The sequence below is a fragment of the Microbacterium sp. GQ128 genome (genome assembly GCF_059758615.1).
In genome coordinates this window covers 222,540-334,835 of the sequence record NZ_JCAXDY010000002.1, presented here as the reverse complement: position 1 = coordinate 334,835, position 112,296 = coordinate 222,540, and the positions used below count along the sequence as shown (strand labels likewise).

109 protein-coding genes, 3 tRNA genes and 1 pseudogene (1 of these 113 cut by a window edge) are annotated in these 112,296 nt (G+C 68.1%); 59 read left to right on the top strand and 54 right to left on the bottom strand.

What is annotated here, in order from left to right; translation table 11 throughout:
- Positions 1-227: 227 nt before the first annotated feature.
- From dnaA to AC6CHX_RS07595, 7 genes are all read left to right on the top strand, one after another.
- Positions 228-1,619, top strand: a complete 1,392-nt coding sequence (gene dnaA / locus AC6CHX_RS07625; RefSeq protein WP_136042559.1) for a chromosomal replication initiator protein DnaA — start codon at positions 228-230, stop codon at positions 1,617-1,619.
- Between the two features lie 491 nt (positions 1,620-2,110).
- Positions 2,111-3,253: a DNA polymerase III subunit beta gene (gene dnaN / locus AC6CHX_RS07620; RefSeq protein WP_376101720.1), complete on the top strand. Its 1,143-nt coding sequence runs from the start codon at positions 2,111-2,113 to the stop codon at positions 3,251-3,253.
- A gap of 251 nt (positions 3,254-3,504) precedes the next feature.
- Positions 3,505-4,695, top strand: a complete 1,191-nt coding sequence (gene recF / locus AC6CHX_RS07615; RefSeq protein WP_136042561.1) for a DNA replication/repair protein RecF — start codon at positions 3,505-3,507, stop codon at positions 4,693-4,695.
- Entirely contained in the window at positions 4,688-5,191 is a 504-nt protein-coding gene (locus tag AC6CHX_RS07610) for a DciA family protein (RefSeq protein WP_136042562.1), read from the top strand. Before recF ends, AC6CHX_RS07610 begins: the two co-directional genes overlap by 8 nt.
- A gap of 118 nt (positions 5,192-5,309) precedes the next feature.
- On the top strand, positions 5,310-7,400 hold the full coding sequence (gene gyrB / locus AC6CHX_RS07605) for a DNA topoisomerase (ATP-hydrolyzing) subunit B (RefSeq protein WP_452326470.1): 2,091 nt from the start codon (positions 5,310-5,312) through the stop codon (positions 7,398-7,400).
- A 44-nt stretch (positions 7,401-7,444) separates the two neighbouring features.
- Positions 7,445-10,000 carry a DNA gyrase subunit A gene (gyrA, locus tag AC6CHX_RS07600; protein WP_376101728.1) on the top strand — a complete coding sequence of 852 codons (2,556 nt, stop codon included), beginning with the start codon at positions 7,445-7,447 and terminating at the stop codon, positions 9,998-10,000.
- Positions 9,997-10,401 (top strand): DUF3566 domain-containing protein, encoded by a 405-nt coding sequence (locus tag AC6CHX_RS07595; protein ID WP_029264201.1) that lies wholly within the window; start codon positions 9,997-9,999, stop codon positions 10,399-10,401. Before gyrA ends, AC6CHX_RS07595 begins: the two co-directional genes overlap by 4 nt.
- 78 nt (positions 10,402-10,479) lie before the next feature.
- On the opposite strand, the gene AC6CHX_RS07590 is transcribed toward AC6CHX_RS07595, so the two are convergent.
- Positions 10,480-11,190, bottom strand: coding sequence for a VIT1/CCC1 transporter family protein (locus AC6CHX_RS07590; protein WP_498272302.1), 711 nt, complete (start codon positions 11,188-11,190; stop codon positions 10,480-10,482).
- A gap of 128 nt (positions 11,191-11,318) precedes the next feature.
- On the opposite strand from AC6CHX_RS07590, the gene AC6CHX_RS07585 reads away from it, so the two are divergent.
- From AC6CHX_RS07585 to AC6CHX_RS07565, 5 genes are all read left to right on the top strand, one after another.
- Entirely contained in the window at positions 11,319-12,587 is a 1,269-nt protein-coding gene (locus AC6CHX_RS07585) for a sensor histidine kinase (protein ID WP_498272301.1), read from the top strand.
- Positions 12,575-13,264, top strand: a complete 690-nt coding sequence (locus AC6CHX_RS07580; protein ID WP_498272300.1) for a LuxR C-terminal-related transcriptional regulator — start codon at positions 12,575-12,577, stop codon at positions 13,262-13,264. The genes AC6CHX_RS07585 and AC6CHX_RS07580 overlap by 13 nt, the downstream gene beginning before the upstream one ends.
- Positions 13,261-14,220 (top strand): hypothetical protein, encoded by a 960-nt coding sequence (locus AC6CHX_RS07575; protein WP_498272299.1) that lies wholly within the window; start codon positions 13,261-13,263, stop codon positions 14,218-14,220. The genes AC6CHX_RS07580 and AC6CHX_RS07575 overlap by 4 nt, the downstream gene beginning before the upstream one ends.
- 85 nt (positions 14,221-14,305) lie before the next feature.
- Positions 14,306-14,379 (top strand) — tRNA-Ile (locus tag AC6CHX_RS07570).
- A 26-nt stretch (positions 14,380-14,405) separates the two neighbouring features.
- Positions 14,406-14,478: transfer RNA gene (locus AC6CHX_RS07565), tRNA-Ala, on the top strand.
- A 63-nt stretch (positions 14,479-14,541) separates the two neighbouring features.
- Here AC6CHX_RS07565 and AC6CHX_RS07560 read toward each other — a convergent pair.
- The 5 genes from AC6CHX_RS07560 to AC6CHX_RS07540 form a co-directional block, all read right to left on the bottom strand.
- Positions 14,542-15,456, bottom strand: a complete 915-nt coding sequence (locus tag AC6CHX_RS07560) for a DUF4365 domain-containing protein (protein ID WP_498272298.1) — start codon at positions 15,454-15,456, stop codon at positions 14,542-14,544.
- A gap of 100 nt (positions 15,457-15,556) precedes the next feature.
- Positions 15,557-15,931 (bottom strand): HNH endonuclease, encoded by a 375-nt coding sequence (locus AC6CHX_RS07555; protein ID WP_498272297.1) that lies wholly within the window; start codon positions 15,929-15,931, stop codon positions 15,557-15,559.
- A 29-nt stretch (positions 15,932-15,960) separates the two neighbouring features.
- Positions 15,961-16,377, bottom strand: a complete 417-nt coding sequence (locus tag AC6CHX_RS07550) for a hypothetical protein (protein ID WP_498272296.1) — start codon at positions 16,375-16,377, stop codon at positions 15,961-15,963.
- Positions 16,378-16,391: 14 nt separating this feature from the next.
- On the bottom strand, positions 16,392-17,528 hold the full coding sequence (locus AC6CHX_RS07545; protein WP_498272295.1) for a M24 family metallopeptidase: 1,137 nt from the start codon (positions 17,526-17,528) through the stop codon (positions 16,392-16,394).
- A gap of 86 nt (positions 17,529-17,614) precedes the next feature.
- Positions 17,615-18,061: a hypothetical protein gene (locus tag AC6CHX_RS07540; RefSeq protein WP_498272294.1), complete on the bottom strand. Its 447-nt coding sequence runs from the start codon at positions 18,059-18,061 to the stop codon at positions 17,615-17,617.
- Between the two features lie 116 nt (positions 18,062-18,177).
- On the opposite strand from AC6CHX_RS07540, the gene AC6CHX_RS07535 reads away from it, so the two are divergent.
- Positions 18,178-19,773 carry an amidohydrolase gene (locus AC6CHX_RS07535; protein ID WP_498272293.1) on the top strand — a complete coding sequence of 532 codons (1,596 nt, stop codon included), beginning with the start codon at positions 18,178-18,180 and terminating at the stop codon, positions 19,771-19,773.
- Positions 19,774-19,817: 44 nt separating this feature from the next.
- Complete coding sequence (locus tag AC6CHX_RS07530; RefSeq protein ID WP_136042575.1) at positions 19,818-20,240, top strand: NUDIX hydrolase; 423 nt, start codon at positions 19,818-19,820, stop codon at positions 20,238-20,240.
- A gap of 2 nt (positions 20,241-20,242) precedes the next feature.
- Here the strand turns inward: AC6CHX_RS07530 and AC6CHX_RS07525 are convergent, their stop codons facing one another.
- Both AC6CHX_RS07525 and AC6CHX_RS07520 read right to left on the bottom strand, forming a co-directional pair.
- Complete coding sequence (locus AC6CHX_RS07525) at positions 20,243-20,698, bottom strand: aminoacyl-tRNA deacylase (RefSeq protein WP_498272292.1); 456 nt, start codon at positions 20,696-20,698, stop codon at positions 20,243-20,245.
- A gap of 56 nt (positions 20,699-20,754) precedes the next feature.
- The gene (locus AC6CHX_RS07520; RefSeq protein ID WP_498272291.1) at positions 20,755-21,261 is read right to left on the bottom strand and encodes a DNA helicase; all 507 of its coding nucleotides are present in this window, start codon (positions 21,259-21,261) and stop codon (positions 20,755-20,757) included.
- Positions 21,262-21,405: 144 nt separating this feature from the next.
- On the opposite strand from AC6CHX_RS07520, the gene AC6CHX_RS07515 reads away from it, so the two are divergent.
- A complete protein-coding gene (locus tag AC6CHX_RS07515) occupies positions 21,406-21,963 on the top strand; it encodes a peptidylprolyl isomerase (protein ID WP_376101760.1) in 558 nt (185 codons plus the stop codon).
- A gap of 21 nt (positions 21,964-21,984) precedes the next feature.
- Positions 21,985-22,878 carry a rhomboid family intramembrane serine protease gene (locus tag AC6CHX_RS07510; protein WP_498272290.1) on the top strand — a complete coding sequence of 298 codons (894 nt, stop codon included), beginning with the start codon at positions 21,985-21,987 and terminating at the stop codon, positions 22,876-22,878.
- A gap of 295 nt (positions 22,879-23,173) precedes the next feature.
- Here AC6CHX_RS07510 and AC6CHX_RS07505 read toward each other — a convergent pair whose 3' ends face one another.
- Positions 23,174-23,413: a cell division protein CrgA gene (locus AC6CHX_RS07505; protein ID WP_136042579.1), complete on the bottom strand. Its 240-nt coding sequence runs from the start codon at positions 23,411-23,413 to the stop codon at positions 23,174-23,176.
- Between the two features lie 104 nt (positions 23,414-23,517).
- Here AC6CHX_RS07505 and AC6CHX_RS07500 point away from each other — a divergent pair, with 104 nt between their 5' ends.
- Genes AC6CHX_RS07500 through AC6CHX_RS07490 form a run of 3 tightly spaced genes read left to right on the top strand, consistent with a single transcriptional unit; the run spans position 23,518 to position 25,125 of the window.
- A complete protein-coding gene (locus AC6CHX_RS07500) occupies positions 23,518-24,312 on the top strand; it encodes a class E sortase (protein WP_498272289.1) in 795 nt (264 codons plus the stop codon).
- A gap of 28 nt (positions 24,313-24,340) precedes the next feature.
- Positions 24,341-24,496 carry a DUF4175 domain-containing protein gene (locus AC6CHX_RS07495; RefSeq protein WP_136042581.1) on the top strand — a complete coding sequence of 52 codons (156 nt, stop codon included), beginning with the start codon at positions 24,341-24,343 and terminating at the stop codon, positions 24,494-24,496.
- Positions 24,493-25,125, top strand: coding sequence for an anthranilate synthase component II (locus tag AC6CHX_RS07490; protein ID WP_498272288.1), 633 nt, complete (start codon positions 24,493-24,495; stop codon positions 25,123-25,125). The genes AC6CHX_RS07495 and AC6CHX_RS07490 overlap by 4 nt, the downstream gene beginning before the upstream one ends.
- A gap of 32 nt (positions 25,126-25,157) precedes the next feature.
- Here the strand turns inward: AC6CHX_RS07490 and pknB are convergent, their stop codons facing one another.
- From pknB to AC6CHX_RS07455, 7 genes are read right to left on the bottom strand one after another with little or no spacing between them, the layout of a single operon-like run.
- Positions 25,158-26,849, bottom strand: a complete 1,692-nt coding sequence (gene pknB / locus AC6CHX_RS07485; protein WP_498272287.1) for a Stk1 family PASTA domain-containing Ser/Thr kinase — start codon at positions 26,847-26,849, stop codon at positions 25,158-25,160.
- 44 nt (positions 26,850-26,893) lie between these two features.
- Positions 26,894-28,642 carry a protein kinase domain-containing protein gene (locus AC6CHX_RS07480; RefSeq protein WP_498272286.1) on the bottom strand — a complete coding sequence of 583 codons (1,749 nt, stop codon included), beginning with the start codon at positions 28,640-28,642 and terminating at the stop codon, positions 26,894-26,896.
- Positions 28,639-30,093: a penicillin-binding transpeptidase domain-containing protein gene (locus AC6CHX_RS07475; RefSeq protein WP_136042584.1), complete on the bottom strand. Its 1,455-nt coding sequence runs from the start codon at positions 30,091-30,093 to the stop codon at positions 28,639-28,641. The genes AC6CHX_RS07480 and AC6CHX_RS07475 overlap by 4 nt, the downstream gene beginning before the upstream one ends.
- Positions 30,090-31,475 carry an FtsW/RodA/SpoVE family cell cycle protein gene (locus AC6CHX_RS07470; protein ID WP_136042585.1) on the bottom strand — a complete coding sequence of 462 codons (1,386 nt, stop codon included), beginning with the start codon at positions 31,473-31,475 and terminating at the stop codon, positions 30,090-30,092. Before AC6CHX_RS07470 ends, AC6CHX_RS07475 begins: the two co-directional genes overlap by 4 nt.
- Positions 31,472-32,782, bottom strand: coding sequence for a PP2C family protein-serine/threonine phosphatase (locus AC6CHX_RS07465; RefSeq protein WP_498272285.1), 1,311 nt, complete (start codon positions 32,780-32,782; stop codon positions 31,472-31,474). Before AC6CHX_RS07465 ends, AC6CHX_RS07470 begins: the two co-directional genes overlap by 4 nt.
- A 7-nt stretch (positions 32,783-32,789) precedes the next feature.
- Positions 32,790-33,311, bottom strand: a complete 522-nt coding sequence (locus AC6CHX_RS07460; RefSeq protein ID WP_136042587.1) for an FHA domain-containing protein FhaB/FipA — start codon at positions 33,309-33,311, stop codon at positions 32,790-32,792.
- Positions 33,308-34,033 carry an FHA domain-containing protein gene (locus AC6CHX_RS07455; protein WP_136057570.1) on the bottom strand — a complete coding sequence of 242 codons (726 nt, stop codon included), beginning with the start codon at positions 34,031-34,033 and terminating at the stop codon, positions 33,308-33,310. Before AC6CHX_RS07455 ends, AC6CHX_RS07460 begins: the two co-directional genes overlap by 4 nt.
- 144 nt (positions 34,034-34,177) lie before the next feature.
- On the opposite strand from AC6CHX_RS07455, the gene AC6CHX_RS07450 reads away from it, so the two are divergent.
- The 8 genes from AC6CHX_RS07450 to AC6CHX_RS07415 all read left to right on the top strand — a co-directional run bounded on the left by AC6CHX_RS07450 (position 34,178) and on the right by AC6CHX_RS07415 (position 42,875).
- Positions 34,178-34,260 (top strand) — tRNA-Leu (locus AC6CHX_RS07450).
- 1,022 nt (positions 34,261-35,282) lie between these two features.
- The gene (locus AC6CHX_RS07445; RefSeq protein WP_498272284.1) at positions 35,283-36,818 is read left to right on the top strand and encodes a hypothetical protein; all 1,536 of its coding nucleotides are present in this window, start codon (positions 35,283-35,285) and stop codon (positions 36,816-36,818) included.
- Positions 36,819-36,864: 46 nt separating this feature from the next.
- Positions 36,865-37,494: an alternate-type signal peptide domain-containing protein gene (locus tag AC6CHX_RS07440; protein ID WP_498272283.1), complete on the top strand. Its 630-nt coding sequence runs from the start codon at positions 36,865-36,867 to the stop codon at positions 37,492-37,494.
- 194 nt (positions 37,495-37,688) lie between these two features.
- Complete coding sequence (locus AC6CHX_RS07435) at positions 37,689-38,207, top strand: signal peptidase I (protein WP_498272282.1); 519 nt, start codon at positions 37,689-37,691, stop codon at positions 38,205-38,207.
- The gene (locus AC6CHX_RS07430) at positions 38,204-38,797 is read left to right on the top strand and encodes a hypothetical protein (protein WP_498272281.1); all 594 of its coding nucleotides are present in this window, start codon (positions 38,204-38,206) and stop codon (positions 38,795-38,797) included. Before AC6CHX_RS07435 ends, AC6CHX_RS07430 begins: the two co-directional genes overlap by 4 nt.
- Entirely contained in the window at positions 38,794-39,510 is a 717-nt protein-coding gene (locus tag AC6CHX_RS07425) for a hypothetical protein (RefSeq protein ID WP_498272280.1), read from the top strand. Before AC6CHX_RS07430 ends, AC6CHX_RS07425 begins: the two co-directional genes overlap by 4 nt.
- Complete coding sequence (locus AC6CHX_RS07420; RefSeq protein WP_498272279.1) at positions 39,507-40,193, top strand: hypothetical protein; 687 nt, start codon at positions 39,507-39,509, stop codon at positions 40,191-40,193. Before AC6CHX_RS07425 ends, AC6CHX_RS07420 begins: the two co-directional genes overlap by 4 nt.
- A 90-nt stretch (positions 40,194-40,283) precedes the next feature.
- Entirely contained in the window at positions 40,284-42,875 is a 2,592-nt protein-coding gene (locus tag AC6CHX_RS07415; RefSeq protein WP_498272278.1) for a helix-turn-helix transcriptional regulator, read from the top strand.
- 180 nt (positions 42,876-43,055) lie between these two features.
- Here AC6CHX_RS07415 and AC6CHX_RS07410 read toward each other — a convergent pair whose 3' ends face one another.
- Positions 43,056-43,904, bottom strand: coding sequence for a ribokinase (locus AC6CHX_RS07410; protein ID WP_498272277.1), 849 nt, complete (start codon positions 43,902-43,904; stop codon positions 43,056-43,058).
- Between the two features lie 112 nt (positions 43,905-44,016).
- Here AC6CHX_RS07410 and AC6CHX_RS07405 point away from each other — a divergent pair, with 112 nt between their 5' ends.
- Positions 44,017-44,949, top strand: coding sequence for a nucleoside hydrolase (locus AC6CHX_RS07405; protein ID WP_498272276.1), 933 nt, complete (start codon positions 44,017-44,019; stop codon positions 44,947-44,949).
- A gap of 3 nt (positions 44,950-44,952) precedes the next feature.
- Here the strand turns inward: AC6CHX_RS07405 and AC6CHX_RS07400 are convergent, their stop codons facing one another.
- On the bottom strand, positions 44,953-46,014 hold the full coding sequence (locus AC6CHX_RS07400; RefSeq protein ID WP_498272275.1) for a LacI family DNA-binding transcriptional regulator: 1,062 nt from the start codon (positions 46,012-46,014) through the stop codon (positions 44,953-44,955).
- A 65-nt stretch (positions 46,015-46,079) separates the two neighbouring features.
- On the opposite strand from AC6CHX_RS07400, the gene uriT reads away from it, so the two are divergent.
- The 3 genes from uriT (at position 46,080) to AC6CHX_RS07385 (ending at position 50,212) form a co-directional block, all read left to right on the top strand.
- Complete coding sequence (gene uriT / locus AC6CHX_RS07395; protein WP_498272274.1) at positions 46,080-47,495, top strand: uridine transporter UriT; 1,416 nt, start codon at positions 46,080-46,082, stop codon at positions 47,493-47,495.
- A gap of 141 nt (positions 47,496-47,636) precedes the next feature.
- A complete protein-coding gene (locus AC6CHX_RS07390; RefSeq protein ID WP_498272273.1) occupies positions 47,637-49,205 on the top strand; it encodes an FGGY family carbohydrate kinase in 1,569 nt (522 codons plus the stop codon).
- Positions 49,202-50,212, top strand: a complete 1,011-nt coding sequence (locus tag AC6CHX_RS07385; RefSeq protein WP_498272272.1) for an NAD(P)-dependent oxidoreductase — start codon at positions 49,202-49,204, stop codon at positions 50,210-50,212. The genes AC6CHX_RS07390 and AC6CHX_RS07385 overlap by 4 nt, the downstream gene beginning before the upstream one ends.
- 53 nt (positions 50,213-50,265) lie before the next feature.
- Here the strand turns inward: AC6CHX_RS07385 and AC6CHX_RS07380 are convergent, their stop codons facing one another.
- Positions 50,266-51,177 carry a sugar-binding transcriptional regulator gene (locus tag AC6CHX_RS07380; protein WP_498272271.1) on the bottom strand — a complete coding sequence of 304 codons (912 nt, stop codon included), beginning with the start codon at positions 51,175-51,177 and terminating at the stop codon, positions 50,266-50,268.
- A gap of 98 nt (positions 51,178-51,275) precedes the next feature.
- On the opposite strand from AC6CHX_RS07380, the gene AC6CHX_RS07375 reads away from it, so the two are divergent.
- The 6 genes and pseudogenes from AC6CHX_RS07375 to AC6CHX_RS07350 all read left to right on the top strand — a co-directional run bounded on the left by AC6CHX_RS07375 (position 51,276) and on the right by AC6CHX_RS07350 (position 56,340).
- On the top strand, positions 51,276-52,619 hold the full coding sequence (locus tag AC6CHX_RS07375) for an MFS transporter (protein WP_498272270.1): 1,344 nt from the start codon (positions 51,276-51,278) through the stop codon (positions 52,617-52,619).
- A gap of 26 nt (positions 52,620-52,645) precedes the next feature.
- Positions 52,646-53,272 carry a class II aldolase/adducin family protein gene (locus AC6CHX_RS07370; RefSeq protein WP_372467790.1) on the top strand — a complete coding sequence of 209 codons (627 nt, stop codon included), beginning with the start codon at positions 52,646-52,648 and terminating at the stop codon, positions 53,270-53,272.
- Positions 53,273-53,284: 12 nt separating this feature from the next.
- Positions 53,285-54,808, top strand: coding sequence for an aldehyde dehydrogenase family protein (locus AC6CHX_RS07365; protein WP_498272269.1), 1,524 nt, complete (start codon positions 53,285-53,287; stop codon positions 54,806-54,808).
- A 104-nt stretch (positions 54,809-54,912) separates the two neighbouring features.
- Positions 54,913-55,617 carry a GntR family transcriptional regulator gene (locus AC6CHX_RS07360; protein ID WP_498272268.1) on the top strand — a complete coding sequence of 235 codons (705 nt, stop codon included), beginning with the start codon at positions 54,913-54,915 and terminating at the stop codon, positions 55,615-55,617.
- Positions 55,532-55,897, top strand: a pseudogene (locus AC6CHX_RS07355) (GntR family transcriptional regulator); the annotation flags it as partial. The gene AC6CHX_RS07360 and the pseudogene AC6CHX_RS07355, both read left to right, overlap by 86 nt.
- A gap of 68 nt (positions 55,898-55,965) precedes the next feature.
- Positions 55,966-56,340 carry a hypothetical protein gene (locus tag AC6CHX_RS07350; protein WP_498272739.1) on the top strand — a complete coding sequence of 125 codons (375 nt, stop codon included), beginning with the start codon at positions 55,966-55,968 and terminating at the stop codon, positions 56,338-56,340.
- 253 nt (positions 56,341-56,593) lie between these two features.
- On the opposite strand, the gene AC6CHX_RS07345 is transcribed toward AC6CHX_RS07350, so the two are convergent.
- Positions 56,594-57,775: an MFS transporter gene (locus AC6CHX_RS07345; RefSeq protein WP_498272267.1), complete on the bottom strand. Its 1,182-nt coding sequence runs from the start codon at positions 57,773-57,775 to the stop codon at positions 56,594-56,596.
- Between the two features lie 90 nt (positions 57,776-57,865).
- Here AC6CHX_RS07345 and AC6CHX_RS07340 point away from each other — a divergent pair, with 90 nt between their 5' ends.
- The gene (locus AC6CHX_RS07340; RefSeq protein WP_498272266.1) at positions 57,866-58,312 is read left to right on the top strand and encodes a winged helix-turn-helix transcriptional regulator; all 447 of its coding nucleotides are present in this window, start codon (positions 57,866-57,868) and stop codon (positions 58,310-58,312) included.
- A gap of 112 nt (positions 58,313-58,424) precedes the next feature.
- Positions 58,425-58,787 (top strand): cupin domain-containing protein, encoded by a 363-nt coding sequence (locus AC6CHX_RS07335; RefSeq protein ID WP_498272265.1) that lies wholly within the window; start codon positions 58,425-58,427, stop codon positions 58,785-58,787.
- A gap of 33 nt (positions 58,788-58,820) precedes the next feature.
- Here the strand turns inward: AC6CHX_RS07335 and AC6CHX_RS07330 are convergent, their stop codons facing one another.
- The 5 genes from AC6CHX_RS07330 to AC6CHX_RS07310 form a co-directional block, all read right to left on the bottom strand.
- A complete protein-coding gene (locus AC6CHX_RS07330; protein ID WP_498272264.1) occupies positions 58,821-59,123 on the bottom strand; it encodes a hypothetical protein in 303 nt (100 codons plus the stop codon).
- Positions 59,120-59,386, bottom strand: a complete 267-nt coding sequence (locus AC6CHX_RS07325) for a hypothetical protein (protein WP_498272263.1) — start codon at positions 59,384-59,386, stop codon at positions 59,120-59,122. Before AC6CHX_RS07325 ends, AC6CHX_RS07330 begins: the two co-directional genes overlap by 4 nt.
- A gap of 283 nt (positions 59,387-59,669) precedes the next feature.
- Positions 59,670-60,473 (bottom strand): SDR family oxidoreductase, encoded by an 804-nt coding sequence (locus tag AC6CHX_RS07320; RefSeq protein WP_498272262.1) that lies wholly within the window; start codon positions 60,471-60,473, stop codon positions 59,670-59,672.
- Positions 60,470-60,970 (bottom strand): MarR family winged helix-turn-helix transcriptional regulator, encoded by a 501-nt coding sequence (locus AC6CHX_RS07315; protein ID WP_498272261.1) that lies wholly within the window; start codon positions 60,968-60,970, stop codon positions 60,470-60,472. The genes AC6CHX_RS07320 and AC6CHX_RS07315 overlap by 4 nt, the downstream gene beginning before the upstream one ends.
- A 176-nt stretch (positions 60,971-61,146) precedes the next feature.
- On the bottom strand, positions 61,147-61,674 hold the full coding sequence (locus AC6CHX_RS07310) for a helix-turn-helix domain-containing protein (RefSeq protein WP_498272260.1): 528 nt from the start codon (positions 61,672-61,674) through the stop codon (positions 61,147-61,149).
- Positions 61,675-61,743: 69 nt separating this feature from the next.
- On the opposite strand from AC6CHX_RS07310, the gene AC6CHX_RS07305 reads away from it, so the two are divergent.
- Together AC6CHX_RS07305 and AC6CHX_RS07300 are read left to right on the top strand one after the other, a co-directional pair.
- The gene (locus AC6CHX_RS07305; RefSeq protein ID WP_498272259.1) at positions 61,744-62,454 is read left to right on the top strand and encodes an ABC transporter ATP-binding protein; all 711 of its coding nucleotides are present in this window, start codon (positions 61,744-61,746) and stop codon (positions 62,452-62,454) included.
- On the top strand, positions 62,451-63,245 hold the full coding sequence (locus AC6CHX_RS07300; RefSeq protein WP_498272258.1) for an ABC transporter permease: 795 nt from the start codon (positions 62,451-62,453) through the stop codon (positions 63,243-63,245). The genes AC6CHX_RS07305 and AC6CHX_RS07300 overlap by 4 nt, the downstream gene beginning before the upstream one ends.
- Before the next feature lie 19 nt (positions 63,246-63,264).
- Here AC6CHX_RS07300 and AC6CHX_RS07295 read toward each other — a convergent pair whose 3' ends face one another.
- On the bottom strand, positions 63,265-64,416 hold the full coding sequence (locus AC6CHX_RS07295) for a calcium:cation antiporter (protein ID WP_498272257.1): 1,152 nt from the start codon (positions 64,414-64,416) through the stop codon (positions 63,265-63,267).
- A 196-nt stretch (positions 64,417-64,612) separates the two neighbouring features.
- Here AC6CHX_RS07295 and AC6CHX_RS07290 point away from each other — a divergent pair, with 196 nt between their 5' ends.
- Entirely contained in the window at positions 64,613-64,747 is a 135-nt protein-coding gene (locus AC6CHX_RS07290) for a hypothetical protein (protein WP_376101801.1), read from the top strand.
- Between the two features lie 78 nt (positions 64,748-64,825).
- Here AC6CHX_RS07290 and AC6CHX_RS07285 read toward each other — a convergent pair whose 3' ends face one another.
- Both AC6CHX_RS07285 and AC6CHX_RS07280 read right to left on the bottom strand, forming a co-directional pair.
- Entirely contained in the window at positions 64,826-65,806 is a 981-nt protein-coding gene (locus AC6CHX_RS07285) for an SRPBCC family protein (protein ID WP_498272256.1), read from the bottom strand.
- Entirely contained in the window at positions 65,803-66,048 is a 246-nt protein-coding gene (locus tag AC6CHX_RS07280) for a hypothetical protein (protein WP_498272255.1), read from the bottom strand. The genes AC6CHX_RS07285 and AC6CHX_RS07280 overlap by 4 nt, the downstream gene beginning before the upstream one ends.
- A 191-nt stretch (positions 66,049-66,239) precedes the next feature.
- On the opposite strand from AC6CHX_RS07280, the gene AC6CHX_RS07275 reads away from it, so the two are divergent.
- Positions 66,240-66,548 (top strand): hypothetical protein, encoded by a 309-nt coding sequence (locus AC6CHX_RS07275; RefSeq protein WP_498272254.1) that lies wholly within the window; start codon positions 66,240-66,242, stop codon positions 66,546-66,548.
- A gap of 13 nt (positions 66,549-66,561) precedes the next feature.
- On the opposite strand, the gene AC6CHX_RS07270 is transcribed toward AC6CHX_RS07275, so the two are convergent.
- Positions 66,562-67,746, bottom strand: a complete 1,185-nt coding sequence (locus tag AC6CHX_RS07270) for an alcohol dehydrogenase catalytic domain-containing protein (protein WP_498272253.1) — start codon at positions 67,744-67,746, stop codon at positions 66,562-66,564.
- Positions 67,747-67,885: 139 nt separating this feature from the next.
- Positions 67,886-69,217 carry a cytochrome P450 gene (locus tag AC6CHX_RS07265; RefSeq protein ID WP_498272252.1) on the bottom strand — a complete coding sequence of 444 codons (1,332 nt, stop codon included), beginning with the start codon at positions 69,215-69,217 and terminating at the stop codon, positions 67,886-67,888.
- A gap of 144 nt (positions 69,218-69,361) precedes the next feature.
- Between AC6CHX_RS07265 and AC6CHX_RS07260 the strand changes: the two genes are divergently transcribed.
- Complete coding sequence (locus AC6CHX_RS07260) at positions 69,362-69,799, top strand: SRPBCC family protein (RefSeq protein WP_136042628.1); 438 nt, start codon at positions 69,362-69,364, stop codon at positions 69,797-69,799.
- A gap of 24 nt (positions 69,800-69,823) precedes the next feature.
- Here AC6CHX_RS07260 and AC6CHX_RS07255 read toward each other — a convergent pair whose 3' ends face one another.
- From AC6CHX_RS07255 to AC6CHX_RS07245, 3 genes are read right to left on the bottom strand one after another with little or no spacing between them, the layout of a single operon-like run.
- Positions 69,824-70,828 carry a hypothetical protein gene (locus AC6CHX_RS07255; protein WP_498272251.1) on the bottom strand — a complete coding sequence of 335 codons (1,005 nt, stop codon included), beginning with the start codon at positions 70,826-70,828 and terminating at the stop codon, positions 69,824-69,826.
- Positions 70,829-70,835: 7 nt separating this feature from the next.
- Entirely contained in the window at positions 70,836-72,674 is a 1,839-nt protein-coding gene (locus tag AC6CHX_RS07250; protein WP_498272250.1) for a substrate-binding and vWA domain-containing protein, read from the bottom strand.
- Between the two features lie 32 nt (positions 72,675-72,706).
- Positions 72,707-73,531, bottom strand: a complete 825-nt coding sequence (locus tag AC6CHX_RS07245) for a shikimate 5-dehydrogenase (protein ID WP_275087530.1) — start codon at positions 73,529-73,531, stop codon at positions 72,707-72,709.
- 567 nt (positions 73,532-74,098) lie between these two features.
- Between AC6CHX_RS07245 and AC6CHX_RS07240 the strand changes: the two genes are divergently transcribed.
- Positions 74,099-74,305 (top strand): cold-shock protein, encoded by a 207-nt coding sequence (locus AC6CHX_RS07240; protein ID WP_017203899.1) that lies wholly within the window; start codon positions 74,099-74,101, stop codon positions 74,303-74,305.
- Positions 74,306-74,441: 136 nt separating this feature from the next.
- On the opposite strand, the gene AC6CHX_RS07235 is transcribed toward AC6CHX_RS07240, so the two are convergent.
- Entirely contained in the window at positions 74,442-75,107 is a 666-nt protein-coding gene (locus AC6CHX_RS07235; protein WP_498272249.1) for an HAD hydrolase-like protein, read from the bottom strand.
- Positions 75,108-75,249: 142 nt separating this feature from the next.
- Here AC6CHX_RS07235 and AC6CHX_RS07230 point away from each other — a divergent pair, with 142 nt between their 5' ends.
- The gene (locus AC6CHX_RS07230) at positions 75,250-75,585 is read left to right on the top strand and encodes a response regulator (protein ID WP_498272248.1); all 336 of its coding nucleotides are present in this window, start codon (positions 75,250-75,252) and stop codon (positions 75,583-75,585) included.
- 10 nt (positions 75,586-75,595) lie between these two features.
- On the opposite strand, the gene nucS is transcribed toward AC6CHX_RS07230, so the two are convergent.
- Positions 75,596-76,291, bottom strand: coding sequence for an endonuclease NucS (gene nucS, locus AC6CHX_RS07225; protein WP_376101827.1), 696 nt, complete (start codon positions 76,289-76,291; stop codon positions 75,596-75,598).
- 56 nt (positions 76,292-76,347) lie between these two features.
- Complete coding sequence (locus tag AC6CHX_RS07220; RefSeq protein WP_498272247.1) at positions 76,348-77,247, bottom strand: GAP family protein; 900 nt, start codon at positions 77,245-77,247, stop codon at positions 76,348-76,350.
- Positions 77,248-77,362: 115 nt separating this feature from the next.
- Between AC6CHX_RS07220 and AC6CHX_RS07215 the strand changes: the two genes are divergently transcribed.
- Both AC6CHX_RS07215 and AC6CHX_RS07210 read left to right on the top strand, forming a co-directional pair.
- A complete protein-coding gene (locus AC6CHX_RS07215; protein WP_498272246.1) occupies positions 77,363-78,559 on the top strand; it encodes a sensor histidine kinase in 1,197 nt (398 codons plus the stop codon).
- Entirely contained in the window at positions 78,556-79,206 is a 651-nt protein-coding gene (locus AC6CHX_RS07210; RefSeq protein WP_498272245.1) for a response regulator, read from the top strand. Before AC6CHX_RS07215 ends, AC6CHX_RS07210 begins: the two co-directional genes overlap by 4 nt.
- A gap of 6 nt (positions 79,207-79,212) precedes the next feature.
- On the opposite strand, the gene AC6CHX_RS07205 is transcribed toward AC6CHX_RS07210, so the two are convergent.
- Positions 79,213-80,451: an MFS transporter gene (locus tag AC6CHX_RS07205; RefSeq protein WP_498272244.1), complete on the bottom strand. Its 1,239-nt coding sequence runs from the start codon at positions 80,449-80,451 to the stop codon at positions 79,213-79,215.
- Positions 80,452-80,511: 60 nt separating this feature from the next.
- Here AC6CHX_RS07205 and AC6CHX_RS07200 point away from each other — a divergent pair, with 60 nt between their 5' ends.
- Positions 80,512-81,570 carry a LacI family DNA-binding transcriptional regulator gene (locus AC6CHX_RS07200; protein ID WP_498272243.1) on the top strand — a complete coding sequence of 353 codons (1,059 nt, stop codon included), beginning with the start codon at positions 80,512-80,514 and terminating at the stop codon, positions 81,568-81,570.
- Between the two features lie 31 nt (positions 81,571-81,601).
- Here AC6CHX_RS07200 and AC6CHX_RS07195 read toward each other — a convergent pair whose 3' ends face one another.
- Positions 81,602-83,101 (bottom strand): hypothetical protein, encoded by a 1,500-nt coding sequence (locus AC6CHX_RS07195; protein WP_498272242.1) that lies wholly within the window; start codon positions 83,099-83,101, stop codon positions 81,602-81,604.
- A 119-nt stretch (positions 83,102-83,220) separates the two neighbouring features.
- On the opposite strand from AC6CHX_RS07195, the gene AC6CHX_RS07190 reads away from it, so the two are divergent.
- Genes AC6CHX_RS07190 through mnhG form a run of 6 tightly spaced genes read left to right on the top strand, consistent with a single transcriptional unit; the run spans position 83,221 to position 89,575 of the window.
- On the top strand, positions 83,221-86,187 hold the full coding sequence (locus AC6CHX_RS07190; RefSeq protein WP_498272241.1) for a Na+/H+ antiporter subunit A: 2,967 nt from the start codon (positions 83,221-83,223) through the stop codon (positions 86,185-86,187).
- Positions 86,187-86,786: a Na(+)/H(+) antiporter subunit C gene (locus AC6CHX_RS07185; protein ID WP_498272240.1), complete on the top strand. Its 600-nt coding sequence runs from the start codon at positions 86,187-86,189 to the stop codon at positions 86,784-86,786. Before AC6CHX_RS07190 ends, AC6CHX_RS07185 begins: the two co-directional genes overlap by 1 nt.
- Positions 86,783-88,336, top strand: a complete 1,554-nt coding sequence (locus AC6CHX_RS07180) for a Na+/H+ antiporter subunit D (RefSeq protein WP_136042615.1) — start codon at positions 86,783-86,785, stop codon at positions 88,334-88,336. The genes AC6CHX_RS07185 and AC6CHX_RS07180 overlap by 4 nt, the downstream gene beginning before the upstream one ends.
- Complete coding sequence (locus tag AC6CHX_RS07175) at positions 88,333-88,923, top strand: Na+/H+ antiporter subunit E (RefSeq protein ID WP_136042616.1); 591 nt, start codon at positions 88,333-88,335, stop codon at positions 88,921-88,923. Before AC6CHX_RS07180 ends, AC6CHX_RS07175 begins: the two co-directional genes overlap by 4 nt.
- Complete coding sequence (locus AC6CHX_RS07170) at positions 88,920-89,189, top strand: MrpF/PhaF family protein (protein WP_498272239.1); 270 nt, start codon at positions 88,920-88,922, stop codon at positions 89,187-89,189. Before AC6CHX_RS07175 ends, AC6CHX_RS07170 begins: the two co-directional genes overlap by 4 nt.
- On the top strand, positions 89,186-89,575 hold the full coding sequence (mnhG, locus tag AC6CHX_RS07165; protein ID WP_136042618.1) for a monovalent cation/H(+) antiporter subunit G: 390 nt from the start codon (positions 89,186-89,188) through the stop codon (positions 89,573-89,575). The genes AC6CHX_RS07170 and mnhG overlap by 4 nt, the downstream gene beginning before the upstream one ends.
- A gap of 153 nt (positions 89,576-89,728) precedes the next feature.
- Here the strand turns inward: mnhG and AC6CHX_RS07160 are convergent, their stop codons facing one another.
- Positions 89,729-90,490: an alpha/beta fold hydrolase gene (locus AC6CHX_RS07160; RefSeq protein ID WP_498272238.1), complete on the bottom strand. Its 762-nt coding sequence runs from the start codon at positions 90,488-90,490 to the stop codon at positions 89,729-89,731.
- Between the two features lie 57 nt (positions 90,491-90,547).
- Positions 90,548-93,208 carry a penicillin acylase family protein gene (locus AC6CHX_RS07155; protein ID WP_498272730.1) on the bottom strand — a complete coding sequence of 887 codons (2,661 nt, stop codon included), beginning with the start codon at positions 93,206-93,208 and terminating at the stop codon, positions 90,548-90,550.
- A 343-nt stretch (positions 93,209-93,551) separates the two neighbouring features.
- On the opposite strand from AC6CHX_RS07155, the gene AC6CHX_RS07150 reads away from it, so the two are divergent.
- Entirely contained in the window at positions 93,552-94,262 is a 711-nt protein-coding gene (locus tag AC6CHX_RS07150; protein ID WP_498272237.1) for a GntR family transcriptional regulator, read from the top strand.
- A gap of 99 nt (positions 94,263-94,361) precedes the next feature.
- Here the strand turns inward: AC6CHX_RS07150 and argG are convergent, their stop codons facing one another.
- The 3 genes from argG to AC6CHX_RS07135 all read right to left on the bottom strand — a co-directional run bounded on the left by argG (position 94,362) and on the right by AC6CHX_RS07135 (position 97,549).
- Entirely contained in the window at positions 94,362-95,807 is a 1,446-nt protein-coding gene (gene argG, locus AC6CHX_RS07145) for an argininosuccinate synthase (protein WP_136040488.1), read from the bottom strand.
- Between the two features lie 128 nt (positions 95,808-95,935).
- A complete protein-coding gene (locus AC6CHX_RS07140; protein ID WP_498272236.1) occupies positions 95,936-96,154 on the bottom strand; it encodes an AbrB/MazE/SpoVT family DNA-binding domain-containing protein in 219 nt (72 codons plus the stop codon).
- 129 nt (positions 96,155-96,283) lie between these two features.
- Positions 96,284-97,549, bottom strand: coding sequence for an MFS transporter (locus AC6CHX_RS07135; RefSeq protein WP_498272235.1), 1,266 nt, complete (start codon positions 97,547-97,549; stop codon positions 96,284-96,286).
- Between the two features lie 117 nt (positions 97,550-97,666).
- Between AC6CHX_RS07135 and AC6CHX_RS07130 the strand changes: the two genes are divergently transcribed.
- Positions 97,667-98,371: a ZIP family metal transporter gene (locus AC6CHX_RS07130; protein WP_498272234.1), complete on the top strand. Its 705-nt coding sequence runs from the start codon at positions 97,667-97,669 to the stop codon at positions 98,369-98,371.
- Positions 98,372-98,405: 34 nt separating this feature from the next.
- On the opposite strand, the gene AC6CHX_RS07125 is transcribed toward AC6CHX_RS07130, so the two are convergent.
- Positions 98,406-98,813: a pyridoxamine 5'-phosphate oxidase family protein gene (locus tag AC6CHX_RS07125; protein ID WP_498272233.1), complete on the bottom strand. Its 408-nt coding sequence runs from the start codon at positions 98,811-98,813 to the stop codon at positions 98,406-98,408.
- Between the two features lie 197 nt (positions 98,814-99,010).
- Between AC6CHX_RS07125 and AC6CHX_RS07120 the strand changes: the two genes are divergently transcribed.
- Both AC6CHX_RS07120 and AC6CHX_RS07115 read left to right on the top strand, forming a co-directional pair.
- A complete protein-coding gene (locus tag AC6CHX_RS07120; protein WP_498272232.1) occupies positions 99,011-99,982 on the top strand; it encodes an alpha/beta hydrolase in 972 nt (323 codons plus the stop codon).
- Positions 99,983-100,116: 134 nt separating this feature from the next.
- Positions 100,117-101,112: a hypothetical protein gene (locus tag AC6CHX_RS07115; RefSeq protein WP_498272231.1), complete on the top strand. Its 996-nt coding sequence runs from the start codon at positions 100,117-100,119 to the stop codon at positions 101,110-101,112.
- 10 nt (positions 101,113-101,122) lie between these two features.
- Here the strand turns inward: AC6CHX_RS07115 and cls are convergent, their stop codons facing one another.
- The 10 genes from cls to AC6CHX_RS07065 all read right to left on the bottom strand — a co-directional run.
- Positions 101,123-102,583 (bottom strand): cardiolipin synthase, encoded by a 1,461-nt coding sequence (cls, locus tag AC6CHX_RS07110; RefSeq protein WP_498272230.1) that lies wholly within the window; start codon positions 102,581-102,583, stop codon positions 101,123-101,125.
- 111 nt (positions 102,584-102,694) lie between these two features.
- Entirely contained in the window at positions 102,695-103,663 is a 969-nt protein-coding gene (locus AC6CHX_RS07105) for a hypothetical protein (protein WP_498272229.1), read from the bottom strand.
- Positions 103,664-103,794: 131 nt separating this feature from the next.
- Positions 103,795-104,583: a hypothetical protein gene (locus AC6CHX_RS07100; protein ID WP_498272228.1), complete on the bottom strand. Its 789-nt coding sequence runs from the start codon at positions 104,581-104,583 to the stop codon at positions 103,795-103,797.
- Positions 104,584-104,807: 224 nt separating this feature from the next.
- Positions 104,808-107,351 carry an RICIN domain-containing protein gene (locus AC6CHX_RS07095; RefSeq protein ID WP_498272227.1) on the bottom strand — a complete coding sequence of 848 codons (2,544 nt, stop codon included), beginning with the start codon at positions 107,349-107,351 and terminating at the stop codon, positions 104,808-104,810.
- Between the two features lie 205 nt (positions 107,352-107,556).
- Entirely contained in the window at positions 107,557-107,721 is a 165-nt protein-coding gene (locus tag AC6CHX_RS07090; protein ID WP_498272226.1) for a hypothetical protein, read from the bottom strand.
- 41 nt (positions 107,722-107,762) lie between these two features.
- Positions 107,763-109,256: a hypothetical protein gene (locus AC6CHX_RS07085; protein ID WP_498272225.1), complete on the bottom strand. Its 1,494-nt coding sequence runs from the start codon at positions 109,254-109,256 to the stop codon at positions 107,763-107,765.
- A 238-nt stretch (positions 109,257-109,494) separates the two neighbouring features.
- The gene (locus AC6CHX_RS07080; RefSeq protein ID WP_498272224.1) at positions 109,495-110,544 is read right to left on the bottom strand and encodes a VWA domain-containing protein; all 1,050 of its coding nucleotides are present in this window, start codon (positions 110,542-110,544) and stop codon (positions 109,495-109,497) included.
- Entirely contained in the window at positions 110,541-111,527 is a 987-nt protein-coding gene (locus tag AC6CHX_RS07075) for a vWA domain-containing protein (RefSeq protein WP_240745014.1), read from the bottom strand. Before AC6CHX_RS07075 ends, AC6CHX_RS07080 begins: the two co-directional genes overlap by 4 nt.
- The gene (locus AC6CHX_RS07070; protein WP_136041289.1) at positions 111,518-112,006 is read right to left on the bottom strand and encodes a hypothetical protein; all 489 of its coding nucleotides are present in this window, start codon (positions 112,004-112,006) and stop codon (positions 111,518-111,520) included. The genes AC6CHX_RS07075 and AC6CHX_RS07070 overlap by 10 nt, the downstream gene beginning before the upstream one ends.
- Positions 111,993-112,296, bottom strand: the 3' portion of a protein-coding gene (locus tag AC6CHX_RS07065; RefSeq protein ID WP_498272223.1) for a DUF58 domain-containing protein. 584 nt of this gene lie beyond the right edge of the window; the window shows 304 of its 888 coding nt (coding positions 585-888); the start codon falls outside the window, past its right edge; its stop codon occupies positions 111,993-111,995. The genes AC6CHX_RS07070 and AC6CHX_RS07065 overlap by 14 nt, the downstream gene beginning before the upstream one ends.

Genomic DNA, 112,296 nt, shown 5'->3' with positions numbered 1-112,296 from the left:
GTACGTCTTACCGGCGCACAGAGCAAATCTGCGCGCTTCCGTGGTGGGACACCGGCACGAACCGCACAGCCATTATCCACAACCGGGGCGCGCCCGGCGAGTACAACACGCGCGCGTATTTTCAAGGGCAGGTTGCCGTTCACAGCCGCGATGACTACCGTGGCATCCTAAGTTATCCACAGGGGCACGGTACGTCGACCCCGCCTCGATTCCTCGTCCGGAGCGTCATGTCATCACCTGCCCAGCCCGACGTCCCGATCTGGACCACGGTGCAGGAGCTTCTGGTCGATGATGATCGCGTCACTCCCCAGCTGCAGGGATTCCTGAGTCTGGCCGTCCCGGCCGGCGTCATGTCCGCGACGCTGTACCTCGAGGTGCCGAACGATCTGACGGCCGCTCAGATCAACAAGCGTCTCCGGCTGCCGATCATGGAAGCCCTCTCCCACATCGGCGATGAGGTCACCTCCTATCGGGTCGTGGTCAACCACGAGCTCGCCGAGCAGCAGGCGGCTCCGATCGCGGTCGGCGACTTCGGACGGCACGAGCAGGTCCGCGTGGAGTCCCCGATGGAGCAGCCGACACAGCTGCGCCACGAATCGCGACTCAACCCGAAGTACACGTTCGACAACTTCGTGATCGGCCAGTCCAACCGCTTCGCACACGCCGCGGCCGTCGCTGTGGCCGAAGCCCCGGCGAAGGCCTACAACCCGCTCTTCATCTACGGCGACTCCGGACTCGGGAAGACGCACCTCCTCCACGCAATCGGAGACTATGCGCAGTCCCTCTACGCCGGGGTCAAGGTTCGTTACGTATCGAGTGAGGAGTTCACCAACGACTTCATCAACTCGATCGCGAACAACCGTGGCGCCGCGTTCCAGGCCAGGTACCGCGACGTCGACATCCTCCTGATCGACGACATCCAGTTCCTCCAGGGCCGTGCGGAGACGCAAGAAGCCTTCTTCCACACGTTCAACACGCTGCACGATCACAACAAGCAGGTCGTGATCACCAGCGACGTAGCCCCGAAGCACCTGACCGGATTCGAGGATCGGATGCGGAGCCGCTTCGAGTGGGGTCTGATCACCGACGTCCAGGCGCCGGACCTCGAGACACGCATCGCAATCCTCCGGAAGAAGGCGCAGAGCGAGGCACTGCACATCCCGGACGAGGTCCTGGAGTACATCGCGACCGTCGTCTCGTCGAACATCCGCGAGCTCGAGGGCGCCCTCATCCGGGTGTCGGCCTTCGCCAGCCTGAACCGGTCGGCGCTTGACATCTCGCTTGCTCAGACCGTGCTCCGCGACATCATCGACACGGCCGAGGACAACATCATCTCGCCGACCGACATCATCACGGCCACCGCACAGTACTTCAAGCTCACGGTGGACGACCTCTACGGTTCCAGTCGGTCGCAGCAGATCGCCACCGCTCGTCAGATCGCCATGTACCTCTGTCGAGAGCGGACCAGCCTGTCCCTGCCGAAGATCGGTCAGTTGTTCGGCAACCGTGACCACACCACCGTCATGTACGCCTACAAGAAGATCAGCGAGCTCATGAAGGAACGCCGCTCGATCTACAACCAGGTCACCGAGATCACCACGCAGCTCGGTCGTCGCTGAAGCCGCGAGCACGCACGAGGGGGACTCGGCATCCGAAGGGGTGCGGAGTCCCCCTTTCCGCGTCTTGACAGGGCGGCGAGCCGTCCGATAAATGCTTCTATGCACATGTGGATAACTTGTGGATGACTGCCATCCAGATCGGGACGGATGTGGGTCAATCGGGCAAACCTGTGGATAACTGTGGAGGAGCCACCGCACCCCCAGTGGGCCCTAGCACCCGGATTCCTCAGGGATTCCACAACTGACAAGCTTGTAGTTCCTTACTCGCTCTTGCTATCCACCGAGTTATCCACAGTATCCACAGCTGTTAACACCGTTAAGGAGTTAAGTCTTTCAAGGCGCGATCCCATCACCAGACGGTGGGGAGAACCGTCGAACGAATGACAAGAACTCCGGCGTAGGGAACAAGCCGGACTGGGGGCTAGCATGGGAAGCCCTGCACCGGCAGGGCCGACGACAACGCGTCACAGTTCGACGACAAGGGAGCACCAGTGAGGTTTCAGGTCAACCGCGATGTCTTCAGCGAGGCTGTCTCGTTCGTCGTCAAGCTTCTGCCGCAGCGCAATCCGCAGCCGATCTTGGCGGGAGTGCTGATCGAGGCAGACGGATCCGGACTCACGCTCTCGGCATTCGACTACGAGGCTTCTGCCCGCACCACGATCGAAGCCACCGTCGACACACCGGGCACGATCCTCGTGCACGGTCGGCTTCTCTCCGACATCGCCAGCCGCCTCCCGAACGCTCCGATCGAGATCGCGGTCGAGGAAGACGGCGGCATCGCCGTCACCTGCGGCTCCGCTCGCTTCACCCTGGCTGCCATGCCGGTCGAGGAATACCCGTCGATCCCCGAGGTGAGCGGATCGTCCGGCGTCGTTCCCGCCGATGACTTCGGAACGGCGATCTCGCAGGTCGGTTTCGCCGCATCTCGCGACGACGTCACCCCCGTGCTCACGGGTGTGCAGCTCGAGGTCTCCGGTCACAGCCTCAGCCTGGTCGCCACCGACCGCTACCGCGTATCGCTCCGCGACGTGCCGTGGGACGGCGAATCCGTCGAGGCGACCGCACTGGTTCCGGCGCGAACGCTGCTCGAGGTCGGCAAGACCTTCGGCCACGCCGGCACCATCCAGATCGCCTTCTCCGGGGCGGGGGACCGCGAGATCATCGCCTTCACCGCCGGCAACAAGACCGTCACGTCGTTGCTGATCAAGGGCAACTTCCCGCCGGTCCGCCGACTCTTCCCCGAGCAGACCGATCACTACGCGGTCGTCAACACCGCTGATCTGGTCGAGGCCGTGCGGCGTGTGTCGCTCGTGCTCGACCGCGCGGCACCGCTGCGTTTCACGTTCTCGAACGACAGCGTGACGATGGATGCGTCAGGCAGCGAGCACGCCAGGGCCTCCGAGTCGGTCGATGCGATCCTCTCGGGCGGCGAAGAGGTCACGCTCGGCCTGAACCCGCAGTACTTGATCGAGGCGCTCGGTGCGGTGAAGAGCGAGTTCGTCCGCGTGACCTTCACATCGAGTGACAACGCGAACAAGCTCAGCCCGGTGCTCATCACGAGCCAGACTTCGGTCGATCAGGCCGGTCTCGATTCGTTCAAGTACCTTCTTCAGCCGAACCTCCTCCTCCGCTGATCGGCAAGGCACGCAGTCGTCGAGCGCAGCGAGACGCCGTCCCCCCTCTTCCGTAACGGTCCCGGAGCTCGAGCCGTAAGACGATCCACGGAACCGTCGCAGGGGGCGATGCTCCCGGAGCGAGCATCGGGAGGGGCCCACGAAGTGGGAGGGAACCCTCTCTGCGAGCGAAGGGTGCGTCGTCGCCTGCGACCCACAAGCACCAAAACCAGAGAAGAACAAGTGTCAGACCCCGAAGGTAGGCTGACTCCGTGATTGTGGAGCACCTGAGTCTGGTCGATTTCCGCAATTACGCGACCGCCGAACTGGCGCTTCACCGCGGTCCCAATGTGCTGGTCGGTCGGAACGGGCAGGGCAAGACGAATCTGGCCGAGGCCGTGGTCTTCCTCGCCACTCTCGGCTCGCACCGGGTGTCGTCGGATGCGCCGATGGTGCGCGACGGTCAGGAGTTCGCGGTCATCCGAGCACGGCTTTCTCATGGCGAGCGTCGCGTGCTCGCCGAGGTCCAGGTGAACCGGCAGGGGTCGAACAAGGCCCGCATCAACGGATCGCCGTCGAAGCCGAACGAGCTTCCGCGCTACGCGCATGTCGTGCTCTTCGCCCCGGAGGATCTGCAGATCGTGCGGGGCGATCCGTCGGCTCGTCGTCGATTCGTGGATCAGCTCCTCATCCAGCGCATTCCTCGAATCTCGGCGGTGCTCGCGGACTACGACCGTGTGCTCAAGCAGCGCAACGCTCTGCTGAAGTCGGCGCGAGCGCGCGGCATCCGTGGGGAGGGGTTGAGCACGCTCGATGTCTGGGACGACAAGCTCGTCGCCCTCGGTTCCGAGATCATCACGGCGCGGCAGCGGCTGGCAGCGGATCTTCAGCAACCCGTGGCCGACGCGTACGAGGCCATCGCCGGCGCCGACCATCGTCCGCAGTTGGAGTGGGCGCTTTCGGTCAGCGGCGGGGATCCGGAGGAGGACGACGACATGACGGGTGCCGACGAGGCGTCCTCTCTCGGCAAACTCGGCGACACACAGCGCATCGCCGAGATGTTCCGCGCATCGCTGGCGGCGAAGCGGTCGAAGGAGATCGATCGCGGTCTCACACTCACGGGCCCGCACCGCGACGACCTGGTGCTGCGCGTGCGCGATCTCCCCGTGAAGGGGTACGCCTCGCACGGTGAATCGTGGTCGGTGGCACTCGCGCTCCGGCTGGCGTCGGCCGAGCTGCTGCGCAGCGAATCTCCCGCCGGCGATCCGGTCCTGATCCTCGACGACGTGTTCGCCGAACTCGATGCCGACCGGCGGCAGCGGCTCGCCGCCCTCACTGCCGGATATGAGCAGGTCGTGGTCACGGCCGCCGTGGAGGAGGATATCCCCGAGGTGCTGCATGCTCACGTCGTGCGGATCAGCGCCGGGACGATCAGCGACGAACGGGAGGCAGCGGATGACTGACGCCGCATCGACTCCGCCGGCCGACGTGCCGGAGACCGTGGGCACATACCTGCGCCTGCGCGGGCTGCAGCCGAGCTCGAAGAGCTGGAAGCGCAAGCGCCGCATCGTCTCCGACGACGACAACGCTCCGTTCACCCCCGGACGCGACCCGGGTGCTCTCGGCGCGGTGCTCGACAAGCTGAGTCGGGATTCCGGCTGGCAGATCACGCTGGCCCGCGAGGACCTGGTCCGGCAGTGGGCCGATCTGGCCGGCGCCGACACTGCGAAGCACTCCGAGCCGGTGTCTCTGGAGCGTGGATTGCTCACGGTGAAGTGCGACTCGACGGCGTGGGCGAAGAACCTCCAGTTCATGCGCGCGACCATTCTCACGGAGATCGGTCGTCGCTATCCGGATGCGGGTGTCGAGAACCTCCGCTTCATCGGACCGGACGTCCCCTCCTGGAAATGGGGTCCCAGAGTCGTTCCAGGGCGGGGCCCGCGCGACACCTACGGGTAGGACACCACGAATGGGGTCCACAACGCTCAGAGGGCCACACACGGCCGTTGAGCGGCATTTCCCGACGAAACCCCGCTAGAATGGGAGTTCGTGATATCGATGTGGAGAATGCCCTCTGATGACGCCTGAATCCCCTGCTGACGAGACGGAATCCAACACCGGGGGCACCCCCGACCCCGTCGACGGGTCCGAGACCACGAGCAACACGATCTCCCCCAAGATCAAGCAGCCCGGCGAGTACGGCGCCGACTCGATCCAGATCCTCGAGGGCCTCGAGGCCGTGCGCAAGCGCCCCGGTATGTACATCGGTTCCACCGGTCCGCGCGGTCTGCACCACCTGGTCTACGAGATCGTCGACAACTCGGTCGATGAAGCACTCGCCGGTTATGCCGACACGATCCTCGTGACGATGCTCGCCGACGGCGGCGTTCGCGTGGTCGACAACGGTCGCGGCATCCCGGTCGATCCGCACTCCTCCGACCCGAACAAGTCGACGGTCGAGGTCGTGCTGACGATCCTGCACGCCGGTGGAAAGTTCGGCGGCGGCGCCTACGCCGTCTCCGGTGGTCTGCACGGCGTCGGCTCCTCTGTGGTGAACGCGCTGTCGACCCGGTTCGACGTGGAGGTCAAGCAGAAGGGATTCGTCTGGCGGCACTCCTTCGCCGAGGGCGGCATCCCGCAGCAGAAGCTCGAGAAGGGCGAGGCGACCGACGAGACCGGAACCAGCATCACGTTCTGGCCCGATGCGTCGATCTTCACCGAATCGATCGACTTCGACTACGACACGCTGCGCACGCGCTTCCAGCAGATGGCGTTCCTCAACAAGGGACTGCGTATCGAGCTGCGGGACGAGCGCGAGTCCTCCGCCTACGAGGTGGAGGAAGACGGCTCGACCGTCACGAAGCAGCCCGGCGATGTGTTCTTCTACGAGCGCGGCCTCGTCGACTACGTCGAGTACCTCAACAAGGTGCGTCACGCCGAGGTCGTGAACGACGAGATCATCGCGTTCGAGTCCGAGGACACGCAGCGCAAGATCTCTCTCGAGATCGCGATGCAGTGGACCACCTCGTACACCGAGAACGTCTTCACCTACGCGAACACGATCAACACCCACGAGGGTGGAACGCACGAAGAGGGATTCCGTGCCGCCCTGACAACTTTGGTGAACAGATACGCCAGGGCGAACAACATCCTCAAGGAGAAGGACGACAACCTCTCCGGCGACGACGTGCGCGAGGGGCTGACGGCAGTCATCTCGATCAAGCTGGGCGAGCCGCAGTTCGAGGGTCAGACCAAGACCAAGCTCGGCAACACCGAGGCCAAGGCTTTCGTGCAGAAGGTCGTGGGCGACCAGCTCGGAGACTGGTTCGAGCGCAACCCGGTCCAGGCGAAGAACATCATCCGCAAGGCTCTCGACGCGGCGACCGCTCGCCTCGCCGCCCGCAAGGCTCGTGAGACCGCGCGTCGCAAGAGCGTGTTCGAGTCGGCAGCCATGCCCGACAAACTCAAGGACTGCACGAGCAAGGATCCTTCGATCAGCGAGATCTTCCTCGTCGAGGGTGACTCGGCCGGTGGTTCCGCGGTGCAGGGTCGCGACCCGCACACGCAGGCGATCCTGGCTCTCCGAGGCAAGATCCTCAACGTCGAGCGCGCACGCCTCGACAAGGCTCTGGGCAACAAGGAAGTCCAGGCGATGATCCAGGCCTTCGGCACGGGTATCGGCGAAGAGTTCGACATCGAGAAGGCGCGCTACCACAAGATCGTGCTGATGGCGGATGCCGACGTCGACGGCCAGCACATCACCACGCTGCTGCTCACGCTGCTGTTCCGCTACATGCGTGGACTCATCGAGGCCGGTTTCGTGTACCTCGCGATGCCGCCGCTGTATCGCCTGAAGTGGTCGAACTCCGCGCACGAGTACGTGTTCAGCGACGCCGAGCGCGACGCTCTGCTCAAGCACGGTCTCGACAACGGCAAGCGCATCCCGAAGGATGCCGGCATCCAGCGCTACAAGGGTCTCGGTGAGATGAACCCGAAGGAGCTGTGGGAGACGACGATGGATCACACCACGCGCACCCTGCAGCAGATCACCATCGAGGACGCCGCCGCCGCCGACGAGATCTTCAGCGTGCTGATGGGTGAAGACGTCGAGTCCCGACGCAGCTTCATCCAGCGCAACGCCAAGGACGTCCGCTTCCTCGACATCTGACGCCCCACGGGCTCAGACCAGATGTGTGACAGAGAGATTGATTGATGACTGACGAAGAACGCACCGAGCCGGAACACGACCACGGCAAGATCGACCAGGTCGACCTCCAGTTCGAGATGCAGCGCAGCTACCTCGACTACGCCATGGCGGTCATCGTCGGGCGTGCCCTCCCCGACGTGCGCGACGGCCTCAAGCCCGTGCACCGTCGTGTGATCTACGGCATGTACGACGGAGGGTTCCGCCCCGACAAGTCGTTCTCGAAGTGCGCCCGTGTGGTGGGCGAGGTCATGGGTCAGTACCACCCGCACGGCGACTCGGCGATCTACGACGCCCTCGTGCGACTGGTGCAGCCGTGGTCGCTGCGGTACCCGCTGGCTCTCGGCCAGGGCAACTTCGGCTCCCCCGGCAACATGGGGGCGGCGGCTCCGCGATACACCGAGACCAAGATGGCCCCGCTCGCGCTCGAGATGGTGCGCGACATCGAAGAGGACACGGTCGACTTCACCGACAACTACGACGGTCAGACCCAGGAGCCGACGGTCCTCCCGGCCCGCTTCCCGAACCTGCTCGTCAACGGATCGGTCGGCATCGCGGTCGGTATGGCCACGAATATCCCGCCGCACAACCTGCGCGAGGTCTCGGCCGCCGCGCTCTGGGCGCTCGACAACCCCGGGATCTCCCGTGAGGAGCTGCTCGACGGTCTGATCCAGCGCGTGCCCGGTCCGGACTTCCCGACCGGTGCGCAGATCCTCGGCACCAAGGGCATCCACGAGGCGTACCGCACCGGCCGCGGCTCGATCACGATGCGCGCGGTCGTCAACGTCGAAGAGATCCAGGGCCGCACCTGCCTCGTCATCACCGAGTTGCCCTACCAGGTCAACCCCGACAACGTCGCGGTGAAGATCGGCGACCTCGCCCGCGACGGCAAGATCACCGGCATCGCCGACATCCGCGACGAGTCGTCCGACCGCACCGGTCAGCGTCTGGTCGTCGTGCTCAAGCGCGACGCGGTCGCGAAGGTCGTGCTCAACAACCTCTACAAGCACACGCAGCTGCAGGAGAACTTCGGCGCGAACATGCTCGCGATCGTCGACGGCGTGCCGCGTACGCTCGCGATCGACGGTTTCATCACGCACTGGATCACCCACCAGATCGAGGTGATCGTCCGGCGCACGGAGTTCCGACTGCGCGAGGCCGAGAAGCGCATGCACATCCTGCGCGGATACCTGAAGGCGCTCGACGCGCTCGACGAGGTCATCGCGCTCATCCGCCGGTCGCAGACCACGGCGGATGCGAACGAGGGACTCCAGAAGCTCCTCGACATCGACGAGATCCAGGCCGAGGCGATCCTGCAGATGCAGCTGCGCCGACTGGCGGCGCTCGAGCGTCAGAAGATCATCGACCAGGCGAACGAGCTCGAGGCTCAGATCACCGACTACAAGTCGATCCTCGCCGACGAGGGTCGCCAGCGCACCATCATCCGTGAAGAGCTGACGGGGATCGTCGACCGCTTCGGCGACGAGCGCCGCACGCACATCCTGCACGGCTTCGACGGCGACGTCTCGATGGAGGACCTCATCGCCGAAGAGGAGATGGTCGTCACCGTCACGCGCGAGGGCTACATCAAGCGCACGCGCAGCGACAACTACCGCTCCCAGCACCGCGGCGGCAAGGGCGTCAAGGGCGCGCAGCTTCGTGCGAACGACATCGTCGAGCACTTCTTCGTGACGACGACGCACCACTGGCTGCTCTTCTTCACCGACAAGGGTCGCGTCTATCGCGCCAAGACCTATGAGGTGCCGGAGGCCGGGCGCGACGCCAAGGGTATGCACGTCGCGAACCTGCTGGCCCTGCAGCCGGACGAGAGCATCGCCCAGGTGCTCGACATCCGCGACTACGAGGTCGCCGACTACCTGGTGCTGGCCACGCGAGAGGGCCTGGTCAAGAAGACCCGCCTCGAGGCGTACGACACCAACCGCCAGGGCGGCGTCATCGCGATCCGTCTGAACGACGAGGACGAGCTGGTCAGTGCGCTCCTCGTGAACGCCGAGGACGACATCCTCCTCATCAGCCGTCGCGGCATGTCGGTGCGCTTCGAGGCGACCGACGAGGCGCTGCGTCCGATGGGGCGAGCCACAGCCGGTGTGCGGGGCATGAAGTTCAAGATCGACGAGGACTGCCTGCTGTCGGCGTCGGTCGCCGCCCCCGGGAAGTTCGTGTTCATCGTCACCGACGGCGGTTACGCGAAGCGCACCGCGGTCGAGGAATACCGGGTCCAGGGACGCGGTGGAACAGGCATCAAGGTCGCCAAGTTGAACGATGATCGGGGCACTCTCGCGGGTGGTCTGATCGTCGCCGAGGACGACGAGGTCTTGGTGGTTCTCTCCAGCGGCAAGGTGGTACGCTCTGCCGTGGCCGAGGTCCCTGCGAAGGGTCGAGACACCATGGGAGTGGTGTTCGCCCGGACGACGGAGGCCGACCGCATCCTCGCCATCGCCCGTAATGGCGAGCGTGGCCTCGCTGAAGACGAGGCGGATGCGGAGGATGCCGAGACCCAGGCACCTGAGACGACAGAGACCCCCGAGGATACAGACGCATGAGTACAGTGGCCGACAAGCTGGCGAAGAAGTCGACACGCAAGACCAGTGGCAAGCAGGTCCGCCTGCGTCTGGTCTACGTCGACTTCTGGTCGGCCGTGAAGCTCTCGTTCCTCGGAGCGGTCGCTCTCGCCGTCGTCACGATGGTGGCGTTCTTCCTGATCTTCCTGGTGCTCCAGGCGACCGGGATCATGAAGACCGCCGAGGGCTTCCTGCTCGGCATCACCGGCAACGAGTTCGTGCTGTCGGAGGTCGTGGGCCTGCCGCAGGTCATGGCGTTCGCCGCGGTCGTGGCGATCCTGAACCTGATCGTCTTCACGGTGCTCGGCGCCGTCGTCGCCGGAATCTACAACCTCGCGGTGAAGGTGACCGGCGGACTGCTCGTCGGTTTCATGTCGAACTGATCCTCGGTCTTCGAACCGGATTCACGAAGGGCGGATGCTACGGCATCCGCCCTTCGTCGTCCTTCGGGACCCTCGGGATCAGACGACGCCGGTCGTTCCGAGGAGCGTGCCGATCAGCCAGGTCGCGGCGAGAGCGAGCGCCCCGCCGATGACCAGCCGGATCGATGCCCGCAGCGGGGGTGATCCGCCGATCCTGGCAGACACCGCGCCGGTGATCGCGAGGGCGATCAAGACGGCGACGAAGGTGACGGGAACACGCCATTCCGGCGCTGGCAGCAGGATGGCGAGCAGCGGGAGCAGCGCGCCGAGGGTGAAGGCGACCGCCGAGGAGATCGCCGCGTGCCACGGATTGACCAAGTCGTTCTGGTCGATGCCCAGCTCGACCTCCAGGTGGGCGGAGAGCGCGTCGTGTGCGGTGAGCTCCTCGGCGACCCGACGCGCCGTCTCCTCGGAGAGGCCGCGGTCGCGATAGAGACCCGTGAGTTCGGCGAGTTCCGCGGTCGGCATCGTGCGCAGCTCTTCCCTCTCCTTCGCGATCAGAGCGCGTTCGCTGTCGCGCTGGCTGCTGACCGACACGTACTCCCCGAGCGCCATCGAGATCGCCCCGCCGACGAGTCCGGCGATCCCCGCGGTGAGGAGTGCGGCGTTGTCGGTCGTCGCGCCGGCCACGCCCACGACGAGCGAGGCGACCGAGACGATTCCGTCATTCGCGCCGAGCACTCCTGCGCGCAACCAGTTCAGTCGCTGGCCGAGACCTGCGCCGTGAGGTTCTCCTTCGTGGGCTGTCATGCAGCCAGTGAACCAGACCGTGCGTTCGATAGGGGCGGAAAGCACCCGCGTTCGTTTACGGAAAACCCGAAGCGCAGTGTCCGGTTGACTCGGTGTCGTGCGTGTCGGCCCCGCCGTACCTTGGAACCATGACCACTCAGACTGCGACCCCGGCTCCCGCAACGGCGGTGAAGCCGCCGTTGCGCATCTTCCTCACGATCCTGCATCTCGCAGGCGTCGGCGCGCTCGGCGGCGCCATCTTCGGCATGCTCGGCGGGCTTCTCGGCACCGGACTCGGACTCCTCTTCGTCGCCGGCATCGGCCTCGTGCTCCTCGTCGGCCTCGTGTACGCCCTGTACGGACTCGGCTGGTTCGAGGTCGCCCGTGTCGGCGCTCTCTACCGCGCGCCCATCAGTCCTTTGCGACCGCAGCGGCGTGATCGCCCCGGATTCGGCGGCTGGCTGCGCTCCCTCGGACGCCAGGCGATCGACCCCCGCATGTGGCGCGCGGTCGCGAACTTCGCGATCTCGGCCGTGCTCGGCTTCATCGTGCTGCGGCTCGCCTGGAGCCTCGTCTGGTCGATCATCATCTCCTTCGCCCCGCTCACGGCAGCGGACACGGTGATGGGACCCTTCGGCGGCGGAGGCATCCCTGTCGCCTGGGCGCCGCTGGTCGGCATCCTCGGCATCGCGGCCTCGGTGGTCGGGATGATCGGGCTGGCCCTGCTGCACCGCACGCTCTCTCTGGCGATCGTGGTCCGCAGCAAGGAGACGGAGCTCACCGAACGCGTCCGCACCTCGACCGCACAGCGAGAGGGCGCGGTGCGTGCCGCCGACGTGGAGCGCACGCGCATCGAGCGCGACCTGCATGACGGCGTGCAGCCGCGGCTCGTCTCGGTCGGTATGACGCTCGGGCTCGCGCAGCAGAAGATCGACAGCGACCCGGAGACCGCGAAGGAACTCATCAACGAGGCGCACACCTCCACCAAGGCGGCCATCACCGAGCTGCGGCAGCTCGCCCGCGGCATCCACGCCTCCGTGCTCGACGACCGCGGCCTCGACGCGGCGCTGTCGGCACTCGCCGGCCGGTCGCACATCCCCGTGCACCTCGATGTGCGCATGGACGGACGATGCAGCCGCGAGGCCGAGGCGGCCGTGTACTTCTCGATCGCCGAGTCCCTGACCAACGCCGCAAAGCACTCGAGGGCCAGCGAGGCCCGCGTCATCGTGCGGCTCCGCGAGGGGAACACCCTCTGGGCGCGGGTGGAGGACAACGGCATCGGCGGCGCGCAGGTGCAGCCCGGTGGTGGCCTCGACGGCATCGCCAACCGGATCCTCGCCGCGGGTGGAACGTTCCGCCTCGACAGTCCGCAGGGCGGACCGACCAGCCTGGAGGTGAACGTCCCGTGCGCATCCTGATCTGCGAGGACTCGGTCCTGCTGCGAGAAGGTCTCGTCCGTCTGCTCGAGGACGCCGGCCACGAGGTGGTCGCCGCTCTCCCCGACATCGAGGGTCTCGACCAGGCGGTCGCCACCACGGCGCCCGACCTGTGCATCCTGGATGTCCGGCTCCCTCCCACATTCACGGACGAGGGGATCCGCGCCGCGCTCGGACTGCGGTCCACGCATCCGTCGCTCGCCATTCTCGTGCTCTCGCAGTATGTGGAGGAGCGCTACGCCTCCGATCTGATCGCGGCGCAGGGCGGTCCGCTCGGATACCTGCTCAAGGATCGGGTCGCCGACGTCTCGGAGTTCCTCGTCTCGGTGCAGCGCATCTCGGAGGGTGCGACGGTGCTCGACCCCGAAGTGGTGGCGCAGCTGCTCACGCGGCGCAACCGTGACGACAGGATGATGCGTCTCACGGAACGGGAGCGCACCGTGCTCGCCCTGATCGCGGAGGGCAAGTCGAACCAGGCGATCGCCGGTTTGCTGTTCCTCTCGGAGGCCAGTGTCGAGAAGCACATCACGTCCATATTCCAGAAGCTGGGCTTCGAGCAGGACGAGTCGGGCAACCGCCGCGTGCTCGCCGCCCTCGCCCACATCGAGAACACCGGTGGCCCGACGCCGCCGACCGGCCAGACAGGAGTGGCACGATGACCACCGACAACAACGGCGCCGCGGGCGAGCACACCCCGCTCACCCCGCCGCCCGCTTCGCCCCCGCCCGCTTCCGCACCGCAGACGCCGGCACCCCCGACACCCGCCCCGCATGCGGCTCCGACGGCACCCCCGCCCGGGGCTTCGGGCGGTCGCTCCTCGGGTACCACCGCGGTCATGGTCATCACGGCCGTGGTCGGCGGCATCGCCCTGCTCGGCTCCGGGGGAACCGCCGCCGCGGCCGCCGCCGGGAACATCATGTCGTCGAGCCGGCCCGACTCGGTGCAGACCGTGGGCGTGGATGGCATCGAGGGGATCGACGTCGACGCCGACGCCAGCAGCATGCGCGTCGAGTTCGGCGATGTCGAGGAGGCACAGCTCTCCATCACCAACGGCCGCGGCACCGCGTGGACGTTCGACCGCGACGGTGATGAACTGATCGTCCGGAGCCCTGACGGCGTGTTCGGCTGGTGGTTCGGCAACTGGTTCGGCGATGAGGAGATCGCCGTGCTCACCCTGCCGGAGAGCCTGCGCGGTGACGCGCTCGACGCCGACCTCGATCTGGACGCCGGCAGCTTGGATGTCGTGGGCGACTACGGAGTGCTCGACGTCCGGGTCAACGCCGGTGCCCTCGATGTCGAAGGATCGGCCGTCGAGCTCGACGCGGAGATGAACGCCGGTCGCGCCGACATCCTCCTCGACGGGGTCACCCGCGCCGACCTCGGCGTCTCCGCCGGCGACCTCACGGTCGAGCTGACCGGTACGGCGCCGACGCAGACCACGGTCGACGTGAGCGCCGGCACGCTCGATCTGACGGTGCCCGACGTCGAATACGCGATCGCTCAGAACGTCAGCGCCGGCACCTTGAACGCCAAGGTCGACGAGGCCCCGAGTGCGCGGAGGACGATCGACGTGTCGCTCTCCGCGGGCACGGCGACCATCCGCCCGGGCCGCTGAACGTCGTCGAGGGGGAGGACTCTCCCGGGTCCTCCCCCTCGATTCGGTTTTTCCGTGTTTCTCCGGTAAAGTCTTGGAGGTTGACGGGGCTATAGCTCAGGCGGTTAGAGCGCTTCACTGATAATGAAGAGGTCCCAGGTTCAAGTCCTGGTAGCCCCACCCTTTAACTCAAGAAATTCCCTCACGGGGCCTTAGCTCAGTTGGTAGAGCGCCTGCTTTGCAAGCAGGATGTCAGGAGTTCGAATCTCCTAGGCTCCACAGGATCGAGAAGCCCCTGGCACCTGCCGGGGGCTTCTTTCATTGGTCCACGTTTTCTGGCCATCAGGGCGCATCGCCGTCGGGGTTCGAGACCCGACCATAGGCACGGCAGATCTCCGCGAGGTAGGTCAGGGAACCTCTCTCGTCGGGCAGCGGCGACACCGCGGCCAGGGGCTCCACGTCTTCGTTCCATCCGTGCTTCTCGGATCCGGCACCGTTGACCACATCGAACGTACGCTGTTCGATCTCGTGGAGAAGCGAATGGGATCGGTCACCGCTTATCTCGTCGAGCGTCTCCGGAGAGTACCCGGCACCCTCGAGGTAGGCGGACATGAGGGTTCGTGCCGTGTCGGCCCAAGGTTGAAGCTCCGCCGAAGTCGACGGAGAGCGGAACGCTCGTTCATGGATGAGCGTCAATTGCGAGACCATCATCAGAGCGGATTCCCACACGTCCGCCTTCACGTCGGACCAGAAGAAACCGATCGCAGCCGACAGGTAGTACCGGGCCTTGATCACCCAATCCGAAACGTGATCGTAGAGGTCTTCGGGGTGAACGACGACCCCGCGGCTGATGGGCAGCTTGAAGCTGTCGCCCTTGCTCTTGTCGACGTACTGCTTCACGACGAGAGGATCGAAGAAGCGGTAGCGAACGGCTGTGGGCTCGTGGGAGACGACGGCTATCACGAACGTCGGTGTTCCCGCTTGTGCACCGAGCTGCCACGCAGCCGCCGTCTCTCGCGTGATTGCAGGCAAGCTCGTCGTCCTCGTCGTCTTGACCTGCACATGCGCGGTCGAGCCCGACATCGACCAGGACTCATCATCCGCTTCGGGGACCCTGACGGGAAGTTGGACATGGAGGTCGAGACCGAAATCCATGAACGGCAGGAAGTTGACCGCGCATCCGGCCTTGACGAAGACCTCTGCCACGCGAAGCTCGCCGAGCTTTCCCTGCTGGTTGTTCCGGTCGTTTCTTGCCATCAGGGGTGCTCACTTTCGGGTTGGACCCGGACAGATGCCGGGCACGTCTCGTCGTAGGTCTCCTCGATCGAGGTGTAAGGCGACGTCGGGCGTCGCAGCCTCACTCGACCGGACGCAGGTCGCGCAGGATCGTCGCGTGCCGGACGAGGAAGGTTCGCTCGTCGAGCTTCTTGCGGCGCAGCCAACCGGTCACCTCGTCGTTGTGCTTGCTGGCGTTGCAGGAGGCGCAGGCCGGGACGACGTTCTCGAGCGTGTAGCGGCCGCCGTGCGAGATCGGCTGGATGCAGTCGCGCTGCAGCGCGACACCCTCACCGCTGCAATACGCGCAGCCGCCCCACGCATCCATGAGGTCGTGCCACTGTGCGTCGGTGAGGTCGTTGTCGACGCGCGCGAGCCGATTCTTCCGCCGCTTGGCGTATCGCGCACGTGTCGCCGGCGACGCGGTGGCGGAGGAGACCTTGCGGGGGCGGCGCATGGGCTGATGCTACCGCGGTGGAAGAGGGCTCAGCGCCCGCCGCCGCGGAACTTCGCAAAGAAGCGGTCAGCCTCCGTGCGCTGTTCTGCGACGGATGTCACGGTCGCCGGATCCACGGGGGTGAATGTGAAGACGCGGTCCAGTGGACCTGCGGGTCCGAGCCGGTATGCGCTCAGACCACCACCCTGATCGCGCGCCATGCCGCTGGGCGAGACGTCGGCCTGTGCACCGGCGACCCCCAACCGCCACCCGCGCGGGTCGAGCTCTTCGCGCACCAGGCACAGCGCCTCGAAGGCGTCGTTCGCCTGCCGCTCTACAGCGCCGAGCTCTGGGGAGTTGACGACCACCACCCACTGCCAGTCGTCGGTCTGCCACCAGCTGACCCGCACCTCGTGGATGAGACCTCCGTGACTCGCGGCGATCTTCTGGGGACTCTGCGGCTGCATCGGCACGTCGTCCATCAGGAGTCGGCCGCCCGCGCACCTACCGACACGAGCTCGTGCGGCGCGACGTTCAGCCGCTCGCCGCCGTCGGCCGTGACGATCACGATGTCTTCGATGCGCGCGCCCCACTCGCCGGCGAAGTAGATGCCCGGCTCGATGCTGAACGCCATCCCCTCGCGCAGCACGAGGTCGTTGCTAGGCGCGATGTAGGGCTCCTCGTGCACCGAGACGCCGATGCCGTGACCGGTGCGGTGCAGGAATGCCTCGCCGAGTCCCGCCTCGGCGAGCACACTGCGAGCTGCGGCATCCACCTCGGCGGCCGTGGCGCCAGGGCGCACCGCGTCGACAGCCGCCTGCTGCGCCCGCACGAGAACCTCGATGCGTTCGGCCGCTTCCGGGTCGGGGTTGCCGACGACATAGGTCCTCGTGCTGTCGGAGTTGTAGCCGCTCGGCACCGCGCCGCCGATGTCGACCACGACGACGTCGCCCTCCTCGATCACCCGGTCCGAGACCTCGTGGTGCGGGTCGGCGCCGTTCGGGCCCGACCCGACGATCACGAACTCGACGGTACGGTGGCCCTCCGCCACGATGGCCTCGGCGACGTCGGTCGCAACGGCGCGCTCGGTGCGCCCGGCCCGAAGCCACTCGTGCACGCGGCGGTGCACCGCGTCGATCGCGTCTCCGGCTCGGCGCAGCTCGGCGATCTCCTCGGCGTCCTTGATCATGCGTCCCTCGCGAAGCACGGGTGTCGCCAGCTCGAGACGCACGCCGAGACGCTCGCCGATGGGGACGACGTGCAGTGCGGGCAGCGCATCCGAGACACCGGCGCGGGAGACCTCACCCGCGGCCGCGGTCACGAGCCCGTACGGATCTTCGCCGTCGACCCAATCGGCGACCGTCAGCCCCAGCTCGCCGACGGCCGTGGTGCGCACCTTCGCGAGCTCCATCCGTGGCACGACGACCGTCGGAGCGATGTCGGGGCCGATCACCAGGGCGGTCAGCCGCTCGATCGTGTCGCCTTCCACGCCCAGCAGATACTGCAGGTCGGGGCCCGGCCCGACGATGATCGCATCCAGCCCCGATTCGGCGGCGAGGGATGCGGCACGGTCGAGGCGTGCGGCGTACACGGAGGCGGGGAAGGGCAGGGTGCTCACGGTTTCTACGCTACTGCGCGGGTGCCCGCAGCACACCAGGATCCCTGACCCGGGTGCACGACGCGCACCGTTGCTCGCGAGGAGAGTCAGCTGATCGCGAGGCGGATGCGCTCGGCGAGGAACTCGAGGTCGGCCTTGGTGAGATCCGTGACCGCATAGGCGGTCGGCCAGACGTTGCCGTCGTCGAGGTTCGAGATGGGCTCGAAACCGAACGTGCCGTACCGCACCTTGAACTTGCTCGCCGGCTGGAAGAAGCAGAGCACCTTGCCATCGCGACCCCACGCCGGCATCCCGTAGTACGTGCGGGGTACGAGTTCCGGGGCGACCTCGGAGACGAGACCGTGCAGCTTGTTCGACAGAGCCTGGTCTTCGGTGGTCAGCTTCTCGATCGCCTCCTTGATGTCGGCCTCCCCCGCGGCGCGCAGCTCCTCGGGTGACTTCTTCGCGCGCGAGCGTCGGGTGCGGGCCTCCTTCGCGGCGGCCTGCATGGCCTCGCGTTCCTCGGCGCTGAAATTCTTCTCTTTCTCGGCCATGATCGGTCCTCTCGAAGTGCTGCCGTTGTGCGAATCACCCTACGGAGTCCGATCCTCCGTGTGCTTCTCGATTCGTGATCGATCCCTGAAGCCGTCCCGGCTGCCAGACTGGCGCCATGACGACAGTCTTCACCGGCCGCATCCGTCCGCTCTCGCCGAGCGCAGATGCCGAAGCGGAGGCGATGGCCGTCGACGACGGCACGATCGTCGCCGTCGGGGCGGCGGTTGAGCTTCGCCACCGTTTCCCGGACGCCGAGACCATAGCCCTCGACGGATGGGTCATGCCCGGTCTGATCGAGCCGCACGGGCATCCGGGCTTCTCCGCGATCCTGCTCTCCGACCTCGTGGTCGACCTGCGTCCCGTCGTGATCCCCCAGGCGGAAGGCGTCATCGCGGCGCTCCGAGCGGCGGTCGCGGATGCCGGTGGCGAAGCGGTCTTCGCGAACGGGTGGGATGCGCTGCTGCAGCGCGGACTCCCCGACCCCGACATCCGCTTCCTCGACGAGCTCGCCGGCAGCGTGCCCCTCGTCGTCATCCACAACTCCGGTCACTCGGTGTACTTCAACACTGCGGCCGCGCTCGCCGCGGGCCTCGATCGGAACACCCCCGATCCTGTCGGCGCATCGTTCGGTCGTGACGCCGCGGGGGAGCTCACGGGGGTCGCCCTCGAGGCCGCCGCGGTCGAGCAGGTCGTGGCGCCGATGCTCGCGAAGGCGCAGCAGCACCTCCCCCGGATCCTCCCCGCGCATCTCCACGACCTCGCATCCCGTGGCATCACCACCGTGTCGGACCTGTCGTGGAACCCCGAGCTCAACCCGCTCATCGACGCTCTCCGTGCACAGGGTGCGATGCCGGTACGGCTGCGGTGGTACGAGATGTCCCGCCCCGGCGGAGTCGCGGCCCCGCGCAGTGACGACGATCCCGTGTTCCGCCAGGCAGGGGTGAAGACCTGGTCCGACGGTTCTCCGTGGGTGGGCAACATCGCCACCTCCTTCCCCTACCTCGACACTCCGGCGACCCGCGCCCTAGGCATCGAACCGCATCACATCGGGCAGGCGAACTACACTGCCGAGCAGCTGCGGACGATCGCCGAGCCCTATGCCGCTGCGGGGTGGCAACTTGCCTGTCACGTGCACGGGGACCGCGCGATCGACGCGACGCTCGACGTGTACGAGCAGATCATCCGGCAGCACGACCTCGTCGACCACCGTTTCCGGTTGGAGCACTGCGGCGCCATGTCGCCGGTGCAGTTCGAGCGAGCGGCCGCCCTCGGCGTGACCGTCAGTCTCTTCGTCGACCACATCACGTACTGGGGAGAGGTGCTGGTCGACGACCTCTTCGGTCCGGAGCACGGCGGTGCCTGGGCCGACGCCGGTGCAGCCTTCGCCGCCGGTCATCGGGCGACCTTCCACAACGACGGATGGGTCACCCCCAACGAGCCCTTCCGGAACATGGCCGTGGCCGAGACCCGCACCACGCGCAACGGATACCGGATGCCCGGCGGAACGGCGGTCACGCGCGAGCAGGCCCTCCTCGCGCACACGGTGAACGCGGCGTGGCAACTGTTCAGCGATCATGAGGTCGGCGCCCTCGCCCCCGGCCTCCTGGCCGACTTCATCGTGGTCGACCGCGATCCCCTCACGGTCTCGGCCGAAGGCCTCGCCGAGACGCAGGTGATGGCGACCTATGTGAGCGGCAGCAGGGTCGCCTGACACACGGTCATCGGCGGTCTGCGCCGCCGGATAGTGTGTGAGCCATGGACCTGCGTGTCGCGGCGTACGCGGTCGTCACCGATGACGACGGGCGTCTGCTGCTTGCGCGCTGGACCGAGGGCCGCCGCGTGGCGTGGACGATGCCCGGCGGGGGACTCGAGCCCGGCGAATCGCCCGAGGATGCGGTGCGCCGCGAGCTCCGTGAGGAGACCGGCTACACCGTGAAGGTGGGCGAGCTCCTCGGCATCCACTCCCGGGTCATCCCTGCGGGACGCCGCGTGCAGAAGGCCGCGGATCCGCTGCACACGCTGCGCATCGTCTATCGGGCAGAGGTGACGGGCGGCAAGCTGCGCTTCGAGACCGGGGGTTCGACCGACATGGCCGAGTGGTTCCCTCTGAAGGCCGTGGCCGAGCTGCAGCGCGTCAAGCTCGTCGACATCGCGATGCGGATGGCCGGCCTTCTCTGAGCTCAGCGCTCCTCGGGAACCGAGATGTCGGCGACCGTCGCTCCATAGGCGGCGATGAGGTCGTCCGCGTCGACGAAGAGGCTGTAACCGTGGGCACCCGCGCCCATCGCGATGCGCTGACCGACGATCGACTCGTCGGCGTAGATCGGCCAGTCCGTCGTGCTGCCGATGGGGACGATGGTGCCCCGCTCGTAGCCGGTCGCCTGGAGTGCGAGTTCGGGCTCGGGCAGGCGCAGCTTGTTCACGCCGACCAGGGCGCGCAGCTTCGGCCAGGAGATCGAGCGTCCGCCGGGAACAAGGGCGAACAGGAAGGTGTCGTCCGAACGCTTCACGACGAGCGTCTTCACGATGCCGGACGGCGGGATGCCGAGCAGTTCGGCCGCCTCGAACAGGCTGCCGGCCGCGGGGCGTTCACGGATCTCGATGTCGAGCCCGCGCGCGGCGGCCGCGTCTCGCACCCGCGCATGCCGATCGCCTCCGTCACCAGAGGCGACGGAGGCGGGATCAGACGGGGTCACGCGTCGGGCGCGGCGAGCGGGTCGTCCGCGACCCAGAGCTCATCGTCGGCACGCAGCGCCTGCCATGCGGCGTAGAGCACGCCCACGGCAGCAGCAGCACCGAGGATGATCGCGATGATCGAACCGAGGCCGGGGCCGGACTTCTGCTTCTTGCCGAAGTCGCCGCGACGAGCGGGTGCTGCCACGCCGTGACGCTTGGCGTTCGCGACATCCCAGGCGGTGAGAGCCGAACCGACGACTCCACCCACGATCGGGACGACCTTGTCGTCGACGACGTGCTTGCCGATCTTCACGCCACGGTCGACGACCGGGGCGACACGGCGGTTGTACGTGTCCTGGATGACGGGGACGACCTGCTCGCGATTGATGTTTCCGAGCTGACGTCCGGCCTCGCGGGCGACATCGGCGGCGTGACCGACGAGCACCTGCTGGTTCTCCCAGAGCTGGTTCGCGTCGTTCTGAAGACGACGCAGTTCCTTCTTCCGCTTGCGGCTGAGGCTCACGATGCTCTCCTGTCCATTGGAGTACGGGTTCCCCATCTTGCCACGAGAGGCTGGATACCGGGCGGGAATCGCCCGCCCCTTGCGCCGCTGCCCGATCCGGGGTACGCCGGGCGAACTCACCGAAAGCTCTGCGAGAATGAGGGCATGGCTCACGCTTCCCACGTCGCAACCCTGCACACCAACCACGGTGACATCGTCATCAACCTCTTCGGCGATCACGCACCGAAGACGGTCAAGAACTTCGTCGGCCTCGCCGACGGCACCCAGGAGTGGACCGATCCCGCCACCGGCAAGCCGGGCGAGGGTCCCCTCTACAAGGACGTCATCTTCCACCGCATCATCCCGAACTTCATGATCCAGGGCGGCGACCCGCTCGGACAGGGCGTCGGCGGCCCCGGCTACAACTTCGACGACGAGATCAACATGGAGCTCGACTTCAACAAGCCGTACATCCTCGCGATGGCGAACGCCGGCCTGCGCCGCAACGCCATCACCGGCAAGCCCGAGGGCACCAACGGCTCGCAGTTCTTCATCACCACCGACCCGACCCCGTGGCTCCAGGGCAAGCACACCATCTTCGGCGAGGTCGCCGATGACGCCTCCCGCGCTGTCGTCGACAAGATCGGTGCGGTTCCGACCGGCGGCGGCGACCGTCCGGTCGAGCCCGTCGTGCTGCAGTCGATCGACATCGTCGCGGCCTGACGACAGCTGCGGCCGATCCGGATGACCACGCCTGAGTTCACGAGCAATCGCGACAACTTCTGCTACCGGCATCCGGATCGGCAGAGCTTCGTGCTCTGCCAGCGGTGCATGCGCACCATCTGCCCCGAGTGCCAGACCCAGGCGCCCGTCGGCGTCATCTGCCCGGAGTGCATGAACGCCGAGCGCAAGAACCGCACCCCCGCGCAGAAGAAGGCCCAGCGCCGGTGGGGTGCTCGCAGCGGCGGGACCATGGCGATCGCCCGCAGCGGCAAGCCGATCGTCACGTACGTGCTGCTCGCCGTCACGTCGTTCATCGGCCTGGTGCAGTTGATCCCGGGGATGAACGGGCCGATCACGCAGGCACTCGCCTTCTACGCGCCCTATCTCTATCCGAACCTCTTCGGCGCGGGCTTCGAGCCCTGGCGCCTCCTCTCCGTGCTGTTCGTGCACGGCGGCTTCATCCATCTCGCGCTGAACATGCTCGCCCTGTGGATGCTGGGGCAGAGCCTCGAGCCCATGCTCGGTCGCGCCCGCTTTCTGGCCCTCTATCTGATCAGCGGCCTCGGCGGATCGGTGGCGGTCGCTCTCCTCGCCCCCCTGGACCCGACGGTCGGCGCATCCGGTGCGATCTTCGGAATGCTGGCCTCACTGCTGATCATCGGCCGCCACATCGGCGCGAACGTGACCGGGATCCTCGTGATCCTCGGCATCAACTTCGCCTTCGGCTTCCTCGCCGGCGGCATCTCCTGGCAGGCGCATCTGGGTGGAGCCATCGTCGGCGCCCTGGTCGCCCTCATCTACACCAGGACGAGGCGACGAGACCAGCGCACCTGGCAGATCGTCCTGCTCTCCGCACTCGTCGTCCTGTTGATCGTCATCGTCGCCTTCATCCCGCCGCTGATCCTTTTGTCCTGATCCCGAGTTGTTAACAGGGTTGTTAACCCCTGTGAATAACACCGGTGTAATTCTCCCCAGGCTGTGGAGAGCCTTGTGGATAACTTTCTGCGTGGGACGGCCGCAGGCGGATTCCCTTCGCTCGCAGAGCGGGTCCCTCCCGCTTCGCGGGGCCCTCCCGATGCTCGCTCCGGGAATCTGCCTGCGACCTTCGGTCGGACGGCATCGCGGGCGCACAGCCTGGCGGAGAAACTCGGCTGGCAGGAACGAGAAAGGCCCCTCGCTGGGCGAGGGGCCTTTCGAAGAAGGAGTGGCGTCAGCGCCAGCGCGTGGTCATCAAGAAGCCGATCAGAGCGATGCCGAGGCCGATCGCGAGGTTCCAGTTGTCGAGACCCGGGATCGGGAACTGCATGCCCGAGATGTAGAAGACCAGGATCCACGCGAGGCCGAGGAGCATGAAGCCGATCATCACCGGCTTGAACCACACGGCGTTGGGAGCGGCATCGCCTTCGGCGCGCTCGACAGCGGGTTCTTCGGTGTTACGGTCTCGTGCCATGCCGTCATTGTACCCATGAGACCTGCCATCCGACGAGGCGGCGATCGCAGCGGACGAGCGGGGATGGCGGGCATCCGTTCAGCGTCCCGGGATATGATCGCGCCATGACTGCATCCGTCGTGCCTGGGGGGCGACGCCCGCGGCGGGAGCGACCACGCTCACGCGCGACCTTCGCGAGCGTGCTCGGCGAACTGCTCCTGACCGCGGGAGTGCTCGTTCTGCTCTTCGTCGCGTGGCAGATGTGGATCGGCGACATCATCATCAGTGCCCAGAAGAACGACGAAGGTGCGGCGATCTCGCAGCAGCTCGCGCAGGGTGAGGCCCCCGAGCTTCCCCCCGTCGTCGAGACGGAAGACGGCACCACCGTTTACGTCCCCCCGGTCCCCGCAGCCCCGGCCGACGCCGAGTGGTTCGGACAGATGCACATCCCCCGCTTCGGCGCGGACTACAACTTCGGGATCTACGGCGGAACGAGCCGCGCACGGACCCTCGACCAGAAGGGGATCGGCGTCTACACCGACTCCAAGATGCCCGGCGAGGTCGGCAACTTCTCGATGGCCGGACACCGCACCACCTGGGGCAAGCCCTTCAACCAGCTCGACAAGCTGCAGCTGAACGATGCGATCGTCGTCGAGACGCCCGACGGCTGGTACACATACCGCTTCCGCACGCTCGAATACGTCAAGCCGACGCAGACCGACGTCCTCACCGACGTGCCGCAGATGCCCGAGCAGCAGACCGGCGAGCAGTACATCACGCTCACCGCCTGCTCTCCGCTCTACTCCCTCGCGGAGCGCATCGTCGCCTACGGGGTGTTCGAGAGCTTCCAGCCCCGCGCCGAGGGACTCCCGACCGCGCTGACCGACCCGCCGCCTCCTCCGGCCGCCCCATCGGTGTGACCATGGACACCCACGAGGGAGAACACTGATGTACGCCGCACTCTGGCGCCTGCTGCCCGGCCCGTGGTGGCTGCGCGTCCTCATCCTGATCGTCCTCGTCGCCGCCGTGCTGTACGGACTGTTCTGGTACGTGTTCCCGTGGCTGAGCCCGATCATCGCCCCCGGCGAGGTCGACGTCGAATGACCCGAGTGCTCGTGGTGGACAACCACGACAGCTTCGTGCACACCCTCGTCGGCTACCTCCACGAGCTCGGCGCCGAGACCACGATGGTCGAATCCGACGCGCTCAGCGCCGCCGAGTTCGAGCGGATGCTGTCCGGGTTCGAGGCTCTGCTGCTCTCCCCCGGACCCGGTCGCCCCGCAGACGCCGGAATCTCCGTCGAAGCGGTGCGTATCGCTGCTCGACTGCGGACGCCGACGCTCGGTGTCTGCCTCGGGCATCAGACCATCGGTGAAGCGCTCGGCACCGCGGTCAGTGAGGCACCCGAGCTGATGCACGGGATGGTCTCCGCGGTCACGCACGACGGATCTGCGCTGTTCGCGGGGATCCCGTCGCCGTTCGACGCCGGCCGGTATCACTCCCTGGCGCTCGCGGCGTCCGACCTCCCGCCCGAGATCGTCGTCACGGCCTGGACGGAGAGCGGAACGGTCATGGCGCTCTCGCACCGAGAGCTGCCGCTGCACGGTGTGCAGTTCCACCCGGAGAGCGTGCTCACGGAAGGCGGGTACCGGCTTCTGGCGAATTGGTTGCAGCTCTGCGGCGACACCTATGCCGTGGCTCGATCAGAAAGCCTGCATCCGCTCACTCGCTGACGCCGCAGCGCACGAGGCAGCCTGCGAGAGGCTCACGGCGCTGCGCAGTATCGGAGCTCGACCGGAGACCCGATCGGCACATCGCCCGGCGCGACGGACATCGAGTGCACGGTCGGGGGCTCTGTGGGAGCGCAGTCCGCCTCTTCCACGGGCACCGGCGTCAGACCGAGGTCGGTGAGGTTCGTCGTCGCCGCCTCGACGGTCCAGCCGACGAGGTCGGTCAGCGTGACCTTTCCGCTGGCGACGACGAGGTTGACGACCGTATCCGGAGCCACTTCGGTGTCCGCCGCCTCGCTGGCGGAGATCACGGTTCCCGCGGCGAGACCCTTGTCGTTCTTCTGGATCACCGTGCCGAGTTCGAGGCCGGCGGTCTTCAACGCCTTGGTGGCATCCTCGAGCGCCATGCCTTCGATCTTCGGCACCACCACGGTCTCCAAGCCGGAGGAGACGTGCACGGTGACCGTCGAGCCCTCCTCCACCGAGACTCCCGCCTCGGGGTCGGTGCGGATGACGTTGCCCTCGGTGATCTCGGAACTCGACTCGATCACGATCTTCGCCGTCAGATCGAGCTTGGCGAGGTCGTCCTGCGCGCGCTCGGACGACACGTTCACGAGGTTCGGGATGATGCGCGAGGTGCTCGGCACCTCGGGCGGACGCATGCTGATGGTCACGACCCAGAACAGGACGGACGCGAGCAGCACCGCGAGCAGAGCGACACCGGCCCATATCCAGGCGACCGGAGGGCCGGACTGGGTGCGGGTCATGGTGGTGTCGGAGCTGAGCTGGCGCAGCGACCGCGCCGTCTCCTGCGCCTGCCGCGGACTCGGACCGTAGAGCTCGCTCGTCAGCGCACCCAACTGCTTGCGGGTCGGCGCCGCCCCGGTCACGGCGGCATCCAGTGCGGCGCGGAAGTGCGCGGCATCCGGGTAGCGCTGATACGGATCCTTCGCGAGAGCCCGCAGGACGATCGGGTCGAGTGCGCCCGGTGCGTCCTCGTTCACCTCGGTCGGCGGGATCGGGGTCTCACTGACGTGCTGGTAGGCGACGGCCACCGGCGACTCGCCACGGAACGGCTGGCGGCCGGTGAGCAGTTCGTAGAGCACGACGCCGGTCGAGTACAGGTCGGCGCGGGCATCGACGGGCTCGCCCTTGGCCTGCTCCGGCGAGAAGTAGGCAGCGGTGCCGATGATCTGCGTGGTCTCCGCCACGGTCGACGAGGAGTCGGAGACGGCGCGGGCGATGCCGAAGTCCATCACCTTGACCTGGCCCTTGTCGGTCACCATGACGTTGCCGGGCTTGATGTCGCGGTGCACGACACCCGCGCGGTGCGAGTAGTCGAGCGCCTCGAGGATGCCGTCGACGTAGCGCACCGCGTCTTCGACCGGCACCGGTCCGTCGGCGATGATCTTCTTCAGCAGCGTGCCCTTGACCAGCTCCATCACGATGTACGGGGGCTCGTCGGACGACGGGTCGTTCGACGAGGGGTCACCGGCATCGAAGACGCGGACGATCGACGGATGCGACATGCGGGACGCCGCCTGCGCCTCCAACCGGAAGCGGTTGCGGAAGGCGGTGTCACGAGCCAGCTCGGGGTCGAGGATCTTGATCGCGACCTCACGGCCGAGGGTCAGGTCGTAGCCACGATAGACCTTGGCCATTCCGCCATGCCCGATGAGCTCGTCGACGCGGTATCGACCCGCGATGACTCGTGGCTCTGTGGACACGTACTACCCCCTGGAAAACGACTGCGGCTGAGCTGAATTAAAGGCTACCCTTCGGTGCCGCCGCCGCCGTCACCCTCGCCGGGGTCGGTCGCCGCGACGATCGGAACCGAGAGCGGGGGCGATGCCGACGAGGTGCGCTGGTCGCCACCCGAGCACATGCCCTGGTAGGTGACGATGAGCTGCTGGCCCGCGGCATCCGCCACCTGCACCTGCGTGTTCCGCTGTGTCGGCTGGAAGTTCGGCCCGCCCGACACGAACGTGCCGTTCTGCAGGGAGACGACGTATCCGGAGAGCGTCGTGCCGCTCGGGCATGTGAATCCGGTGCCCCAGGAGATTGTCACCGTGCTGCCGGCGACCGGGTCACCCGTGATGGTCGGGGTGTCGGTCGGGGTCGGCAGGGCTGCGCGCGCGGCGTAGATCGTGAGGGTCATCGGCTGGGTCGTCTCGACGTTGCCGGAGGGGACGACGCGGTACACCGTGCCGACCTTGTCGTCGCTGGGTGCCGGGTCGCCCTCGGGGCAGGTGATCTCGCCCGTGAATTTGGCGTCCTTGAGCGTGGCCGTGGCCGTGCCGCAGTCCATGCCGACCAGGTTCAACGCGGTGACGTCGACGCGGACCACCTCGGGGGGCGGAGGCGTCGACGGCGGTGCGGGCGTCTCCGACTGCGACTGCGACGGAGACGGCGAACCCGACGGCTTGGCGTCAGGGTCACCCTGGTTCATCAGCATCGCCCACACAGCACCGCCGAGCACGATCACCAGCAGCGCGATCAGTGCGATCAGCGGCCAGGTCCACGGGCTCTTCTTCTTCTTCTTCGGCTCCTCCGTGGTCTCCTCGGTGGAGAGCTGAGCGGTGGTGGGAAGGATGCGGGTCGTGCCGTCGTCGCCCGATGCCGTGAGCATGCGGGTCGCGTCGTCGTCGCCGGCGATGCCACCGGTCGCGATCGCGGGAACGGCGATGGCTGCGGAGTTCAGGTCTCCGCGACGCAGGGCCTGTGCTGCACGCGCCACGGTTGCCGATGAAGACGGGCGGTCGCTGGGCTTCTTGGCGATCATCGCCATGACGAGGTTCTGCACCGGGATCGGCACAGTCGGCGGCAGCGGCGGCGGCTGCTCGTTGATCTGCGCCATCGCGATCGCCACCTGCGACTCACCGGTGAACGGACGCTTGCCCGCCAGGCACTCGTACGCGACGATGCCGAGCGAGTAGGTGTCGGTCGCGGGAGAGGCCGGGTGACCCGATGCCTGCTCGGGCGACAGGTATTGCACGGTGCCCATGACCTGTCCGGTCGCCGTCAGCGGCACCTGGTCGGCGATGCGGGCGATGCCGAAGTCGGTGATCTTGACGCGGCCGTCGGGCGTGATCAGCAGGTTGCCCGGCTTGATATCGCGGTGCACGAGACCGGCCGCATGCGCGGCCTGCAGGGCGGATGCCGTCTGGGCCACGATGTCGAGCGTCTTGTCGGCGCTGAGCGCACCGTCGCGCTCGAGCACGGTCGACAGAGCTTCGCCGGGCACGAGCTCCATGACGAGGTAGGCGCTGCCGTTCTCCTCGCCGTAGTCGAACACGCTGGCGATGCCCTCATGGTTCACGAGAGCGGCGTGACGTGCCTCAGCACGGAAACGCTCGAGGAACCCGGGGTCCCCCATGTACTCGTCCTTGAGGATCTTGATCGCGACGGTACGCCCGATGACGTGATCCGTCGCTTCCCACACCTCGCCCATGCCACCGATCGCGATACGCGACTGCAGCTCGTAACGACCACCGAACGACACACCCTGCGTCGGCCTCATCTGCCCAGCACCGCCTCTATGACCTTCTTCGCAATCGGAGCGGCGATGGTGTCGCCGCTGCCTGATTGTCCCTGTCCGCCGCCGTCTTCGACGACGACCGCTACTGCGACCGCGGGGTCGTCCGCCGGCGCGAAGCCGGTGAACCACAACGTGTGCGGCCTGTTTCCGTTCTCTGCGGTGCCCGTCTTACCGGCCACGTCGATCCCGTCTATTCTTGCACCCTGGGCTGCGCCCGTAGCGACGCTGGCCACCATCGACGCGGTCACGTCGTCGGCGACATCGGCCTCCATCGCACGGCCGAACTCGCTGTCCTGGAAGGCCTCGATGACCGACAGATCGTTCCCGATCACGGCATCCACCATCCGGGGGTTCATCACGACGCCGTCGTTCGCGAGACCGGCCGACACCATGGCCATCTGCAGGGGGGTCGCGGTGACCTTGCCCTGACCGAATCCGGTGAGTGCGGTCTGCGCGTCGTCGAGGGCGCGGGGGTAGCTCGAGGGGGTCGATTCCAGAGGCGTCTCGAAGGATCGGTTGAAACCGAGCTTGTCGGCCATCTCGCGGATCGTGTCGTCGCCGAGCTCGACGGCGAGCTCCGCCATCGGGATGTTGCAGCTGAGCCGGATGGCCTCGGCGATCGTGACCGTGGCTCCGGGACCGCACTTGCCGCCCCAGGCGTTCGACACGCGATTGGAGGACCCGGGGAGGGTGTACGACACCGGGTTCGGCAGGGTGGACTGCGGAGTCCAGTTCCCGCTGGCGTAGGCGGCCGCCGCGACGACCACCTTGAAGGTCGAGCCCGGCGGGTTGAGGTCGCCGGCGATCGCCCGATTGGAAAGCGGCTTTCCGGGGTCTGCGGCGAGCTGATCGTAGGTGGCATTCGCCGCATCCGCGTCGTGCGTCGCCATCTGATTCGTGTCGAAACCGGGGGTGGAGACCATCGCGAGGATGCGTCCAGTCTTCGGCTCCATCGCGACCACGGCGCCTTGGAGTCCGCCGAGGGCCTCGTAGGCGGCGCGCTGGGCCGCCGTGTTCAGCGACAGCTCGACGCTGTAACCGCGCTGCGGCTGGCCCGAGATGATGCGCTCGACCTCGGCGAGCAGCGCGTTCGCGCCGGTACCGGAGAGTTCCGCGTTCATGGCGCGTTCGATGCCGGTTCGCGAGTCGAGAGCGGCGTTGAAGTAGCCGGTCACCGGCTCCCACATCGCGGCATCCGTGTAGACGCGCTGGAACTGGTACCTGTCGTCGCTGGGCACCGAGTTGGCGATGGTGGCGCCGTCGACGATGATCGCGCCGCGCTGGATCTCGTAGCTGTCCAGGCGGGTGCGCTGGTTGTTGCTGTTCTGGGCGAGAGTGTCGGCCTCGACGACCTGGATCCAGCTGGTCGCTGCGAACAGCGCGATGAACATGAACAGCATGATGATGCTGAGACGGCGGAGCTCTCGGGTCATCCGATCACGACCCTCGGTTGGCGGCGGACGCCGTCGGAGATGCGCAGCAGCAGCGCCACGATGAGCCAGTTGGCCACGAGCGAGGATCCGCCGGCGGCGAGGAACGGTGTGGTCAGGCCCGTCAGCGGGATCAGACGGGTGACGCCGCCGACCATGATGAACACCTGCAGCGCGATGGTGAACGAGAGGCCGGTGGCGAGCAGCCGTCCGAAGTCGTCCTGACCGGCGAGGCCGATGCGCATGCCGCGACTGACGAACACCATGTAGAGGCAGAGGATCGCGAACAGCCCGATCAGGCCCAGCTCTTCACCGAGGCTGGTGATGATGTAGTCGCTGTGGGCGAGCGGGGTGACCTCCGGTCGACCCTGGCCCCAGCCGGTACCGATGAGTCCGCCGCGGGCGAGCCCGAACAGGCCCTGCATGGGCTGATAGCCTGCGCCGTCGGGGTCGACTTGGTTCGGATCGAACAGGAACAGCCAGTTGATGAAGCGGCCCTGCACGTAGCTGAGGATCTGCGTCGCGAGCGCGACGCCGGCGACCACGAGGGCCAGGCCGATGAGGACCCAGCTGGTCTTTCCCGTCGCGACGTAGAGCATCGCGACGAACATGCCGAAGATCAGGGTTCCGGTGCCGAGGTCGCGCTGGAAGACGATGATCCCGAGCGAGATGAGCCAGACCACGAGCACCGGCCCCAGCTCCCGCATGCGGGGCCAGGTGATGCCGAGGACTCGTTTTCCGACCGAGGTGAGGCTCTCGCGGGTGCGCACGAGGTATCCGGCGAAGAAGATCGCCAGGCAGATCTTGGCGAGCTCGCCCGGCTGGAAGGCGAAGGCGCCGCCGAGCGACACCCAGACGGCTGCGTTCGCGTCGGGGATGCGCAGCCCGGGAACGAACGGCAGCAGCAGGAGCAGGATTCCGGCGAGGCCGAAGATGTAGGTGTACCGGAACAGGATGCGGTAGTTGCGCAGCAGGATCACGACCGCGATGGCGCCCGCGAGGGAGATCGCGGTCCAGGCCAGCTGCTTGGTCGAGTACGCGTCCCAGCCGGTGTTCTTGAAGGCGATGTCGATGCGGTAGATCATCGCGATGCCGAGGCCGCTGAGCAGCGTCGCGATCGGGACGACGAACGGATCCGCATCGGCGGCGACGAAACGCAGCACGATGTGCAGGGCGAAGGCGAGCGCCGCGAGGCCTCCACCGATCGCGAGGATCATCGGGTCGATCACGCCGAGCGCACCCAGCTGCACGAGGGTGAGCGCGGCGCCGCTGATCACACACGCGAACAGCAGCAGCCAGAACTCGCGGTTGCGCTGCGTCTGCGGCATCCGGAGACGCTTGAGAGCCTTGATGACCGTGGTGTCGGCCTGCACGTCGGTGCTCATCCCTCACCCCCCGCGGGGGTCTGGGAGGGCGCCGGGGTGGGCAGCGGTGTCGGCAGCGGGGTCTGCTCGATCACGTTCGCGTCGGCGCCCGCCCGCAGGCGATCGACGATCGCCATCGCGTCGGAGAGCGAGCGCGCGTTGATCGTGCGCTCGACGGACGCCCGCTGATACTCCGGGAGGTTCGCGAGGAGGATGTCGGTGTCCTCGATCGGGGTCGACAGCGTGATCGGGCCGATGTTCTGCTGCACGCCCTGGAAGATCACGACGCTGTCGTCGTCGGCGCCGATGAAGTAGCGCGTCTGGGTCCAGCTGTAGGCGGCGAAGGCGGCGACCACGAGCATCGCGACGACGAGGAGCGCGGCGGCGATCCAACCCACGCGGCGGCGCTTCGCGCGACGACGATCCTCTTCGATGAGCTCTTCGAGGTACTCGGGGGCGGGCTCGAAGTGGCTGGGCTCGTTCGCGGCCTGCCGCACCGGGTGCAGCCAGTTCCCGCGCGGCGGGCGCACCGGCGGCACGTAGACGCCGTCGGGGTTCGACGCCGAGCCCACGATCGTGGGGGTGCCGGAGTGGATCGGATGCTGCCCGCCGACGTCGACGAGCACGATCGTGACGTTGTCGGGAGCGCCTCCGTCGAGCGCCTGCTTGAGGAGGTAGTCCGCTGTGCGACCGGGGGCGACACCGAGCTGCATCGCCTTGAGGATGCGAGTCTCGTCGACCACCCCGGAGAGGCCGTCCGAGCACAGCAGCCAGCGGTCGCCGGGCTGCGTGTGCATGACGAACATGTCGAGCTCGGGGTCGGCGTCCATGTCGCTGAGGACGCGCATGAGGACGGATCGGCGCGGGTGGTAGCGCGCCTCCTCCGGGGTGATGCGACCGGAGTCGACCAGGCGCTGCACGAAGGTGTGGTCGGCGGTGATCTGAGTCAGTGCGTCGTCGCGGTACAGGTAGATGCGCGAGTCGCCGATGTGGCCGATGACCGCGTACTCGTCGACCATGATGATCGCGCTGACCGTGGTGCCGAGGCCGGCGAGTTCGGGGCGCTCCTTGGCGGCGCGGATGAGATCGCCCGCGGCGGTCGTCGCGGCGGCCTGCAGCGAGGCCTGCGCGTCTTCGACCGAGGAGTAGCCCTGGTCGAGGGGCTGCAGCCGCTGGATCGCGATGCTCGAGGCGACGTCTCCACCGGCGTGGCCGCCCATGCCGTCGGCGACGGCGAACAGGTTCGCTCCGGAATACCCGGAGTCCTGGTTGTTGGAGCGGATCTTCCCGGTGTGGGAGATCGCGACGCTCGAGCCTTCGAAGACCATGCCGGGGTCAGGCTCGCAGCTCGAAGGTCGTGGCGCCCACCTTGATGGGGGTTCCGAGCGAGAGGGCGACCGGTGAGCCCGACACGCGCTGGCCCGCGACGAAGGTGCCGTTGGTGGAGTCGAGGTCCTGGATCGCCCAGCTGTCTCCGCGCAGCATCAGGCGGGCGTGGTGGCTGGACGTGTAGTCGTCACGAATCACGAGCGCCGATTCGCTGGAGCGGCCGATCGTGAGCGAGTCGGCGCTGAGCGGCAGCTCGAGGCCGGCCTTCGGGCCGGAGGTGATGACCAGGCGCTTGGCCGTGGCGACGGTGGCCGGTCCGGTCGAGGGGCGTGCGGAGGCCGGCCTCGCCGCCGGCGCCGCTGCCGGTGCTGCCGCGGGAGCGGATGCGCCGGCGGTCGCCTCGGCGGGGAGCTTGCGCACGCGGACGCCGAAGAGGTCGGCGCGGAGCGAGTACACGACGCCGAACACGAAGAACCACATCAGGACGAGGAACCCGATGCGGAGCAGGAGGAGGATCAGTTCACTCAACCGAGGGCTCCGAACGCTCGGGTGGCGTCGTCGCCGCGCGGGGCAGGACGCGACGGGCTGGCCACGGGGACGATCCGGAACACCAGGTCGGTGCGGCCGATGGTGATGGTGGTGTCGGTGGGGAGGGCGGCTTCGCGGAGCTTCTGGCCGTTCACCTTCGTGCCGTTCGTGGAACCGAGGTCGCGCATCATGGCGCGCTCGCCGTCCCACAGGATCTCGGCGTGCTTGCGGCTGGAACCGGCGTCCGCGATCGTGATGTCGGCGTCCGTCCCTCGGCCGATGACCGTGCGGGCGCGATTGATCGCGTGGCGACGGCCGTCGACGTCGACCACGGCCTGCCAGCTCACGCGGCCCTCGACCGTGCCGGAGTTCACGCGCACGGTTCCCGTCGCGACCTTCTCATCGGCTTCGAGGTTGATCGACAGCGCGCCGGAGAAGCTGTACCCCTGAGCCTTGGCGTGCTTGGTCAGCAGCGCGAGCAGCTCATCGGTGAGGGCACCGCCGAGCCCGCGCATCCGCTCCGCGTCGTCCGGGCTGAGACGCACGACGAAACTGTTGGGTGCGATGATGCGATCGCGGCTCACGACCGCCGCCTTCGTATCGGCCTCGCGGCGGAGCGCCGAAGCGATCTCCACCGGCTGAATGCCGCTGCGGAAGGTCTTCGCGAACGCGCTGTTAACTGCGCGCTCGAGACCCTTCTCAAAGCTGTCAAGTAGTCCCACTGGGCTCCTCTGGCATGCCGACCGGTAGACACATCGTAGCCAGGTGACCTGGGGGAACGCCGCCGATCGGGGTCTGAGGTGTGCATCAGGGGGTGAAATCGCGTGATATCTTTGGGAAGTTGAGTTCTTCGGAACGAGACACTCGCGCGAGTGGCGGAATGGTAGACGCGCTGGCTTCAGGTGCCAGTGTCCGTAAGGACGTGGGGGTTCAAGTCCCCCCTCGCGCACAGTAGGCCCTGTTCGTTCTTACAGGCCAATCTGTTCGTAAATATGGGGAGCCGGTCAGAAATATCCTCTGACCGGCTTTTTCTTTGCCAGGATGCAGTCGCCCAGCCTGATCGCTCGATCTAGACTCTGGCGCTCGTCGTCCCTCATCACCGCCTAGTCGCACCGTTCTTCATGCAGAACGGCACCGCGGCTGTCCTCGACTCGGCCGTACGTCGACCCGGACAGCCGTCGTGCGGCGAGATGTGACGGGTCCGGCAGGGCATGTCGCGCTCGAGCGCTCCCACAAGCCGTGCAGTGCGTGCATGGCCGACTTCACTGCCTGGCTTCATCTGATGATCTGCTCGCCTTGCCCGACGGGAGGTGGCTTGTTGTCGAATCGGCTCTCGTCGGCTGCTGAGTCCTGATTCGGCTGCTGAGTCCTGATTCACAAACATACTTAGCGCGGTCTCACGACCACTGCACGAAGGGCCTCGTGTACGCCCACGGTCTCGAGACGTTACTGAAGTCCGCACGAAGCTGCGACCAGGCCTAGAGGATCCTGCTCTTGTGGAGTTCAGAGGGTCGGTGGGAGCCGACCCTCCCGTGTGGCGGCGGCCTCCCCGTCTGCCACTCAGGCTGGCTATCCCAGCCAATCGAGTAGGTGGCCGCGTCTTCCCCAGAGCGTTGGTCACCTACTCCTTCTCCTCGGCGAACGTGCTGCACGCCTTCGTCGTTCCGCCTCGCGGGCTGGACGACTCGGTGCGGAGAGAGATCCGGTATAGGCGTAGCGGGGTTCCAGCGGGCTACCGACTAGATCGTAGGCCAACACTCAATTCGAAGCTCAGCATGCTGGATATTCCTCCAGCGGGCTTTTAAGTGTCCGCACTCGAGCGACTATTTCTATGCACCAAGTGCAGTGGATGAACCTCAGATGGTCCCGCAGCACCGCTCTCGATGTAGCGAGTGTGCATTCCGGGGACTGGCGCCGATCATGCGGCCCATAGATCCCCACCCGTAAAGCCAAGTCGTGGGGAGAACAACCATGTCCGCAGTCCGCCGTATCACACCCGTCGTAGCCTTCGCTGCGGCGGCGGCCGCGCTGGTTGCGACGCCGGCGGCCGGAGCTGATCGCCCCACCCCTGAGCGCTTCGACGTGCAGACCCGCACGGTTCAGCTCTCCAACGTCACCAGCGGGACACAGTACATCTCATTTACGGTTCCCGATTGCGTCACGGAGATCGCATATGTCATGGACGGTGCCGCCGGTGGTGCGAGCCGCAAGACTGGCACTCCTCAGCGTGCTGAGGGCGGTGTCGGGGCCGTGCGCTCCGGAACACTTCGCGTAAATGCCGGCGAGCAACTACGTCTCTATCCGGCACAGCAGGGCTACTCGACGTTGACCGTTTCCGACACCGGAGATGCGGGCGGCGGCGGTGAAATCGGATTTCGCGCCGGTGGGGGCGGCACCGGCAAGGACGATGGCTGGCTCACTCGTCAGAACGCTGGGGCTGGCGGTGGTGCGAGCTCCGCCATCACCCTCGGAGCCACTCCGCTCGTCGTCGCCGCCGGCGGCGGTGGCGCGGGAGGATCATCCTGGAACGCTGCCACTAATACCGGCAAGGGCGGTGCCGGAGACGCTCCCGGGTTTGCGGGCGTCAGTCACCCCGGAAGCGGTGGTCTGCTCAACATAGTGGCGTCTGGCCTCGGCGGAAAGGCGACTGAACCGTCCGGTAACGGAGGTGGCGGCGGTGGCGGTGGTGCCGGCTACGTCGGTGGCGGCGGCGGGCGGGGAACGTCCAGTGGCAGCCAAGGTGGTGGTGGTGGTGCCGGTGGCACCAGTTATGTCGACGCTTCCCGCGTCGGTGCGAGCAGCATCACTGACTTCGGCCTCAGCGCTGCGGATCTGAACCCCGTCGGCGATGGGGCCGTGAAGATCGCCTGGTACGGATGCGCGAGCGTCCTCACGATCAACGGAACCACCACGACCAGCATGGGAACGACTACGCCCGCAGCTGGATGGGCGCACTCGCTCGCCACGACGGCGGCGCTTCGCCCAGGGAGCAACCTGGCCCTCGATGTCGACGGGCGAGCCGATGTCACCCTCGGCGGCTACGCCAGTGCCAGCGTCTCCATTCCCGTCACCGTGACCCAGACAGCACGGGCGGGCTGGGTGATGCGGGACTGGACCACCACCACGATGAACGGGCCATTGGCGACCTGCATCGTGAATGGGGACTCTGCCTCAACGCTCCCGGTGACGAATGTAGACGCGCACTCCTTCCGCATTAGTGTTCCCGCGAACTCGTGGGTCAGCTGCACGTTCGACACGGTCGAAGCATCACCGGGCATGGATGTCATCTCCGACAGCCGCCACCTGCTCACCGGAGCGCTGGACCCGACGTCGGTGACCTCGGGCGACGAGGTCGAGTTCGGTTACACGGTGCGCAATACCGGCAACCTGCCCCTGAACCTCACCGCGACCGACCCCAAGACCCCGGACCTGGCGTGTGCGAAGACCGCACTACTGCCCGGCACCGAGACCCGCTGCGCCGGAACCGCCTCGATCACCCGTGATTGAGAAGCCGGGCAGCACCCGCAATCCCACCCCGATGAAAGGAACGAAGATGACTTCGACCAACCCCACCACCAACCGCAACCGTCGCACCAAGGGCATCATCGCCATCGGCGCTGGAGCTGCGCTCCTTGTCGGCGGCTCCACGTTCGCGCTGTGGACCGCTCAGTCCGACATCGCCGCAGGCTCCGTCACCGCCGGTAACCTCGAGGTCGCCGTCGCTGACGGCGTCTGGAACGACGTTTCCGCCGAGCATGCGACCCCGCTTGCTATCCCGGCCCTGGCCGACTTCCGCATCATCCCCGGAGACGTCATCGAAGGCTCGTTCCCGGTCGATGTCGCCGCCCTCGGCGACAACCTCCTCGCGGACCTCACCGTCGGCTTCACCTCCCCGAGCGGCGAACTCCTCGCCGACCTGGAAGGCGTCACCGTCACGTACTCGATCCTCGATGCAGACGACAACGTGGTTGGAACCGGCGACACGGTTAGCGTCCTGTCTGCTGACAGCGTCGTTGTCTCGCCGGGCGCCATCGTCGTCGACAACCTCCTGGACGGTTCCGCACCGGAGCTCACCGCCGTCGTCACCGCGACGTTCGACGTCAACACGCCCGACCAGGTCCGCACCGCCACCGAGGCGCTCCTCGGTGACCTGAACGTCACGGTCGCGCAGAAGCGCGCCTGACCCCCGCAAGGTGCCCGACGCTCCCCAGCGCTCGGGCATCGCACGGAGCCTCACCCCCTCAGGGCCCGTGCATCGTGTAGGTGCCCTCTCCCCAGGGCCCCGCACACCCGTGCAGCGTTCTCCTTCCCGAGACGCGCACACGGCGCCCGCCCCCTCCCCGGGGCGGGCGCTCTCCCCCACCGAATCGGAGCATCATGAAAGCGAAGATCCTCGCGTTCGCCAGCTGGACGCTGATCGCGCTGCTCGTGGTCGCGGCCCTCGTAGTCGCCGTGCCCCGACTTCTCGGAGGCACCACCCTCACCGTGCTGACAGGCTCCATGCAGCCAGCGATCAACCCAGGTGACGTCGTCGCCGTCATCCCGACCGCGCCCGCCGACCTCTCCCCAGGCGACGTGGTGACATTCCAGCCGAACTCCGGCGATCCGATGCTCATCACGCATCGCATCATCGCCGTGCAGGGCACCAGCACGGATCCCACATTCATCACTCGCGGAGACGCGAACAGCGCAGACGACGAAGAGATCTTCGCCGAACAGGTCCAGGGGTGCGTGCTCTACGTCATCCCCTACATCGGCTGGGTGAACAACATCGTCGGTCCCGCTGCACCGATGCTCGTCATCGCCGCGGCGGTAGCGCTCATCATTGCGGGCGGCTACGCGGCCTTCGCTCCCACCCGTCTACGCCCGCGTCCCCTCGAGGAGGTCTCGCAATGAGAACACGTACACTCGCGCTCACCGCTGCAGGCGTCGCCCTTGCCATCGGGCTGTCAGCGGGCACGGCCGCCGCTTGGATCGGCAGTGATGCCGCCGAAGCCGCCCCGTTCACCTCCGGCGCCCTGACATTGAGCCCTGACACCGTCATGGGGGTCAGTGGACCCCTGTGGTTGGACACCTCCGTGCCGGGGGCGCCGGTCATCATCGACCCGGACACCTTCCTCGCCTCCGCTGGCGATCAGATCCGCATGGGCCAGTACTTCAGCCTCGTCGCAACGGGCGACAACCTCACCTACCGACTCAATGTCCGATGGGACGCGGCGCCGGCGATCACCGAAGGCGTCACGGCCACGTACACATTGACAGAGAATCCCGGTACCGCCTCGCCCATCGTGCACGTTCTGCGAGCAGAGTTGGGTACCTCTGTCACGCTGCCCACCGCCGCCGAGGGCGACCGCAAGTTCCTCCTCGACATCGACCTCCACTACGACGACACCCGCCCCGACCGCACAGAGGCACAGGTGGCGCTCACTGACATCGGACAGGTCAACATCTCGGCCGACCAGATCCGCGAAGGAGGCCAAAGATGACACGCACACGCACCACTCACGTCACGCTAAAGAATCGCCGCCGCACCGCTATCGCCACGACGGCCGGCGCCCTCGGTGCAGCGCTCGTCGCTGTCGCTGTCACGGGTGCAACGTCTGCGCTATGGCGCACGGAACTCACTGCCCAAGCGGCACTCCCCGATGCCGCTGTGCTGTTCACTGTGAACGGAGAGGACGCAACAGCTGCCGCCCCCACCGTCGCCGTCAACTTCGGCGCCGCGGAGACACAGGCTCTACTCGAAGAGGGGCGCGTCGCCCTTCCCATCGAGGTCGAATCTCTCTCGCAAGGAAACCGGGGTCTCCGATACTCGATCACGCTCCCGACAACGCAGGAGACCGACATCCTGCACTGGGCAGATGTGACGGTGTTTCCGGTCACTGCTGAGGCCCAGTGCACCGTCGACACCGAAGCTCCCATCCTGCCGCCCAGCACGTCAACCCCGGTGCCGGCGACATACTCCGACGGCACTACCCCTGTCACCGAACACTGGTGCCTCCAGGCCGAACTCGCACAGCTCCCCGACGTCGGCGTCTACACGTCAACCGCCACCATCACCGGCACACACGCCCTCGGCGACATCGTCGCGACCCAGCCCTGGAACATCGACGTGACCACCGCATTCACTGCCGCGACCGAACCCACGCACCGCGTCGAATTCACCTACGAGACCTTCCGAGACGGAGCCGAACGATGACCGCCAGCATCCTGCTCGCCTCCGCACTCGTCTCCACCCTCACCCTCACGGCTCCTGCGACAGCGTCCACTGAAGCGACCCATGCCCCGGACATCATCGTCATCGACGACCTCGGCATGCACGACCTGCCCACCCATTGGTTCTCCGACGCCACGCTCGTCCCCGGTGACAGCGCGGACCGCACAGTCCTTATTCAGAACGCCCGCCCACACCCGACAACGGTCTCCGTGGCTCTGACGAACATTCAAGCGCCGATGGACGAATCGCTCCTCGCCGACATGAACCTGCGGTGGGGAACCAGCACGGCCAGCGTCGCGGACGTCGCCACTACGCCACCGATCCTTGTCGATGCCGTTGTACTCGCTCCAGGCGAACGCCTGCCCATCAGCATCGGTTACGACTACAGCGTCGACGTCACACGCATCCCCCTGGGCGCCCAAACACTGACCTTCACGATCAGCATCGAGGCAAGCGACGCTGATGCCGGTGCGCGGAGCGACCAAGACGTGAGTCAAGAAACGATCCCCGACCGTATCGGCCACTTAGCCACCACGGGCGCGGAAGCAGGGCCATGGTGGGTATGGGCGCTCCTCGCGAGCGCGGCCGGCTGGTGGGTGATTGCCACGCGTCGGAAGAAGCGTGAGCCGCACGAGGAACCAGCGTCTCTCGAAGCGCCTTTCTAGTCACGCGTCAGTAGTCTCCTCGGTCCGGCTAGCGCTTGTCACGAGGTCATTGCCCGGCCGGGACCCCCGGAGTACGTTCGTTGGAGAATCATGCCCGTATGGAAGAAGGGGCAGATGTTCATCGGCCGAGAAAACGACATCGACCTTGCCGTCTCGTTGCTGCTCGACGGAATGAGCGTTGACGTCATTGGCTCGCGCGGTAGCGGAAGGACCAGCTTCCTGCGCGTTCTGCACATCCGCCTCGAAGAACTCGGACGAGTCGTGATTCACCTCCGGGGAACCGCCGCACTCCGCTCCCACCCGTTCGCGGCCCTATCCATCGCGGGGTTTGCTGCCACGATGAGTGCTCGAGGCCCCTCAGCCATAGGCGACATGGCTGAAAGCATCATTGCTACTGCCGGCGACAGGCCCGCCGTCGTATTGGTCGACGATTGGGATGACCTCGACGACACTTCCTGGGGCGTCATCGATTCGATACGCAGCAGCAGTGGATTCCCGGTCGTCATCAGTCGGCTCCGGGGCGCGACAGTCCGGCAATCGCCCGCCGGCGCGGGAAGCTCCTCCCTTGAGCCGACCTACTTGATCGAGCTGGCAGCACTGGCTTTCGAGCCGATGCAGCGAATCCTTCACGAGCGACTCGGGGGCCTCAGTGATATCAAGACGGCTGCCCGCATTTACTCGAAATCCGGTGGAATCGTCGGTCTCGCCCTCCACATCACCGATATCGCTGTGAAGGAGGAGCGCATCGTCCGGGGTGAGGATGGGCGATGGGTCGCCGTCAAGGAACTGTGGAGTCCGGCACTACGCAGCGTCCTCGAGGGCCATCTGGAATCGCTCAGTCCCCAGGAGCGTGATGCCGTGCACCTTCTCGCTCTCATCGGTGTAGCCGATGTTGAAACGGCTCGTGGGCTCATGGACTGGGGCATCGTGGAAATGCTCGAAGAGATTGGGCTCGTGCAGTTCACCAACGATGAAGACCGTCAGTTCCTCGCGCTCACTCCGCCGCTCATCGTCGACTACATTCGTCACGAGCCGCGTACCGCCCGGCATCTGCGCCTCACCGAACTGATCGTCGAGCGCATCGGCGCAGACAGTCCCCTCGCCGTGGCTGCAGCGAGCTCCGGCAGCCGCGCATTGGGCGCGGCGCCCAACAACGCTGTGTTCAGTCGGATGCTGCACGAACGCATTCGCTCGCACCGCTTGCTCACCGAAGCGCGATGGCGCGCCCGTCCGGAACCCGCCGAAGCAGTGGAGCACATTCGCTTTCTGCTGCAGTCCACCGCCGCCCACGACGTCGTCCAATACGTCTTCGACAACACCGATATGACCACAGGTGATGAGCAGTCGCACACCGACCTCCAGGTCATGCGCGCGAAATGGGTAGCGTTCGCGCAGAGGGACACGGACCGGGCGCTACAGCTCTTGACGGTGACCGCAGACACGCCACCCGACAAGGCAGGGGAGTTCACTGCCGCGGCGGTCTGGATCCAGGCAAGCGTGTCCAGCATCACGGATCCCGTGACCAACGCCCTCGTCGCCACGCGCCCAACCGCGACCAGCGCTCGCGCAGCCGTCATCGAAGCACGCCTCTACGTTGCAGTAATCCAGGGCCGTTTCGCGGATGCGAGAGCACTGGCTGGCGAAATCTCGGCGCTCGATCCGGATCGCCGACGCCACATCTCCTGGGCGCTTCATGCGTACGCGCTCACCGGTCAGGGTCGTGTGAGCGAGGCCATCGAAGTCGCTACGAACGGCATGAACGTCGCTCATGCGCGCCTGGATCTCGACGCCCTTCGCGTTTACGGGTCGGCGGCTGTTCTCGCACACATATTCGTCGGCGATTTCGACGCCGTCGACCGAATCCTGGACACGCTGCTCGCGACCGGCGACTCCTACACCCTTCCGCGCGGCTACCAGATCTCCGTCCTCAACGTCGCCTCCGTCGCCGCACTCCGTCGTGGCGACGTGCCCCAGGCCGAAAGATACGTCGAAGAGATCAGTGGGCTTGCCACCCCTGATGGCCCGTTGCCGGGTCAGGACACCTGCTGGTCCCGAGCCCACCTACTCGTAGCTGCCGGCCAGCCGCGGGCCGCTGCGAGCGAGATCTGGGCATCATCGGAAGCGCTGTGGGACCGTGGTGCTCGATTCTCAGCCGCTCTCGGGTACATTTCCAGCCTCGAACTCGACCTCGACAAGCAGCGTTACGCGCACGCGCGGTCGCGGATCGCGCGCGTCGAAGGGAGCTTCGTCCACGCTGCCATGGCCTACATCGACGCGCTCTCAGAAGAGGACCCCGATCAGATGCTCACCGCGGCTCGAACCCTGCAAGCTAGCGGACGCATCGCGCTGGCGATCGCTGCGTATCGCGCCGCCACCGACCTATACGGCGGCGCGGAACGGCCTGAAGAAGCGCGACTGGCACGCGAGGAATCGGACGCTCTACTGGGGAGCGACGCCGGGAAGTACTACCGTTCGCTCCACACATCTGCAGCCGCTAGCAAGACGCTTTCCGAAAGGGAGAAGCAAGTCGCTCGGTACGCGGCGGACGGCCTCAGCAACCCGGAGATCGCAGAGATTCTCGTGTTGAGCGTCCGCACGGTGGAAAGCCACATGTACAGAGTGCTTCGCAAGCTCGATCTTTCGCACCGCGGCGAGCTCGCGAGCATTCGCTCGCGGCTCTGATGCGTCTCTGTCGCACGGGCGCAACGTGACAGGGGCGACGCGGTTGCCGTGAGGCTCAAGGCTGCCGGGAATAGGGGAAGACTCGCGCAGAATGCGCATATCGGCAGCGCATCCGATGTGAGCGTGAAAAGGACCCAGTCGGGTTGAGGAAATCTGGCCTCTCCGTCTTCCGGCCGCCGCTCAGGCCCCCGGAAGGTACTGGCTCAGGTGCTCGAACGGCGGCTGGGACGACAGGTGCGACACGGCCGCGGATCCCACCGCGCACGCGGCGGCCAGAGCATCGGCCGGTGCGTGCCCGGCGCGCAGCGCGAGTACGAGCGCCGCGCAGAAGGCGTCGCCCGCCCCGACGGTGTTGACGGCCTCGGCGGGGACGCCGTCGGCCCGGGCGATCTCCTCGCCGCGGCGGTACAGCGCAGCGCCGGCCGCGCCGTAAGTGACCGCGACGAGTTCGGCCTCGGCCAGCTCGGGCATGAGATCCCGCTCGGTCTCGTTCACGATGAACAGGTCGACCCGGCGCAGCAGGGCCTCGGGCAACGGCTGGGCGGGCGCGGCGTTGAGCGCGGTGAAGCCCTCCGCCGAGGCGACGACATCCTCGACCACCGCGAGCGAGATCTCCAGTTGCATGAGCACCGCCTCGTCTGCGCCGAAGGTCACACCGTCCAGCGAGACGTGATCGTTGGCACCGGGGCAGACGGCGATCTGGTTCTCGGCATCCGCGTCGACGACGATGAGCGCGGTTCCGGTGGCGTCATCCACGGTGCGCAGGTCGGTGACGTCGACGCCGGCCCGCTTCATCTCCTCGCGGGTCCAAGACCCGTCGGCGTCATCGCCGACGGCACCGATCATCCGCACTCGTCCGCCGAGCTTCGCCGCGGCGACCGCCTGGTTCGCGCCCTTCCCGCCCAGATCCCGGGAGAGCCGCCCGCCGGCCACCGTCTCGCCGGCCGTGGGAAGGCGATCGACGAACGCGGTCACATCGACGTTCGCGCTGCCGACGACGACGAGGGAGGGAAGCACGGGAGAGGTCATGGCAGCAGCTTTCGGATCGAGCGGAGGCATCGGAACGCGGACATCGCGGCCGACTTGACGTTCATGCTAGAAAGTGTAAACGTTTACGCACGCGCATCTGCAAAGGAGCACCATGACCATTCCCGTCCTTCTCGACTGCGATCCCGGCCACGACGACGTCTTCGCCATCTGGCTCGCGGCCGGAAACGACGCCATCGACCTGCGGGGTGTGACGACCGTAGGCGGCAACGGCTACCTCGAGCACACCACCCGGAACGCGCGGATCGCGCTCACCGTCGCCGGCGTGACGGACGTGCCGGTCGCCGCCGGTGCCGACAAGCCCCTCGTGCGAGAGCTGACCCCGGGCGCGTGGATCCACGGCGAGAACGCGCTGGGTGGACCGGTCCTCCCCGAGCCGACGGTGCCGCTCGACCCGCGCCACGCCGTGCAGTTCCTCGCCGACACCCTCGCCGCCTCGCCGGAGCCGATCACCGTGATCCCGACCGGCCCGCTCACCAACATCGCGCTGCTTCTGCAGCAGCATCCGGATGTCGTCCCCCAGATCAAGGAGATCATCTGGATGGGTGGCTCGACCGGCCGGGGCAACGTCGGCGCGTACCCGGAGTTCAACGCCTGGGCCGATCCCGAGGCGGCGGCGGTGGTCTTCGCATCCGGCGTGCCGCTCACGATGGTCGGGCTCAACATCTCCCACCAGGCACTGATCACCGAAGACGTGATCCAGCGCATCGGTGCGCTCGGCAACGAGACCTCGGCATTCGGCGTCGAGCTGCTGCGCTTCTTCTGCGGCACGTACGAGAAGGCCGAGGGGATGCCGGAGGGCCCGCTGCACGATCCCATCACCGTCGCCATCGCGATCGATCGGGCCGTCGCCACGATCCAGCGCTGCCACGTCGACATCGAGACGACCGGCGAGTTCACGGCGGGCGCGACCTGCGTCGACCTGCACGACATGCTGGGCAAGGAGCCGAACACCGACGTCGCGATCACGCTCGACGTGCCGAAGTTCTGGGACCTGGTGACGGATGCCGTCGGCGCGCTGGCCTGACGCTCAGCGAGGCGGGGCGGGAGTCGTCGATTCGGCGACCCGCAGACTCGGCGCGAGCCGACGGAGGACGAACGGGGCGTCGGGGTCTTCCATCCGTCGCACGAGTGCCTCCGTCGCCTCGCGCGCGAGTTCGTCGAAAGGCTGGACCACAGTGGTCAGCCGTGGCTCGCAGACGTCGGCGAGCATCGTGCCGTCGAACCCGGTGACCTGCACGTCGGCGGGCACGCTCCTGCCCGCACGCTTCAGTGCGGCGATCGTGCCGGCCGCGACGAGGTCGTCTCCCGCGATGATCGCGTCGGGAAGCGGGCCCCGTGCCAGCAGTGCTTCCGCAGCGCTCTCGCCGAACGACAGCAGGTACTCGCCGAAGATGTTCTCCTCCGCGGGCAGGGCACGCGTGCGCACCGTCTCCTCGAAGGCGGCTCGCCGCTCTCGACCCACCGAGGTGACGTCGTTGCCCGAGACGAGCACGACCCGTCGCGCGCCGCGGGACGTGACGTGCTCCACGGCGAGGTCGATGCCGGCATCGTTGTCGACCCCGACGAAGTCGATCGAAAGATCGAGCACATGCCGGTCCAGCTGCACGAGCGGGACCCTCCGTGCGGTGTCGGCGACGGCCTCGAACGAGAGTTCGGCATCGGCGGGCACGACGAAGATGCCTTCGACGCGCCGCTCGACCAGCATGCGCAGACGGTCGCGCTCGCGGTCGGCATCGCCGTGCGAGTCCGCGATGACGAGGTCGAGACCGCGGCGCTGCAGGTGGTCCTCGAGGCGGTGTATGAGCTCACCGTAGAAGGGATTGCTGATGACCGGGACGACCACGCCGATGGTGGCGCCGGTGCCGGCGCGCAGCCCACGACCGATGAGGTTGACCCGGTAGCCCAGCTGCTCGGCCACCTGTGCGACATGCTCGGCCGTGCGTCCGGACACGCGGTCCTTGCCGTTGAGGGCCCGCGAGACCGTCGCGATGGAGACACCGGCGGCGGCGGCGACCTCGTGCAGCGTGACGGACGCCTTCTTCATCACGACCTCGATCTCCCCCGGCGCCGCTGTGGCACCACGACTCAAAGATAGAGCGTGCGTAAAGGATTACGCACGCGAACAGCCAACGATTCGACACGAAGAAGTGAGTAATGACCAATCACACAGAAGCGGTTCGCACCCGGACGAGCGTGGTGTCGCTGATGATCGCGCTCCTCGCGGCCTGCCTCGCCTTCCAGCTCAACGCCAGCATGCTGAGCCCCGCGCTGGTGACGATGGAGCGCGAACTCGATGCGACGGCATCCGAGATCGCGGCGACGCAGACGGTGTTCTTCACCGCCGCCGCCCTCTTCACCCTGTTCCTTCCCCGACTCGGCGACCTGATCGGACGCCGTCGCGTCCTCGTCGGCATGCTCGTGGTCATGGCCGTGGGCTGCGTCGTCGCGGCGCTGGCCACCAACGTCCCGATGCTGTTCATCGGCCGCCTGATCCAGGGCGTCTCGGGACCCGTCGTCCCGCTCTGCCTGATCATGCTGCGTGCAGCCGTCAAGGACCCGAAGGTGTACGGCACCCTGCTCGGTGTCGTCACCGCGGTCAACGGGGGCATCGCGGGCGGCGACGCGCTGCTCGGCGGATATCTGGCGACGAACCACGGCTTCGCCTCGATCTTCTGGACCATGGCGGGCGTGGCCGTCGCCGCGGCACTCGTCGTGCGCTTCCTCGCCCCCGAGACGATGGCCGAGGACCGCCCGCGGATGGACTGGTGGGGATCGCTGCTGCTGGTCGTCTCGGTCGGTTCGATGCTCGTCGCGCTGAACGAGCTCGGGAAGCTCGCCGCTGCGGACCTGATCCTCGTGATCGTCCTCGCCGTGGTCGCCGTCGTGTCGTTCCTCTCCTTCTGGAAGCTCGAGGGCAGGCTCGATCATCCGCTCGTCTCGATCCCCCAGCTGAAGCAGCGCGCCACATGGGCTTTGAGCGCCACGTCGCTCCTCACTCTCTCCGGGATCTTCGCGATCATGAACGGCGTCGTGCCGGCCCTCGCGCAGGACTCCTCGATGAACCTCATGATGAGCGCCGAAGAGGTGTCGCTGTGGATCCTCATGCCGTACGCCCTCGCCGGCCTGCTGATGGGGCCGCTCAGCGGAAGGCTCGCCGCCACGGTCGGGTACCGGACGATGCTGCGCATCGGCCTCGGGGGCACGATCGTGGTGCTCGGGCTCATGGTCGCCAACGTCGAGACCGCCTCGCGTCTCGTCCTGCTGCTGCTCTCCGTCGCCGTCGGCATCACCTACGCCGGGATCGGGAACATCATGCTCAACGGCCTGGGCGTCGTCCTCTCGCCGAAGGAGCGCCCCGGGTCGCTTCCCGGGTTGAACACCGGTGCCATCAACCTCGGAGCGGGACTGAGCTTCGTCGTGATCTACGCCGCCCAGACCTCGTTCGCCTCGGACTCGGCGGGAGCGGGTGCCGGATACGTCGCCGCATTGGTCACCGGTGCCGTCGTGCTCGTCGGAGCGCTGGTCTTCTCGATGTTCATCCCGAAGCCGGTGCACGCCGAGCTGATCTGACGGGAGCGGCTTCTCCACACACGGGATGCCCGGCCGGCGCGGTGACGCGGCGGCCGGGCATCTCTGTACCGTTGCGCTCTCCGGACACCGAGCTATACTGAACAATAGATCACCAGCCCGCACTATTGTTCGGAGTTCAGTGTGCAGAGCCGCACTCGCATCATCCTCGGCGTCGACGCCGGCACCACCTCGGTGAAGACCGTCGCCTTCGATCTCGACGGTCGCATCGCGAGCGTGTCCCGCTCGAGCGTCCGCGTGCAGCGTGCCGAGGACGGGCGCGCCGAAGCAGACATGAACCACATCTGGGACGCCGCGGCCTCCACCATCGCGGCGGTGGTCGACGACATCGGCGACGCCGAGATCGTGGCGATCGGCGTGACCGGTCAGGGCGACGGCGCCTGGCTGGTCGATGCCGACGGTCGACCCGCCGGCCCCGCAGCCCTCTGGCTGGACGGACGCGCGCACGCGAGGCTCGACGACTGGCTCGACGACGGTCGGGCCGCCGCCGTGCACGACGCCACGGGCTCTCCGCTCTTCTCCGGCGCGCTCCCGATCCTCATCGACGAGCTGATGGCGGCGGATCCGACCCTGCGTGAGCGGGCCGCGACCCAGCTGAACTGCAAGGACTGGCTGCGCTTCAAACTCACCGGCAATCGAGCGACTGACCCCAGTGAAGCATCCCGCACATACCTCGACACCGCGGCCGGGGCGTACGCCGAAGAGCTGTTCGCCGCACTCGGGCAGGAGCGCGTGCGCGAGTATCTGCCGGAGGTGCTCGATCCGCAGCACATCGCCGGTACGGTCGAGCCGAGAGTGGCTGCGGCGCTGGGGCTCCCGGAGGGACTGCCCGTCGTGGTCGGGGTCGTCGACACGGCGGCTGCCGGTGTCGGACTCGGCGTGCTCGACGACGGCCGCGGCTACGCCATCCTCGGCACGACGAGCCTCGTCGGCATCAACCACGCCTCACGTGCCGACGTCCGCAGCGAATCGAGCATCGTCCTCGCCACCGGACGCGGCACCCAGGTGCTCGAGTCGATGGCCCCGATGACCGGCACCCCGAACCTCGACTGGGTGCGCGCCACGCTCGGGCTGGGCGACGAGGACTGGGTCGTCGTCGAGAAGCAGGCCGTCGCGGTCGCGCCGGGCAGCGGGGGCGTGATCTACCTCCCCTACGGCGCCCCGAGCGGCGAACGCGCGCCGTTCTTCGCCCCCGACGCCTCGGCCTCCTGGCTCGGGATGAGCGTCACCACGACGCCGGGCCAACTGCTGCGGAGCGTCTACGAGGGCCTGGCGTTCAGCCTGCGCGAGTCCACGGAGGCCCTGGGGCTGGAAGGCCCCCTGCTCATCTGCGGAGGGGGCTCCGATTCGGAGCTGCTGTGCACGATCCTGGCCGACGTCCTGGCGCGCGACATCGTGCGTCAAGATGAACCGGAGGTGGGCGCCCGCGGTGTCGCCACGCTCGCGATGGCAGCGATCGGACTCGCCGACGACCTGCACGACGCGTCGAGCCGGCTGGCGCCGTCGACCACGATGTTCTCTGCGGACCCCGCCCGAACCGCCCTGTACGACGAGGCGTACGCGCTCTTCCTCGCGACCCGCGATGCCCTGCGTCCGCACTGGAGCGGGCTCCGCCGCCTCCGCGAGAGCGCCGAGCAGCATCCCGCCCCGAATCCCCGGCCCACTGACCACCACCTGAAAGAAGACACATGACTGAGACGTCCCGCCCGAAGGTGCTCATCACCGCTCCGTTCGATGCCCGCATCGCCGAATCCCTCGCCGACGCCTTCGACGTCACGCTGGTCGACCCGACCATGGACGGCGGATCGCTCGCCGACCGCGGTGTCGACGATGCACTCGCGGCGGCGGATGTCGTGATCGCCGAGCTCGATGTGGTCGACGAGAGCGCGCTCGCGAAGGCTCCGGCGCTCAAAGCCGTGGTCTCCTGTCGCGCGAAGCCGGCGAACGTCGACCTCGATGCGTGCACGGCGCGCGGCATTCCCGTCTTCACCACTCCCGGCCGCAATGCCGGGGTCACCGCCGATCTCAGCTTCGCGCTGCTCCTCGCCACCGTGCGCAAGGTGAGCGAGTCGGAGCGCTGGCTGCGCGCCGGCAACTGGACCGAGCGCGACGTCTTCGAGCCGTACGAGATCTTCCGCTCGATCGGCCTCGACGGGCGCACTCTGGGCGTGCTCGGCGGTGGGGCCGTCGGCCGCCGCATGGTCGCCCGTGCTCGCGGCTTCGGCATGACCGTCAAGGTGTACGACCCGTTCCTCGCCCCCGACGCGTTCGGCGACGAAGCCAGCGTCGTGCCGCTCGACGAGGTGCTCTCGACCTCCGACATCGTCACCGTGCACGTGCCGCTGATGCCTGAGACCGAGGGGCTGCTGGGTGAGCGCGAGCTCGCGCTGCTGCGCCCCGACGCGTTCCTGATCAACGCCGGTCGCGCGGCGATCATCGACGAGCAGGCGCTGATGACCGTGCTCCGCGAGGGTCGGATCGCGGGCGCCGGCTTCGACGTCTTCTACCAGGAGCCGCTCCCGCACGACCACGAGCTGTTCACGTTCGACAACGTCACGATGACGCCGCACATCGCGGGAGCATCGGATGACGTCATCGTCGAGCACTCCCGGATCGCGGCGGCCGCACTGGGTGCCTGGGCCGCCGGTCAGCGCGTCCCCGGCACGGCCAACGAGAAGGCGCTCGCCGCGGTCGGCTGAGACGTCCGGGACCGAGGTGCGGACCGTGCGGCGCGGTCCGCACCTCGGCGCGCTCAGTCGAGCAGTGCCGTGACGGTGTTCGAGTCGGTCACGAGCATGTTCACCATGCCGCTGGCGAGGGCGGTGCGCACGGATTCGAGCTTCGCCGCGCCCGCCGCGATGGCGAGACGATGGGGGATGGCCCGCAGCTGGTCGAGGTCGAGTCCGACGACGCGGGAGTCGAGTTCGCCGCGGACCGGTGTTCCGTTCGCATCGAAGAAGCGTCCGCCGATGTCGCCGATCGCGCCCGCCGCGTGGAGTTCGGCGCGCTCCTCGTCGCTCAATGAGCCGTAGAGCAGGCCGCGGGTGTCCTGGGTGCTCCCGATGCCCACGATCAGGGTGCTCGCCTGCGCGGCTCGGGTGAGCACGTCGCGAACGCCGGGGTCGGCATACGCGCTCTCCGCGGCCTGCGGTGTCGCGGCGACCAGCGGGGCGGGGAGATGGAACGCGGAGCCGTCGGTGCGGCGGGCCAGCGCGAGGGTGAGTTCGTGCGGGTTGGCGCCGTTCGCGAGACCACTGCTCGATCCGGTGAGCGGCACGAAGCGCGCCCCGAGTGAGCGGGCGGGGAAGGCGTCGACCACCGCGGCGACCGCCGTGGAGAGGCCCATCGCCACCGTGGTGTCCTTGTCGATGACGCTCGCCAGCGCCTCTGCGCCGACCGTCGCCATCGCGCGGGAAGCCTTCCCGGGGTCGTCCACACTCGGGGCGATCCAGGCCTGTCGCAGCCCGAACCGGTTCAGCAGCGCCTGCTCCTCGGCGGCGAACAGCGACTCCTCCACGTGCACGATGATCTCGACCATGCCGCTGTCGCGGGCCTCGGCGAGCAACCGCGTCACGCGGACGCGGGACAGCCCGAGTGCGTCGGCGATCTCCTGGTGCGTGAGCCCCAGCTCGTAGTACATGCGCGCCACGCGACCCATCAGCATGCTGAACATCCTCCCACGCCGACTCCTCCGGCCCTGCTTGACAATTCCGCGACGCGTGCCCAAGATGTCCTTGGGCATTCGTTCACGATGCTGAACAAATGTACACCACATCCCGAAATCTCTACGCGCTCAACGAGGAGACACCCATGGTCACCCCCGCATCACCTCCCGCCGAGGGCCGCTTCGCGCGCCTCCTCAGCTCTCAGGGCATCTCGCGGCCCATCGCCTGGGGCTTCGTCGCCCTGACGATCTTCATGATCGGCGACGGCATCGAGGCCGGCTTCCTCTCGCCGTACCTCGACGAGCGCGGCTTCGACGGCGGTCAGATCGCCCTGCTCTGGTCGGTCTACGGCATCGTCGTCGCGGTGGCCGCCTGGTTGAGCGGCGCCCTGGCCGAAGCCTGGGGCCCCAAGCGCGTCATGATGCTCGGCTTCGGCATCTGGGTCGTCTTCGAAGTGCTCTTCCTCGTGTTCGGCGTCATGGCCGGCAACTTCGAGATCATGCTCCTCGCCTTCGGAATCCGCGGGCTCGGATACCCGATGTTCGCCTACGGGTTCCTGGTCTGGGTCACGATCGACACCGACGAGCAGGTGATGGGCCGCGCCGTCGGCTGGTACTGGTTCTTCTCCACGCTCGGACTCGGCGTCCTCAGCTCCTACTTCGCCGGGGCCGTCATCCCGATCATCGGCGAGCTCGCGACGCTGTGGATGGCACTCGCCTTCGTGGTCGTCGGCGGAGTGATGGTGCTCGTCCTGTTGCGCAATCCCGTGACCAAGAAGGTCACCGTCGCCAGCAGCGTGAAGGGTGTCGTCAGCTCCCTCACCATCGTCGCGACCAACCCGAAGGTCGGCGTCGGCGGCGTGATCCGCATCATCAACACGCTCTCCTTCTACGCGTTCGTCGTGTTCCTCACGACCTACATGGTCCGTGACGTGGGCTTCGACCTGGCGCAGTGGCAGATCATCTGGGGCACGATGCTCGCCGCGAACGTCGCCGCGAACCTGCTCTCCGGCTACCTCGCCGACTGGATCGGTCGCGTGAACGTGGTCGCCTGGGCCGGCGGCATCGGATGCTTCGTCACGGTGCTCGCCCTGTTCTACGTGCCCACCCTGATCGGACCCAACTTCTGGGTCACGATCGCGATCGCCATCGTTTACGGCCTCGCGCTCGGCATGTTCGTGCCGCTGTCGGCGATCGTCCCGCTGCTCGCACCCAAGAACAAGGCCGCCGCGGTCGCGATCCTGAACCTCGGCGCCGGCCTCAGCCAGTTCATCGGCCCGGTCATCGCCGGTCTCGCCGCCCCCGTCGGCATCGAGGGCACGGTCTGGATCATCGCCGTGCTCTACCTCGTCGGGTTCGGCCTGACGTTCCTGCTGAAGGCGCCCAAGGAGGCGGATGACGTCGTCTCGGCGAACCCCGCCCCGCGCGCCGTCACCGCCTGAATCCCCCACCCTGAAAAGGAGTCACCATGACCACGCGTGTGGAATCCCTCATCGAAGAACTCTCGGCCGTCGGCGTCGACATCGTCGCCCGCGGGCTCGCCCTCGCCTCCGGAGGCAACATCTCGGCCCGCATCGATGAGGACACCTTCGTGGTCACCGGCTCCGGCACCTGGCTCGACAGGCTCACGCCCGAGGACTTCTCGGTCATGAGCCTGTCGGGTGAGGTGATCAGCGGCTCCCCGAGCCCGTCGAGTGAGTGGAAGCTGCATCAGCGCAGCTACGCCACACGATCCGACGTCAACGCGGTGGTGCACGTGCATCCGCAGCACGCCGTGCTGCTCAACGCGCTCGGCCACGACGTGCGACTGATCACCCTCGACCACGCGTACTACGTGCGCTCTGTCGGGACCACTCCCTATTACCCGAACGGATCGGACGAGCTCGCCGACTCCGCGGCGGAACAGGCCGCCCACCACGACTGCATCATCATGGGCCACCACGGCTGCTCCGCGCTCGGAGACTCCGTCAGCATGGCGTTCCGCCGTGCACTCAACCTCGAGGAGGCGGCCACCGCCACCTACCGCGCCCTGCTCCTCGGAGACACCGAGACCGCCTTCCCCGCCGAGGCGCTCGCCGCCCTGCACCACGCCTGAACAGGAGCCGCGATGACGACCGTCCCCCCGCACATCAGCATCGATCCCGACATCAGCGAGGCGACGAAGCGCTTCCTCGCCCAGCCTCCTCGCCTGCTCATCGACGGGGAGCTGGTCGAAGCCCACTCCGGCCGCACCATCGACATCGTCGACCCCGGCACCGGGGCCGTCATCGCCCGATCGGCGGCGGCGGATGCGGTGGACGCCGACCGCGCGGTGCAGGCCGCTCGCCGCGCCTTCGCGCCGGACGCCCCCTGGCGGCGGATGTCGGCACTCGATCGTGGACGGATCATCCTGCGTCTCGCCCGCCTGCTCGAGGAGCGCGCCGACGAGTTCGTCGAGCTCGAGGTGCTCGACGGCGGCAAGCTGAAGGGCGCGGCGGCATCCGTCGATCTGCCGCTCGCGATCAACCACTTCGAGTACTTCGGCGGCTGGCCGTCGAAGATCGAGGGCAACACGATCCCCGTGTCCGTCACGGATGCGATGGTGCGCACCGAGCGTGTCCCGGTCGGCGTCGTCGCCCAGATCGTGCCGTGGAACTACCCGTTGCTGATGGGCGTGTGGAAGATCGCGCCCGCGCTCGCCGCGGGCTGCACCATCGTCATGAAGCCCGCCGAGAACACGCCGCTGTCCCTGCTGCGTCTCGGACAGCTCGCGCTCGAAGCGGGCATGCCGAAGGGCGTCCTCAACATCCTCACCGGGTACGGCGCGGAGGCCGGTGAGGCGCTCGTCGACCACCCCGACGTCGACAAGGTGGCCTTCACCGGGTCGACGGCGGTGGGCACGCGCATCGCGCAGCGGGCCGCACCGATGGTGAAGAGAGTGACGCTCGAGCTCGGCGGCAAGAGCCCGAACATCATCTTCGATGACAGTCCCGTCGAAGAGGCCGCGGCCGCCGCAGCCAGTGCGATCTTCTTCAACGCCGGTCAGGCCTGCGCGGCGGGTTCGCGCCTCTACGTGCAGAAGCGCTCGTACGACGACGTGGTCGGTCGGCTCGCCGACATCGCCTCGTCGATGACGGTCGGCCACGGCTTCGATCCGTCCGCGCAGATCGGGCCGGTCATCTCCCCCCGTCAGCACGAGCGCGTGCTCGGGTACATCGACGGCGCTCAGGAGCAGGGGGCGACGGTCGCCGCGGGAGGATCCGCCTTCCCCGAAGCTGCGATCCCCGGCGGCTACTACATCCGTCCGACCGTGCTGACCGATGTCGACGACACCTTCCGCGCCGTGCGCGAGGAGATCTTCGGCCCCGTCGTGGTGGCGCAGCCCTTCGACGACATCGATGAGATCGCACGCCGGGCGAACGACTCGCCCTATGGTCTCGCGGCGGGTATCTGGACGCGCGATATCGGCAAGGCGAATCGACTCGCACGACTCCTGCAGGCGGGAACCGTCTACATCAACATGTACGGTGCGACCGACGCGGCGGCCCCCTTCGGCGGGTTCAAGATGTCGGGCTACGGCCGGGACATGGGGCACGCCAACCTGGAGTCGTACCTGGAGACGCGCACCGTCTGGACCAACCTCGCCCACTGACGTCGGGCCCCCTCGTGTTCCGGCCGCGCCGGGATCCGGGGGCGAGGGGCCGGCCGATGCGCGGGACCGCGACAAACGAGGGGCGGCTGGCTAGTCTGGCCGGTATGACGGACGAGCCGAAGCCCTCGACCACGGCACGTCCTCGCACCCTGATCCGCGACCAGGTGTACGCCCGGCTGGCTCAGGAGATCGTGACAGGACGCAGGGCGCCGCTCGAGGAGATCCGCAATCAGGAGCTCCAGGCGGAGTACGGGGTCTCCCGCACGCCGATCCGGGAGGCGCTCATCCGGCTCGCCGACGTGGGCCTGGTGGAGATGAGCTCGAACCGCTTCACCCGGGTGGCCCCCATCGATCTCCGGGCGCAGGCGGATCGGGCCGAGGCGGCCGGGGCGCTGATCGCCTATGCCGCGGCGAAGGCCGTGCCGACCCTGACCGACATCCAGCTCGACTCCCTCGATGCCCGTGTGCAGGCGATCCTGGACTCCGATCTCACCCGCGGAGGGATGCCTGACGGGCTGCGGCTCTGGTTCGCGCTGTGGATCGAGGTGATCGAGCTGGCCGACAACACCGTCGTAACCGACATCCTCGATCGCAACCTCGTTCTGCACCTGAGCCGCTCGTTGCAGGATCGTCCGCTCCCCGACTGGCTCGGAGAGCAGCAGCGTGCGCTCGTCGGACCGCTTCGAGCAGCGTTCCGTGCGCGAGACGGGGCTGCCGCCCGTGATGCCGTCTTCGAGATCTTCCGCGTCACGACCGTCGAGCGTCTGCGCGCGGCGATCAACGGCGAATGGCGGCTCCCCGGTGACTAGCGCAGCGTCGGAACCCCGCGCGGGGTCGTCCTCTTTCCTGTCGGTCGAGATCCTCGATCTCGTCGATAAGAAGGAGCTGGACGCGCCGACGCCCGTGCCGACGCGTCTGGAGTCGGTCGTGGAGGCGTTGACCGGCAAGATGGAGACCGGCGAGCTGCTCCCGGGGGCGCCGCTGCGAGTCTCGACGCTCTCGAAGGAACTCGATGTCGCCCCGAACACCGTGCGCGAGGCGATCTCGATCCTGACGGCGCAGCACCTGGTCGAGGCCCGCACGCACAAGTCCTCAGTCGTCGCGACACCGACGCAGGCGGGCTCGCCGCCGTCGTCGCGGAATGCTCCGGTCTGTCGATGCTGGCGGCGACTCTGGGCATCGCGCGGGCGACCTCCGGGGAGCGGGAGGAGTTCCGTGCGGCCGCCGAGCAGGCGATCGCCGCCTGGCGCGCGCCGCTGGTCGAGCACCGCGCCGCATCACGACTCACGTGGAGGCTCTTTCAGCTGCTGGCCTCGTACTCTCGGAATCAGTATCTCGAGGCGATGCACGCCGCCAAGCGCCCCGCCCTCGCGCTCGGGTTCCTGCACCTCGGCAGCGAGCACAACGCCGGGATGGTGAGCAACGCGATCGCTGAGCTCGTCGAAGCGGTCGACGACGAAGCCGCGCACGAGGGAGCGGAGATCGTCGGCGACCTCTACACCTACGTCCTCGACGGCCTCGTGCGGGACTGACCCGTACCGGACTGACCGCGCACTGATATTTCACCGCGGCGGAGGCGTCGTCGATACCGTGAGAACGTCGCCTTCCGAGGGCGGCAGCGCAGCACTCCGACGGTCCCCGCCGTGACGGCGATCTTCCCCGAGATCGCGCATCGACGAGTGCTGTGTTCCGCTCGTTGGCCGCCGTTCCCCACGGCGGCCGGCGGGCGCTCACCCTCCGCCCGAGAGCCGGCGTTCGAGGGTCCGCATCCCTCACCACGCCCGATCAGCGTGACGCGCGAACCGGAGCGAGTTCTCGTCGTTGCGCATGGCGCACGGCGGGGATGCCGAGAGCCCACGCGACGAGGCCGGCTGCGGCGAAACCCGCTCCGAGGATCGCGGACCCCGTCCACCCCCACGTGCTGAACACCAGGGTGGTCGTCGCCGCGCCGACGGCCGACCCCAGCGAGTAGAAGACCATGTAGCCGCCGATGGTGGTGGAGACGCGATCCGGATGCTGCGTGGTCAGGATGTGCTGGTTGCTGACGTGCACGGCCTGCACGGCGAAGTCGAGCACGACGATGCCGACGATCAGCAGAGTCAGTGACCAGGGGAGCTGTGCGATCAGCACCCAGGAGACGACCAGGGCGACCAGGGCCGCACCCGTGACGCGATTCGCCTTGCCGGCATCGGCCCAGCGACCCGCGCGGGTCGCTCCCAGCGCGCCGGTGAGACCGGCCAGACCGAAGAGTCCGATCTGGGTCTCGGTGAGCTGCCACGGCGTGCCCGACAGGGGTAGCGCCATTCCGCTCCAGAGCGTGCCGAAGGAGGCGAAGAGGAAGAAGGCGATCATGCCGCGGCTGAGGAAGACGGGCTCGGTGAGCAGCCGGCCGATGCCTGCGACGAGGTCCGCATAGCGGCGGGAGGGTGGGCGCACGTCGGTGGGGAGCAGTCGAAGTGCGGTGGCCCCCAGCGCGATCGACAGCGCCGCGAGGACGACGTAGATGCTGCGCCACCCCCAGATGTCGGCCAGGACGCCGGCGATGAGTCGCGACCCGAGGATGCCGACGACGACGCCCGACGTCACGAAGCCCAGGTTCCGCCCGCGCTCGCCGGGTTCCGACACCGCGGCGGCGTAGGCCACGGTCGTCTGCACGACGACGGCGAAGATCCCCGTGAGCGCGAGACCGGCGAACGCCACCCCCGCGGTCGGAGCGAATGCGACCGCGAGCATCCCGACGCCCACCAAGCCCAGATGCAGGGCGATCAGGCGCCGCCTGTCGAAGCGGTCGCCGAGGGGGACGAGCAGGACGAGCCCGACGAGGTAGCCCAGCTGTCCCGCCGACACCAGCCAGCCGAGCGCATCGGTCGGCACCTGAAGGTCTCGCCCCATCTGCGCGAGCACGGGCTGCGCGGCGTAGACGGTCGCGACCGCGACGGCGCAGATGGCGGCCAGCAGTGTCTTCATCCTGAGAGTCACGTCGCTCCTTTGGTTGCATATTGCTACCAAAGTGACGGTAGGGCATAATAGTTGCAGATTGCAACTCTTGGAGATCTCATGAGCGATGCTCCCGACCGTCCGCAGTGGACAGATCCGAACTGTCCCGTCGCACGCACCGTCGACCTGGTCGGAGACCGCTGGAGCATGCTGATCATCCGGGACGCCATGGACGGCGCCCGCACCTTCACCGACTTCCAGAAACGCACGGGCATCGCACGGAACATGCTCGCCGACAGGCTCCGCCGCCTCGCCGCATACGGTCTCATCGAGCAGGTCGATGCTCCCCCGGCCAAGCGCAAGCACTACGAGCTCACCCCGGCCGGCGAAGAACTCTTCCCGGTGATCCTGGCCCTTCGGAGCTGGGGTGAGCGCCACGCCTTCGCCGACGGGGAGAAGCACTCGACTCTCGTCGATGACGGAGGCGAGCGTGTGACGGCGCCGGTTCCTGTGGGTACGGATGGGGTGCCGCTGACGAGTCGCAACACCCGCGTCGCGGCGGTGTGAGCCCCGAAGCATCGACCGCCGAAGTACCGTGGAGGCAGACAGCCCGATCACCCCCACTCCGCGGTCGAGGCGCGATGCACGTCTGACCGACGTGCGATAACCGGGGGGTTTCATGACCGACGGCAGGACGACCGACCACAGCACGCCGGACGCCACGATCGACGTGACCCCAGTCGCCGTCGCCACGGCGACCGCATCGTTCGCGATGCGCGTCGTGGAGGGATCATCTCTCGCGCTGAGCAGGGTCAGGATCCCTCCCGGCGGCACGACCGGCGAGCATCGTCACGACTGCCCAATGCTCGTGATCGTCGAGTCCGGTTCCCTCACCCACCATGCCGCCGTCCACGCGGCCGGTACGCGCTTCTACCGCGCAGGAGAGGCGTTCCTCGAGGGTGCCGACCATCTCCACGAGGGCGTGAACGACGGCGCGGAAGACGTGGTCCTGTGGATGGTCGCCCTCGGGCCGGGGTCGTGACACCGATAGTGCCGCCACCGCCTGTGCGACGACTCAGGCGACGCTGACGTATCCGCTCGAGGAGTCGTCTTCGACGAGGAGGTACGTGATCACGCCGTCGGCTGACTGTCGTCCTCGCCGCCACACCCGCTCGTGTCCGCCGGTGGAGTATCCGAGGGCGATCCACTCGGGAGCGTCGGGGTCACGCCGACCGACGACGAACGATACGCTGCCGAGGCCCGTCGAGCACAGCTGCCCCACGAAGCGGCCTTCATCCAGGGCGGTCGGGGGCGTGCGGCACAGGTCCGAGGGGCGGATGTACAGGGTCACGTCGGCCGGGGCCGTCCGCGCCCTCATGCGGAACCTCCGGCACGAGCGCCGAGGTCGGCGAGGTCGCGCAGACCGTGCGCGTCGAGGTAGGTGCGGATCGTGTCGTGGACGATGCGGATCTGCGCCTCATTGCTCATGGCTGCCTGCATGGCGCCCATCGTGGGTGCCGGCTTGCCGCTCACGCGGTCGAGCGCCTCCCAGACGATGTCCTCGCGCGAGCCGCGGCCCATCGAGTGCGGCATCGAACTGAACACCGGATTCGGCTTCCAGCCGGTTCGGGTCTCCTCCATCAGCGGTTCCTCTCATCTCCCACCGGGGCAGACGGATGCGCGCGCATGTGCTCGGCGCGGCGGGCGCGCCGAACACCGCCGTGGGGCGATGAGCCCCGGATGAACGGCGCGCTGTCTGCCGGCCAGGAGCCCCCTGCTTCGAGTGCCATCGGCGATGGCGGGGAGGTTCGGATCCGGCCGTCCGGTTCCCCATGACCGTATCACGTTATTTTGAGTCATTCAAAATAACCGATGTCGCCGCTCGGCTTCCGCGGTCCCGACCGCTGTGGAGGAGTGTCCCGCGTCAGCCGCGCGGGGCGTCGTTCCAGGACCAGATGTCATCTCCGCGCAGCACCGCGTCGGCGCCGCCGTCGCAGTAGATGGTCTGGCCGGCCATGTGGGTGTTGGCCGGGCTCGTCAGCCACACCAGCAGTTCGGCGATGGAAGACGCCGGCTGGTGGTAGTTGAGAGGCATCGGCACCGCGGAGTCGACCTGCGCCAGGCCCTCCGGGTTCCCGAGCAGCCCTGCCGTCATCGGCGTGGTGACGGTGCCGGGGGCGACGGCGTTCAGCGGAATCCCGGCGCCGGCCCAGGCCGGTGTCACGGACTCGCGGCGGACCCAGCGCGACAGTGCACGCTTGCTCGACGAGTAGTTCAGGAATCCGGCCTCCGGCGTGGTCGCGAGCTGGTCGCCGATCGACAGCGCCAGCGTCTCGTCACCGCTCAGCGCCGCATCGACGAGCTCGGCCGACACCGGCTGCAGGGAGGCCATGGACGAGACCACGGCGGCGCGGGGCTGGTCGGCGAGGCTCAACGTCGGCTGGAGTGCTTCCAGGAACTCCGTCACGCCGAAGTAGTTGATGGCCATCGTCTTCGAGATCGGCGCGGCGATGCCGGCACACGCGATGACCGCGTCGATCATGCCGCCGGCGGCCGCGATGGCCGCATCCGCCGCGGCCCTGCGGCCATCGGGGGTCGACAGGTCGCCGGAGACCTCGACGCCGGCGAGGTCCACACCGATCACGGTGTGGCCCTGGGCGCGCAGCAGCTCGGTGGTGGCTGCACCGATGCCGGAGGCGGCGCCGGTGACGATGTACGTGCGTGTCATGTTTCCTCCTGGGTTGATGGGACGGTGTCGGGTGGAACGGGGGAGACCGTCGCTCGAGACGCTCCGGGCAGCGCGACGACGAAACGACTGAGCCTGGTCTGGAAGTCCGCGATCTCATGCGGGGCCCAGCCCGTGAGGACCTCGCTCACCATCTGCTGTCCAGCGGTCACGAGGCGCGCATATGATTCGATGCCGTCATCCGTCAGCTGGACCACGACCGTGCGCCCGGAGCGGATTCGATCGAAGAGCCCCCGTGCGGACATGCGGGAGACGAGTTTCGAAGCGGTCGGGCGTGACAGAGACGCTCGTTCGGCGAGGTCGCTGAAGCCGAGGGAGCCGCCGCCCGCACCGACCGTGTACAGCGCGCGGACCTCGGTGGCATCCAGAGGGGCATCGAGCTCCGCGGCGACCGAGGCCTGCAGGTCGTTGCGACTCCATTCGGCCACCACCCGAACGAGCGAGTCGCGGATGCTCTCGATCTCTCTATCGATCACCATCCTTCGACAATATCACCTCAGTTGCGTGAGGCAACTGTTGAGGCTGCGCATCCGGGAGTGGTGGGCCACCTTCCCCGGGTGCGTTCGGCGAGGATCGAGACTCGACGACGGTCGGACCGTGACGATCACCACGCCCGTGAGCGAGGGGGCCGGACCGTCGACCTCTCGGCCGAGGGTCAGTCCTCCGGAATGACGATCATGCTGAGGCCGACCCGGCGCCGCCCCTCGCCCTGCTCTGTCGTGTACGGCGCGATCAGCGTAGCCAGTCCGGCTTGCAGTTGCTCCAGCGCGACCTCGTCCACATAGAGCGGGACGGAGCCGAAGCCGAGGAAGCCACGCGCGCCCGGAGCCTCCTGGTCGGCGAAGCGGTCGAATCGGCCGGCGAGATCGCCGAGAAAGGTGAGGAACACGGAACGGAGCTGCAGGTCGCTCATCGCCCGCAGCTCGGCCTCCGGCACGTGCGCCATGCGGTCGCCGAGGGTGAGCGTGCGCTCGGTTGTGCCCCGAACTTTCCGCTCTTTCGCCACGGCGAGGACGCCGGCGTCGATGAGGGCGGCGACATGTCGGTAGAGCGTCGGCTGCGACACGTCGGGAATCGCGTCGCGGAGCTCGGCGGTGGTCAGGTCGCGTCCGCCGAGCTGCTGGACGATGCGGATGCGCACGGGGTGCAGGATGACGTCGGCGATCGAAGTCTCTGGGGTCACGGGACGCCTCCATTATTATCACTATGATAATGTTCTCGTTCTGTAGTCAGTTTACGGGAGGGATCAAACATGGCAGCCATCGAGGTCACGGGTCTGACCAAGCGCTACGGCACGGTCGAGGCGGTGTGCGACGCGGTCTTCGCCGCCGAGAAGGGTCGCATCACGGGTCTTCTCGGTGCGAACGGCGCGGGCAAGTCGACGACACTGCGGGTGCTGCTCGGACTGGCCCGCCCCGATGCAGGGTCCGCGTTCATCGACGGCGTCCCTTACCGAGCGCTGCGCGCGCCCGCGCGCACGGTGGGTGCGCTGATCGACATCGCCCGCGCGAACCCGAGGATGACCGCCCGCGCGCATCTGCGCACGTACGCCGCTCTCAGTCGGCTGCCGAAGACGCGTGTCGAGCAGGCTCTCGCCGAAGTCGGCGCTCTCGAGTACGCCGACCGACGCATCGGGACATTCTCGACCGGAATGCGCCAGCGTCTCGGGCTCGCGACCGCCCTCCTCGGAGAGCCCGAGATTCTCGTGCTCGATGAGCCGCTCAACGGACTCGACCCCGCGGGGATCGCCTGGCTCCGCTCCGTCCTCCGCGACTTCGCCGACGCCGGGGGGACGGTTCTGCTGTCGTCGCACGTGCTGAACGAGCTCGAGCACACGGTCGACGACGTCGTGGTGCTCGACCGTGGCCGCGTCCGCTGGTCCGGGACGCTCGCCGAGACCATCTCCGGGCGCGAGTCACTCGAGGGGGCCTTCCTGCAGATCACCCAGGAGGTGGCGGCGTGAGCGTGCTGCGCGGAGAGCTGATCCGCGTCGCCTCGACCCGGTTGCTGCTGTGGACCGCGGTCACGGCCGTGGTGGTCGCCGCCTTCCTCTCCGGGGTGCTCGCGATCATCGGGCCGGAGAACGCCAACCCGCCCATGCCGGGCATCGACACCGCCGAGGGTGCGGGCCTGATCCTCGGCCTCTCCACCATCACCCTGTTCATTCCGGCGCTGATCGGCACGGTGGCGGTGACCGGCGAGTATCGGCATCGCACCATCGGGACGACCTTCTTGGCCGTTCCGCGCCGCGGGCGCGTGCTCGGCGCGAAGCTCGTGGTGTTCGCGCTGGTCGGCCTCGTCTACGGGGTGCTGTCCTCGCTCACGACAGGGCTCGTCCTCGTGGCGGCCGCGGCTGTGCGCGGTGTCCCTCTCGCGATCGGCGTCGATGACCTGCTCCTATCTCTCGGCAAGCTAACGGTCGCCGCGGCGGTGTACGTGCTGCTGGGTGTGGCGATCGGTGCGCTCGCACGCAACCAGATCGTCGCCATCGGCGTCGTGCTCGGGTACTTCTACTTCCTCGAGAACGTGATCATGATCGTCCCCGGAATCAACGCTCTCTACCCGTACCTGCCCGGCGGCGCGACGGCGTCGCTCACGCGCTTCACGTTCCTGACAGATGCGATCTCCGAACAGACTCCGCTCGCCGCCGCCCCGCTCGTGTCGCCGATGCTCGGCGCGTTCATCCTGCTCGGATACACGGCCGTGGGCGCTCTGGTCGCCCTGGCGGTGCCGCTGCGGCGGGACATCGCCTGAGCATGCCCCGCCGCACGTCTCAGCTGAACAGGACGATCACGTAGACGGCGAACGTCACGAGGTGCGCGGCGCCGTGCATCGCAGTCACCCGCTTCGCCGCGAACGTCGTGACCGAGAGCAGCAACGTGACGCCGAGCATGAGCAGGTTCGCCGGCGACTCCGCGAGGACGACCGTCTGACCCGTGAGCATGCCGATGATGAGCACCGCGGGGATGGTGAGGCCCACCGTCGAGACGAGCGCCCCGTGGCACAGGTTGTTGACGCGCTGGGCTTCACCGCCGAGCGCGGCGCGCACCGCCGTGATCGACTCCGGCAGGAACACGATGCCGGCGATGAGCACGCCCGCGAGTGCGACGGGAGCGCCGAGTCGGCCGAGCCCGTCATCGAGCAGCGCCGCCATGTCGTGCGACAGGAGCACGATCGGGACGACGGTGACGACCAGCAGCGCGAGCCGCACGATGACCTCCGTGCGATGCTCCGCGAGCACCTGCCGGATCCCGCTCGTGGCTTCGGCCTTCTCCCGGCGCTCGGCGCTCCGCCGCAGTCGAGGGTCGACCTCGGTGAAGTCGCTCGCCTGCGCGCCCATCTGCCGGTAGAGGAAGAACGCGTACAGCGCGAGGGTCAGCACCACGATGGGGATCTCCTGCGCGGTCGTGTACGACCCGTCCGTGCCGATCAGAGCGGGGAGCCCGAACGCCAGGGCGACGAGCACCACCAGCATCGACAGGTACGCCGAGGTGCCGGTGCGGTTGTGGGCCATGCCGCGGTGGCGGAGCCCGCCGAGGAGGAGCGCCAGGCCGATGACGAGGTTCATGATGATCATCGCGACGGCCATCACCGAGTCTCGGGCGATGGTGGCATGCTCACCCGGTCCGAGCATGACGGCGGAGATCAGGATGACCTCGATCAGCACGATCGAGAGGGTCAGGACGAGGGATCCATAGGGGTCGCCGAGTCGATGGGCGAGGGCTTCCGCCTGCTTCACCACGCCGAACGCGCAGACGAGGATCACGGCGACGATCGCGAGGAGAGCGATCACGAGGACAGGTCCCGGCACCGGTGCGACCAGGACCGGGTGGAGGAAGAGGATCGCGACGAAAGCTCCCCATCCGAGAGCGACGCGGACGATGTCCGTCGGTCCGATCAGCTGTTTCAGTTCCGTGCGTGACATCGCCGGACTCCTTCGAGGTGGGGCCGTCCCCGACTGATGACCACGAGCGGGTCGTCCCGGTCGCAGCGTTGTGTCAACGCACTTTCTGACTCCGCAATCCTAGCAAAAATTTCCCGATCAGGGGGAAATTTGACTTCCGCGGGGCGCTGGCTATGGTCGGAGGTTACGCCAGCCACCGAAGGGGAAGCGAGTAACCATGTCCGGAAAGTCCATCCAGGGTCGCGACAGCAAGAAGGCACCGCAGCTCACGCTCAAGGAGAAGCGTGCGGCGAAGCGGGAGAAGAGCGCACCCGACGAGTTCCTGAAGCCCCGCAAGGGCGCGAAGGGCTGACGGGAATCCAGCCGGCGGCGCGTCGTCCCGGATGCGGATGATGCGCCGCCGGCGTCCGGGCGTCCGGTCATCCGGGTGTCAGCGGAAGACGCGGGTGATGCCGCTTTCGAGCTGCGTGAGCTGGATGAAGAGCACGAAGCGAAAGAGCGGCTTCATCAGCGCGCGGACGATACGACGGCCGCCGCGTCGCGGAGGGGTCAGCCATGTCAGAGTCACGCGGAGTTGCATTCCTCCTGCGGCATGTTCGAGTGCGAACGCCACCGACCGCGGGTTCGAGCGCGCTGCATCGGGGTGGGTGAAGAGCCACTGGATGCTCGTCAGCTCCTCGCGCTGGGCGAGGTGCACGCGCTGGCGCCGAAAGTCATCCTTGACATGCATCGGCTTGCCGTCGGGCATGGTCGTCGCGGTCTCGGCCTCCCACGGCCCGCTCGTCCCGTCGTCCGCATCGACCGCGGCGATGCCCTGGTCCCACTCGGGGATGCGGGCGGGAGTGGACAACAGTGCCCACACTTCCTCGATCGGCGCAGGTACGAAGATCGAGCGGGAACCGGAGAGGTTCTGGTCGGCCGACGGGGAGGGGCCGACGAGGCGAAGCCTCTGCACCTCGTCCAGCCGGGTGCGCAGAGTGTCGGGATCCGCGTCGAGCCGTCGCAGGATCTGGTCGATGAGTCCGCTCGGCTCGTCGACCAGAGCGCGGAGCACGGCCGCCGAGTCGCCGCGGCGCTCTCCGCTCGATGCGTCTTTCAGCACCGTGATCGCGCGATCCGTCCATTCATACCCGCTGGTCTCGTGGAAGACGATGCGACCGGGGCTGTCCGGAGCGGCGGCGATGCCCACGAGACCGAGCTGAGCCGCGTGCTGCGCTGCGACGGCCACGCGCGCCGTCTCCAGGCTGACGCCCATTCCGCGGAGGGTCTGGCCGCCGGTGTCGGGATCGATCGTCAATGCGAGGAGGAGGTGATCGATGTCCGCGTCACGGACGCCGAGCCGGGACGCCTCCTCCATGGCTGCCAGCGAGAGGGTGTGCATCGTGGCGGCCGCCTGCGTGAACCGGCTCACGAGTTCCTCCGGGGAACGGCGATCGTGGGGTCGATCCGCTTCGAATGCTTTTTGTGCACGGCCTGTCTGGTGACGCCCAGGGCATCGGCGACCGCCTGCCAACTCATGCCAGCGCGCAAGGCGGCCTCGACCTGGCGCAGTTCGAGCGTGTCGGCGAGGGTGCGGAGCGATGCGACGGCCCGCAGTCCCGCTCGGGGGTCTGTCGTATCCGCGGCGATCTGCGCGACGTCGAGGGATTCCATGCCGTCAACCTACGTTGCTTACCGGCCGCATGTCAACCTGGGTTGCTCACGCTCGAACCCGGTTACCCCGCCCTGGCGGCGGTGTCAACGGTCCTGCGGCGCTCCGGCATCCGACCCACCCTTGTCTCTCCGACGAAAGGACGCAGCATGTCGATTCCAGAGACCCTCGCGAGTGCGCGGAGAAGTGTGCGATGAGCGGTATCGAGGACCAGGGCGAGCGCCCGGAGAACGTCCGATCCGCGGCCGACGCCGATGCGGATGCGCGGATCGCCGAGCATCTCGCTGAGCGCACGGGTGAAGGCACCGATACCGCGGGGCAGGTTCCGGCCGGCGGAGCCGGTGCCGACTCCGGCGCCGCCGAGACCGTCGGAGTGGAACCCGGATCGAGCGCGTCCATCCCCGACGAATCCACTCACAACGACGAACCGGGCATCGGCACCCGCCGCGCCGACGTCGACGCGGCGAACCGCGACGACGGGGACCCGGGCAGTCGCGCCTGAGCCCCCTCCGCCCTCACACGGTCGACGGATGCAGGACGACCTTGATGCAGTTGTCCTCCTTCTGCTGGAACGTGCGGTAGAGGTCGGGTGCGTCGTCGAGGGGCGCGTGATGGGTGGTCAGGTCCATGACGCCGAGCGGATCGGAAGCGTCCTCCACGAGCGGCAGCAGGTCGTCGACCCAGTTCTTCACATTGCACTGCCCCATCCGCAGCGTGATCTGCTTGTCGAAGAGGGTCTTCATCGGCATGATGTCGGCGTCCCCGGCATACACACCGCTCAGCGACACCGTTCCGCCGCGGCGCACGATATCGATCGAGGCGTAGACGGCGGCGAGCCGGTCGACCCCGGCCTTGTCGAGAACCTGGCGTGCGGCGGGATCGGGCAGTAGTCCGACCGCCTTCTGCATGAACTCGACTCCCGAGTTGCCGTGCGCCTCGAGTCCCACGGCATCCACCACCGAGTCGGCACCGCGCCCCTCGGTCAGATCCCGCAGCTCTTCGACGACGGAGTCCGTCAGGTCGAACGTCTCGATGCCGTGCCGCTCCGCCATCGCCCGACGCTCCGGCACCGGATCGACCGCGAGCACCCGGTACCCGCGATGCCGCCCGACGCGCGACACGAACTGTCCGACCGGTCCGAGGCCCATCACGGCGAGCGTGCCGCCCTCCGGCACCTGCGCGTACTCGACGCCCTGCCAGGCCGTGGGAAGGATGTCGCTGAGGAACAGGTAGCGCTCGTCGGGCAGGTCGGGCCCGACCGGGATGTGGTTGTAATCCGCGAGGGGCACCCGCAGATACTCGGCTTGCCCGCCCGGAACCTGCCCATAGAGCTTGGTGTAACCGAACAGTGCCGCGCCGCTGCCGTACTCCCGCACCTGCGTGGTCTCGCACTGCGACTGCAGTCCGCGGCGGCAGAGGAAGCACTCGCCGCAGGCGATGTTGAAGGGGATCACCACGCGGTCGCCGACCGAGAGGGTCGTGACGCCCGCGCCGACCTCGACGACGACTCCCATGGGTTCGTGACCGAGGATGTCTCCGCGGTCGAGGAAGGGCCCGAGAAGCTCGTACAGGTGCAGGTCCGATCCGCAGATCGCCGAGGATGTGACACGGATGATGGCGTCCGTGGGTTCTTGGATGACCGGATCAGCGACCTCCTCGACCGTCACGCTCCGCTTGCCCTGCCAGGTGAGTGCCTTCATGATCGTCCTCCGTATCGTCGGATGCTGTCGTCCTGTCCAGGGTCGTCGTCGCCGGGCGACCCGCCCACCCGGTTGACAGGCGCGCGCGATCGTGCGGCGTCGCCGATCAGCGGAGTCGTCGCTCAGTGGGAAGGGCCGATCAGTGGAACGGGCAGCTCCGTCCGGAGCCGGACGCCGCGCGAACCCTGCCGCCGGATGCCGGCTTGGTCGGCAGTCGTCGTCGATTCACGTCGAGCCCGGAGTCGAGCACGCGCAGCCGCGGATCGCTCAGCACCGCGATCGCACCGGCGAGCCCGGCGATCACGAGCTTCTCCCCCGGGCAGCGATGCCCGGTCGCGACATCCGCCCCGCCCTGCGGGATGAACGTCCGCACGTCCTCGTAGTCGCCGACCCCGGTGAACCGCTCCGGGGCGAAGCGGTTCGGATGCGCCCAGGACTGCTGGTCTGTGTTCGTGCCGAGGATGTCGAGCACCACGCGCCCGCCAGCGGGAACCTTCACATCACCGATCTCGATGTCCACGAGCGCCCGACCGGGCAGCATCGGCACGAAGAGTCCCGTCCGACGGACCTCCTGGGCGAACAGGGTCGCCAGCTCTCCCCCGACGAGCACGCCGCGCTCCTCGGTCTCGGCGGCGATTCGCTCCCGCCACTCCGGCCGGTCATGCAGCTCCTTCGCCGCGAAGGCGACGAACCGCGCAGCCGCGATCATGGGTCGGATGCTGTTCTGCAGCTCGACGCCGGCGAGTCGCGCCGGCAGGAGCGTGCCGTCAGGGCCACGGTGCGACGCCCACAGCGCGAGCGCCGTGCCGTCCTTGGCGGGCAGCGACCCGGCGCGGACGGCCTCGATGAGATGCATCGAGTGCCGATCGGACCACAGCCGGTTGACGGCCGCGGCGACGAACTCGGGAGAGTGGGGGACGCCGAAGCCGTCGACGATCTGCGCGAGCCGTGCCGCCCACCGTGTCTTGGCGGCCGGCGTTCCGGGAAGGCCCGCCCAGCCCATGATGGCGCGACCGAGCGCACCGACCGCTGCGTCGTACGCGCTGCGCGTGCCGCCGTCGAGCCAGGCCTCGCGCTCCGATTGCCATTCCCGCTCGAGCCACGGAGTGAGGCGCTCGACCTGCGCGTCCTCGTAGGCGACCTCCACGAACGTCGCCTTGCGGTGCCGATGCGCGGCTCCATCGAGGCTGTGCACCGAGCCGTGGCCGAACAGCGTCTCCTGCACGATCGCCGGCATGGCGCCGTGGCGGGCGATGCGGGTCTCGTCGTAGAACAGCTCCACGCCTTCGACTCCGCGCACGAGGGCGGCTTCGTCGCCGAGCAGGCGCATCGGCGCGGAACGGGCGCCGGGTCGCGCGCGACGCCAGATGCGCTCGCCGAAGTCGTAGCCGCGGGTGAGGAGCGAGAGGGAGTCGTCCCGAATGATCGAGGTCGGCGGGTTCGACGCGGGCTTGGCTGATCTGGGGAGCATGGGTCGACCATGACAGGCGGCACCCGGGCATTCCAGGGGGCTGTCGACCGCGACCGAGTGTGCTAGCGCCCGCGCCGGGGCGGTTGTCAAGCACCTCGCCCCACGACATCCTCCGGCACAGGATGGTGCACGAATGGAGGCATGATGGCGACGAACACCCGCGACATGGCGTGCACACCGGATGATGTGTTCCGAGTGCTCGCCAACGGCTGGCTCTATCCGGGATGGGTGGTGGGCGCCTCCCGGATGCGGGATGTGGACGACACCTGGCCCGATCCCGGTGCCCGCCTGCATCACTCCTTCGGCGTCTGGCCCGCCCTCCTGGACGACACGACCTGGGTCGAGGAATGGAACCCGCCGCACCGGGCCGTCCTGCGCGCTCGCGGTTGGCCGGTCGGCGAGGCGCGGGTCACGATCCGCGCGCGCACGATTCCCTCGGGCTGTCAGGTGCGCATCGACGAGGAGCCGGTGAAGGGGCCTGCCACCTTCGTCCCGGCTCTGATCACGACACCGATGCTGCGGTGGCGCAACGCCGAGACGCTGCACCGGTTGGCGTACCTCGCCGAGGCCGGGGCCGGTTGAGTCGGTCTGAGTGACGCTCGGAGCTCACTCCCCCGAGTTCTTCTTGAACTGACGCTCCCAGTCGCGCAGCTCGGAGCGTCCGATGAGCGAGTCGAGCGACACCTGGAAGAGCAGCCCCTTGCGGGCGTTGACCTGCTTGATGTTGTCGACGATCTGGGTGGTCACGGCCGCCAGCGCCTCGCGCACCTCGGCGATCCGCTCCTCCGGGGCATCCCACAGGTCCGGCCGCGTGAGCAGATCGAGCAGATAGTCGCGCTCGAGTGCGGCGACCAGGCGGGCGAGCTTGTCCGAGTACTCCGCCTCGGCCAGCGCGACCTGGTCGGACTCCGCCTTGGCGTCGAGTCGCACGAAGAGCTGCTCGACGTGGGAGGCGAGCGCATCGATGCCTGCGGCCGTCTCCGCCGCCACCGGGTTGTTCGGCAGGTTCGCGTAGTCGACCCGCAGCTCGCGCAGCCGGTCCACCCGCAGTCGGATGCCGGGAGGAACCGGATCCGCCGCGGTCTTCGGCGCGCGACGGCGACGGGCGAGCAGTCCGATCGCCGTGCCGCCGGCCGCGAGCAGGACCGCCCCGCCGATCACCACAGGCAGCAGCCAGTCGGTCCCTCCCCCGGCTTCCACACCCGGAGAAGACGGAGCCTCTTCGACGATCTGCTGCACGGTCTCGACGAGCGCGGTCTGGGTGTCGCCGCCCGCCGCGGCCTCGTTCTCGTTGGCGATCCGCAGCACGTCGTTGCTGTCGATCACGGTAGAGCTCGCCTGCACGTCGTCGCCCACGGCGAGGACGACGGTGGTCTGCGGAACCCGCTCGCTGAGCCGATCGAGCAGTTCCAGGGGGTAGACCGTGCCCAGGTCGGCATCCTCCGGAAGCACCACGACGGCGATCGTCCGGTCTCCCGGCACGGTGGCCAGCAGAGCATCGGTCATCGCCGACTGCCCCTGCACGCCGGGTGCGACGTAGACATCACCGGATTGCAGCGCGGCGATCGCGTCGGTGACCCCGCTCGGGTCGGATGCCGTGGAGCTGATCATTCCCACCTCAGAAGTTGTTGATCACGGAGGCGAAGACGAGGTCGATGCGCTCGGCGTCCGAAGCGTCGAACATCTGGCCGCCCGTGGCATCGGCGATCCGCTGCAGCACCGAGGTGTCGGCCGCTGAGCTGTATGCGATCGGGAAGATGCGCACCGGGGCGTCGGTGCCGCCCTCCTTCGTGCTCTTGCCGATCTTGGCGATCAGCGAGTCGAGCGATGTCGTGGAGTCGGTGTCCTCACCGTCCGAGAGCACCACGATCGCGTTGATCCGTCCCGGCTCGGCCCGCTCGCTCATGGCCTCGTACGCGGTGAGCACCGCGTCGTACAGCGGCGTGCCGTTGCGCTCGGCGTAGCGGAGGTCGTCGAGGGAGGAGTCGAGCTTCTCGCCGTCGGCGCCCAGCGGGGTCACACCGCGGAGCACCTGGATGTGCTCGCCCTCGTCGGAGGAGACACCGGTGGTGAATGCCCAGACGCCGACCTCGTCGGTGGAGCGGAAGTGGTCGAGCGTCGTCTGGGCGCCCTGGATCGCCCCGTCGAGCCGGGAGCGGCCGTCGCCGATCGGCTCGTCCATCGAGCCGGAGATGTCGATGAGCTCGAGCACCGACGAGGGTTTGCGCACCTGCGTCCACTGGTCGATCGCGGTGGAGATCACGTCGACTTCGGGCTTCGGCAGCGTGACGGTGGGTTGTGCGGGATCGACGCCGAAGTTCGCCGTGAACAGGTCGCCCAGCGGGACGGATTCGTCGAGCGGACGGAAGCCGTACTCGGGGAGGATCTTCTGCGCGGCCTCGGTCTGGAGGAAGGCGGCGAAGGCCTCACCTGCTGTGCGCTGCTCGGGCGTCACCCAGTCGGCGCCGAGCACGGTGACGGGGTTGTCCGACCACATCGAGCCGCCCGCGGGGTACACCGCGACCAGCTTGGTCTTCGGCGGGACCAGGGTCTCTCCCGGCTGCACGGTGTGCGAGTCGGGGTTGCCCTTGTTGTAGTTGAGCAGCGAGGTCTCCTCGAGCGCGACCGCCGAGACGTAGGCCGAGCCGTTGGCGCCGTTCTGCGTCTCGTCGTACAGGGTCGACAGCACGTTGCCGGTGGTGTCGCCGTAGTGGATCACGCACTCCTCGAACACGCGGGAGAAGTCGGCCGCGGCATCCACATCCGCCGACGTCAGCCCCTCCGCCTTGCCCGACGCCTCGTACGACTGCATCAGGATGGTCGACAGCCCTGTGGTCGAGGTGTTCGGGTTCGTCTTTGAGATCTTGAAAGCGCCCCAGATGTCCTTCCCCACGCTCCCCCAGCCGTCGGGGTCCTGGCACAGGCCCTCCAGGTCGGTGATGCTGATCGGCTTGTCCGGCCAGCCGAGCGCCTTGGCCATCGGCTCGGGCATCCCGAACACGACGGGTGTGCGCGTGAAGGATGCGGGCGTGCCGACGAGGTTCTGCGAGGCGGCTGCCGCGACGCGGTCGGTCCAGACCGTGGAGGCGGGCGACCACAGGGTCGGCCACAGGGCGCGGTCGTCGCTCGGCCAGTCCTCGCCGGATGTCAGGTAGCGGGCGGCATTGCCGGACGAGACGTTGGTGGGCCGCACGGTGGCGCAGGTGTCGAGCTTCTCGTGCTCCGGGGAGTCTTTGAACGCGGTGGCCAGCTCATCGAGCATGTTGACCTTCTCCGACGAGGTCGCCACGGTGATGTGCGTGCAGCCGTCGTCGGGAAAGCCCTGGCTGCCGTCGGGGGTGGGCTCTTCTCCCCCGCCGGTGCAGGCTGCCAGCACCAGCGCGACGATCGCCGCCGTCGCGAGGGCGACAGGTGTTCGCCGGATGGTGGTCCTTCGTGCGGTGCGAGGCGCGCTCATGCGCCAAGGGTACCGATGTATCGGGCTCCCGATCACGCCGTTCCGGCGCGCATGAACTCCTCGGCCGCCTGCACCTGCTCCGCACTCGGGCGGATGCCGGTGTAGAGCACGAACTGCTCGAGCGCCTGCAGGGTCGCGACTTCGGCGCCGGTGATCACGATCTTGCCGGCGGCGCGACCCGCGGCGATCAGCGGTGTCTCGGCGGGTAGTGCGACGACGTCGAAGACGACGGATGCCGCGGCGATCGCCGCCTCAGAGAACGACAGCGACTGCTCCTCCGAGCCCCCGGCCATCCCGATCGGGGTGACGTTGACGAGGATGTCCGCCGTCGAATCGAACACGTCCGCGCTCCAGCGGAACCCGTACAGACCGGCAAGCGCGCGTCCGTTCGACTCGTTCCTGGCGACGATGGTGACATCGGTGAAGCCGGCGTCGCGGAAGGCGGCTGCGGTCGCCTTGGCCATCCCGCCGGAGCCGCGCAGCAGCACGGAGGCCGCGGGGTCGAGCTCGTTGCGCGCGATCAGCTGCGCGATCGCGGAGTAGTCGGTGTTGTACGCCGTGAGCACGCCCGCATCGTTCACGATCGTGTTGACCGAATCGATCGCGCTCGCCGAGGGGTCCATCCGGTCGACCAGCGCGATCACCTCTTCCTTGTACGGCATGGAGATCGCGCAGCCGCGGATGCCGAGTCCGCGCACGCCGGCGATGGCCTGGGCGAGGTCGGTCGGGGCGAAGGCCTTGTAGATCCAGTTGAGCCCGAGCGCCTCGTAGAGGTGGTTGTGGAATCGCGTCCCGTTGTTGCTCGGACGCGCCGACAGCGAGATGCAGAGCGTCATGTCCTTGTTGAGCAGCGTCACCGCATCAGGCTACCTTCGCATCGTTTCCCTGCGCGGATCGGCGCCGGCGCCCGGTCGGGACTCGCCCGGGCGAGGCCCGTGACGGGACCGCGCGTCCTCCCCTAGGGTGAAGGTGCGTGCACACGGGGATCGATCGTCTTCGTCTCTCCCCAGGAGACGAACCGCCCACCCCAGGGGCAAGACGATCCGTGCACGCGATTGGGCCTCCTCGAGTAGCTCAGTCCCCAATGGGCTGCTCGAGGGGGTCGCTATCGCGTCCCGCGCCGTGATTTTCGGATTTGTCCCCCAAAAGGGGGACAAGCACTCCGAAAAGGAGCTAGGCTGTTTCTGACGCACCCTCCGGTCGTCTTCGGCCCTCATCGCTCCCCCCGCGGTGAGGGCCACACCATTTCCTCGGCGCCTTCCGCTCGTGCGCCGCTGAATCCCCCGGATGACGGCCGTGTGCCGCTCGTGCAACATTTGGATTACCTTCTTGCAGCGGCTATTCCGCTCGGGGGCTCCTCCACTAGCGTTAGCGATGTCGGGGCATCCCTGCGTCGGCTTCTTCATCAGCAGAACAGGCAGTACATGAGCACCCAGGGCACGGTCAAGTGGTTCAACTCGGAGAAGGGCTTCGGCTTCATCTCCCCCGACGACGGAGGCGCTGACGTCTTCGCGCACTACTCCGCCATCCAGTCATCCGGCTACCGGTCTCTCGAAGAGAACCAGCGAGTCGAGTTCGATGTGGCACAGGGCCCCAAGGGCCTGCAGGCAGAGAACATCCGCCCCGTCTGAGACGGGCGGGAACACGAACTCCCCGACCGGAGCGCCATGACGGCGTCATCCGGCGGGGAGTTCTGTGCTTCCGGCGGGTCCGCTCCGGCGCGCAGGCACGGTGAGCGTCAGGTGCTCGCGGGTGCCGTAGCCGGTGTCAGCCGAGGAGGAGAGCGCGCAGCTCGGCCACGGTCGTGACGCGGAACTCCGCCTCATCGCCCTCGTGCGAGTTGCTGAAGCCCCACTCGACGAAGATCACGGGGACGCCGTTGGCCTTGCCGCCCTCGACATCGTGATGGCGGTCGCCGATGAGCACCGGCCGTGACGTGTCGGCGCCGAGCTCGCGGAGCCGACGCAGCGCTTCGGCGACGATGTCGGTCTTCGAAGCGAGCGTCGCCTCATCAGGTGTCGCACCGACGGTCGTCAGGAACGACGGGCGGAGGCCGAAATGGTCGACGAGGGCGTCGACCTGGATCTCCGGCTTCGAGCTGGCCGTCGCCTGCGGGATGCCCGCCGCCGCCAGCTCGTGGATGAGGTCCGTGACGCCGGGGTATGTGGCCACGTCGGTGGTGTAACCGTCGGCCTTGCCCAGCGTGCGGTAGAACGTGACCGCCTCGCGGGACTCCTCGGGGGTCATGCCCGCCTGGTCCTGGAATGACTGGAACATGGGCGGCCCGATCCAGTGGACGAGCTCTTCGCGCGTCGGTGCCGGCCGGCCGAAGTGGGTGAGGGCGACGTTCAGGCGTCGGAGGATGCCGACGGAGGCATCGATGATCGTGCCGTCGACGTCCCACAGCACGCAGGAATAGGGGGAGTGGGGCATGCTTCCAGCCTATGGGCCCGGCGGGTCCCACAATCCTCCTGCACAGGTGTACTCCGAAAAAGGTTCTTCACACCTCATGTAAGCACTATTCGTCCCCATATAAGGTCGTGACAAGAGCGGAGTCACAGGTGAGAATGGAGGCATGTACGTGTCAGTGGAAGTCATCACGATGCTGGCGACAGCAGCGGCGACGCTGGTCGCGATCGTCAGCGGGTTCGGCTGGATGGTCACTCGGATGGACGCACGCTTCGCGGAGGTGGACGCGCGGTTCGAGGCGCAGGACGCGAAGTTCGAGGCGCGGTTCGAGGCGCAGGACGCGAAGTTCGAGGCGCGGTTCGATGCGCAGGACGCGAAGTTCGAGGCGCGGTTCGACCGCGTCGACAAGCGGCTCGACCGCGTGGAGAACGAGATCTTCGAGGTGAAGATCGCGATCGCGCGACTGGAGGGTCCGCCGCCGCGGCTCATCGCCGCGCGCTGACGGAGCTGTCTCAGAACAGGCGGGGGATGCCCGACTCGATGCCCTTCATGTCGTCGTAGTCGAGCACGAGGCACCGGATGCCGCGGTCCTCGGCGAGCACTCGGGCCTGGGGCTTGATCTCCTGTGCGGCGAACACACCCTGCACGGGGGAGAGGTGCGGGTCGCGGCCGAGAAGCTCGAGGTACCGGGTCAACTGTTCGACGCCGTCGATGTCGCCGCGGCGCTTGATCTCCACCGCGATCGCGGCGCCGTCGGCGTCCCGCACGAGCAGGTCGACCGGCCCGATCGCCGTCGGGTATTCGCGGCGCACGAGCGTCGCACCCTCCGAGATGCGCTCGACCTGTTCGGCGAGCAGTCGCTGCAGGTCGGCCTCGACGCCGTCCTTCTGCAGCCCGGGGTCGATGCCCAACTCGTGGGAGGTGTCGTGGAGGATCTCGTAGATCTGCACCCGCAGCGCATCGCCGGTCTTCTTGTGGGTGACGCGCCAGACCTCGACGACGCCGGCGCTCGCCTCCTCCTCGCCAGGATCCTCGCTCGACAGCGAGCAGGGCGGGCTCATCCAGTTCAGCGGCTTGTAGCTGCCGCCGTCGGAGTGCACGAGCAGACTCCCGTCTCCCTTGTGCACGAGCAGACGCGTGGCGAGCGGGAGATGGGCATTGAGCCGACCGGTGTAGTCGACCGAGCAGCGGGCGATGACGAGACGCACCCGTCGAGCCTACTTCGTCGCCGCGGTGTTCTTCGCCGCCCCGGGGCGCGTGGCGATCAGTTGCCGAGGACGTTCCCGAGTGCCTCGAAGAGCCCGAGCTCGGTGGCCGCGGAGCGGGCGATGAGGAACCCGATGATGCCGATGATCCAGGCGGTGCTCTCCGCGCCGGTGCGCTCCATCCAGGCGGCGAAGCGCTCGAGCGGACGCTGCACGAGAGGAGCGGCCACGATGCGGAGGAGGAGCAGCACGATCGCAGGGAGGATCATCAGCGCGCAGTATCCCGCCAGCGACAGCACCCGCACAGGAGTGTCGACCGCTGCATCCGCGAGCATCGTCATCGCGACGATGTACGGCAGCATCGTGGCGATCTCCACGAGCCCCGCGGCGATCGCGACGGCCATCACGGCCGTGCCCCGGGTGCGGGGATCGAGCAGGCGCTCACGCCATCGCGTGATGCGGCCGGGACGGGGAGCTGCCGCCACGCCGGTCCGGTCCGCAGCGGCAGGGGGCGGGGTCGGGGGCGGTGCCATCGTCGCCGGAGCAGGGTTGTCACGCACGGGCATCCCCGTCCACGGCGAGACCTGCGGCGCGGACGCGACGGGCGCAGCCTCGGGCGCAGCGGCGCCCCTCTTCGGCTGCTTCTCGCCCGTCGGCATCACCAAGGCGGTGATGAGGAGTGCGGCTCCGACGACGAGGCGGACGATCAGTCCCGCCGGAGACGCCAGGAAGTCCGCGGCCACGTCGACGAGGTTCACCAGCCCCCACAAAAAGAGAAGCCCGACGACGAGGTAGAACACCGCGATCGTCGCGAGGTAGAGGAGGATGCGTCCGGCGCGCACGCGGCCGGGGTGCAGCAGGAGGAAGACCGGGATGAGCAGTGTGCCGACGCTGAGGCCGTCGAGCAGCGCCAGCAGCGCGAGGGAGAGGGGGAGCGGCAGGCCGCCGAATAGTTCCATAGTGCCACCGTCGCCCGGGCGGGGTGACCGCGGATCGGGCGAAAGTAGCGTTCGTCGTGGGCTGCTCATCCCTTCGACGGATGCGACGGCGACCGCACCGTGGTTGCATGAGGTCATGCACGAGCAGGTCGACGGCGTACCCGGAGCCTGGTATTCCCGGCACCGCTGGTGGGCGGACCCGGTCGCGATGGCACTGCTCGCCGTCGTGATGGCGGCGCTGGGATTCCGCGGCGTATGGGGGTCGTTCTCCCTCCTGTCGGGGCCGGTCTCGCCGTGGTGGGCGCTCGCTTTCGCACTTCCGGCCTGTGGGCTCGCGCTCGCCAAGCGACGCCTGCCGATGACTGTGCTCGGCCTCGTGACGCTTCTCTTCGTCGCGGACCTCCTCACGGTCGGCGGCATCGGGACGGTCGTCGTGCTGCTCGACGTGCTGTGGACGGCGGTCTTCCTCTCCGGCCCGCGTCGTCGTCGCGTGCTGCTGGTGCTCCTCAGCGCTTCGACGGTCATCCTCTTCGTCGCCGCCTGGCTCTTCACCGACATGCCCTTCGCGGTCGCCTTCCTCGTCGGGGTGCAATTCGGCGCGATCTTCGGCACGGACTACTGGTGGGCGGTCGCCGTCTCCCAGGCGCAGGAACTCGCCGAACTGCACCGCCAGCGCGCAGAAGATGCCGCCGCTGTGGCCGAACGGGATCGGATCGAGGCGGTGCAGCGCGAACGCGAGACCATGGCGCGCGAGTTGCACGACGTGGTGGCCGGCCACGTGATGGCGATGGCGATCCGAGCGGAAGCCGCCCTCTCCACGACGCCCGACCAGACGAAGGACCGGGAAGCACTGCAGGTCGTGCGCGATGCAGGCCTGGATGCCCACGGCGCCCTGCGGTCGATGATCTCGGTGCTCCGCCGCGGCGACGGCGCCCTCGTGCCCACACCGCGCTGGGCCGACTTGGAGGGCATCGTCCGAGAGGCCGAACGCGCGGGGCTCGTCGTCCGCTTCGACGCCCCGGATGCGCCCGAGCTCGGAGCTGCTGCAGAGCAGACAGTCGTCCGCATCGTGCGGGAAGCCCTGACGAACTGCATCCGGCACGCGGGCGGCGCCGACGTCGACGTCGAGATCAAGGAGCGGAACGCCGAACTGCAGGTGCGCGTACGTTCCCGCGGAGGCGTCGCCAGCGCGGCGGCCACGCACGGGGGAGAAGGCTGGGGTCTGCAACTGCTGCGGGAGCGCGTGGGAGCGCTCGGCGGATTCTTCGCTGCCGGCCCCGACGCGGAAGGGTGGTCGGTCGAGGGTCGACTTCCCATCGAGGTGCGGGTGTGAGCGCGCCGACCGTACTGCTCGCCGACGACCACGGCGCCATCCGGGCGGGGCTGCGCATCATGCTCGAGGCACACGGGATCCTCGTGGTCGGCGAGGCGGCGGACGGCGACGTCGCCGTGCGCAATGCGGCCGCGCTGCGACCCGACGTGGTGCTCATGGATCTGCGGATGCCCGGCCGGGACGGCATCTCGGCCACGCGGGAGATCGTGGAACGCGGACTCGGCGACGTGCTCGTGCTGACCAGCTTCGACGAGGATGAACTCGTCCTCGGGGCGATACGCGCGGGTGCGGTCGGCTTCCTCCTCAAGACGGTCGATGCCCCCGCGCTCGTCCAGGCGGTGCGATCCGTCGCCGCGGGAGAAGGGGCGCTGGATCCGCGGGTGACCCGTCGTGCGCTCGCCGCCGTCGCAGAAGGAGGAGCTGAGGTGCCGCAGTCGGTATCGGGTGCGACGGAGCGGGCCGACCTGACCCTTCGCGAACGAGAAGTCCTCGACGGCATCCTGCAGGGCTGGTCGAATGCGCAACTCGCGGCGCGGCTGCGTATCTCGGTGCCGACGGTCAAGACGCACGTGTCGAACGTGCTCACCAAGCTCGGCGCGCGCAGCAGGTCGCACGCGGCCGCGATCGTGCGGGGCAGCGAGGATTGAGCGCGCTCAGCCCTGCTCGGCGCTCGCCGCGGCGGTCTTCTCGTCTTCCCGCAGCGGGCGGGCGGCACCCGAGAACAGTCCGGAGAGTACGACCAGGCCGACCAGGATGAACAGCGTGTTCAGCAGGCCGATGTGCTCGCTGATGACGCCGAGCACGGGCGGGCCGCCGAGGAACGAGATGTAGCCGATCGTGGCAGCCGCGCTCACCCGGGCCGCGGCCTTGGCAGGGTCGTCCGCCGCGGCGGACATGCCCAGCGGGAACCCGAGCGAGGCGCCGACCCCCCACAGTGCCGCTCCCACCAGCACGAGCGGGAAGGTGGGTGCGAGGATGAAGAGCAGGATCCCGGACGCCGCGGCGACGGCGAGGATGCGCAGCACTGCGACCCGCCCGAATCGGTCGACGAGGGGCCCGCCGAACAGCCGCACGGTCGTCATCCCGATGGAGAACACCGCGAGCGAAACGGCTCCCGTGCCCTCCGCGAAGCCATGACCCTGCTCGGTGCCGAGCGCGATCCAGTCGTTCGCGCCGCCCTCGGCGAAGGACATCCCGAGCATCACCGTGCCCAGCAGGTAGGTGCGGGGTTCACGCCAGGCCTCCAGCGCGGTGTGCATCCGCTCGCGGAACGGAGGCTTGACGTGGTCCTCCGGGTCGAGGGCGGCCTCGCGCACCGGCACCTGGAAGAAGCAGACCACGGCGATCACGGCGATCAGCACACCCATGGACACCGCATGGGTCGCGACATCGATCGCGAGGTGGGCGGCGAGGGCGCCGATCCCCGCACCGATGACGGTTCCGAAGCTGAAGAAGGCGTGGAACACGGGAAGGATCGTGCGGCCCATCTGCTGCTCGATCGCGGTGGCCTCGACGTTCATCATGACGTCGACGCAGCCGTTGCCGAATCCGAACAGGGCCATGCCGATGAGGACGACGGTCACCGAGCCGAACACGGTCGCGCCGAGGCCGACGAGCGCGATGCCGATCGCGAACATGAGCATCGCCGCCAGCATGCCGCGGCGGGCACCGGTGCGCGCCATCACCGCCGGGCTCGTCGAGATGCCGATGATCGACGCGACACCCATGCCGAGCAGCAGCATCCCGACCTGCGCGTTGTCCAGCTCGAGCGCCAGTTTGATTCCCGGAACGCGCGACGCCCAGGTCGCGATCGAGAGGCCGCTCGCCAGGAAGATGGCGAAGATCGCGGCACGCCAGCGGACGAACTGCGAACGGGTCAGAGCTGCTTCCATGCCGGACAGCCTATCGAATCGATTCGACCGACGGGAACGGAAGGGAGCTATCCTCGAAGCATGAGCAGTCAGGAGACGCCGCGTCGGCCCACGATCGCCGACGTCGCACGAGAGGCGGGTGTGGCGACGTCCACCGCCTCGGTCGTCTTCAGCGGAAAGGCGAAGGTGGCCCCCGCGACCCGCGAGCGCGTGCTGGCCGCGGCCGCCGAGCTCGGCTACGCGGGACCGGACCCCCGCGCCGCCTCGCTGCGACGCGGACGCAGCGGTATCGTCGCCGTCGTCCTCGAAGGGCACCTGCGCGCGGCCTTCCTGGATCCCGTGACGACGGCCATGATGGACGGCCTCACCGACGGACTCGCCGAACTCAGCGCCGGCATCCTGCTGATGCGCGACGAACCGGGGGAGGGTACGGCGATCGCCGACGCCCCCGTCGACGCGGTCGTGCTGATCGGCTGCTCCGGACGCACCCGGTCATCCCTCGAGGTGGTCGTCGGCCGCGGACTCCCGGTCGTCGTGATCGAGGGCGACGCCGGAGAGGCGATCCCGCGCATCACGCTCGACAACGCGGCGGCCTCGGCTGACATCGCGAAGCACGTGCGCGACCTCGGCCACCGCGACGTCGCGCTGGTCACGCTCCCGCTCGACAGCGACCGGGAACGTGCGGCGGTCACGCCGGAGCGCCTCGCGCACGCGACCGTCGACGTCACGGTCCACCGGCTGGCCGGCACCCGTGAGGTGTTCCCCGACGCCCCCGCGATCTCGGCGTCCGGCAGCCTCATCGACGAGGGAGTGCTGGTCGGACGCATGCTGCTCGCCGATCCCGACACCCGGCCGACGGCGGTGCTCGCGCAGAGCGACCTGTTGGCCGTGGGTGTGATCCGTGCGGCCGAGGAGCTGGGGCTCCGCGTCCCGGAAGACCTCTCGGTCGCGGGTTTCGATGGCATCGCACTGGACGGCCTCGGCGACCTCACCCTCACGACGAGCGTGCAGCCGGCGGTCGAGAAGGGCCGTGCGGCGGGGGAGCAGGTCGCCCGCATGCTGCGAGGGGAACCGGGGATCACGCAGCATCTCACCTGCCGATTCCGCGCCGGCAGCACCACCGGCCCTGCGCCGCGCTGAGCGCCGTCCTCGGACGCGACGGCAGCCGCGGTCAGCTGCGTTGCGGTCCGAGCGGAAGCACCGTATCGCCGAGATCGAGGATGCGGTAGCGGCCGCAGTCGATCACCTCGTCGGGGATGGCCGGTGCGGGCAGGTTCCACGGGACGGTCTGCGCATCCTCCACGAGGAACGTCACCTCGCCGACGTCGAAATCGCGACGGTTCACCAGCCAGGCGTAGCCGCGCAGCTCATGATCGACCTGCACGAGCTGCGCCGGGTCGTCGAGGTGCAACTTCGGCAGGCGGACGGTCCAGAACTGGCCGGCTCCGGTGCGCCCGGAGGTGTTCACCCAGTCGGTGACGCAGGTGAGGTCGGGGTCGGCGCCTTCGGCGGCCGCAGCGAGTCGGGGGATGCTCAGGATTCCGCCGAGCGCTAGCAGCACCGCGACGACGGCCGCGAGCACGGATCGAAGGCGGAGCGGCATCCATCCCGTGCGCGGCATGGCGACGAGGGCCAGGACCGGAGCGAACACCAGCGGCTGCAGGTAGCGGGCGGCGTGGGTGCCGAGTGCGATCGCGCCGATCACCACGAGCGCGGGCATGAGCCAGGCGAGCGCGGCGACCAACCGTGAACCCTCGTCCGAGGCGCGTGCCGTGCGGACCACTGCGAGCACGAGAAGGGCGAGCACGATCAGGCAGCCGAGCACCCCCGGTGGGGTCGACAGCCGGGCGGAGACGAGCTCGGCGTAGTAGCCGATCGACTCGGGCCACCGCTCGGGCTGCGCGTAGCCGGCACCGGTGTTGGCGATCCATGCCTGAAGTGGAATGCGTCCGACGAAGCCGAGTGCTGTGCCGGCCAGAAGCACAGCGAGCAGCAGAGCCAACCGGAACCGTCGCTGTGATCGGATGGCCAGGAGTGCGAGCAGCACCGTGATCGGCACCGTCGCCCAGGCTGCATAGAGCGGATTCGATAGGGTCGAGACCGTTGCCGTGACGCCGAGAGCCGCAAGGAGACCGACGCTCATCGACTCGCGATCGAGCACTCGACGCACCAGCCCGACGGAGAGCACGACGGCGACCACCGACGCCGAGTAGTAGGTGGTCGTGAGCTGCAGCGAGGCGAGCTCGAGAGCATCGCGGGACGCCGAGAGCTCGGTCACGGCGATGACGCAGAACACGGCGAGTCCGACTAGGGACCATGCCACGGGTGCCCGGCCCTCTCTGCGTCGACCCGCCACGAGCCGAAGGGCACCGTACAGGGCGATCACGTTGATCACGGCGTTCACCGCGAGCAGCGCGTTCACGTCCAGCGGGAAGATCGCGTCGAGCGCGGCGAACACCGTGGACTCGGGGAGGAAGAGCACGCTCGACATCGCCCAGTCCATCGGTTCGCCCGAAAGCACGGAGCGCGCGAACATGGCCACGATCAGGGAATCCCCGTCGCGGAACAACAGCCCCGACCGTGCGTATGATGCGACCTGTGCGGCGGCGATCAGCGCGAGCCCGAGGGCGCCGGACCACCCGGCCAGCTCCCGCACCCAGACCCGCCGCATGCGACCACTCTCGCACGATCGTGCAACCCGCGCGCCGGGCGGACTCTTCGCCCGGGTAAACTACTCATGACACCCCCCGCCTGGCCGCAAGGCCGACGACCCCCGAGGGAGCCGCGTATATGCTGATGCTCCTCGCCGTGTTCCTGCTCGGGTCGCTGTTGATGCCCGTTCTGGTGCGCTGGCTCGGAGCTCAGGCCTTCGCCATCGCCGCCCTCGTCCCGGCTGCCGCGTTCGTGCATGCGCTGGTCATGACGCCGCAGGTGCTCGACGGCCCGGTCCCGTTCGAGTCGGTCGAGTGGATCCCGCAGCTCGGGCTGAACCTGTCCATGAACATGGATGTGCTCGGGTGGGTGCTCACTCTGATCGTCACGGGCGTCGGCGCCCTCGTGCTCCTCTACTGCCGGTGGTATTTCTACGAGGACTCGGCCGGCGTGGGCCAGTTCGCCGGGGTGCTGCTCGGCTTCGCGGGGGCGATGTACGGCCTCGTGCTCACCGACGACCTCGTCATGCTGGTCATGTTCTGGGAGGTGACGAGCATCCTCTCGTACCTCCTCATCGGTCACTACCGCCGCCGTGCGGCCAGCCGCCGTGCGGCACTGCAGGCCCTGCTCGTGACCACGCTCGGCGGGCTCGTGATGTTCGTCGGCGTCGTGATCCTCGTGGTCGACACCGGAACGTCCAGCATCCGGGAGATCCTCGAGATCGCACCGACCGGTCCTGCGGTGGATGCCGCGATCGTCATGCTCCTGATCGGCGCGATCAGCAAGTCGGCCCTGTTCCCGTTCCACTTCTGGCTTCCCGGAGCGATGGCGGCGCCCACTCCGGTGAGCGCGTATCTGCACGCCGCGGCGATGGTGAAGGCCGGCATCTATCTGATCGCGCGATTCGCTCCGATCTTCGCCTTCAGCGCTCCCTGGCGTCCGATCGTGATCACGCTCGGCATCCTGACGATGCTGATCGGCGGCATCCAGGCGCTCCGCGAGACCGACCTCAAGCGCATCCTCGCGTTCGGCACGGTCAGCCAGCTCGGCTTCTTCGCGATCGTGGTCGGATACGGCACGCAGGCGGCGGCGCTCGCCGGACTGGCGCTCGTGATCGGGCACGCCCTGTTCAAGTCGGCGCTCTTCCTGATCGTCGGCGTCATCGACCGCCAGCTGTCGACCCGTGACATCACCGAGCTCTCCGGCGTCGGGCGGCAGGCGCCGGTCATGGCGACGGCGGCATTCATCTCTGTGGCGTCGATGGCCGGTATCGCTCCGACCATCGGGTTCGTCGCCAAGGAGTCCACGCTCACGGCCCTGCTCGACGACGCCCAAGGTGGTTCCCCGTGGGGTCTGGTGGCCCTGATCGGCGTAGCGCTCGGTTCTATGCTCACCGCGGCATATGGCGCGCGCTTCCTCTGGGGAGCCTTCTGGAAGAAGCGCGACGACCAGGGCCAGCTGCCCGACACCGCCTGGCCCGATCCGCCGGTCGGATTCCTGTCGGCGCCGATCATCCTCGCGGGTGTCACCCTTGCTGCGGGCATCGGGGCTCCTGCGCTCGACACTGCTCTGCAGGGATACGCCCTCACCGCGACCCCCGGCCTCGACCACGCGGGCGAAGCCGTCGAGGGACCGGGGCATCTCGCGCTGTGGCACGGCCTCGAGCCGGCCCTGGGCATCTCGATCCTGTCGATCCTGCTCGGCATCGGGCTGTTCCTGCTCACCCGCAGAACGGGCTGGGATCGCCGACCACGCGTCCTGCCCTTCACCGCCGCCGACGCGTACTACCTGGTCATGCGCGGCATCGACCGTCTCTCAGTTCTCAGCACGACCCTCACGCAGCGCGGCTCGCTGCCGGTGTACGTCGGCACCATCTTCGTGGTCTTCGTCGCCGCCGAGGTCACGGCGCTCATCGCCAGCGACATCGACCGGTACAACCTCTCCGCCTGGCACACGCCGGCGCAGATCGTGGTCGCCCCGATCATGGCGATCGCCGGGGTCTTCGCGGTGCGGGCCCAGAAGCGCTACACGGGCGTCGTGCTCGTCTCAGTCACGGGGCTCGGGATGGTCGTCCTGTTCGCGACGAGCGGCGCACCCGACCTGGCGCTCACGCAGATCCTCGTCGAGACGGTCACCATGGTCACCTTCGCCCTGGTGCTCCGCCGCCTGCCCGCACGGATGGGCGAGCACAACGCCTCGGTGGGACGCGTTCCCCGCGCCCTCCTCGCGATCGGCGTCGGCGTGACGATGGCCTTCGTCGCGGTGGTCGCCACGCAGTCCCGCATCGCGGATCCGATCTCGGAGGTCTTCCCGCAGATCGCCTACGAGATCGGTCACGGCAAGAACGTCGTGAACGTGGCACTGGTCGACCTTCGCGGCTGGGACACGATGGGCGAGCTGTCGGTGCTCGTGCTCGCCGCGACCGGTGTGGCCTCGCTGGTGTTCGTCACGCACCGGGCCGACCTGCTCGCCGCCACCAAGAACCTGCCGAAGGCGACGCGCAAGGCCGCACGCAGCCGCCCGCTCGTCGAGACGACCGAGGGCATCCGGTTCCAGAACTCCGAGAACGAGAGCAGCCCGCGGGCGTGGCTCGTCGGCGGCCAGAAGATGAAGCCCGAGAACAGGTCGATCCTGCTCGAGGTCATCGTCCGCATCCTCTTCCACACGATCATCGTGGTGTCGATCTTCCTGCTGTTCTCCGGACACAACCTCCCGGGCGGCGGCTTCGCGGGCGGGCTCGTCGCGGGCATGGCCCTGGTCATGCGCTACATCGCCGGAGGCCGCTGGGAGCTCGGTGCCGCCGCCCCGACGGATGCCGGCCGACTTCTCGGAACCGGCCTCATCCTCGCCGTGGGCACAGCCGTCGTCCCGCTCTTCTTCGGACTCGCGCCGCTGACGAGCACGTTCTGGGAGTGGGAGATCCCCGGCATCGGGCACATGGAGTTCGTCACCTCGACCATCTTCGATGTGGGCGTGTACCTCGTCGTGATCGGGCTCGTCCTCGACGTGCTGCGCAGCCTCGGCGCCGAGGTCGACAGACAGGCGGCACTCCGCTCGACCCCCGGCCCTGAAGGCTTCCTCTCGCGCGGAAGGGGGAGCAGCTGATGGATGTCTCGCTCACCCTGATCGTCATCATGGCCATCCTCTTCGCGTGCGGCGTGTACGCGATGCTGGAGCGCAGCCTCACCCGCGTGCTGATCGGATTCCTCCTGCTCGGCAACGCCACGAACCTGCTGCTGCTGATCGTGATGGGCGTTCCGGGCAATGCGCCGTTCTTCGGCACCGAGGGCGAGATGAGCGACCCGCTCCCGCAGGCCCTCACCCTGACCGCCATCGTGATCACGTTCGCGGTCTCGGCCTTCCTCCTCGCCCTGATCTATCGCTCCTGGCAGCTCGGCCAGGCCGACACGGTCGAGGACGACGAGGCCGACATCGCGCTCCGCGAGCGCACCGACGCCGACGAAGACCTCATGGACGACGAGTCCGAGACCGACGAGGACGAGGCGACCACCGACTTCGTCGGCGTGCAGACCGCACCGATCACGGTGCTGCACATGCGCGACCACCCCGCCATCCACGACGATGCGCCGTTCGATGCGCCCACCGGCTGGGGAGACGAACACTCGTCGGGCCCCGCCGAGAGTGATTCGAGCGCCCCCGACGAACCCCACGACCGCGACGAGAACGAGGAGGGCCGCCCGTGACCTCTCTCGTTCCGCTCCTCGTGGCTCTGCCGCTCCTCGGGGCCGCAATCACGCTCGTGTTCGGCCGGAACGCGCGCCTCCAGGTCGTCGTCACCGTGGCCACGCTCGCCGCGGTCTCTGTGATCGCCGCCGTGCTCCTGGTGGTCGTCGACTCCGGAGACCCGCTCGCGGTCTCGGTCGGCGGATGGCCGGTGCCGTTCGGCATCGTGCTCTACGTCGACCGGCTCGCGGCGCTCCTGGTACTCGTCTCGAGCATCGTGCTGCTCGCGGTCCTCCTCTTCTCGATCGGCCAGGGAGCCGCAGACGGGACCGACGAGACCCCGATCTCGATCTTCAACCCCTCGTACCTGATCCTCGCGGCGGGCATCTTCAACGCGTTCATCGCGGGCGACCTGTTCAACCTCTACGTCGGCTTCGAGATCCTGCTCGTCGCCTCGTATGTGCTCATCACCCTCGGCAGCACCGAGTCCCGCATCCGAACCGGCGCCGTCTACATCGTGGTCTCGCTGGTGTCGTCGATCCTGTTCCTGGCCTCGATCGCGATGATCTACGGCGCGCTCGGCACGGTCAACATGGCTCAGATCGCCGAACGCATGTCGGAGCTGCCGCAGGAGACGCAGCTCGTGCTGCACCTGATGCTCGTGGTGGCGTTCGGCATCAAGGCCGCGATCTTCCCGGTGTCGTTCTGGCTGCCGGACTCGTATCCGACCGCCCCCGCGCCGGTCACCGCGGTGTTCGCGGGCCTGCTGACCAAGGTCGGCGTCTACGCCCTCATCCGCACCGAGACCCAGCTCTTCGCCTCGAACAGCATCGACACCCTGCTGCTGATCATCGCGCTCGCGACCATGATCGTCGGGGTGCTGGGCGCGGTCGCGCAGGCCGAGCTCAAACGAATCCTGTCGTTCACGCTCGTGAGCCATGTCGGGTACATGATCTTCGGCCTCGCGATAGCGACCCCCGCCGCGATCGGGGCGACCGTGTACTACATCGTCCACCACATCGTCGTGCAGACGACCCTGTTCCTCGCGGTCGGACTCGTGGAACGACGAGCCGGCAGCACATCGATCCTTCGGGTCAAGGGGCTGCTCAAGGTCGCACCGGTGATCGCCGTGCTCTACTTCGTGCCCGCGATCAACCTGGGTGGGCTCCCGCCCTTCTCCGGATTCATCGGCAAGTTCGCGCTCTTCGAAGCGGCAGCATCCGTCGGCACGCCGATCATGATCGTGCTGATCTTCGGCGGCATCGTCACCTCGCTGCTGACCCTGTACGCACTCATGCGCGCCTGGAACCTCGCCTTCTGGCGCGAGGAGGAGGACTCCACCGAGACCGAGGGGCGCATCTCGTACCTCGGCAACGCACCGGCCGCCGACGAGCAGCAGGAGCGTCGTCGCATCCCGAAGATCATGACGGTCGCCACGGCGGGCATGGTCGCGGTCACCGTCTCGCTCACGATCTTCGCCGGACCTCTGTACGCGCTCTGCGACCGCATCGGCGCCGCACTGCTGCAGCCGGTCAGCCTCGTGCAGCTGCAAGAGGAGGTGGGCGGATGAGACGACAGACCAAACGCCACCTCTGGCGTGACATCCGGGTGCAGCTGCCCTTCCTGGCCTGGCTCGTCGTGCTGTGGATGCTGCTGTGGGCGCAGTTCACCGTGCTGTCTTTCCTCACCGGACTCGTCGTCGCGATCTTCGTGACCCGCGTCTTCCGGCTGCCGACCGTCGAGCTCTCCGGCCGCATCAACATCGGCTACGCCGCGCTGTTCGTGGTGCAGTTCCTGTTCGCGGTGCTCAGCGGAGCCATCTCGGTGACCGTGCAGGTGTTCGACTTCCGACGCCAGCCGGGAACGGCGATCATCGCGGTGCCGCTGCGCTACGCGGACGACCTGGTCATGACGCACGTCGCCGTCGTGTCGTCGCTCATCCCCGGCTCGCTGGTGGTCGAGACCGATCGCGACAGGCGCATCCTCTACCTGCACGTGATCGGGGTCAGGAACCTCGACGACGTCGAGAAGCAGCGCGCCGGAGTTCTGCGCTGGGAGCGACGGGTCGTGCGGGCTCTCGGCGACCCCGCGCAGTACCGTGCGCTCAAGGCCGACCAGCGCGCCGGCCTGACCGGATCGACGGGAGGCGCCCGATGAACATCCTGCTGCTGCTGATCATGGTGGTCTTCGGCATCGCCGCCATCCTCACGCTGATCCGCGTCGTCCGCGGGCCGTCGATCCTCGACCGCGCCGTCGCCTCCGACGTGCTCCTCACCGAGGTCATGTGCGTGCTCGGGGCGGAGATGGCCATCAACGGGCATACCCGCAACATCCCCGTGCTCCTCATCATCGCCGCGATCGGGGTGTTCGGTTCGATATCCGTCGCCCGGTTCGTCGCGAGAAGGGACAACACGACCTCATGAACATCCTCGGTTTCATGATCCCCGATCCCGTCATCGACGTGGCCGTGCTCGTGCTCATCCTGCTCGGCGCGCTGCTGTGCCTGTCGGCCGCGGTTGGGCTGCTGCACTTCCGCGACGTGCCGTCCCGTCTGCACGCGGCGACCAAGCCGCAGGTGCTCGGGCTGCTGCTGATCTGCATCGCGATCGCCCTGTCGCAGCGGTCGATCGGCGGGATCCTGCTGGGGTTCGTGCTCGTCGCCCCCGTCGTGCTGATGCAGTTCGCTACCGCCCCGCTGTCGGCGCACATGGTCGGGCGGCAGGCATACCGCAACGGCACCATCGAACAGCGCGGTCTCGTCGTGGATGAGCTCGCCGAATCGAAGCAGACTCCTCCCGCCGCCGGCTGACTCCGTCGACTCCTGCATCCGGAACCCGCGCGGGATCAGGCAATCGCGCGGGATCAGGCAGTTCGGCGCAGAAACAGCCTGAATCGGAGAGGTTGCCTGTTCTCGCGTGAACACGCGGTGCCGCGACAACCCCGCGCGAGCACGGACCGAACCTCAGAGGCGGGCGGCGAATTCGTGGATCAGGCGGGCCGCGGGCTCGGAGTCGCTGATGAGCGTGCCGTGGCCGTGATCGGGGATGACTTCGAGCTTGGCCCCGGGGATCGCGTCGAGGATCTCCTGGCACCAGCTCATCGGGGCGAGCGGGTCGTCCTCGCCGCGCAGTACCAGCACCGGGCACTCGATGCGGACGAAGGCGTCCTCGGGCTCATGCACGACGGTGGCACGGATCTTGCGGATCAGGTGCGGGCCCCCACGGAGGTACTCCCGGGCGCCGCGCCAGATCACCAGCGGCCGCTCGCCGACCAGGTCGGTCAAGAGGTAGCGGGCCTGAGACGCGATGTTGCGCGCCGCCTTGTTCACGGTGGGTCCTGCCAGCACGACCCCTTCCACCAGCGAGGGATGCCGAGCTGCGAGTTCCGCCGCGATCTGGCTGCCCATCGAATGGCCGATCACGACCACCGGGCCCGAGTCCACGTGTCTCAGGTATGCCGCGACGAGGTCGGCGTGGCGTTCCATGGTGAACGTGCGCTCCGGCTCGGGTGCCTCGCCGAAACCGGGAAGGTCCAACGCGATCACCCGGCCGTCGAGTCGCTGCACGACGTCGAGGTAGACGCTCCGCCCCATGCCGATGCCGTGCAGCAGGAGGTAGGTGTGCGGGCCTTCGCCGAACGTCTCGGCGATCAGTGTGGCGCCGGAGTGCTCGAACTCGAGGAGCGTGACGGTGGTGCCCTTCGGGGCGAGGTAGCTGGATGGCACCCACCCACGGTATCGGAGCAACCTGCGCCGCCCCTTCAGGACGGCGCAGCGCACGGGTCAGCCGGCCGGCGACAGGATCAGCGTGTCCACCGTCGAGCCGTCCACCGCCTTCGCGGAATATGCCCACGGCTTCTGCACCCCGACGGCCCAGTCGGCGGTCTGGTCGGTGTAGTGCTCGTGGAACGCGTGACCCGAAGCACCCGTGAGGTGGTTCCAGGTCGAGGCGTCGAAGTCGGACAAGTCGATCACCATCCGCATCGACGGCACCGTCGTGGTGGCATACGAGACCCCGAGCTCCCACCCGGTCGCGTTCACCACCGACGCCCCGCCGCCCACCGGGTACGGTCCGCGGTTGAAGAGGGCCTCGATGGGCGCGATCCCCGACGTGCCGAGCGTGTCGCTGGTGAGGGTGATCGCGTGCAGGTCGCCCCAGTTCCACCGCCCAGGGACGTCACCCTGCAGGGAAACGAGTTCGTCGTAGGCCTCCTCGGCGGACAGGGCCAGCATGGCGTCCATCCCGTCGACGTCGATCTTCGGGTTGCTCCAGAGCGGATCGGCCGGGTCGTCGAGCATGTCGGCGACGACCGTGAACAGGCGTGCCTGCCCGTCGATGGGCAGTGGCTGCTCGCGCTCGCCGAAGATGTTCTGCACCAGGTTCGACCAGAGCACGTTGGCGTAGGCGGCCGCGGGCGAGGATGCCGTGTTCTGGGCGTCCCAGGGGAGGAGGAGGTCCACGGCCTCCCGCACGTCCGCCCGGCTCACGTCCACATCGGCCATGGCGGACGCCAACTGCGTGCCGATCCACATCTCGTCGTCCACCTGGATGTCACGCATGTCCTGTGCGGTCAGCGGGGCGACGGCCGCGTATCGCTCGATCAGGTGGGCGATCCGTGCGGCACGGTAACCGTAATCCCAGTCGCGGGAGAGGAAGTAGGCGTAGTCGTCGGTCACGATCGCGTTGTTCGCGGTGACGATGTATCCCGAGCTCGGGTTGTACGAGACGGGCAGTTTCTCGAACGGGATGTAGCCCGCCCAGTCGTAGCTGCTGTCCCATCCCGGCTGCGGCATCCATCCGTCGCCGGCACCGCGGATCGGGAGGCGCCCGGGTGTCTGGTAGCCGATGTTCCCCTCGGTGTCGGCGTAGATGAGGTTCTGCGCGGGTACGTCGAAGAGGGAGGCGGCGTAGCGGAAGTCGTCGAAGTCCTGCGCGGTCGAGAGGGCGAAGATCGCCGTCGCGGTCGTGCCGGGGTCGAGGGCGGTCCAGCGCAGGCTGACAGCGTATTCGGCGTCGTCCTGCCCGGCGGGCGGGGCGGCGGGCGCCTCGGTTCCTTCCGCCAGTGCCGGCTCCGGGTCATCGGCGATCGCGGTGAAGTCGTCGGTGAGCCCCGAGATGATGGGCCCGTGCACGGTCGAGCGGATCGTCAGCTCGATGTCATCGCCGCCGGCGACCTTGATCGTCTCGGTGCTCTGCTCGAGCGGGACCAGTGCCCCGTCGCGCCAGTACTCGTCGCCGACCACCCGCTCGACGTAGAGGTCGGTCACGTCGGTCGTGAGGTTGGTGAACCCCCACGCGACGTGCTGGTTGTGGCCGATCACGATGCCGGGAAGCCCGGAGAAGGAGAATCCGCCGACATCGAACGGGCAGGCATCGTTCACCGTCGAGCACTTCAGCTGCACCTGGTACCAGACCGACGGCAGCGAGGCGCCGAGGTGCGGGTCGTTCGCGAGCAGCGGCATGCCCGTCTCGGTGAGGTCGCCGGAGACGACCCAGGAGTTCGACCCGATCCCCTCGCCGACGTCCCCCACGAGTTCGCTCGCGGCTTCGATGACGCTCGAGGTCTCCTTCCACTCGATCGTGGTGGTCGCCTGCTGGATCTCGTCGCCCGGTTCGGTCGGGGTGTACGCGGCCGGCTCGGCACCGGTGTCGAGTGCGGGCACCGTCGAGATCTTCGGGACGATCACCGGGTTCTCGTCGAACGGGTACTCGGGGTAGAGCTTCGCCAGCAGCTCGCCGGTGTCGACCGCCTCATCCCCGTCATCCGTACCGGCGTTCAGCTCGGCGGCCAGGAGGGAGCGTTCGGTCTCATCCTCGATGTTGCCGCGCAGATCCCAGGCCATGGCCTTGAGCCAGGCGACCGAATCGGCGGGCTCCCACGGCTCGGGCGCGTAGTCCGGGTTCTGGATGCCGAGAACGGCATATTCGAGCGAGAGCTCCGCGCCGGATCGTGTGGCGAGGTAGGCGTTGACCCCGTCGGCGTAGGCCTCGTAGTAGCCGAGCGTGGTGTCGTCCATCGCCTCCACCTCGGCTTCGGCGACGGCGCGCCAGCCGAGTGTGCGCAGGAACGCATCGGTCGCCGCCTGGGACTCTCCGAACATCTCGGCGACCCGCCCCGCGGTGACGTGCCGGCGGAAGTCCATCTCGAAGAACCGGTCCTGGGCGTGCACGAAGCCCTCCGCGTAGAACAGGTCGTCGGTCGAGTCCGCGGTGATCGTCGGGATGCCGCGGTCGTCACGCTGCACCGTGACCTCGGCTTTCAGACCGTCGAGCTCGATGGCGCCCGAGGTCTGCGGGAACGACCGCTGGATCGTCCAGGTCACGAAGAACGCGGCAGCGACGGCGATCACGATGATCCCGGCCACCACGAGGAACGCGATACGTCCGATGCGAACGCCCAGTGAGGGGCGAGAAGGTACGGCGGACTCCTGCGAATCGGTCATCATCGTCGAGAACTCTTTCGGGTAGACAGGTGGAACTCAGTCCCACCGAGCCCCAGTGCGCGTTTCAGGGTCGCGCCCTCGCATCATATCGGCCAGAGCGCTCGCCGCGAGTGTCCCGGGCAAGCGCTCGGTGGATCATCCGATGAGGCCGGGCCGCAGGAACTGGAGAGACCGCGGAGCTGTTCGGTTCCCATTCAGGTGAATGTGTTATGTTACCCGTTGCGCTACGCGCGACAAGGGGGCGATGCGGAGGCTCGGCGCGAGAGCGTCGGGGCCGCCGTTATCGGCCGCATCGAGTGGTGGGGGAACCACGGTGGTCGAAGGAGGGTGTGATTTGTTGGGCATGGATGGTGCGCTGGAACGGCGCTCGGTGAGTGAAGACGTCTATCACCGGCTGCGGGACGCGATCGTCAGCGGCGAGCTGCGGCCGGGCGAACGGATTCGCGACTACGAACTCGCGGCGGATCTCGGGACATCGAAGACGCCCGTGCGGCACGCGCTGGCACGGCTCGCCGAAGGGGGACTCGTCGAGATGCAGCGCAACCGCTACACGCGGGTGGCGCCTCTCGACCTCGACCAGATCCGAGACGCGATCGCCCTCTTCGGCGACATCTGGATCGGCTCGGTACGCCACGCGATGCCGCTGATCCAGGCCGACGACGTCACGTATCTCGTCGACCTCACCGAAGACATGTCCGCCGCGATCCTGGATCAGGATGTCCTCGAGTTCGGGGGAGCGCTGCGCGCCATCACGATCGGCTTCGCGCGCATCGAGGGCAACTCCACGCGCGTGAACGTCATCGAGTTCCTCGGGCCGCAGATCCGCCGCTTCTCGCAGCACGCGCGCGGCACGTTCGACTGGGCGGCGGTCGAAGAGTCCACCAACGCCATCCGCGAGGCCGTTCGCCAGCGCGACGCCGGCGCCACCCGCGCGGCCATCGTGACGCTCTTCGACTCGGTGCTGCCGAGCATCATCGACCGTACCGAGGAGCTCGACCGCACCGAGGAGCTCGACCGCGCCGAGGAGCTCGACCGCGCCGACGAGCGGCGCTGACCGAGTCGATCACAGCGGGGAGTGTGGCCGCGTCGGCAACCCTCAGGCCACGCGCGGCCATCCGCCGTCGCACGCGGCGCGTGCGACGGATGAGCGACGTCAGTCGGTGCCGGAATCGAAGGCCGCGCCCTCGGACACGGTGTCGACCGCGTCCGCCAGGCTCTCGTCGGCCTCGGAGATGGAGCCGTGGACCGACTCGGTGATCTCGGCGGACTCGCCCGCTGTCACGCGACCGACCAGCTCCCCGGTCGCGCCGCCCACGAGGCCGAGCCCCGCGTACTGCTCGAGGCGGGCACGGGAGTCGGCGATGTCGAGGTTGCGCATGGTCAGCTGACCGATGCGGTCGACCGGACCGAAGGCGGCGTCGCCGACACGCTCCATCGAGAGCTTCTCGGGGCCGTACGACAGGTTCGGCGAGACCGTGTCGAGGATGGTCCAGTCGTCGCCGCGGCGCAGACGGATCGTCACGGTGCCCGAGATCGTCAAGCCGACCCAGCGCTGGATCGACTCGCGCAGCATGAGCGACTGGGGCTCGAGCCAGCGGCCCTCGTACATCAGGCGTCCGAGGCGGCGACCCTGCTCGTGGTAGGTCGCGAGGGTGTCTTCGTTCAGGATGCCGTTGACCAGGCGCTCGTAGGCGATGAACAGCAGCGACATGGCCGGAGCCTCGTAGATGCCGCGCGACTTCGCCTCGATGATGCGGTTCTCGATCTGGTCGCTCATGCCGAGGCCGTGGCGTCCGCCGATCGTGTTCGCCTCCATGACGAGGGCCACCGGGTCGCTGTACTCCACGCCGTTGATCGCCACGGGGCGGCCGCCCTCGAACGTGACGGAGACGTCTTCGGTCTCGATCGCGACCGACGGGTCCCAGAACTTCACGCCCATGATCGGGTCGACGGTCTCGAGCGAGACGTCGAGGTGCTCGAGGGTCTTCGCCTCGTGCGTCGCGCCCCAGATGTTCGCGTCGGTCGAGTAGGCCTTCTCAGCGGAGTCGCGGTAGGGGAAGTCACGGGCGACGAGCCAGTCGCTCATCTCCTTGCGGCCGCCGAGCTCGGTGACGAAGTCGGCGTCGAGCCACGGCTTGTAGATGCGCAGACGTGGGTTGGCGAGCAGGCCGTAGCGGTAGAACCGCTCGATGTCGTTGCCCTTGTAGGTGGAGCCGTCGCCCCAGATGTCGACGCCGTCCTCCTTCATGGCGCGCACCAGGAGCGTGCCGGTGACCGCGCGGCCGAGGGGGGTGGTGTTGAAGTACGTCTTGCCGCCGGAGCGGATGTGGAAGGCGCCGCAGGAGAGGGCGACCAGGCCCTCTTCGACCAGCGCGGTCTTGCAGTCGATCAGGCGCGAGGCTTCGGCGCCGTACTCCAGCGCGCGGCCCGGGATCGACGCGATGTCGTCTTCGTCGTACTGTCCGAGGTCGCCGGTGTAGGTGAAGGGCACCGCGCCCTTCTCGCGCATCCACGCGACGGCGACGGAGGTGTCGAGTCCTCCGGAGAAGGCGATGCCGACGCGCTCGCCGACGGGCAGGGACTGGAGGACCTTGGACATGCTTTCCAGTCTATCCGCGACCGGCGTGTCGCCCCGTGCCGCGTGACGGCGGAGAACCCCCGCTTCAGACGCGTAGGGTTTCGACCCGCGACGCGGCATGCGAGGCGGCCGTGGTGCTGATGCGGAGATCAGCGTTGGTCAGCAAGTCGGAGCTCTCGGACCTCGTCCGGGGTGAGGGTCGGTCCGCCCGTGATGACGAGATGGCCGCCCCTCTCGAAGGAGTTGTCCAGGGCGTTCATCTCGATACGGATGCCGTTGCCGTCGAGGACCAGCTCAACAGGGCCGGGGACCAGTCCGACGCATTCGCGCAGAGCGGCGGGAATGACGATCCGTCCCGACTTATCCATGTGTGCCTTCATGTCATCACGATGGCATGCGCCCGCGGACGGGCGCCATGTCCTTCGGACGATTCCTGTGCTTCATATCAGCGGCTCGCGTGCAGAGTGCGCGGTGGCGTTGGTCACACCGAATGCCGACTACTCCGACTGGGCGACATCTTCGTGGCGTGCCGTGCGCAGCGGGGAGAACAGGACGATCAGCGCGGCGACCGCGAAGACCACCACGGCTACCGCGATCGTCGCGCGGTAGCCGAACGCGGTGGCGACGCCGCCGGCGACCAGCGCGCCGACGAGGAAGGCGACGCGGTTGACCGTGCGGATCGACGCGTTCAGCCGCCCCTGCATGTGGTCGGGGGCCGCGGCCTGCCGGTAGCCCATCTCGTTGGGATCCTCCAGGCCCATGCCCAACCCGAACAGGAGTTGCCCGATTCCGAGGGGAATGGCGACGATGGCGAGAGAGGCGATGTCCGAGAGGGGGAGCACGACGATGGCGGTCCAGGCGACCGCCGACAGGATGCGTCCGGTGAGCACGGCGCCGCCGACGCCGAAACGTCTCCCCGCCACAGGGGCGAGGAGGGCTCCGATGAATCCGCCGACGCCGCCCATCGCCAGGACGATGCCGAACACCAGCGGATTCAGTTCGAGTTCCCTCAACGCATAGGGGGCGAATGCGGTCAGCGCGATGCTGTTGCCGAGGAACCACACATTCACCGACGCCGCCATCGGCGCGAGGGTGCGATGGGAGTAGGTCCAGCGCAGGCCCTCCATGATGTCGTGCCCGAGGTGGCGACCGTCCGTCCGGCGTCGCGCCTTCACCTCCTCGACGCGGATCCGACTCAGCAGGACCGCGCTCACGAGATACGCGACCGCATCGATGAGGATGGCGAACGGAGCCCCGAACCAGCCGACGAGGGCACCGCCGATCGCCGGGCCGGTGGTCTGGGCGACGGTGCCCGCCTGTCCGAGGCGCGCATTCGCCGCGACGAGCTGGTGTCGTGGCACCAGTCGGGGGAGCATCGGCTGCGCGGCCGAGTCCGCGATGAGGGTCAGCGCCCCGTAGAGCAGGAACAGGGCGCCGAACGACCAGACGGTCAGAGTCCCCGTGAGCCACAGCACCGGCACGAGCGCCAGCATCAGCGCGCGACCGATGCTCGCGAAGACCATAGCGGGCTTGCGTCGCCATCGGTCCATCAGAGCGCCGACCACCAGGCCGAAGAGCAGGTACGGCACGACGTTGGCCGCATTGAGCAGGCCGATCTCGAACGGCGTGGCGTCCAGTGTCGTCACGATCAGGACCTGGAACGCGATCGCGGTCACCGCCCCGGTGAACGCGCCGAGAGTGGACGACGACCAGAAGAGGGCGAACGCGGGGACGCGCAGGATCTCTGTCGGTCTGTCGCTCATACCGCCCCGCTCCGTCGCCCCCCGCTGCTGTCATCCTATTCACCGCGTTCTCCCCTGGAGCGTCGAGCCGGGAGACGCCGGACGAAGTGGGAGAGTAGGCCCCAACGGAGGTGCAGCATGGGCGAAGCAGTGCTGTGGGGCGTGGTCGCGGCGGCGCCGCTGTTCGTCGGAGCGGTGCTCGCCCTGCTCCGGAAGTGGCCGCCGCGGTGGCTCGGCATCGTCCTCGGGTTCGGTGCCGGCGCCCTCATGGCCTCGATCGCGTTCGAGCTCTGGGAAGAGGGACTCGACCTCGCCGGCCCCGTCCCGCTGGTGATCGGCGTCGCGGCAGGCGCCATCAGCTACTACATCGCCGACCGCATCCTCGATGCCCGCGCGGCGAAGACCAAGTCGCAGGCGGGTGGCGGCCAGCTTGCCGTCGGCGCCCTGCTCGACGGCATCCCCGAGCAGCTCGTGCTCGGCATCGGCCTGGCATCAGGCGAGCCGGTGAGCATCGCGCTCGTGGTGGCCATCCTCGTATCCAACCTGCCCGAGTCGATCGGGTCGGCCGCCGACCTGCTCGAGGGCGGCATGGCCAGATCCCGGGTGCTGCTGCTCTGGGCAGGAGCGGCCGTGATCTGTGCGGCGGCGACGGTGGCGGGATTCGCGCTGGCGAGTGTGACCGGCGACGCCTTCCGATCCGCATCGAGCGGGTTCGCGGCGGGAGCGCTGCTGGTGATGCTCGTCGACTCGATGATCCCCGAGGCCCAGTCCAAGGCGGAGGAATCGACGGGGCTCGCCACCGTGCTGGGCTTCGCGCTCGCCGCAGGGCTGGCTTTGGCGTGAGAGTGCGCGCGACGGCAGTCCCCGCCGCCGCGACTCAGATCTTTCCGTGCGTCGAATCCCGTCGCACGCTGCGACCGGAGATGCTCTCGATGCGCAGGACCAGAGGAAGACTCCGATCCTCACCAGCCCAGGGGTGGACGCGCGCGGCGACGGCGGCGGCATCGCCTTCCGGCGCGCGGGAGAGGCTGCCGTGCACGAGCACGCTCCACGCCGTGCTCCCGAGCGGATCGTGGTAATCGACCTCGAACGAGACGTCGACCGTCTCGCGTGTCAGATCGGCCAGCGGGCCATCGGGCGACGTTCGCAGAAACAGATCGTGTCCGGAGACGGCGAAGTTCACGGGATGGATCTGCACACGTCCGTCGTGGACGAAGCCGATGCGTCCTATCGTGGTCGTGCTCAACAGATCGTAGGACTGCTGTTCATCGAGTTCTCGGATCATGCGCGTTCCTTCCCTCTGCAGCCAGTGTAGTCAGCGCTCCGGAGGCCTTCGGACGAGGCGCTTCGTCGATCGCGACCCCGCCACCCGGCGGACGGGAAGCGCCGGATACGCCTCGACTGGCGGGTTATCCTCGGGGGCGACGTGCACGAGGCTGGCCGGACGCCGCTTCTTCGGCGGCCGAGGACAAAGGAGTTCTGATGACTGACACGACCCTGGCACGCCCGCCCTTCGACCCCGAACTCGAAGCCGCACTCGCCCTCGTCGGCGACCAGCTGCCGTCCACTCTCACGCCGGAGATGATCCCGCTCCTGCGCCAGTCCCCGGTCAGTGGCGAGGACGAGATCTTCGCCGCGCTCGCCGAGCGCGGGTTCACCTATCGCGACGTGACGATCCCCGGGCACGGGGGTGACGAGATCGTCGTCTCCGTGATCGAGAAGGAAGGACGGACGGGCACCGGCCCCGGGTTCTTCCACACCCACGGCGGCGGCATGATCATCGGCAATCGCTGGCTCGGGGTCGTCGGCTTCCTCGATTGGGCTGAGCGCTTCAACGGTGTGATCGTCACGGTCGAATACCGGCTGGCTCCCGAGTTCCCCGATCCCTACCCGGTGGAGGACTGCTATTCCGCGCTGCTGTGGACGGCCGAGAATGCGGGGGAGCTCGGCATCGACCTGTCGCGACTGATGATCGGCGGCGGCAGCGCGGGCGGCGGTCTGGCTGCCGGCACCGCGCTGCTGGCCCGCGACCGGAGGGGCCCGGAACTGATCGGGCAACTGCTCATCTACCCGATGCTCGACGATCGCGACGAGTCGGTCTCGACCCGACAGATCGACGGCATCGGCGTCTGGGACCGCGGATCGAACGTCACCGGGTGGACGGCGCTCCTGGGCGACCGCAAGGGCACCGACGACGTCTCGATCTATGCCGCCCCGGCCCGCGCCACCGACCTCAGTGGTCTGCCGCCGGCGTTCATCGACTGCGGCAGCGCCGAAGTGTTCCGTGATGAGGACGTCGCCTACGCCACCAAGCTCTGGGAGGCTGGAGTCCAGGCCGAGCTGCACGTCTGGGCCGGCGGCTTCCACGGCTTCGACATGTTCGCTCCGCACGCTGCCGTCGCACAGGCCATGCTCGCTGCGCGCGACAACTGGGTGAGCCGACTGCTCTCCTGAGCCCCAACTGCCCTGCCCGGTTTCCTCCCCTCGCACTTTCTGTCGGTTTCTGGGTCTCAGAACGACGGAAAGTGCGACGGGAACCCGGAGGGGAGGACGCCGTAGGGTGGAATCCCCGCGCGATGGAGCCCGACATGCAAGATCTGCTGGGGCGGCTCACCGCCCTCGACCCGGATGCCAGCGAGACGCTCAAGGTCGTCACCTATTTCGACGCCCTCGTCGCCCGATCGGTCGGCGTGGAGAGCATGCTGCGCGGTGCCGCGGTGCTCAGCGGCGCAACGGTCGGCCAGCGCGACGGCCGACAGATCGTACGCGTGCGTGCCGATGGGGTGCGCATCGATCCGGTCGAGCCCTCGCATGCCTGGCCCGTGCGGGAGAGCGGACCGGGAGCGATCGCGTGGATCGAGCGTGACGGCGCTGCGCACACCAACGACGCGATGATCCTGGAACGTCTCAGCCTCGCCCTCGGCATCATCCGGGCTCGTCGCTCGGTCGGCCCGGAGAGCGCGGTCGAGCTCGCGATCAGTTCATATGCGGGAGCCGACGAGCGGGCTGCTGCTCTGCCGCGGCTCCGGCTCGGCGCGAGTGTGCTGCGGTTGGTCGCCTCGCCGCCCGATCCCGCGCCCCTGCCGCAGCATCCGTCGGCCGTGGTCGCCACCCGGCACGGCCTGACCCGGGCCACCATCCTGGATGCGCAGACGGAGGCGGTGAGCGCATGGCCCGACGGCGAAGGGCTGCGACTCGGCCTCGGAACCGCGGGACCGGGGGAGCAGCTTCCCCGGTCGTGGTCCTCCGCACTCGTGGCTGTCCGGCTGACCAGCCCGGCCGAACCGGTCGTCGACGCCGCCGACCTCGGCGCCCTTCTGCTCGTCGCGGAGGCCGCCGAGCAGGCACCGCTCCATCCGGATGCCGCTGCGCTCGCCGCCCTCGACGACCGCGGCCGCGAGCTGCTCGACGCCGTCGCCGAGGAGCAGAGCGTGCGGGCCGCCGCCGTGCGCCTCGGTCGGCATCACTCGAGCGTGCAGGAGCGTTTGACGGCGCTCGTCGATGGCCTCGGCTACGACCCGCGCACACCTCGAGGGCACGCGCGGTATGTGCTCGCCCGGATGCTGCTGACGCTCGGGTCCTGAGCGGTTCGCCTCAGTTGAGCGCCGACGTCAGGCGGAAGACCCCGTCGAGGAACGTCGACTTCGCGGGCTCGCGCAACCACTCCTCGAGGGTCAATTCACGCCCCGCGGCGCGGTACTTCTGCTCGACCGCGCGCATCTGAGCCACGAAGGACTCTCCGCGCACCAGCAGCGACATCTCCGAGTTCAGGCTGAACGAACGGATGTCCATGTTGCTCGAGCCGATCACCGCGACGTCGTCGTCGATCGAGAAGTGCTTGGCGTGCAGGATGTACGGCGCCGGGTAGAGGAAGATGCGCACTCCCGCGCGCAGCAGCGTCTCGTAGTAGGAGCGCTGAGCGTGATAGACCATCCCCTGGTCGCCGAGTTCCGAGACGAAGAGCTGCACGTCGAGTCCACGCTGGCACGCTGTGGTGATCGCGTAGATCATGGCCTCGTCGGGTACGAAGTACGGGCTGGTGAGGATGACCTTCTCGGTGGCGCCGTGGATGAGGGAGAGGAACATCCGCAGATTGTTCTCGGTGCCGTACGCCGGACCGCTCGGCACCATCTGGCAGTGCAGGTCCGCGCCCGTGGGCGTCGGAACGGCGGATGCCGGAACCCGCTCGACGGCCGACAGATCCTCGCCGGTCTCGATCACCCAGTCGGAGAGGAAGACGGCGTCGACCTGCGCGACGACCGGGCCTTCGACCCGCGCGATCAGTTCCTGCCACATCAGCCCGCGCTTGATGTTCTTCTCGGCGTTGTAGTCGCGCGAGATGAGGTTCTGGGAGCCGACGAAGCCGACCCTCCCGTCGACGACGACGAGTTTGCGGTGGTTGCGCAGATCGGGGCGCTGGTACTGCCCCTTGAACGGCCGCACCGGCAGCATCCACGACCAGATCACACCGATCCGGTCGAGCTCGGCAAAGGTCTCCTCGGACTTCGGGATCTTGCGTGACGCGATGTAGTCGGCCAGCAATCGCACGGTGACCCCGCGCGCGACTGCTCTCTCCATCGCCGTGAAGAACCCGTGGGTGGTGGCGTCTCGTGCGGCGATGTAGAACTCGACGTGCACGTATCGCTCGGCCGTGTCGATCGCGGCGGCCATGGCATCGATCGACCCCTGATAGTCGTCGATCAGTTCAGCCGACGAATCGCCGACCACCGGCAGCCCCGTGAGCGCATGATTCTGCTGAGCGACGCGTTGGAGCCAGCGCGGGGCCCCCGCGTCCGGGTTGTCGACGGCTTCGGCGGCGATCATCTCGGTGACGCGCTGTTGCTCTTCCCGGCGCTTCCTCGGCAGCCGGAAGTTGCCGATCAGCAGGTAGAGACCCATGCCGACGAACGGCACCAGGAACACCAGCAGCAGCCATGCCATCGCCGCGGTGGGCTTGCGGCCGCGCGGGATGTAGATGAGTGCGACCACATTGATGGCGAGGGCCGCGAGGGCCAGGATCGTCCAGATCAGGTTCGCGGAGACGAGCGCGTCCATGCATCCTCCTTCGAGGTGATGCCTGAGTGTGACACGCGGTGCAGGGGGTGTGGGTGCGAGGCTCATCCTGCGCGGGTGGGGCGCTCGTGGCGGTGCGGATGCCGCGCGCGATCACTCGAAGCCCGGGTACTCCTGCAGCTTCGTCTCGAACTCGTCGCGGTCGGCCTCGCCGAGCACGCCGCTGGCGATCACGACGAGCTGCAGACCTTCGAGTGGTTCCCCGGTACGGGCGCTCTGCGCTTCGCGCGCGGCGAGGAAGCCGCCGTCCTGGTCGTTCGACAGGTCGTAGATGTTGGCGTAGAACCGCATCGGATCGGGGTAGTTCTCGGTGTAGTACTCCCACGTGTGCTGCGTGCGGGGATCGTCGCTGCCGTAGAGCTTGGCGATCATCGACGGGTCGATGCCCGACCCCGTGGGGTCGTTGAAGGAGTAGAGGTTCCACAACCCGTGCTGCACGACCACCTCGTCGATCGCGGCCATCACCTGCTGCTTGCGTGCGTATCCCTGCACGGGCTGCTCGGTCGCCCACGCCGCCGAGGTGTACTCCACGAGCATCGACTCGCCGCCGTAGCCGTTGCGCTCGGGGCGCAGGTCCTCATCACCCACGGCGACCCACGTGTATCCGAACTCCTGCGTGAGCCGAGTGCGGATGTCGGCGAAGAGCTCCTCGGACTGCGCCCGCACCTCCTCGAGGGACTGCTGCGACAGGGTCTCCCGCGGATCGGTGCCCTTGATCCCGGGGTACCCCTCGGCGTGCTTCTGATCGGCGGTCTTGGCGCCCTGGTAGCTGCCGGCAGCCGAGGTCTGCAGGGCGCTCATGCCGCCGACCGTGGCGACGTTGAACAGGACGGTCACGATCAGGGCGATCGCCCCCAGCTTGCGCGCCTGCGGCGAGAACAGTGCGGCGACGACCACGGCGACGACCACGAGCTGCGCCGTGAGCATCGTGACGCCGTAGAGGAGGTCGGTGCCGCCGGCGATCAGCGTGCCGAGCAGGGTCAGTGCGAAGAGGACGGCGACGGCGAGGGCGATCCAGCCGAGGGCGCTCGCGGAGGGCTGGGGTTCGTCTGCGGACGGCATCGGGGCGACGGTGGGCGCCGGAGCGGGTGCGAACGCTTCACGTCGCGCACCGCGATATCCGCCGGGCGGAGGGACGGGGGGAGCCCCCTCGGTGCCTGCCAGGTAGCGCGCTCGCTGCTGCTCCGGATCCATCACCACGGCTTGTCCGTTCCCGTGCCGCCGGGATCGTCGCCCTGCTGCTGATCCCGCTCCTGCGTGCCCTGTTCGAGCTTGCCCTCGAGCTCGTCCAGCTTGCCCTCGGAGGGCTGTTCGTCTTCGCCGGGCTGCTGCTCGGGTTCCTGCGGCTCCTGCTGCTGCTCCTGCTGCTTCTGCTTGAGGCGATCCTCGGTGCCGTCGAGGGTGCCCGACATGTCGCGCTGCGGGTCGGAGGACTGCTGCTGTGCCTCTTCGCTGTGGCACTCGTCCGGAGTCTCCACCGTGATGGTCAGCGCCTCGCCGTAGAACTCGGCTGCGGCGGCACCGTCGCCGTCGGCACGCGCGGCGTCGCCCATGCGCTCGACGACGAGTGCGAGGTTGATGCGCACTCCGCAGACCTCGAGTCCGGTCGCGAGGTCGAGTGCCTCTTCGAGCTCGGTCCGGGCTTCGGGCAGCTGTTCGGCCGCGCCGAGGGCGGTCCCGATGTTGAACGGCGCCTTGTACGGCTCGAACCAGTTGAGGAAGTCCTGTCCGCGTGCTGATGCTTCGGATCCGGCGAAGTCGTCGACCACGTAGGCGGTGATCGCCTGGTGTGCGAACGCGTACATGCTCAGCAGCTTTCCCACGAAGAGCAGGGCGGCGAGGGTGAGCGGGATGGTCCCGATCGCGACCCAGCGTCGGATGCTGCGGCGGCGACGGTTCGAGCGCAGCACGGCGGCGGCCGACTCGTTCGGAAGGGAAGACCCGGTCGCTTCGGCGGCGGGGCGTGTCGAAGCGTACGTCACGCTTCACCTCCTCGCCGCCGGCCCCTGTGCGGCGACAGACGAGCGGTCCTCGAATCGGCACGGGAAGCGCTGAACATCCTATCCGTCGAAGCTCTGCCGCTTGCCCGCCCGGCGACCGGACCGCCGACCAGCGAGCACGGCGATTCGTGGCCGTCAGTCGTCGGGAGTCGGCGGGATGGAGCGGAGGATGTCCGCTCCATCCCGCCGTCAATCGGCGATCGTGTCTAGCGTGCGCGCCGCAGTTCGAATGCGCGCTGATCCGCGGTGGCGGTCGCAGCGCAGTCGCTCTGGACGTAGTTCGCACCCTCTGCCGTGCTACCGCCGAGCAGTGTGAGGCACTTGCCGGAGTGGGAGGCGGCGAGCTGACTGTAGCCGTCACCGGCGTCTTTGAGGCTCCACAGGAAGTTGGCGGTGTCGGCACAGCTCCACTGCAGAACCTGCGCGTTTCCCGACAGGACCTTGCTCAGGGAAACCGCGAGGCACGCCCCGGTGTCGACGTTCTTCAGCTGGACCTTGCCGTACGGTTTCGGGACGATGGTCCACTGCTGGGATGCGGCTCCCGTGATGGTCTGCTGGACCGTGGGGGCGGCGGTGCCGGAGACTCCGACGGCCTTGCCGCTGACCTTCGAGACCAGCGCGACGGTCCCGGCGGGGCGCAGGAGGAACCTGAGGTAGTCCGCGCCGGTGGTCGCACCGCAGTCGCTCTGGACGAAGTTCGCACCTTCCGCGGTGCCGCCGCCGAGCCGGAGGCACTTGCCGGAGTGGGAGGCGGCGAGCTGACCGTAGCCGTTGCCGGCGTCTTTGAGGCTCCACAGGAAGTTGGCGGTGTCGGCACAGCTCCACTGCAGCACCTGCGCGTTTCCCGACAGGACCTTGCTCAGGGAAACCGCGAGGCAGGCGCCGGTTTCGACGTTCTTCAGCTGGAATCTTCCGTTCGGCTTCGGAATGGTGGTCCACTGCTGGGATGCGGCTCCCGTGATGGTCTGCTGGACCGCGGGGGCGGCGGTGCCGGAGACTCCGACGGCCTTACCGCTGACCTTCGAGACCAGCGCGACGGTGCCGGTCGGCGGTGCGGTCCAGGCGGCGCCGCTCGTGGCGGTGTTGCCGGCGGCGTCCTTCGCGACGACTGTGTACTGCGGGAGCGGACCGCTCGGAGCCGTCGTGTCGGTCAGCGTGAGGTCCGGTCGGTTCCACCAAGTCGCATCGGCCGTCCTGGTCGCTACGGGCGTCGAGGTGCCCGAACGGTAGAGCCCATATGTCAGCGTGAGATCGTCACGGTCCCAGTTCGCGGGAATCTTGACCATGACGCGCTTCGGATCGTCGGTGGTCCGTGTTGCGGAGCCGACCCAGGCATCGCCGGAGAGGCGTGGCTTGTCCTTCGCTCCCCCGGGAGGGGTCGTGGAGAAGCGGACGAGCCCTTCGAACTGGCCGTTGTTGACGGAGCGGAACTCGCCGCCGATGGAGATCATGTTCCCGGTGCCGGTGATCGACAGGCCGGCCTGGCCCATGCCCGTGGTCTGACCCACGGCCCAGTCCGGGGTCCAGGCATACGCGGAGGGAGCGGGTGTGCCCGCCCAGTCCTTGTACTTGGGAGCAGCAGGCTGGTGGCCCAGCGTTCCCCGCGCATCTGCCGTGAATGCCTCGGAATACCGGTGCGTACGCGGCGTCTGCTCCGGGTGCAGGCCCGTGGTCTCGCACGCGTGGGTGTGGCTGGTCGTGTAGACGACCTCGCCGGTGGAATAGACGCCGTAGTGGTCACCGAGGCAGTCCGCGATCCAGCGGATCTTGCCGGTGCCGGCTTCAGCAGCGAACGTGCCTTCGAGATTGACGGTTTCGCCCGTGCCGAAGGCCCATGAGGTGCCGTAAACACCCGTGGCGTCGGTGGCGAGGCCGAAGATCCCGGCCTGCCCCGCCGATGTCGAGGTCTGCCCGTTCTTCACCGTGGCGGGTATCTGCCAGGCGGTGTCGACGGTGCCGGTGGTCTTGTCGACGGCGCCGATGCCTCGCAGCGCGGTGTTCCCGCTGATCTGCGTGAAGCGTCCGCCGATGATCGTGTCGGCCCCGGCGGGGTCCATCACCAGCGCGTCGACCTGCAGGTCGGTCTGGGGTGCCCATTTCAACAGCGCGCCGTTGGAGGCATCGAATGCGGCGAGATTCTTCCGCGCGGTGCCGTTGCCCTGCGTGAACAGACCGCCGGCGTAGACCGACGATCCCGATGTCGTGAGGGCGTAGACGCCCGATCCGCCGATCGACGGGATGAAGCCGGGAGCCAGTTCGCCGGTTGCGGCGTCGAGGGCCGCGATGTTCCACCGGTCCTTGCCGTTGACCGAGTTGAACGAGCCGCCGATGTAGATCCGCTTGCCGTCGGGCGAGGCGGCGACGGCTTTGATCACTCCGTTGACCTTGGGTGCGAAGGGCAGCAGAGCACCGGTCTCGATGTCGTAGGCGAGCACGTTCGAGCGTGCGGTGAGGGCGGTGCCGGGTGCGGCTTTCGGTTCCCGGGCGTTGTCGAACTTGCCGACGGCGTAGACCGTGGAGCCGATAGTCGTCTGCGCCCACACGTAGCCGTTGTCGATCTGGACGGTCGGAATCGGATCCGACGTCACGACGTTCTCGTCCCGTTGCAGCAGAGGCGGCGGTGACGCCGGCTCGTCCGCCGCCACCGCCGCTCCGCTGCCGAAAGAGACCAGGCCGCTGACGACCAGGACACCGACGACGGCGCCGATGGCCGTCTTTCGGGCGCGCTTCAGCGCAGAGTTGTTCCCCATGATTTTGATTCCCCAGTGATCTGATGCCGACCTTCAGGCCGACATGACATCGCCGCGCGCTCCTGACCGAGACGGCTTCCCCACGAGTCCGGACTCAGTCGGTTCGCATCGACGAACCCCCATGTCGGAGCACGATAGCTCTCGACATGTAAAATAATAGCATATGGGACGCGAGTGCGTCTACGGGCTCGTCCCGGACTCCCGACTAGCCCGGCGCATTCGCGGCGATGACGCCGCTCGAGACGGTGTTGCCATCGCCGTCCTTCGCCACCACCGTGTACTCCGCCGGTGTGTCGCTCGTCGCTGTCGGGTCCACGAGGGTGATCGTCGATCGGTTCCACCACGTCGCGTCGGCGGTCGTCGTGGCCACCGGCGTCGAGCTGCCCGCGCGGTGGAGCTCGTACGTGAGTGTCAGGTCGTCTCGATCCCAGTTGGCGGGGATGGTGACGGTGACGCCATGGGTGCCTGCGGCGTTCGGCGCCACGGTTCCCGTCCAGGTGTCTCCGGAGAGCGCGGCTTGTCCTTCGCCCCGCCCGGAGGTTGCGTGGAGAAGCGGACGATGCCTTCGAACCGGCCGTTGTTGACCGAGCGGAACTCGCCACCGATGGAGATCATGTTCCCGGCACCCGTGATCGACAGACCCGCCTGACCCAGTCCGGAGGTCACGCCGACGGCCCAGTCCGGAGACCAGTTGTATGCGGACGGCGCCGGGGTCCCTGCCCAGTCCTTGTACTTGACGTTGGGCTGGTGCCCCAGAGTGCCCCTGGCGTCGGCAGTGAATGCTTCGGCGTAACGGTGCGTGAGCTGCTGCTGCTCCGGGTGCAGGCCGACGGTGCCGCAGGCGTGGGTGTGGCTGGTCGTGTAGACGACCTTGCCTGTGGAGTAGACGCCGTAGTGGTCGCCGAGGCAGTCGGCGATCCAGCGGACCTTGCCGGTGCCGGCCTCGGCCGCGAACGTGCCTTCGAGGTTTCCGACATCGGTACCCCCGTATACCCAGCCGGTGCCGTACACGCCGGTGGCATCGGCCGTGAGCGCGAAGATTCCGGCCTTGCCTGAGGCGGTGCCGCTGTTCGATCCGTTCTTGATCGAGTCGGATGCCAGCCAGGCGGTGTCCACGGCGCCGGTGGTCTTATCCACGGCACCGAGTCCCCTCATCGTGGTGTCGCCGCTCACCTGCGAGAAGCGTCCGCCGATGATCGTGTCAGCCCCAGCGGGATCCATCACCATCGCGTCGACCTGCAGATCAGTCGTCGGCGCCCAGGGCAGCAGAACGCCATCGGACGCATTGAACGCGGTGAGGTTCTTCCGCGCGGTGCCGTTGGCCTGCGTGAACAGACCGCCGGCGTAGACGCTGGTGCCCGAGGTCGCCAGGGCGTATACGCCCGTTCCACCGATCGACGGGGCGAACCCCGGCACCAGTTCGCCCGTCGCGGCGTCGAGGGCGGCGATGTTCCAACGGTCTTTGCCGTTGACGGAGTTGAACGAGCCGCCGATGTAGATGCGGCTGCCGTCGGGTGAGGGGGCGACGGCTTTGATGACCCCGTTGACCTTGGGTGCGAAGGGCAGCAGAGCACCGGTCTGGATGTCGTAGGCGAGCACGTTCGAGCGTGCGGTGAGGGCGGTTCCGGGTGCGGCTTTCGGCTCCCGGGCGTTGTCGAACTTGCCGACCGCGTACACGGTGGAGCCGATCGTCGTCTGCGCCCACACGTAGCCGTTGTCGATCTGGACGGTCGGAATCGGATCCGACGAGACGACCGTGTCGTCGCGTTGCAGCAATGGTGGCGGCGAGGCCTCCGCCGACGCCGCTCCGCCACCGAACGAGACCAGCCCGCTCACGACCACGACACCGACGACGGCGCCGATAACCGTTTTCCGGACGCGCTTGCGCGCAAGGTTCTTCCCCATTTGTGTTCCCCAGTGTTCGATGTCGACCCTCGGGTCGACATGACATCGCCGTGCGTCCCTGACCGAGACGGCTTCCCCACGAGCCCCTGATCCGGTCGGTTCGCAGCGACGAACCCATGCCACGGCAGGTCAGCCGCTGGCAGGTAAGACGATACGGAACGGTGGGCGGGAGCGCCACGGATCCTGCCCCTGCATACCGGTTTCCGTGAAGCCGCACCGGTCGCGGCGGCGGCCGGCGCTACCGCCCGGAGCCGCCGGGGTGCCGCTGCCGGGTCGGACGCAGGTGCCGGAGTTTCGCGATCAGAGTCGTCGCACGGGCGAGCTCGATGCCGAGGATGAGGAGGATGACCAGCGCCGCGACCCAGTAGAGCTCGGTCACGTTGCCGACCTCGCCCGACTCGGCGTAGTTGGTCGTGGTGGCCGGGGCCTCCGGCAGTGCGGGGTCAGCCTCCGCTGTTCGATGCTCGTACTCCACGCCGAGCTGATCGGCGATGGCCCCCAGGTTCGTCTCGTCGATCACCGAGAGCGCGTCGGAGCCCTCGTACTGGATGTACTCGGCACCGCCCTCGGAGAGCCCGCCCGAGGTGACGCGCATCGGCCCGCCCTCCGCGGTGCCGTAGCCGAACACGGCCCCTGCGTCGGTGTACTTCTCGCTCGAACTGAACGACTCGGGCTCGCTGTCGACCGTCTGCTCGCCGTCGCCGAAGTAGAACACCATCCGCGAGCGGTCGGGGGACGACTCGGCGGCCGACGCGAGGGTCTCGGTCAGCAGGGGCGCCGCGATGCCGATCGAGCTGCCGCGCGACTGACTCGTCACCTCGGGCCGCAACACTTCCAGCGATCCCATGAGTGCCGTGGTGTCGGTGGTGAGCGGCATCCGCAGCTCGGCCGCCGCATCCGAGGTGATGAGGGCGAAGCGCGCTCCCGGGTACTCCTCGACGAGCGCTCGCACGTCGTCGCGGATGCCGTCGAGCCGCGGTTCGCCGTCGCCCCAGTCCTCGGCCACGATGCTCGCGGTCGTGTCGACGACGAGCACGATGTCGGTGTCGGTCGCGAGCGTCTGGGTGGCGCCTCCGGGGAGGCCGGGGCGCAGCAGCAGCGCGGCGCAGGCGAGCACCAGTACCAGGCGCATCGCCCACAGCGCACGGTGTCCGGCGATCGTGCGCGTGTCGGCGGGCGCCCCTCCGGCGGACCGGGGCGGTCGCACCAGGACCCAGATCGCGAGTGCGGCGACGGGCGCGCACAGCAGCAGGATCAGCAGCGGGTTCAGCACGGGTTGGAAGATCACAGCCGCACCCTCCACAGCACCACGACGAAGCCGAGGAGGCAGACCGCGAGGACCGCGATCCAGAGGTTCGGGGCGTCTGTCCAGACCACCTGCGCCTCGCCGCGCAGTTCGGTCGCCTCCTGCTCCTGCACCTGCTCGACGATGTCGGAGACCGTCGTCGTGTCGCGCAGGCCGAACGCGGCCCCGCCGGTGGACTCGGCCGCGGCGGAGAGCTCGGCGCTGACGTCGGCATCCTTCCCCTGCACCGGATTCAGTGCGAACACCCGTACTTCCTTCGAGGCCGCATACGCCGCGGCCTCCTCGAGCGTGACGATGGAGGCGCCGTTGACCTCGTTGTCGGTCGCGAAGATCACCGACCGCGAACGGTCATCGCCCGGGCGATCGAACCCCATCGTGCAGGCGGCGAGACCGTCTCCGATCAGGGAGGCACCGTCGCCGTTGAGGGTGCCGACCCAGTGCTCGGGGATCTCGTCGACATAGTCGAAGCTCCGCGTCATGCTGTCAAGGTGCTCGCGGATGAAGTCGTAGTCGTCGGTCAAGGGGAAGATCTGCACGGGCGAGCTGTTGAAGATCGTCAGCCCGATCCGCTCCCCCTCGAAGTCGTCGAGCAGCTCTTCGAAGACCGTCAGCACCTCGACGTCGACCTCGGACATCGAGCCGGAGACGTCGAGGCACAGCATGATGTCACGGCTCGTGTTCACCGGCTGGATGGTCTGCGCGGACATCGGCCGAGCGGCCACGACACCCGCGACGATCGCCGTGACCGCGCCCAGGGCGAGGATGCCGGACAGGGCGAGGGCTCGCCGAGCCAGTGCCCTGCGGAACGTCGGCAGCGACCGCAGTCGTTCCGCGCGAGCGACGCGCGCCGTATCCCCGCCGCCACCGCGCCCGCCCCGCCGCAGGCCGAGGACCAGGCCGATCGCGACGGCGACCACGACGACGGCGACCGCGGCGACCAGCATCCACACGTTCGCTAGTGCCACGCCCGCACCACCGTTCGTGCGGCCTCGGCGCCCGCGATCGGATCGATGGCCGGGCCCGGGCGGAAGATGCTGGGGTAGTAGTGCCGGCCCATGGCGTCGATGAGGGCGGGGTGCACGCCGCGCGCCACGAGATCGTCGAGCGCGAGCACCGGAGCCTCCAGACCGCTGTATTCGTTCACGAACGTGCGGACGACGCGGCTCAGCTCGAGGTTCGCCTGCCGGGCGCTGAGTCGACGCTCGCGATAGTCGTTCTCGATCTGCTGGATGCGGCCCATGTACTCGGTGCGCAGCTGCGACAGCACGTCGATGATCAGCGGCGGATGCCCGGTGGCGTCATCCGCGGGCAAAGTGCGGCGGGGACGGGTGAGCACGATCAGCAGCCACGCGCCGAGGACCAGGAGGACGAGGATGCCGATCGCGAGCAGCATCCAGCCCCAGCCGTACTGCGCCGGCGGGTAGAGCTCTTCAGAGCCGGGCATTCGACCTCCGGTTCAGCAGCTGCAGCAGCTGCGCGACGGCGTCGTCCTGCCCGTCGAGGGAGGAGTGGCTGATCTCGAGGCGGGTGAGGAGCTCATCACGGCGCGCGGCGTCGGCATCGTGCTGCGCGGTCAGCTCCTGCACGATGGCGCGGTCGCCCTGCACGAAATCCGGCACCTGCCAGCGGCTGTCGGCATCGCTGCGGATGCGTCCGGTCGAGTGATCCAGCACGGGGTCTGCGTCGCGCAGCGTGAGCCAGAGCACGTCGTGCTGCACGCGCAGGCGGCGCAGC

Bases quoted from the DNA above. Each gene is read 5' to 3' on its own strand.
- dnaA (WP_136042559.1), top strand. From the start codon at position 228: ATGTCATCACCTGCCCAGCCCGACGTCCCGATCTGGACCACGGTGCAG.
- AC6CHX_RS07610 (WP_136042562.1), top strand. From the start codon at position 4,688: ATGACTGACGCCGCATCGACTCCGCCGGCCGACGTGCCGGAGACCGTG.
- gyrB (WP_452326470.1), top strand. From the start codon at position 5,310: ATGACGCCTGAATCCCCTGCTGACGAGACGGAATCCAACACCGGGGGC.
- gyrA (WP_376101728.1), top strand. From the start codon at position 7,445: ATGACTGACGAAGAACGCACCGAGCCGGAACACGACCACGGCAAGATC.
- AC6CHX_RS07595 (WP_029264201.1), top strand. From the start codon at position 9,997: ATGAGTACAGTGGCCGACAAGCTGGCGAAGAAGTCGACACGCAAGACC.
- AC6CHX_RS07590 (WP_498272302.1), bottom strand. From the start codon at position 11,190: ATGACAGCCCACGAAGGAGAACCTCACGGCGCAGGTCTCGGCCAGCGA.
- AC6CHX_RS07585 (WP_498272301.1), top strand. From the start codon at position 11,319: ATGACCACTCAGACTGCGACCCCGGCTCCCGCAACGGCGGTGAAGCCG.
- AC6CHX_RS07575 (WP_498272299.1), top strand. From the start codon at position 13,261: ATGACCACCGACAACAACGGCGCCGCGGGCGAGCACACCCCGCTCACC.
- AC6CHX_RS07560 (WP_498272298.1), bottom strand. From the start codon at position 15,456: ATGGCAAGAAACGACCGGAACAACCAGCAGGGAAAGCTCGGCGAGCTT.
- AC6CHX_RS07555 (WP_498272297.1), bottom strand. From the start codon at position 15,931: ATGCGCCGCCCCCGCAAGGTCTCCTCCGCCACCGCGTCGCCGGCGACA.
- AC6CHX_RS07550 (WP_498272296.1), bottom strand. From the start codon at position 16,377: ATGCAGCCGCAGAGTCCCCAGAAGATCGCCGCGAGTCACGGAGGTCTC.
- AC6CHX_RS07540 (WP_498272294.1), bottom strand. From the start codon at position 18,061: ATGGCCGAGAAAGAGAAGAATTTCAGCGCCGAGGAACGCGAGGCCATG.
- AC6CHX_RS07535 (WP_498272293.1), top strand. From the start codon at position 18,178: ATGACGACAGTCTTCACCGGCCGCATCCGTCCGCTCTCGCCGAGCGCA.
- AC6CHX_RS07530 (WP_136042575.1), top strand. From the start codon at position 19,818: ATGGACCTGCGTGTCGCGGCGTACGCGGTCGTCACCGATGACGACGGG.
- AC6CHX_RS07515 (WP_376101760.1), top strand. From the start codon at position 21,406: ATGGCTCACGCTTCCCACGTCGCAACCCTGCACACCAACCACGGTGAC.
- AC6CHX_RS07510 (WP_498272290.1), top strand. From the start codon at position 21,985: ATGACCACGCCTGAGTTCACGAGCAATCGCGACAACTTCTGCTACCGG.
- AC6CHX_RS07505 (WP_136042579.1), bottom strand. From the start codon at position 23,413: ATGGCACGAGACCGTAACACCGAAGAACCCGCTGTCGAGCGCGCCGAA.
- AC6CHX_RS07500 (WP_498272289.1), top strand. From the start codon at position 23,518: ATGACTGCATCCGTCGTGCCTGGGGGGCGACGCCCGCGGCGGGAGCGA.
- AC6CHX_RS07495 (WP_136042581.1), top strand. From the start codon at position 24,341: ATGTACGCCGCACTCTGGCGCCTGCTGCCCGGCCCGTGGTGGCTGCGC.
- AC6CHX_RS07490 (WP_498272288.1), top strand. From the start codon at position 24,493: ATGACCCGAGTGCTCGTGGTGGACAACCACGACAGCTTCGTGCACACC.
- AC6CHX_RS07480 (WP_498272286.1), bottom strand. From the start codon at position 28,642: ATGAGGCCGACGCAGGGTGTGTCGTTCGGTGGTCGTTACGAGCTGCAG.
- AC6CHX_RS07475 (WP_136042584.1), bottom strand. From the start codon at position 30,093: ATGACCCGAGAGCTCCGCCGTCTCAGCATCATCATGCTGTTCATGTTC.
- AC6CHX_RS07470 (WP_136042585.1), bottom strand. From the start codon at position 31,475: ATGAGCACCGACGTGCAGGCCGACACCACGGTCATCAAGGCTCTCAAG.
- AC6CHX_RS07465 (WP_498272285.1), bottom strand. From the start codon at position 32,782: ATGGTCTTCGAAGGCTCGAGCGTCGCGATCTCCCACACCGGGAAGATC.
- AC6CHX_RS07445 (WP_498272284.1), top strand. From the start codon at position 35,283: ATGTCCGCAGTCCGCCGTATCACACCCGTCGTAGCCTTCGCTGCGGCG.
- AC6CHX_RS07440 (WP_498272283.1), top strand. From the start codon at position 36,865: ATGACTTCGACCAACCCCACCACCAACCGCAACCGTCGCACCAAGGGC.
- AC6CHX_RS07435 (WP_498272282.1), top strand. From the start codon at position 37,689: ATGAAAGCGAAGATCCTCGCGTTCGCCAGCTGGACGCTGATCGCGCTG.
- AC6CHX_RS07430 (WP_498272281.1), top strand. From the start codon at position 38,204: ATGAGAACACGTACACTCGCGCTCACCGCTGCAGGCGTCGCCCTTGCC.
- AC6CHX_RS07425 (WP_498272280.1), top strand. From the start codon at position 38,794: ATGACACGCACACGCACCACTCACGTCACGCTAAAGAATCGCCGCCGC.
- AC6CHX_RS07420 (WP_498272279.1), top strand. From the start codon at position 39,507: ATGACCGCCAGCATCCTGCTCGCCTCCGCACTCGTCTCCACCCTCACC.
- AC6CHX_RS07415 (WP_498272278.1), top strand. From the start codon at position 40,284: ATGCCCGTATGGAAGAAGGGGCAGATGTTCATCGGCCGAGAAAACGAC.
- AC6CHX_RS07410 (WP_498272277.1), bottom strand. From the start codon at position 43,904: ATGACCTCTCCCGTGCTTCCCTCCCTCGTCGTCGTCGGCAGCGCGAAC.
- AC6CHX_RS07405 (WP_498272276.1), top strand. From the start codon at position 44,017: ATGACCATTCCCGTCCTTCTCGACTGCGATCCCGGCCACGACGACGTC.
- uriT (WP_498272274.1), top strand. From the start codon at position 46,080: ATGACCAATCACACAGAAGCGGTTCGCACCCGGACGAGCGTGGTGTCG.
- AC6CHX_RS07385 (WP_498272272.1), top strand. From the start codon at position 49,202: ATGACTGAGACGTCCCGCCCGAAGGTGCTCATCACCGCTCCGTTCGAT.
- AC6CHX_RS07380 (WP_498272271.1), bottom strand. From the start codon at position 51,177: ATGCTGATGGGTCGCGTGGCGCGCATGTACTACGAGCTGGGGCTCACG.
- AC6CHX_RS07375 (WP_498272270.1), top strand. From the start codon at position 51,276: ATGTACACCACATCCCGAAATCTCTACGCGCTCAACGAGGAGACACCC.
- AC6CHX_RS07370 (WP_372467790.1), top strand. From the start codon at position 52,646: ATGACCACGCGTGTGGAATCCCTCATCGAAGAACTCTCGGCCGTCGGC.
- AC6CHX_RS07365 (WP_498272269.1), top strand. From the start codon at position 53,285: ATGACGACCGTCCCCCCGCACATCAGCATCGATCCCGACATCAGCGAG.
- AC6CHX_RS07360 (WP_498272268.1), top strand. From the start codon at position 54,913: ATGACGGACGAGCCGAAGCCCTCGACCACGGCACGTCCTCGCACCCTG.
- AC6CHX_RS07350 (WP_498272739.1), top strand. From the start codon at position 55,966: ATGCTGGCGGCGACTCTGGGCATCGCGCGGGCGACCTCCGGGGAGCGG.
- AC6CHX_RS07345 (WP_498272267.1), bottom strand. From the start codon at position 57,775: ATGAAGACACTGCTGGCCGCCATCTGCGCCGTCGCGGTCGCGACCGTC.
- AC6CHX_RS07340 (WP_498272266.1), top strand. From the start codon at position 57,866: ATGAGCGATGCTCCCGACCGTCCGCAGTGGACAGATCCGAACTGTCCC.
- AC6CHX_RS07335 (WP_498272265.1), top strand. From the start codon at position 58,425: ATGACCGACGGCAGGACGACCGACCACAGCACGCCGGACGCCACGATC.
- AC6CHX_RS07330 (WP_498272264.1), bottom strand. From the start codon at position 59,123: ATGAGGGCGCGGACGGCCCCGGCCGACGTGACCCTGTACATCCGCCCC.
- AC6CHX_RS07325 (WP_498272263.1), bottom strand. From the start codon at position 59,386: ATGGAGGAGACCCGAACCGGCTGGAAGCCGAATCCGGTGTTCAGTTCG.
- AC6CHX_RS07320 (WP_498272262.1), bottom strand. From the start codon at position 60,473: ATGACACGCACGTACATCGTCACCGGCGCCGCCTCCGGCATCGGTGCA.
- AC6CHX_RS07315 (WP_498272261.1), bottom strand. From the start codon at position 60,970: ATGGTGATCGATAGAGAGATCGAGAGCATCCGCGACTCGCTCGTTCGG.
- AC6CHX_RS07305 (WP_498272259.1), top strand. From the start codon at position 61,744: ATGGCAGCCATCGAGGTCACGGGTCTGACCAAGCGCTACGGCACGGTC.
- AC6CHX_RS07295 (WP_498272257.1), bottom strand. From the start codon at position 64,416: ATGTCACGCACGGAACTGAAACAGCTGATCGGACCGACGGACATCGTC.
- AC6CHX_RS07290 (WP_376101801.1), top strand. From the start codon at position 64,613: ATGTCCGGAAAGTCCATCCAGGGTCGCGACAGCAAGAAGGCACCGCAG.
- AC6CHX_RS07280 (WP_498272255.1), bottom strand. From the start codon at position 66,048: ATGGAATCCCTCGACGTCGCGCAGATCGCCGCGGATACGACAGACCCC.
- AC6CHX_RS07275 (WP_498272254.1), top strand. From the start codon at position 66,240: ATGAGCGGTATCGAGGACCAGGGCGAGCGCCCGGAGAACGTCCGATCC.
- AC6CHX_RS07270 (WP_498272253.1), bottom strand. From the start codon at position 67,746: ATGAAGGCACTCACCTGGCAGGGCAAGCGGAGCGTGACGGTCGAGGAG.
- AC6CHX_RS07265 (WP_498272252.1), bottom strand. From the start codon at position 69,217: ATGCTCCCCAGATCAGCCAAGCCCGCGTCGAACCCGCCGACCTCGATC.
- AC6CHX_RS07260 (WP_136042628.1), top strand. From the start codon at position 69,362: ATGGCGACGAACACCCGCGACATGGCGTGCACACCGGATGATGTGTTC.
- AC6CHX_RS07255 (WP_498272251.1), bottom strand. From the start codon at position 70,828: ATGATCAGCTCCACGGCATCCGACCCGAGCGGGGTCACCGACGCGATC.
- AC6CHX_RS07250 (WP_498272250.1), bottom strand. From the start codon at position 72,674: ATGAGCGCGCCTCGCACCGCACGAAGGACCACCATCCGGCGAACACCT.
- AC6CHX_RS07240 (WP_017203899.1), top strand. From the start codon at position 74,099: ATGAGCACCCAGGGCACGGTCAAGTGGTTCAACTCGGAGAAGGGCTTC.
- AC6CHX_RS07235 (WP_498272249.1), bottom strand. From the start codon at position 75,107: ATGCCCCACTCCCCCTATTCCTGCGTGCTGTGGGACGTCGACGGCACG.
- AC6CHX_RS07230 (WP_498272248.1), top strand. From the start codon at position 75,250: ATGTACGTGTCAGTGGAAGTCATCACGATGCTGGCGACAGCAGCGGCG.
- AC6CHX_RS07220 (WP_498272247.1), bottom strand. From the start codon at position 77,247: ATGGAACTATTCGGCGGCCTGCCGCTCCCCCTCTCCCTCGCGCTGCTG.
- AC6CHX_RS07215 (WP_498272246.1), top strand. From the start codon at position 77,363: ATGCACGAGCAGGTCGACGGCGTACCCGGAGCCTGGTATTCCCGGCAC.
- AC6CHX_RS07205 (WP_498272244.1), bottom strand. From the start codon at position 80,451: ATGGAAGCAGCTCTGACCCGTTCGCAGTTCGTCCGCTGGCGTGCCGCG.
- AC6CHX_RS07200 (WP_498272243.1), top strand. From the start codon at position 80,512: ATGAGCAGTCAGGAGACGCCGCGTCGGCCCACGATCGCCGACGTCGCA.
- AC6CHX_RS07195 (WP_498272242.1), bottom strand. From the start codon at position 83,101: ATGCGGCGGGTCTGGGTGCGGGAGCTGGCCGGGTGGTCCGGCGCCCTC.
- AC6CHX_RS07190 (WP_498272241.1), top strand. From the start codon at position 83,221: ATGCTGATGCTCCTCGCCGTGTTCCTGCTCGGGTCGCTGTTGATGCCC.
- AC6CHX_RS07185 (WP_498272240.1), top strand. From the start codon at position 86,187: ATGGATGTCTCGCTCACCCTGATCGTCATCATGGCCATCCTCTTCGCG.
- AC6CHX_RS07175 (WP_136042616.1), top strand. From the start codon at position 88,333: ATGAGACGACAGACCAAACGCCACCTCTGGCGTGACATCCGGGTGCAG.
- AC6CHX_RS07170 (WP_498272239.1), top strand. From the start codon at position 88,920: ATGAACATCCTGCTGCTGCTGATCATGGTGGTCTTCGGCATCGCCGCC.
- mnhG (WP_136042618.1), top strand. From the start codon at position 89,186: ATGAACATCCTCGGTTTCATGATCCCCGATCCCGTCATCGACGTGGCC.
- AC6CHX_RS07155 (WP_498272730.1), bottom strand. From the start codon at position 93,208: ATGACCGATTCGCAGGAGTCCGCCGTACCTTCTCGCCCCTCACTGGGC.
- AC6CHX_RS07150 (WP_498272237.1), top strand. From the start codon at position 93,552: ATGGATGGTGCGCTGGAACGGCGCTCGGTGAGTGAAGACGTCTATCAC.
- argG (WP_136040488.1), bottom strand. From the start codon at position 95,807: ATGTCCAAGGTCCTCCAGTCCCTGCCCGTCGGCGAGCGCGTCGGCATC.
- AC6CHX_RS07140 (WP_498272236.1), bottom strand. From the start codon at position 96,154: ATGGATAAGTCGGGACGGATCGTCATTCCCGCCGCTCTGCGCGAATGC.
- AC6CHX_RS07135 (WP_498272235.1), bottom strand. From the start codon at position 97,549: ATGAGCGACAGACCGACAGAGATCCTGCGCGTCCCCGCGTTCGCCCTC.
- AC6CHX_RS07130 (WP_498272234.1), top strand. From the start codon at position 97,667: ATGGGCGAAGCAGTGCTGTGGGGCGTGGTCGCGGCGGCGCCGCTGTTC.
- AC6CHX_RS07125 (WP_498272233.1), bottom strand. From the start codon at position 98,813: ATGATCCGAGAACTCGATGAACAGCAGTCCTACGATCTGTTGAGCACG.
- AC6CHX_RS07120 (WP_498272232.1), top strand. From the start codon at position 99,011: ATGACTGACACGACCCTGGCACGCCCGCCCTTCGACCCCGAACTCGAA.
- AC6CHX_RS07115 (WP_498272231.1), top strand. From the start codon at position 100,117: ATGCAAGATCTGCTGGGGCGGCTCACCGCCCTCGACCCGGATGCCAGC.
- cls (WP_498272230.1), bottom strand. From the start codon at position 102,583: ATGGACGCGCTCGTCTCCGCGAACCTGATCTGGACGATCCTGGCCCTC.
- AC6CHX_RS07105 (WP_498272229.1), bottom strand. From the start codon at position 103,663: ATGCCGTCCGCAGACGAACCCCAGCCCTCCGCGAGCGCCCTCGGCTGG.
- AC6CHX_RS07095 (WP_498272227.1), bottom strand. From the start codon at position 107,351: ATGGGGAACAACTCTGCGCTGAAGCGCGCCCGAAAGACGGCCATCGGC.
- AC6CHX_RS07085 (WP_498272225.1), bottom strand. From the start codon at position 109,256: ATGGGGAAGAACCTTGCGCGCAAGCGCGTCCGGAAAACGGTTATCGGC.
- AC6CHX_RS07070 (WP_136041289.1), bottom strand. From the start codon at position 112,006: ATGCCCGGCTCTGAAGAGCTCTACCCGCCGGCGCAGTACGGCTGGGGC.